This window comes from Dactylosporangium vinaceum (assembly GCF_019904175.1).
GTDB classification, from domain to species: domain Bacteria; phylum Actinomycetota; class Actinomycetes; order Mycobacteriales; family Micromonosporaceae; genus Dactylosporangium; species Dactylosporangium vinaceum.
Window position 1 is genome coordinate 9,531,927 of the sequence record NZ_CP061913.1, and the last position, 113,720, is coordinate 9,645,646.

The following is a 113,720-nucleotide window of genomic DNA, read 5'->3' on the forward strand; positions in this document are numbered from 1 at the left end:
GGATCGGCGCGAACCGCGGTGCCCGACACGGGTACCGTGCCGCGCGCGGGATCGACCGGGACGTGCACGGCGCCGAAGCGACGGGCCAGCTCCTCGCCGTACGCCTCGGAGGAGTACACCCGCTCGACGCGGCGCCCTCCAACGGCCCGGCGGAACGTGGCGGTGTGAGCCTCCCACGCGGCCTCGGAGCCGTAGTCGACGGGCGTGTCGTCGTAGACGCCGACGAACCGCACGTGCAGGGCGCCGGCGTGGACCTCGCGCAGCCACGCGAGCCGGTCCTCCAGCGGGATTGACTCCACAGTGGACGGTGCGACGACCACCGTCACCTCGTCGCAGCCGCGCGCGGCCGTGTCGATCAGGTGATGGTGGCCGGCGTGCGGCGGGTAGAACTTGCCGATCACTAGTCCATGGACCACGCGGGACGCTCCGGTGACACGAGTCGCAGCTCGGCGCGCCAGGCCCGCAGACCCAGCACGCACAGCGCCAGGAACACGAGGTAGAGCACCGCGGTCAGCCACAGATCCTTGTAGCCGTAGAGGGGAACGTAGATCACGTCGACGGCGATCCACAGCCACCAGCTCTCGACGAGGCGCCGGGTCTGGCCGTAGGTCGCCAGCAGCGACACCGCCGTCGTGAACGCGTCGGGCCAGGGGACTGTCGACTCGGTCAGGCGGTCGAGGTACCACCACAGCGCCACGGTCAGCACGACGCCCGCGACGGCGATCCACAGCCACTCGGCCCGGCCGGTGCGGCGGACGCGCTGCTCCAGCCGGCCGGTCGCCCAGCGCCACCAGCCGTAGGCGCCGACCACGACGAAGACGACCTGCAGCCAGGCGTCGCCGTAGAGCCCGACGTGCCAGAACGCGACGATGAAGAGGAGGTTGTTGGCGATGCCGACGGGCCAGTTCGCGATGTGCTGCCGCACGACCAGGTAGACGCAGAGCAGACCGCTGGCGAAGCCGAGCAGCTCCGCCCAGGTCGTCGGGGCGCCGAACGCGTGGAACGCCGCGGAGGTCAGCCAGTCAAGCACGGTCTACCCTAGCTGGATGGTTCTGGAAGTTGCACTTATCGACGTGCTGGAAGGCCGCGAGGACGAGTTCGCCGCCGCGTACCGCAAGGCCCACGAGGTGCTGGCCACGACGCCGGGCTGCCGCTCGGTGCGCATGACCCGGGGCGTGGAGAGCGCGTCGCGGTTCGTGCTGCTCGTGGAGTGGGACTCGGTCGAGGCGCACCTGGAGAACTTCCGGGCCACGGAGCGCTTCGCGCAGTGGCGGGGGCTCATCGGGCCGTTCTTCGACGGAGCCCCCCGCGTGGAGCACTTCAACGACGTTGCCGTGTAGGGCTCAGTCCCCGGTCTTCTTGTAGACGATGAAGTCCAGGTTCGTGGTGTAGAGCGCACCGGTGACGAGCTCGCCGGCCCGGGTGATGAACCAGGCGTAGCGGTTCTCGCTGGTGCGCACGCACACCTTCGCCCCGGGCACGAGGCTGCCCACCACGACCTGGCTGACCCAGCGCGCCTCCGGCACCGCCGTGCATGCGGCGAGCGACGGGGTGTCGTTGGTGAGCAGGACGGCGAACTTGGCGCCGTTGGCGGCCGTGATGCCGATCGCGCCCGCGGTGGCGTCGGCCCCGGCGACCTGCTTGATGCCGTTGTCGAAGTCGTACGCGTCGTCGGGCTGGCCGGCCAGGATCACGAACTGGGCGGTGCCCGCGCGCAGGATGGCGGTGCTGGGCGGGGCGGCGGGGACGTTGGCGCCGCTGGAGCTCGGGTCGGCCGCGGCGGTGCTGCCGGACGGGGCGGTGGAGTTGGGGGTGCTCGCGGTACCGCCGCCGGCTCCGACCCCACCGGCCTGCCCACTGGCGCCGCCGCTCGGGTTCGCTGTCGCCTCGGCGGTTGGCGTGTCGCCGCCGTTCGGTACCAATGCAGCGGGTTCTGAGGCAATTGCGGCGTCGGTCCGGTCGTCCGCCGTCTTCGTGCGGGTCGCCAGCACCCCTCCGACGGCCGCCACGATGAGCACGATCAGCCCGATGACCAGCAGTCCGATACGCCCCGAGCGCGAACGCTGCGCCGGCGGCGGCGCCTGCCGCTCCTCGGCGACCGGCGGCTCGGCCGGGGGCTCCGGCGGTGCCGGCGGCTCCTCCTTGGCCGGGGCGGGCTGGCGCGGCACGATCGCGTACGCCGACGTCGGCCAGCCCGAACCGCCGTCCAGCGGCGAGTCGGACATCCAGCCGCGCCGGCTCTTGGGCCGCGGTGGAGACCCGTTGACCTGGTCCTGGCCGTTTTCCGTCGGTGGATCCTGCCGTGGGGGGTGTCCCGGCTCCATGCAGCGCGTCCTTCTGGTCCTGGCAGATGTGCAGTTGCCCGGCAGAGTATCGCTGACCGCACGTTGCCCGCGCCACGGCGGAACGGCCGGTCTACCGCGCCAGCATCTGCGCGACCGCGTTCGCACCGGCGGCCGTGTACCAGCCGCTCACCACAAGCATGCCCAGGACGGCCGCGGCGACCATGAAGGCCCAGCCGTCGGACGGGGCCGCCAGGGGCCGGCGCACGCGGCGGTGGCGCGGCCGGCGCCCGGGCCGGCGACCTTCCGGCCCCACTCCGTTACGCTCCGGCATGAAGCCCGCCCAGTCGCGGCGCGCCAGTCCCGATTGGCCCAGGCTGTGTCGGCCCACTGTCATATCTCCCCCGTGATCCTCGCTTGAGTCGGAAGATATCTTGACAAACAACACATTCCGTGCAGCACACGCCGGGTCGGCCCCGGCCGTGCGCGACGATTCACCTTCAGGTGTGATGGCGACATGAAGATGGTGGGGCTCACGGGCGGCATCGGGGCCGGCAAGAGCGCGGTGGCGCAGCGGCTGGCGGCGCTCGGCGCGGTGATCGTGGACGCCGACCGGCTGGCCCGCGAGGTCGTCGCGCCGGGCACGCAGGGGCTGGCCCAGGTCGTCGAGGCGTTCGGCCCGGGCGTCCTCGACCCGTCCGGCGCACTGGACCGCCCCGCCCTCGCGAAGATCGTCTTCGCCGACGAGGACGCGCGCCGGCGCCTGGAGGAGATCACGCACCCGCTGGTCAGGGCGCGCACGGCCGAGCTGGTCGAGGCGGCGCCACCCGGTGCGATAGTCGTCAACGACGTGCCGCTCATAGTCGAAAAGGGCATGTCTCGGCTGTACTCCCTGGTGCTTGTCGTCTTCGCCTCGCTGGAGACGCGCCTGGACCGGTTGACGCGGCTGCGGGGGATGTCGCGGGACGAGGCCATGGCCCGGATCAACGCGCAGGCCACCGATGAGCAGCGGCGGGCCGTGGCCGATATCGCCATCGTCAACGACGGCACGCCCGCCGACCTCGACCGCGAGGTCGCGTCCGCCTGGGAGCGCGTGGTTTCCTCGCTTGCGTAGGCGTGGCCCGGGCGTTGCCCTTGCCGCGCGGCCGGCGGCGCTCGGGTCGTGGCCGCTTGCCGCGTTGCCGGCACTTGCCGCGCTGTCGGCACTTGCCGCGCTGTCGGCGCCTGTCGCGTTGCCGGCGTTTGTCGCGTTCCTGGCGTTTGTCGCGTTCCTGGCGTTTGTTGATTTGTTGGCGTTTGTCGTTTTAGGCGCTCGCGGCGGCCGGGTCGCGTGTAGCGCGATCCCGCTCCGGTGCGCTCGCCGACCGTGACGGGTCGGGGCTGCAACCGGGCGCCGGGAGGACCCGCGTGATGGGCGGGCCGGCTCTCCGGTCGGCCGCCGCAAGCGGCCTACGGCTCAACAGTAGGCCGGTGATGTTCCGCACACAATCGCCAGGTTGAATACGATCAACCACCGAGGGCGAGGACCCGGAAAGTGTCATACCCCCCGCGTACGGTGGGGGCATGGCGCTCGACATCCCACGCTTGGATCGCCGTTTCGAGGTGATCAGCGAGTACAAACCTTCTGGTGACCAGCCCGCGGCTATCGACGCACTCGCCAAGCGGGTGAGGGGCGGCGACCGGCACACGGTGCTGCTCGGCGCGACCGGCACCGGCAAGAGCGCGACCACGGCCTGGCTCGTGGAGCGGCTCCAGCGCCCGACGCTTGTGCTCGCCCACAACAAGACCCTGGCCGCGCAGCTGGCCAAGGAGTTCCGCGATCTCATGCCCAACAACGCGGTCGAATACTTCGTCAGTTACTACGACTACTACCAGCCCGAGGCATACATCCCGCAGACCGACACCTACATCGAGAAGGACTCGTCGGTCAACGAGGAGGTCGAGCGGCTCCGGCACTCGGCCACCATGAGCCTGCTGACCAGGCGCGACGTGATCGTCGTGGCGACCGTCTCGGCGATCTACGGGCTGGGCACCCCGGAGGAGTACCTCGACCGCGCGGCAAAGGTCACGGTCGGCGAGGAGATCGACCGCGACAAGCTCCTGCGCCGGCTTGTCGACATCCAATACACGCGCAACGACATGGCGTTCAACCGCGGCACCTTCCGGGTCCGCGGCGACACGCTGGAGATCATCCCGGCCTACGAGGAGCTCGCCATCCGCGTCGAGTTCTTCGGCGACGAGATCGAGCGCCTCTGCTACCTGCATCCACTCACCGGCGACGAGATCCGGCAGACCGACTCGCTGCTGATCTTCCCCGCGACGCACTACGCGGCCGGCCCGGAGCGCATGGAGCGGGCGATCCGCCAGATCGAGGCGGAGCTCGAGGAGCGCCTGGCCGAGCTCGACCGGGAGGGCAAGCTGCTGGAGGCCCAGCGGCTGCGGATGCGCACCACCTACGACGTCGAGATGATGCGCCAGGTCGGCTTCTGCAACGGCATCGAGAACTACTCCCGCCACATCGACGGGCGCGAGGCCGGCAGCCCGCCGCACTGCCTGCTCGACTACTTTCCGGACGACTTCCTCACCGTCATCGACGAGTCGCACGCCACCGTGCCGCAGATCGGCGGCATGTACGAGGGCGACGCCTCCCGGAAGCGCACGCTCGTCGAGCACGGGTTCCGGCTGCCCAGCGCGCAGGACAACCGGCCGCTGCGCTTCGACGAGTTCGAGGAGCGGGTGGGTCAGACGGTCTACCTGTCGGCGACCCCGGGCCCGTGGGAGCTGGGCAAGACCCAGGGCGAGTTCGTCGAGCAGGTGATCCGCCCGACCGGCCTGATCGACCCCGAGGTGGTCCTCAAGCCGACAAAGGGCCAGATCGACGACCTCATGCACGAGATCAAGCTGCGGACCGAGCGCGACGAGCGGGTCCTGGTCACCACGCTTACCAAGAAGATGGCCGAGGACCTCACCGACTACCTGCTGGAGCACGGCATCCGGGTGCGCTACCTGCACTCGGAGGTCGACACCCTGCGCCGCGTCGAGCTCCTGCGCGAACTGCGCCGCGGCGAGTTCGACGTGCTCGTCGGCATCAACCTGCTCCGCGAGGGCCTCGACCTGCCGGAGGTGAGCCTTGTCGCCATCCTCGACGCCGACAAGGAGGGCTTCCTGCGCTCGGGCACGAGCCTCATCCAGACCATCGGCCGCGCGGCCCGAAACGTCTCCGGCCAGGTCCACATGTACGCCGACAAGATGACCCCGTCGATGGCCCTCGCGATCGACGAGACCAACCGCCGCCGCGAGAAGCAGCAGGCGTACAACAAGGCCCACGGCATCGACCCCCAGCCGCTGCGCAAGAAGCTCGGCGACATCCTCGACGACATCTACCGCGAGGCCGAGGACACAGCCGGCGCCGTCTCCGGCCACGGCCCCGGCGGCGCCGTGGTCATCGCCGGCGGCCGCCAGATGAGCCGCGGCAAGTCCCCCGAAAACACCCGAGCCAAGCAGAAGGGCGGCGGCACCAAGGGCTCCGCCGCCGCTCCCACCGTCCCGGCCCGCGCAGGCATGGCCCGAGCCGAGCTGGCCACCCTGATCCAGGACCTGAACGACCAGATGCTGGGCGCCGCCCGCGAGCTCCAGTTCGAGCTGGCCGCACGACTCCGCGACGAGGTGTCAGAGCTGAAGAAGGAGCTGCGAGCCATGGACGTCGCCGGGGTGAAGTAGGCCGGTCTTCGACCAGGTTCGACGCTGCCGGGGGCCGGGGGCGGGGGAATGTGTCCTCTTCCTCTCGGCCTTCGGCCATCGGGGCGGCTGGAGATGTCGGTTCGGCGTCGGGCTGGCTGGCGGAGAGCTTGTCTGGCTGCGGCCAGGAGATGTCTTGGTGGTGGGCGCGGCAGGGAGAACCTCGGGACGCCCTGCCTCGCCCCAGCAGGCCTTCTGGGGCGCCTCCTTGACCGCTGAACGTTGTAGCTGGTGGAGCCCCCGGGTACTTGAATCCCCAGTCTTGTTCGCGCGCACCCCACCGCCGCGCACCCCACCGCCCGCGCACCCCACCGCCCGCGCACCCCACCGCCCGCGCACCCCACCGCCCGCGCACCCCACCGCCCGCGCACCCCACCGCCCGCGCACCCCACCGCCCGCGCACCCCACCGCCCGCGCACCCCACCGCCCGCGCACCCCACCGCCCGCGCACCCCACCGCCCGCGCACCCCACCGCGCGTGTGCCCCACCGCGCGTGTGCCCCACCGCGCGTGTGCCCCACCGCGCGTGTGCCCCACCGCGCGTGTGCCCCACCGCGCGTGTGCCCCACCGCGCGTGTGCCCCACCGCGCGTGTGCCCCACCGCGCGTGTGCCCCACCGCGCGTGTGCCCCACCGCGCGTGTGCCGAAAAGTCGGGCGCTTCGCGCCGCGACTTTTCGGACTTATCCGCATATTGGTGGCTCTGACGGCTTCTGGAGTGCTCTGGCCCGGCGCCCGCTTGCTGGGGTGCCGGGTACGCGGAAAGGCCCCGGTCCCTTTGCGGGGCCGGGGCCTTTCGGGTCTTGCTAAGTGCTACTGGCTAGCTGGCGCTGGTCAGCTCTTGCCGCCGGCGAGCTTCTCGCGCAGAGCGGCGAGGGCCTCGTCCGTGGCCAGGGTGCCCGCGGGCTCCTCGGGCGCGCGGGTGGCGGTCGGGGTGCTCGACGAGACGGCGCCGCCGCTGCCCTGGGGGGCGGCTGCGGCCGGCTCGGCGGTGGCGTCGGCCTGGCGGGCGGTCACAACCTGCTTGGTGTGAGCCTCCCAGCGCTGACGGGCCTCGGCGTACTGCTGCTCCCACGCCTCGCGCTGCTTCTCGAAGCCGGGCATCCACTCGGCGGTCTCCGGGTCGAAGCCCTCCGGGTAGATGTAGTTGCCCTGCTCGTCGTAGGTCGCCGACATGCCGTAGAGGGTCGGGTCGAAGTGCTCCTCGCCCTCGACGAAGCCCTCGTTGGCCTGCTTGAGCGACAGCGAGATCCGGCGGCGCTCGAGGTCGATGTCGATGACCTTGACCATGACGTCCGAGCCGACCTGGACGACCTGCTCCGGGATCTCGACGTGGCGCTCGGCCAGCTCGGAGATGTGGACCAGGCCCTCGATGCCGTCGTCGACGCGGACGAACGCACCGAACGGGACGAGCTTGGTGACCTTACCCGGCACGATCTGCTGGATCGCGTGGGTCCGGGCGAACTGACGCCACGGGTCTTCCTGGGTCGCCTTCAGCGACAGGGAGACGCGCTCACGGTCCAGGTCGACGTCGAGGACCTCGACCTCCACCTCCTGGCCGACCTCGACCACCTCGGACGGGTGATCGATGTGCTTCCAGGACAGCTCGGAGACGTGGACCAGGCCGTCGACACCACCGAGGTCGACGAACGCACCGAAGTTGACGATCGAGGACACGACGCCCTTGCGGACCTGGCCCTTCTGGAGCTTGTGCAGGAACTCGGTCCGAACCTCGGACTGGGTCTGCTCCAGGTACGCCCGGCGCGACAGAACCACGTTGTTGCGGTTCTTGTCCAGCTCGATGATCTTAGCCTCGAGCTCGCGGCCGACGTACGGCTGCAGGTCGCGCACGCGGCGCATCTCGACCAGGGAGGCCGGCAGGAAGCCACGCAGGCCGATGTCCAGGATGAGACCACCCTTGACGACCTCGATGACGGAGCCGCGGACGACGCCGTCGTCCTCCTTGATCTTTTCGATCGTGCCCCACGCCCGCTCGTACTGGGCGCGCTTCTTGGACAGGATCAGACGGCCTTCCTTGTCCTCCTTCTGGAGAACGAGGGCCTCGATGTGGTCACCGACCGACACGACCTCAGCAGGGTCGACATCATGCTTGATCGACAGCTCGCGCGAGGGAATGACACCCTCGGTCTTGTAGCCGATGTCGAGCAGGACCTCGTCCCGATCGACCTTGACGACGGTGCCTTCGACGATGTCGCCGTCGTTGAAGTACTTGATGGTCTCGTCGATGGCGGCGAGGAACGCCTCTTCGGTGCCGATGTCGTCGACGGTGACCTTGTTGCTGCTGCTGGCGCTCGAGGTGGCCTCGATGCTGCTCGTCATGTGGGCTGTTGCTCCGGTCGGTGGATTGGCCTGGTGAAACCTGCGCGCTCCCGCGGACCCGTCGTCGGGCACAACCCGCCTGTCGCAGTGCAGGATCAGTGCATTGGATGCTCAGGATGTGTTCGGCGACCGTGAGCCTGCTCCATGCCGAGGCCGCACAAACCCACGAGTGCACCGATCAGCCTACCCTGCGCCATACCACATGGTCCAACCCTCCCCCAGACCCGATCTGCCGACTTTCGCGGGCCTACCGTTGCTCCCCATGGAATCGTCACCTGACGCAGGCGTCACACGACGCGCCGTGAGCCCCGCCGAGAGCCGCCGGGCAAGCCGGCGGTGGTGGGACGCCGACGCCGACGACTACCAGGCGGAACACGGTTCCTTCCTGGGCGACGCCGACTTCGTCTGGTGCCCCGAAGGCCTGCGCGAAGCCGATGCCCACCTGCTCGGCGACGTCCGCGGCCGCCGCGTCCTGGAGATCGGCTGCGGCGCCGCCTCCTGCTCCCGCTGGCTCAAAACTCAGGGCGCGACAGTCGTGGCCGCCGACCTCTCGGCCGGCATGCTCCGCCACGCCCAGGCCGGAGCCACCCGATCGGGTGTACAGATCCCCCTCCTGCAGGCCGACGCGAGCGCGCTGCCGTTCGCCGACGGCGCCTTCGACATCGTCTGCACAGCCTTCGGCGCCATTCCTTTCGTGGCCGACTCCGCCCGGGTGATGCGCGAGGTGTACCGCGTCCTGCGCCCCGGCGGCCGCTGGGCGTTCTCCATCACCCACCCGATGCGCTGGGTATTCCTTGACGACCCGGGCGAGGGCGGCCTGGTGGCAGTGCACTCGTACTTCGACCGGAGGGCGTACGTGGAGCAGGACGAGCAGAGCGTCCCCACCTACGTCGAGCAGCACCGCACCCTGGGCGACCGAATCCGCGAACTGGTGGACGCCGGCTTCGTCCTGAAGGACCTGATTGAACCCGAATGGCCGAAAACCCACGACCAGACCTGGGGCCAATGGAGCCCGTTACGCGGCAAGATCTTCCCCGGCACCGCAATCTTCGTAAGCACGAAACCGTCCTAAGACCACCAGCACCACCAATATCGTGAAATGTCCGAAAAGTCGCGGCGCGAAGCGCCCGACTTTTCGAACCACGCCCGCGAACCACGCCCGCGAACCACGCCCGCGAACCACGCCCGCGAACCACGCCCGCGAACCACGCCCGCGAACCACGCCCGCGGACCACGCTCAAGGGGGCATGCACCGGAGAGCTACGCGCCGTGACCCGCTGAGAGCCGGATACGACCGGCCGGAGACAAGCCGAGAGGGTACGCGCCAAGGTGGCGGACGCAAACAGCTGAGAACCGCCCCAGCTGGAAAGACTCAAGCGGTCAAGAAGAGCCGTCCAGGCGGCCCGCTGCGCCAAGGCGGCGCGCTAGAAGCTGTCCCCGCAGCTGCCCGACAAGCTCCGAAGGCCCGACACCGAGCCACCATCTCCAGCCGGCCCCGCATGGCCCCAGGCCGAGGGGAAGAGGACACACTCCCCCGCCCCGCGGCCGCGCACTTGCCCCGGGGTTCAGCGCCGGCGTGGTGACGGGCTCAGTGGTCCGCGGCGTTCCAGTCGGAGCCGACCCCCACCGAGACGCCGAGCGGTACGTCCAGCGGATAAGCCCCGCCCATCTCCGCCCGCACCAGTGCCTCCAGCGGCTCCCGCTCCCCCGGCGACACCTCGAACAGCAGCTCGTCGTGGACCTGCAGGAGCATCCGTGAGTTGAGGCCCGACGCGCGCAGGGCTTCGTCCACCCGCAGCATCGCCACCTTGATGATGTCGGCGGCCGAGCCCTGGATGGGGGCGTTGAGGGCCATGCGCTCGGCCATCTCGCGGCGTTGGCGGTTGTCGCTGTTGAGGTCCGGGAGGTAGCGGCGGCGGCCGAGGACGGTCTCGGTGTAGCCGTCGCGGCGGGCCTGGGCGACGATCTCGCGGAGGTAGTCGCGAACGCCGCCGAACGTGGCGAAGTACTCCTCCATGAGGACCGTGGCCTCGGCGGGGGTGATGCCGAGCTGGTTGCCCAGGCCGTAGGAGGACAGGCCGTAGGCGAGGCCGTAGTTCATGGCCTTGATCTTGCGGCGCTGGTCGGGGACGACCTCGTCGATGGGGACGTTGAAGACCGAGGACGCGGTGGCGGCGTGGAAGTCGAAGCCGGAGTTGAACGCCTCGATCAGGGCGGTGTCCTTGGACAGGTGGGCCATGATGCGCATTTCGATCTGGCTGTAGTCCGCGGTCAGCAGGGTCTCGTAGCCGGCGCCGACGATGAAGGCGCGGCGGATGCGGCGGCCCTCTTCGGTGCGGATCGGGATGTTCTGCAGGTTGGGGTCGGTGCTGGAGAGGCGGCCGGTGGCGGCGACCGTCTGGTAGTAGGTGGTGTGGATGCGCCCGTCGTCGCTGATGGACTTGAGCAGGCCGTCGACTGTGGTCTTGAGCTTGGCGACGTCGCGGTGGCGCAGGAGGTGCGCCAGGAGCGGGTGCTCGGTCTGCGCGTAGAGGCTCTGGAGGGCGTCGGCGTCGGTGGTGTAGCCGGTCTTGATCTTCTTGGTCTTCGGGAGGCTCAGCTCGTTGAAGAGGATCTCCTGGAGCTGCTTGGGCGAGCCGAGGTTGAACTCGCGGCCGATCACCTCGTAGGCGGCCTGGGCGGCGCTCTTCACGCCGGCCGCGAACTGGGACTCCAGCTCGCTGAGGTATTCGGTGTCGGCGGCGATCCCGGCCCGCTCCATCTCGGCCAGCACGCCGACGAGGGGCAGCTCCACCTCGGCCAGCAGGCGGTCCGACGAGTCGCCGTCGCGCTTGAGCTCCTCGCCGATGGCGTCGGCCAGGTCGAGCGTGGCCCGGGCCCGGAGCATGAGGTTTTCCTCGGCCTCGCCGGTGTTGCCGCCGAGGCCTTCCAGGGTCAGCTGGCCGGTGTCGGGAGCGTCCACGCGCAGTTCCCGCTTCAGGTACCGCAGGGCCAGGTCGTCGAGGTTGTAGGAGCGCTGGTCGGGGCGGGCGAGATACGCCTCCAGGGCCGTGTCGATCACGATCCCGGCGAGCGGCGTCCAGCCCCGGGCCTGGAACGCCAGCCGGGCCGGCTTCACGTCGTGCAGGACCTTGGGCCGGTCCTCGGCGGCCAGCCAGGCGGCGACCGCGGCGTCGTCGTCCGCGTCGAGCTCGGCCGGGTCGAACCAGGCCGCGGGGCCGTCGGCGGCGGCCACGGCGAGCCCGGTGAGTGCGCCGGTGCCGCGGCCGAACTTGCCGGAGACGGCGACGCCGGTGCGGGTGCCGGCCGGGGCGTGCTCGGCGAGCCAGGCGCCGACGCCGCCGTGCAGCACCTCGCCGTTGAGGTCGAAGCCGGACTCGGCCTCGGGCTCGACGGCCTCCAGGTACTGGTACAGCCGGTCGCGCAGCACCCGGAACTCCAGCGAGTCGAAGATCTGGTGCACCGCCTCGCGGTCCCAGCCCTTCCAGCGCAGGTCCTCGGGCCCGACGGGCAGCTCGAGGTCGTCGACAAGGGCGTTGAGGTCGTAGTTGCGCATGACCTCGGCCAGGTGGGCCCGCACGTTCTCGCCGGCCTTGCCCTTGATCTCGTCGACCCGGGCGATGATCCCGTCCAGGCCGCCGAACTGCACGATCCACTTGGCCGCGGTCTTGTCGCCGACGCCCGGGACGCCGGACAGGTTGTCGCTGTCCTCGCCGACCAGGGCGGCCTTGTCACGGTACTGCGACGGCGGAATCCCGTACTTCTCCTCGACCTTGGCCGGCGTCATGCGGTCCATCTCGGTGACGCCGCGCTTCAGGTAGAGCACCGTGATGAGGTCGTCGACCAGCTGGAAGGAGTCGCGGTCGCCGGTGATGATCGAGGTCGGGATGCCGGCCGCGGCGGCCCGCCGGGCGAGGGTGGCGATCACGTCGTCGGCCTCGTAGCCGGGCTTCTCGATGAACGGGATCCGCAGCGCGTTGAGGACTTCCTTGATGAGCGGCACCTGGCCGACGAACTCGGGCCGGGTCGCGGAGCGGTTGGCCTTGTACTCCGCGTAACGCTCGAGGCGGAACGTGTTGCGGGAGACGTCGAACGCCACCCCGATGTGTGTCGGCTGCTCGTCGCGCAGCATGTTGATCAGCATCGACGTGAAGCCGAAGACGGCGTTTGTCACCTGGCCCGTCGCCGTGGAGAAGTTCTCCGCGGGCAGGGCGAAGAACGCCCGATAGGCGAGCGAGTGCCCGTCGAGGAGCAACAGCCTGGAGTCAGTCGAACCCGTCACACCCGCAACCCTAGTCCGGGGGTACGACAAAAAATCCGGAGGGGCTTTAGTCGGTTTTGTCCGATTCGCCCGACCGGTGCGCCTTGTCGGGGGGCGCAGCCGAAAAACTTGCGACAATGCGAATCGCGTTGCGGTTGCGAACAGGAAGATTACGACTGCGCAACTTCCTTGGGCGTGTTGGGCCGAAGGCCTAGTGCCACGCGGGCACTGTCATTAGGTTGTGCCGTTATCAGCGTCTTGGCATCTAGGCGCAACCTCGCCTACCGCGCTGTTAAAAAGGAGACAGGTGATGATCCGCCCCAACCTCGGATGGCGCTCCGTTGCCGTGCTGAGCGCCGCCTGCTTGGCGCTTAGTGCGTGTGGCGATGACAAGGCCGACACCCCCAGCACGGGGGCCACGAGCGGCGGCGCCGCGGCGCAGGCCGGCGACGGCGTTCTCAAGATCGGCACGATTCTGCCGCAGACCGGCTCGCTCGCCTTCCTCGGCCCGCCGGAGTTCGCCGGTGTCGACGTCGCGATCAAGGAGATCAACGACAACGGCGGCGTGCTGGGCAAGCCGGCTCAGATTCAGGAGCTCGACTCGGGCGACACCTCCACGGACATCGCCACCCAGTCGGTGAACAAGCTGCTCACGGACAAGACCGACGTCATCATCGGCGCCGCGTCGTCGTCCGTCTCGCTCTCCGTCATCGACAAGATCACGGGCGCCGGGGTCGTGCAGATCTCGCCCGCGAACACCTCGACGGCGTTCACGACGTACAACGACAAGGGCCTCTACTTCCGCACCGCTCCCCCGGACACGCTCCAGGGCCGCGTGCTGGGTGACCTGATCGTCCAGGACGGCAACGCGAACGTCGGCATGCTGGTCCTCAACGACTCCTACGGCACCGGCCTGGCCGAGAACGCCAAGAAGGAGATCGAGAGCGGCGGCGGCAAGGTCGTGGCGTCGGTGACCTACGACCCGAAGGCCGCGGACTTCAGCGGTGAGGTCGGCCAGATCAAGACGGCCAACCCGGACGCGATCGCCATCATCGGCTTCGACGAGACCAAGAAGATCGTCCCGAAGCTGGTCGAGGCGGGCCTGAAGAACAAGAAGTGGTACTTCGTCGACGGCAACATCGCCGACTACTCGAAGGACTTCCCGGCCGGCACGCTCAACGGCTACAAGGGCACCCAGCCCGGCGCCGAGACCAAGGCCGACTTCAAGCAGCGTCTGCTGGGCGTCAACAAGGACCTCAAGGACTTCAACTACGCGGTTGAGTCCTACGACGCGGTGATCCTCGCGGCCCTGGCCGCCGAAGAGGCCGGCAGCGACAACCCGGCCGAGATCGCCAAGCACCTCACGACCGTCTCCAAGGGCGGCGAGAAGTGCACCGCCTACAAGCAGTGCCTGGACCTGATCAAGGCCAAGAAGGACATCGACTACGACGGCCTCTCCGGCCCGATCTCCTTCAACGACGCCGGTGACCCGGCCGAGGCCACCATCGGTGTCTACACCTACGGCCCGGACAACAAGCTCCTGCCGACGGTGAAGTACCAGGCCGGCAAGATCTGAGCCTGACGGCGCCGTAAAGGCCCCCGCCGCACCGCGGCGGGGGCCTTTCCGTGTTCCATGCACGGCAACAGCAAAGTGAGAAACGTTCCGCACTCGGAACAATAAGCGGCTTATCAAGATCGACAGCAATATTGCAATGCGCAAGATCCGGCGGGTAAAAACGTCGTGAAATACGGCACGACAAAAAGTCCCGCGCCGCTCCGGAAAGAGGAACGGCGCGGGACCGGAATGCGAGAGTGTCTACGCGCGGGCCAGCGTCCCCAGGTAGAGCTCGATGACCCGCGGGTCGTTGATGAGCCCCTCGCCCGAGGCCGTGTACGCGTTGCGGCCCTGGTCCAGGACGTAGCCGCGATCGCAGATCTGCAGGCACCGGCGCGCGTTCTGCTCGACCATCACGACCGTCACGCCCGTCGAGTTGATCTGCTTGGTCCGGAAGAACACCTCGTCCTGCAGGGCCGGCGACAGACCGGCCGACGGCTCGTCCAGCAGCAGGACCGTCGGCTCCATCATGAGCGCCCGGGCCATGGCCACCATCTGCCGCTCGCCGCCCGACATGAGACCGGCCCGCTGCTTGCGCCGCTCGGCCAGGGTCGGGAAGAGCTGCGTGACGAAGTCGAAGCGCTCCTTGTACTTCTTGGGCCGCAGGAACGTGCCCATCTGGAGGTTCTCTTCGATCGTCAGCGCGGCGAAGACGTTGTTCGTCTGCGGCACGAAGCCGATGCCCCGCTCGACGAGCGCGTTGGCCTTCAGGTTGGTGATCTTCTCCCCGCGCAGCGTCACGTCGCCGGAGCGGATGTTGACCAGCCCGAACATGGCCTTGAGCAGCGTCGACTTGCCGGCGCCGTTGGGGCCGATGATGCCGACCAGCTCGCCGTCGTGCACGTAGAGGTCGGCACCCGTGAGGATGTTGACCCCGGGCAGGTAACCGGCGTAGACGTCGTCGGCCCGCAGTACGGCACCGTCGGCCTTCTGCAGGTGCTCGGTGCGGTCGATGATCTCGTTGCTGACCGGCGCCGCGGCTTCCTCGTCGTCGAAAGGTTCGGTCACGACTTGTCCTTCCCGTCCTCGCGGTCGAGCTCGTCGACGGCGCCGATGAGGGTCACCTGGCCGCCCTCGTCGAGGTCGCCCGCGTCGATCTCCTCGCCACCCACCGTCTTGACCGCACCGTCGTGGTGGGCACCCAGGTAGGCGTCGATCACGCGGGGGTCGGCCATGACCTTGTCCGGGGTGCCCTCGGCGATGACGCCGCCCTGCCCCATGACGATGATCCAGTCACTGATGTCGTGGACCATGTCCATGTCGTGCTCGACGAACAGAACGGTCATGCCGTCCTCGCGCAGCTGCTTGACGTGGCCGAGCAGCGACTGGGTCAGGGCCGGGTTCACGCCGGCCATGGGCTCGTCGAGCATCACCATCTCGGGCTGCACCATGAGCGCCCGGGCCATCTCCAGGAGCTTGCGCTGGCCGCCGGAGAGGCTGCCGGCGAAGTCGTCCCGCTTGGCGATGAGCTTGAAGCGGGTGAGCAGATCCTCCGCGCGGGCGGTGATCTCGGCCTCCTGCTGCCGGTAGAGCCCCGGGATCAGGGCGTTCCAGAAGCTCTCGCCCTTCTGCCCGGTGGCGCCCAGCCGCATGTTGTCGATGACCTTGAGCTTCGACAGGGCCTTCGTGAGCTGGAAGGTGCGGACCATCCCCGAACGGGCGACCTTGTGGGCCGGTACACCCGAAAGGCTCTTGCCGTTGAACGTCCAGGTCCCCTCGTCCGGCGCGTCGAAGCCGGTGAGGAGGTTGAAGAACGTGGTCTTGCCAGCGCCGTTGGGGCCGATCAGCGCGGTGATGGAGCCGCGCTGGACCTCGACGTGCTTGACGTCGACAGCGGTGAGGCCGCCGAAGCGGCGCACCACGTTGTCGGCGACGAGGATCGGGTCGGGTTTCGGCACGCCCGGCTCGCACGGGATGTCGGCCAGTGCCGCCGTCGCCCGTTCCTTGGCCGTGTTGATCGTGCCGGGCGTCTGGATGGGCTCAGCGGACATCGAGCATGACCTCCCTCTTGTCGCCGAAGATGCCCTGCGGGCGGTAGATCAGCAGCAGGATCAGTCCGATGCCGACGAGGATGTACCGCACCGAGCCGGCCTGGTTGACGGTGATCAGCCAGGTCGGGATCACCTTGTTGTTGATCGCCTCCGACAGCGTGGAGTCGATGAACACGAGCAGGACCCAGAAGATCGAGGCGCCGACGACCGGGCCGAAGACCCGGGCCGCACCACCGAGGATGACGATGGTGTACGCGAAGAACGTGAACTCCGTGCCCCACGTGTCCGGCTGCACCGCCGCGCGGTCCAGGGCGAAGACGAAGCCGCCGAGGCAGCCGATGACGCCGCCGAGGACGAGCGACTGCATCTTGTAGGAGAAGACGCTCTTGCCGAGGCTGCGCACGGCGTCCTCGTCCTCGCGGATGGCCTTGAGCACCCGGCCCCAGGGGCTCTTCATGAGCAGCCACACGACCAGGCAGCTCAGCGCCACCAGGACCCAGCCGACCAGCAGGACCCACAGCTCACGGTCGGTGAACGTGATGATGTCCGCGATGTTCACGCCCCTGCTGCCCTGGAAGGGGCTCAGGTCGTAGAAGTCCTGCGAGAAGCCCTGCAGGCCGTCGGAGGCGCCTGTCCACTTGCGCAGGTCGGTCGCCCGGTAGAACAGCCGGATGATCTCGGCCGCCGCGATGGTGACGATGGCCAGATAGTCCGCCCGCAGGCGCAGCGTCGGGATGCCCAGCAGCAGGGCCAGCAGCACCGCCGCGGCCAGGCCGATGCCGACGCCGAGGAAGAACGGCAGGCCGAACGTGGCGACGGTGATCGCGATGCCGTAGGCCCCCACGCCGAGGAACGCCGACTGCCCGAAGTTCAGCAGGCCGGTGTAGCCGAAGTGGACGTTGAGTCCGATCGCCGCGAGCGCGTAAGCAATAGTCGTGGACCCGATGATTGATTCCAGCGAGACGCTGAAGATTGACTGCCAGTTCATCGTGTCCCCCTTAACCGATCCGCGCCCGGCGGCCGAGGATGCCCTGCGGCCGGAAGAGCAGGATCACGATCAGTACCCCGAGCGCGCCGACGGTCTTGAGCTCCGACGGGATGAACAGCGTCGACAGCTGCACGAACAGGCCGATCACGAGGCTGCCCACCAGGGCGCCCCAGGCCGTGCCGAAGCCGCCGAGCGTGACTGCCGCGAAGACGAGCAGCAGGATCTGGAAGCCCATCTGGTAGCCGACGTTCTGGTAGGCGCCCAGGATCGCGCCGGCCAGCGCGGCCAGCCCGCCGCCGATCGTCCAGACCAGCCGGATGATGCGGTCGACGTTGATGCCGGAGGCCGCGGCCAGGGCCGGGTTGTCGGCGACCGCGCGGGTCGCCTTGCCCAGACGGGTGCCGAGCAGGGCCCAGGAGACGCCGACGAGGGCCACGATGGCGATGACGTCGCTGACGAGGTTCTTCGGCGCGATGGTGAACGGACCGTAGTGCTCGCCGGGCTGGGCGTTGTAGTCGGAGAAGGCGCGGGTCTCGCCGCCGAAGAAGTACAGGAAGATGTACCGCACGGCCAGCGACAGACCGATGGAGATGATCATCGTCGTGACCATGTTCGTGCGTCGCCGGCGCAGCCAGCCCCAGAAGACCCGGTCCTGCAGGTAGCCGACCGCACCGCCGATCACGACGGCGATCAGGCCGGAGAGCACCAGCGGCAGCCCGATGGTGACGTTGAACAGGAAGGTCATCAGCGCGCCGAAGGTCACCAGCTCACCGTGCGCGAAGTTGGTCAGACCCGTGGTGCCGAAGATCAGCGAGACGCCGAGCGCGGCCAGGGCGATGATGAGCGCGAAGTGAAGGCCGGTGTAGAGCAGGTCGGCGTACCTGTCGAAGCTCGACGGCTTCGCGGGCGCACCCGGCTGGTTCGATCCGGCACCGCCCTTCGGCCCGAGCGGGAACAGCACGTTGCGGGCCTGGCCGTCGGCGACCGACGGGGTCAGGCTCGGCCGGTTGTTCGTCAGGACCACGTCCGCCGGGAGCGTGGACTGGTCGAGGTCGACCCGATAGTCGCCGGGCCCGGTGACCGGGATACTCCACTTGCCATCGGCGTCTGACGTTGCGGTGCCCGCGGGCGCGCCGTCCTGGGTGAACGCGTTGATCTTGACTCCGGCGACGGGCTTGTCGCCGTTCTTCAACGTTCCCTGCAGCGCTTCCCCTTCGGCCCAGGCGCTCGTGGCGCCGATGCCGAAGGCGAGCATCACGCAGGCCAGGAAGGCCGTGAGCATGATCACGGCTCTACGCAATGGTGCTCCTCGAATCAACGGTTACTGGCTGTGCATCCCGGTCCTCGGGACTGGCGGATCATAGCCCGGGGCACAAGCCATTTGTGCGCTGTTATCAAGCCGTTATTCGATACAGAGCAAGCAGCTAAAAGGTCAGGACTCAGGCGTTACAGCACTGTTTCCGCCGGCGGTTTCGGCAATGATCCGATCGGCTACTTCCCGCATGGTCATGCGGTGGTCCATCGCGGTGCGCTGGATCCATTTGAAGGCCTGTGGCTCGTTCATCCCGTAGGTCGCCATCAGCTGCCCCTTGGCCCGTTCGACCACCTTGCGCGTCTCCAGCCGCTCCGTAAGCGTCGCGACCTCCGACTCGAGCACGGACAGCTCCGCGTATCGGGACACCGCGATCTCCACCGCCGGGACCAGGTCACTCTTCTGGAACGGCTTCACGAGGTAGGCCATGGCGCCCGCCGCCCGGGCCCGCTCCACCAGGTCCCGCTGGCTGAACGCGGTCAGGATGACGACCGGCGCGATCCGGCCGCCGGCGATCTTCTCCGCCGCGGCCAGGCCGTCCATGATCGGCATCTTGATGTCCAGGATGACGAGATCGGGCTTGAGCTCCTCGGCGAGCCGGACAGCCGTCTCGCCGTCGCCGGCCTCGCCGACGACGTCGTAGCCCTCCTCGACGAGCATCTCCCGCAGGTCGAGACGAATCAGCGCCTCGTCTTCCGCGATGAGCACCCGCCGGCTCTGTGCCTCGGCCACAAGCCTCTCCCGATCCGATCCGACTCCACCGACGGTGGTTACCGTCGCGATCAGAGTAGTGGGTACCCTAGTGCGGCGTACTCGTCCCGGTATCCCAATCGGCAGAGGAACGGAGCTCAAACCTCCGACAGTGTGGGTTCGAATCCCACCCGGGGCACCAAACGTCCGCTTTCGTCACGGTTGCCGGTGGACCGGCTGCGCGCCCTCCATGAGCAGGTCCAAATTCGTGCCGGTGACCACCTGGGCCGGCTGGCGGTCCCGCCCGGCCAGCGCGGCCAGCCGGGCGATCGGCAGGCGATCGGGCTCCACCGCGCAGGCGAAGACCACATTGCCGAACCGCCGGCCGCGCAGCAGCTCCGGCCGGACGATCAGGCACAGGTCGGCGAACGCGGTGCGCAGTGTGGCTCCCTGGGCCCGGGAAAACGCCAGGGGTGCGAGATCGGCCACATTCAGCGCGTAGACCCCGCCGGGGGCCAGCAGCCGGGCCACGGCGGCCGCGAAATCTACATCCGAGACGCTCTCGGGCATCTGCGCCGCGTCGTACACGTCACCGATGATGAGGTCGTAGGAGCCCGCGTCGAGCTCCGCCACGGTCTCCCGGGCGTCGCCGAAGAGCAGGTCGATCCCGGCCTCCGGCGGCAGCGGCAGGATGCGCTGGACGAACGCGGCCAGCCGGCGGTCCCGCTCCACGACCAGCTGCTCGGAGCCGGGCCGGGTCGCGGCCACGTACCTCGGCATGGTGAACGCCCCGCCACCCAGGTGCAGGACCCGGATCGGCTCGCCCTCCGGGAACGCCGCGTCGACGACCGAGCCGAGCCGGCGGGTGTACTCGAAGAACAGGTGCGCCGGGTTCTCCATGTCGACGTACGACTGCTGCACCTCCTCGACGAGGAGCGTCCAGCCGCCCTTGCGTCGCGGGTCACGCACCAGCCGGGCCGCGCCGTACTCCCCGTTTTCGGCAATGCCCTCGATGATCTCCCGCCAGCTTCCCATTGGGGCACAACCTACCCGGTAACGGCGAAACCCTCAGCTGGAGGCAGGGCGCGCCGAATCAGCGGACATGGAGGGCCGCACCATCGTCATCCGCACGGTCGACGACGTCATCGACGCCCGTGCGGTCACCACCGTCTTCCAGCCGATCGTCCGGCTCGACTCCTGGAACCACCGGCGCTTCGAGGTCGCCGGCTACGAGGCGCTGACCCGCGGCCCGGCCGGCACGCCGTGGGAGGAGCCGCTGGCGCTGTTCGAGGCGGCCGCCGAGCGCGGGCGGCTGGCCGAGCTCGACTGGGTGTGCCGGGCGACGGCCTACCGGGCGGCCCTCGACGGCGGCCTGCCGTTCGGCCTGACGCTGTTCGTCAACGCGGAGACGGCCGCGCTCGGCGAGCCGTGCCCGCCGGACCTGGCCCCGACGATCCTCGATGCCCAGCTGCGGCTGCGGGTCGTGGTCGAGATGACCGAGCGGGCCATCGGCGATGACCCGTCGGCCCTGCTGACCGCGGCCGAGGCGTGCCGCGGGTCGGGCTGGGGCGTGGCCCTCGACGACGTCGGCGCCGAGCCGGCCTCGCTGTCGGTCATGCCGTTCGTACACCCGGACATCGTCAAGATCGATCAGCACCTGACCCAGCGCCCCGCCGGCCCGCAGGCGGCCCGGGTCGTCAACGCGATAGTCGCCTACGCCGAGCGCGCGGGCGCCGCCCTGCTGGCCGAGGGCGTGGAGACCCGCGCGCACCTCGACGCCGCCCTGGGCATGGGGGCCACGCTCGGCCAGGGCTGGCTCTTCGGCCGCCCCGGCCCGCTGCCGCCGGACGTGCGCAGCCGCGCCGGCACGGCCACCGTCCCGTTCGTCGCCGCGCCCGCGGCCCCGGGCGGGCGCACACCCTACGAGCTCGTCGCCGCCCGCCGGCCGACCGCCGAGGCCACGAAGCGGATGCTGCTGCCGCTGAGCCACTACCTGGAGGCGAAGGCCCGGGACCCGGACGAGCCGCCGATGCTGCTGGCCTCGTTCCAGGAGGCGCGCTACTTCACCGCGCTGACCGCCCGCCGGTACACCGCGCTCGCCCGCGACGCCGCTCTGGTCACCGTGCTCGGCACCGATCTGCCGAGCGCCCCGGTCCCGGGCGTCCGCGGGATCGCCCTCGCGGCCGACGACCCGCTGCGCGGCGAGTGGAACGTCATCGTGGTCGGCCCGCACTTCGCCGGCGCCCTCGTGGCCCGGGACCTGGCCGACACCGGCCCCGACATGCATCGGCGGTTCACCTACGCGCTGACCTACGACCGCGGCCTCGTCCTGGACGCGGCCCGTGCGCTCCTGCAGTGGATTGTGCCAACATAGGCGTTCATGAAGCGGCTCACGGCGCTGGTAGCCATCCTTGCCCTGGCGCTGAGCGGCTGCGGGTCCGGCAAACCCGACAAACCCCAGAAGCCCGATCTCAAGGTGCGCGTCGAGCTCACCCAGGGCCGCGTCGACGAGGTCCGGCACACCGTCCAGATCTCCATGCACAACGACGGCCCGGCGAAGCTCGTCGTGCAGCAGCTCGAGCTCAAGGCCCCGTCGTTCAAGGACGGCGCCGGCCCGGTGAAGGCCGACGCCTGGCTGCCGCCGGGCGGCCTGCAGGTGGACGTCCCCGTGTCCTACGGCACCGGTATCTGCACCGGCGACGACCTCAAGCCGCGCGCCGCCGCGTCCACCGTCGAGATGCGCGTGCAGACCGAGGACGGCCGGGTCACCGACGTGACGGTGCCCGTCGCCGACCCCAACCCGATGCTCGACAAGCTTCTCGCCATCGACTGCCAGCAGGCGTACCTCGACCGCCAGGCGACGTTCACCTTCGGCCCCTGGACCCACCTGCCCAGCGGCTGGGTCGACGGCACCGTCATCGTGAAGCGGACCGGCTTCAAGGGCACGATCACGCTGCAGGAGTTCGTCGGCTCGATCCTGCTCGAGGTGCTGCCGACGCCGCAGCGCGAGGCCACCCCGAAGCCGTACGCCGTGCTCCAGCCGGGCACCGACGAGGTCCGCATCCCGATCATCGTGGACGGCGAGCGCTGCACCCCGCACGCCCTGGCCGAGATCAAGAAGCCGTACGTGTTCCCGGCGTGGGTGAGCCTCGACGGCGGCCCCCTGCTGTACACGGAACTCAAGATCACCGATGCCGAGGTCGCCGCGTTCAAGCCGGTCATCGATGCCTGCGCGGCCGGCCACACGCAGATGTGACAACGGCGCGGTGACGCTTCTTTAAGCCAGCTTTAGGCCGGTTGCACGCTGTGAGCCCTGGTGACATGCTCCCAGCCATGTCTGAGGCCGGTCGGCGGGTCCGCGCCGCCCTCCCCGCGGTCGCCGTGCTGGTCCTCGCGACCCTGGCGACCCTGGGCCTGTCGACGCTGCTCGGGTTCGCACCGCTGCCCCCGGCCTGGCGGCTGGTCCTCGTGTTCGTCCTCGCCGTCCTGCTCGCGCTGGCCGCCGCCGACCAGGTCCGGGCCGCCCTCACCGGCTGGGAGGGCGCCGCCGCGGCCGAGTGGGGCACACACCGCCGCCCCCGCCGCAGCCTCGTCACCGGAGACATCACCCAACCGCAGACATTCCACAGACAACGCCCTTCGTGGGTACGTCTGGTCGTCGCCGGCACCGCATTCCTCGCCCTCGCCGCGCTGCTGTGGGTGTCACAGGTCCCCGGGCACGCCGCCGCCCTCGCGGCGGCCTCGTTCCTGTTCGGCTATGCCGCATACGCCCTGCCCGTCCTGCCGCTGCTGTTCGCCTGGCCGCTGCCCCGCCTGCCGCGCGAGCCCTGGCCCTGGCGCATCCTCGTGGTTCCCGTGGCCGACCGCCGGCTGTGGCGCTCGTCGGAGCTGACCGTGCTGGGCGTCGGGACCTGGCACTTCCTGCGCGAGCGGGTCCTGACCCGGGCCACCGGCATCGCCGTCGCGCTCCTCGGCCTGCTGCACCTGGTCCGCGGCAACCCGCACGTCGCCGACGGCGGCACGGCCCGCGCCGGCGGGCTGCTCGGCTTCCTCATCGCCGAGCCGCTCTCCCTCGCACTGTCGGCCGGCGGCGCGATCGCGCTCCTCGGCGGGGTCCTGGGTGTGGCCGCGGCCGTCATCGCCGCCTCGGTGGGCCGGGCCTGGGGCACCGTCACCGGCTACGTCGCACTGGCCCTGCTCGTCGCAATGCCGCTCGGCGCGGTCGGAGCCGGCCACTGGTACGGCTTCGAGTATTACCTGCGCACCGAGAACGGCCACGTGGTCGTCGTCGCCGGCCTCTCCCCCACCCACCGCCAGGCCGTGCACGACACCGACCTGGCCGTCGACGGCCTGTCCCCGTCCCTGCGCCAGCTCTTCGCCGAAGGCCTGCCGGTCGCCGACTACGCCGACGGCGAGCGGATCGCGAAGGCCCTGGCCGCCCCGGCGACGGCCGCCGCCGACAGCTACGCGGGCGAGCAGTTCGACCTGAAGGCCGGCGAGTGCTTCGACTGGATCGGCGGCTCGACCCAGCTGCGATACGTGGCCCAGTGCAACGCCGCCCACGTCGGCGAGGTCACGTTCGTCGGCCACCTCCCGTTCACCGTCGACCCCGGCGCGAAGGCGGTGGACACGGCGACGCGCGCGATGTGCGAGCAGTCGTACGGTGACTATCTGGGGGTACCGTTCGGCCAGTCGTTCCTGCCGCTGGAGAAGCCCCTGCTGCCGCCGGGCCTGGACAAGGCGTGGCACGTGAGGCCCGTCATCGCCTGCTGGCTCGGCTCGGTCGGCCCCTGGCCGCTGAAGGGCACGAAGACCGTCGCCGCGCTGCAGCAGAAGTCGCCCTGGGGCCCGTCGGGCGGCTGCAAGATCGAGGTCCCCGACGCCCTGCGCATCACCGCCGAGCAGCCGAACGCCCGCTGCCTGGCCCCCGGCCCCGACCAGCGCCTGACCGTCCCCGGCGCCGGCTTCAACATCGACCTCGAGTTCGCCGCGATCGGCAAGACCGCCGGCGGCGCCCGCATCGGCGCCGGCTGCTTCGACGGCGCGGACCTGGCGAACGGCTACAGCTTCGAGGTCAACGCCGACGGCCTGATCGAGATCTACAAGCACGCGGGCGACCAGCACGCCCGCCTGGCCGCCTCGGCCAAGCCGAAGAACGCCGCCCCGCCGACGACCGCCTCGACACCGCTGCAGGTGACCTGCAAACCGGCGGCCGACGGCGGCGTGGAGCTGACCGCCTTCTCAACCGGCAACCGCAAGGCCACCTTCGTGGACAAGGACCACCCGTTCACCTCCCTGAGCCCCCGCCTGCTCCTGACCAACGGCACCTCCCCCGGCGTCGTGATGACGACCATGATCTTCAGCGCCACCCGCCTCTGACCCCGCCGCGGCTACCGGCCGGCCGCCGGGGCGGCCGCGGTCCCCCGCCCTACGCGGCGCTGACCGCCGGCATCACCAGGAGCAGCTGGCCGCCCGGGCGGGTCGACATGCGGACCGGGAGGGCCATCATGCGCCCGGCGCGCATCAGGACCGTGGCCGTGTCCAGGTCGGCCACGCGCAGGCCCGGGGAGCCGTTGCGGGCCGGGCCGGAGACCATCAGGACGCCGCGCCAGGCGGCCTCGGCGAGCTGGCGGGAGTGGCGCAGCTGGCGGTGGGAGCGGGGCTCGGTGGGTACCGCGCACAGGTCCGCGTACCCCTGAGCCCAGGCGCGGTCCAGGAACTGCGGCGTCGACGGGTCCGCGAAGACCCGGAAGATCTCGTAGCGGTGGCGGTTGCCGGCCGTGTAGCGGTGGACGCTCGCGGTCTGGCCCGCGGTGGTCAGCAGCTCGGCCAGGCGCTCGGCCGCCACCCCGCGGTTGAACTCGGCAAGCACGCCGTCGAGGGAGAGCGGCAGGGACGCCGACGAGGACGAAGATCGTGCCCGGGTGCCCCCCAGCGCCCGGGCACGGCCTCCTCCTCCACACACCCCCGTACATCGCACCAGCACGGCCGCCTCGAACGCGGCGACGGTCGAGGCTCGGTAACGCTCGCCGCTCGACACGATGTCCACCGCATAACCGTCGCCTGTCCAAAAGCTCCGCGGGAGAGGCGGCCGGGGTTCCTTGAGGAACTCTTGAAGGTGAGCCTCCCGTACGATGGGCCAACGATGCGGGTGATGCTGGTTGAAGACGACGCGCGGGTGGCGGCCGCCCTGGCCACGGCCCTGCGCCGGCGCGGGCACGAGGTTGTGCACTGCCCGACCGCGCAGTCCGCGCTCGATACGTTCGCGGGTGAGCCGTTCGATCTGGTGCTGCTCGACCTCAACCTGCCCGACGGGGACGGGATCGAGGTCTGCCGCATCCTGCGCCGCAAGGACGAGGGCGTGGCGATCATCGCCGTGACCGCGCGGGCCGAGGAGCGTGACCGGGTCATCGGGCTGCAGACCGGCGCCGACGACTATGTCGTGAAGCCGTACTCCATGGCCGAGCTCAACGCCCGGATCGAGGCGGTGCTGCGGCGGGCCGCGCGGGCCGCGCCGCCGCCGAGCGAGATGCTCACCGTCGGGACGGTCACGATCGACGTGGCCGCGCGCCGGGTGGTCGTCGGCGACCGCGAGGTGGCCCTGACCCGCAAGGAGTTCGAGATCCTGGCCGTGCTGGCCCGCACCCCCGGCACCGTCGTGTCCTACGACCGGCTGATCCTCGCCGTCTGGCAGACCAGCTTCGTCGGGCGGCACACGCTCGACGTGCACGTGGGGTCACTGCGAGCGAAGCTCGACGTGCCCGGGCTGGTGCAGACGGTCCGCGGCGTCGGCTACCGACTGGCTCCGTAGCCCGCCATGAGAGTCAGACTCGGCGCGGTCTAACTCGTCCTGCTGCTGCTGGTGTTGGCGGCGCTGGAAGTACCACTGGCGATCAGTTTGGCGGGAAGGGACACCCAGCGGCTCGTGGCCGACCGGCTCGCCGACGCCACGCGGTTCGCCACGCTCGCCGAACCCGCGCTGCGCGACACCGACACGGCCGAGCTCGCGTCCGAATTGACCAGGTACGACGACGTCTATCACGTCGGCGCGGTGGTCGTCGACCAGGACGCGCACCAGGTGGTGAGCTCGCGGCCCGACCTGCGGCTCGACGACGACGCGCTGCGCCAGGCCCGGCGGGCCCTCGAGGGCCGGGAGGCGAGCGAGGACGGCACGGTCTGGCCCTGGCGCACCGATCCGCTCGTCGTGGCCGTGCCGGTCGGGCGGGGCGGCGAGGTGATCGGGGCCGTGGTGACGGTCTCGCCGGTGCGCACCAACGCCAACGGGGTCGGCAGCTCCTGGGGCATCCTGGCCGGCGGCGGGCTCGTCGTGCTCTTCGCCGGTATCGTGGCCGCCTGGTCGCTGGCCCGCTGGACGCTGCGGCCGGTGGCCGAGCTCGACTCGGCCGCCCACGAGCTCGCCGCCGGCGACCTGACCGTGCGCGTGCCGGCCGCCGACGGGCCGCCGGAGCTGCGCCGCCTGGGGACCGCGTTCAACGAGATGGCCGCGACCGTCGCCGACTCGCTGGAGCGGCAGCGCTCGTTCGTGTCGCACGCGAGCCACCAGCTGCGCAACCCGCTCACCGCGCTGCGCCTGCGGGTCGAGGACCTCGGCATCGACCTGACCGAGCCGCAGGCCATCGAGGGCCACCGGCTCGCGGTCGAGGAGACCGAGCGCCTCGGCGAGGTCCTCGACAGCCTGCTCGCGCTGGCCCGGGCCGAGCGGGGCAAGTTCGACCTGACCGACTTCGACGCCGGCGAGACGGCCTGGGCCCGGGTGCTGGCCTGGCAGCCGGTGGCCGCCAAGAAGGACATCACGCTGCGGTACGTCCGCCCACCCCGCCCGCTGCGCGCACGAGCCGTCCGCAACGCCATCGACCAGGCCCTCGACGCGCTCATCGACAACGCCGTCAAGTTCTCCGGCCCCGGGACGACGGTGACGGTGCGCCCCGGCGCCGACGACAACGGCGTGGCGCTCCACGTGATCGACAACGGGCCGGGCCTGACCGAGGAGCAGCGGGAGCAGGCCACCGAGCGCTTCTGGCGGGCGCCCGACGCGCAGAACGTCGAGGGCAGCGGCCTGGGCCTGCCGATCGTCGCCGTGCTTGTCGACGCGTCGGCCGGCCGGTTCGACCTGCTGCCGAACGAGCCCAGCGGCCTGCACGCCCGGGTGTGGTTCCCGAGGGCGCTGTAGGCCCCGTCCTACGCCTTCTGCGCGCGGTAGTACCTGATCGCGCCCGGGTGCAGGGCCAGGGGCGGCGTGGAGATCGCCGAGCGGATGTTGAGCCGGGCCGCGGCCTGGTGGGCCTTGGCCAGCTCGTCGCGGCCCTCGAAGAGCAGCCTGGTCACGCCGTACGCGAGCGGCTCACTCATCGTCATCCGCACCACGAGGTAGTTGGCGATGCCGATGGCCACGGTCGCGGTGATGCCCGTGTACGTCGAGGCCGGCACCACCCGCTCCGCGTAGTAGTCGCCCCACTGCGAGCGCAGCGCCTTCACCGGGTCGGCCAGGTTGAGCAGCCGGATCGGGAACTCGCGGGCCAGGTCGGCGATGGCCGAGACCGGCAGGCCGCCGGAGAAGAAGAACGCCTCGACGTCGCCGTTGCGCAGGCCCCGCACGGAGTCGTCGAGGCCGTACTGCGCCTCGTGGACCTCGATGCCGGACACGCTCAGCACCCGGCGGGCGGTGATCGCGGTGCCCGAGCCGACGCCGCCGATCGAGACCCGGCGGCCCTGGAGGTCGTGCAGCTGGGCGATCGGACCCTGGGCGGCGACGACGACGTGGATGTGGTCGTCGTAGAGGCGGGCCAGGGCGGCGAGCTGGCGCGGCTGGGCCTTCTCGTGCGAGTCGGTGACGTCGGCCTGGGTGAAGGCCACGTCGGCGACGTCGTCCAGGACGTTGCGGACGTTGATCTCGGACGCGGCGGTGGTCAGCACGCTGGCGTGGACGTTCGGGAGGTACTTCTTGCACAGCTCGGCGATCGCGCTGCCGTAGCGGTAGTAGACCGCGCCCGGGCTCCCGGTCGCGATCCGCAGCTCGCCGGCGGCCTCGGCGCCGTCGGGGTCGCAGCCGGCCACGACCGCCAGGGCGGGCAGCGCCAGCAGCGTCCGGCGCCTCACGACGCCAGCCCCAGCAGCGGCCGGAGCGCGGCGATCGTCGCGTCCGCGTCCCGGTGGTGCAGGGTGGTCATGCCCAGGGCCCGGGCCGGCTTGAGGTTGCCGGGGAGATCATCGACGTACGCACACGCCGCGGGAGGCAGCCCGACGGCTTCGGCCCCGAGTGCGTAGATCTCCGGGGCCGGCTTGCGCAGGCCGACCTCGCCGGAGATCACGACGCCGTCGAAAAGCTCCACGAGCACTTCGCGGTCGTACCGGTCCACGCCCCACGAGTTCGAGATGAGCCCGGTGCGGATGCCGGCCCGGCGGGCCGAGCGCACGAACTCCAGCATCGCCGGGTCGTCGCCGGCGTCGCCCATGAGCCGCCCGATGAGCCCTTCGGGGGCGATGCCCGGCCCGAGCAGCGCCGCGAACCCGGCCTCGAACTGCGCGTCGGGCAGCGTGCCGTCCTCCAGGCCCGCGAGCAGCTCCCGCGCCGACGGATCGGCGCGGAAGAGCTCGCGGACGGTGCCGGGCGGCAGGCCCTCCCGGGCGCAGAACGCGTCGAACGACGCGAACACGTCAGAGGTCAGCACGCCGCCCCAGTCGACAAGCAACCCGCGCAGAGTCATGCCCCGAGACTAATCAACTCCTGGCCGTTTCCTCGACCAGCCCGAGCACCACTTCCCGGTGCGAGGCCCCCTTGCGCTGCCGGGTCGCCGACGTCCCGCGCGAGCGCAGGGCGTCGAGCAGGTCGATGGCGGTCTCCCACTCACCGCGCCGCTCCAGCGCGGGCCGGACGTGGCGCATCAGGGCGTCGATGCGCACACCGGCCGGCACCGCGGTGCGGGCCTGCGGGTCCACCAGGTGGCCGCCGATCCCGGAGCGGGCGGCCCGCCAGGTGGCCGCGCGCAGCAGGACCTGCGGCGCCTCCGGGAGGGGCCGGCCGGCCTCGTCCTCCTCCGCGGCGATCGTGACGAGCCCGCGGGCCAGCGCCGCGAGCAGTATCACGTCGTCGATGTCGGGGCAGGAGTCGGCCACCCGGATCTCGACAGTGGGGTACCTGGCCGACGGCCGGGCGTCGAAGTACACCATCCCGGCGTCGCTGATCACGCCGCTCTCGACGAGCGTGTCGACGACCCGGTCGAACTCCGCGGCCGTCGCCAGGTCCGGCGGCGGCCCGACGGTGGGCCAGCGCGAGGTGACGATCGTGCGGTAGGAGGCATACCCGGTGTCCTGATCCGCGAAGTACGGCGAGGACACGCTCAGGGCCAGCAGGGTCGGCAGCCAGTCGCGGATCCGGCGGGTGATCCGCACGGCCAGGTCCCGGTCCGGCACGCCGACCTGCACCTGACAGGCGGCCACCTGCTGCTCGTCGACGAGCTGGCGGTACTCCTGGGCCATACGCTCATAGCGCTCGTTCGGGTACACCCGGCTGGCCGTGCTCCCGGAGCCGGGCACGCTCCCGGCCGCCACGATCGCCAGGCCGTGCCGCGCGGACGCATCGACGAGCGACTTGCGCTTCTCCAGCAGGTCGGCCCGCAGGCTCACGAGGTCCGTCTGGACCGCGCTCGCCGTCTCGACCATCGAGCGGTGCAGCTCCGGCTCGGCGTCGGCCGTGCGCAGCACCCGGCGGGCCGCCGGTTCGAGGGCGCCCGTCTCGGCGTTGACGACGTGGAACTCCTCCTCGACGCCGATCGTGTCCCCGACGGCTACCACCGGCCGTGCACCGACTCACGGATGAGCTCGTCGTAGATCGCGGCGACGGCCGCGTGCGTCTCCGGTGACAGGGGCGCTGCGGCGGCCGCCTCGGCGTTGCCGCGGGCCTGCTCGCCGTTGCGCGCGCCGGGGATGACGGCCGAGACGGCCGGGTGGTCGATGATCCAGCGCAGCGCGAACTGGGCCATCGTCAGGTTTTCCGGCTTCAGCGCGCTGAGCCGGCGCACCGCCTCCAGCCCGGTGGTGTAGTCGACCCCGGAGAACGTCTCGCCCTGGTCGAAGGCCTCGCCATGGCGGTTGTACGTCCGGTGGTCATCGGCCCCGAAGGTCGTGTGCTCGTCATAGCGGCCGGAAAGCAGTCCGCTCGCGAGGGGCACCCGGGCGATGATCCCGACCCCGGCCTTCTCGGCCGCCGGCAGGACCTCGTCGAGCGGCTTGAGCCGCAGCATGTTGAAGATGATCTGCACGCTCGCCACGTTGGGCCGCGCGATGGCCGCGAGGGCCTCCTCGGTGGTCTCGACGCTCACGCCGTACCCCCGGAGCCGCCCTTCGGCAACCATCTCGTCGAGCACGTCGAAGACCTCGTCGTCGGCGTAGACGGCCGTCGGCGGGCAGTGCAGCTGCACCAGGTCGAGCGTGTCGACGCCCAGGTTTTCGCGGGAGCGGTCGTTCCACGCCCGGAAGTTCTCGCGGTTGTACCGCTCCGGCTCCTGCGGCACCCGCCGCCCCATCTTTGTCGCCACGGTCACCCGCGCGCCGTCGGGCAGCGACCGGACGAACTGCCCGACGATGCGCTCGCTGCGCCCGTCGCCGTAGACGTCGGCGGTGTCGATGAATGTCACGCCGTTCTCGTAGGCCGCGGCGAGCGTGGCCAGCGCCGCGTCCTCGTCGACGTTGCCCCAGTCGGCGCCGAGCTGCCATGCGCCGAGTCCGACGACGCTGACGGGGACGCCGGTGCGCCCCAGAATCCGTTCCTGCATGGGAACGACTCTAGAGCGCACCGGATCAAGCCGCCGGGTTAGAAGACCGGGGTCCCCTCACGGACGAGCTTCCAGTTCGCCACGTAGAAGTCGGCGGGGTTGATCGAGCCCTTGGCCTGGGCCCAGTCGATGAGCAGCTGGCGGATCTCCTGCTGCGCGTTGTACACCTGCGTCTTCACGATCCCGGGGAAGTTGCCGCCGCCGGAGCGCCGGTAGTTGTTCACCGCGACCACGAACTGCTCGGCGTCGCCGACCGGGGTGGCGGTGCCGGGATGGACCAGGCGGGTGATGCGCTGCCCGACCGGCTTCGAAATGTCGATGTCGTACTCGACGCCGGAGATCGCGTCGTAGTTGTAGTCCGGCACCGCAGGGTCGCTGATGTTCGCCGGGTCGACGGGCGCGCCGACGGCCAGGGTCTTGAAGTACTTGGCCGAGTACTCCAGGTAGGCCCGGACCTCCGCCCCGGAGAGCACCACGGCTTCCAGGGTGTTGTCGTAGATGTACAGCCCGGCGACGTCCTTGATCTTCACCTGCCCGGCCGGGAAGAGCGCGGTGCGGGAGAACGGCGCCGCGATCGACAGCACCGGCAGGGTCGCGTACTGCCCGCCGGCCAGCGCCGCGGCCACGGTGTCGGTCTGGACCTTGTTGATGTAGTCGAGGATCGGCGTGTCCTTGTACCGCGACTCCGCCGCCGACAGCTCCTCGGTCGAGTTGGCCACGACCTGGTTGACGTAAGTGACCGTCTTGTTGTGCTGGGCCTGGACCGCGGCCAGGACGACCGGGTCGGGCGCGTAGGCGTTGGTGTTGATGGTCGTGGCGGCCTTGGTGGTGATCGTCCAGCGGCCGTGCTCGCGGGTCAGCTGGAAGTCCATCCGGGTCACCCGCTGCCCCCACTTGGACGGCTCCGACAGCAGCACCTGGGCGCCGGTCGCGGTGTTGGTGACGAACCGCTGCGGGATGTCGTTGTGCGCGTGCCCGAACAGGATCGCGTCGATGCCCGGCACCTGCGCGGCGATGAGCGCCGACGGGTTCTCGTTGGGCAGCTCGGGGCCGTAGCTGGAGGTGCCGCTGTCCCCGCCGTGGGCCGAGATGAGCACGATGTCGGCGCCCCGCCGGCGCATCTCCGGCACGTACTTCGCGGCGGTCGCGACCATGTCGTCGAACCGCAGCCGGCCCTCGACGTTGGCCCGGTCCCAGATCGCCACGCCGGGGTTTGTCAGCCCGAGGATCCCGACGCGCAGATTCGGCGCGCCCCGGCCCAGATCGACCTTCTTGATGAGGTACGGCGTGAAGGCCGGACGGTTCGTCCGGACGTTCACCGCGTTCGCGGCCAGGGCCGGGAAGCCGAGCTGGCGGATCCAGAGGTCGAGCAGCGGCAGCCCGTAGTTGAACTCGTGGTTGCCCAGCGTCACCGCGTCGTAGCGGATCACGTTCATGGCCCGGGCCATCGGGTGCCGCTCGTGCGTGGTGGTGATCGGCTCCTGCTTGGCGTAGTACGTCGCCAGCGGGGTGCCCTGGATCGTGTCGCCCGCGTCGAGGACGAGCGTCGCCTTGCCCCGCCGCTCGGCCCGGATGCCGTTGACGACCGTCGCGACCTTGGCCAGGCCGACGTCGTTGTGGGCGCTGTCGTCGTACTCCGCGTCGCGGTAGTAGTCCCAGTTGTAGACGTTGCCGTGGGTGTCCGAGGTGCCCAGCAGGGTCAGGTCCCAGGTCCTGGGCGTGGGGTTATGCGCCTCGGCGTGCTCGGTGGCGATGAACGGCGCGGCGGCGGCCGCAGCGGCCGCGGCCAGCACTCCACGCCGGGAGAGGTTGGTCATGTCGAGCCTTCCATGGTGGGTCAGCGCGCCTCGTGGGCGCCCTCCGCACCATAACGGCTCATCAATGCACCGAGACCCTTGAGATACACCTCGCGATCGACCCTTCCGGCCAGGACGCGCTGGACGATGTACCCCTGCACGAGCCCCACCATCACCGCCGCCAGCGCCGCGGGGTCGGCCGCCGGGTCCACTTTGGCGGCGAGCACTGCCGCTTTGTCCCGGATCCGGCCGTATATGGCCCCGACGAGGTCCGCGAACGCCGGGTCGTACGCCGCCTCCCCCCAGACCTGCACGGCGATGCGCACCGGGCCGTCCTCGCCCAGGTTCCGGTCCACCTGCGCGAGCAGCTCCGCCATCACCACCGGCATGGTCGGCGGCGGCTCCTGCTCCAGCAGGTGCTCGAGCGTCCCGACGATGGTGCCGACCTTCTCCTCGGCGATGGCCCGGATGAGCTCCGCCTTGCTGGAGAAGTACCGGTAGAACGCCCCGACGGAGAGCCCGGCCTCCTTGATCACGTCCTGCATGGACGTGTGGTGAAACCCGTTGCGCACGAAACACCGCGCCGCCGCGTCGAGAATCTGCTCCCGGCGGGCGGCGAGATGGGCGGCGGACACACGGGGCACGCTGCCGATTGTAGGTTTCGCCGTTACGCGACCGTCCGGCAGTTCATCTGGGCGTCCTTGGGGACCAGGAACTGGGCCGCCTTCGCGTAGCCGTCGCCCTTGTGGATCGGGAACACGCTGAAGTACACGATGCTGCCCGCGGGCATCTTCGAGGGGTTGATGACCAGGTCGTAGCGCGAGCTCTCGTCCTCGACGACCTTCTTGACCACGAAGACCTGCCTGGTCTCCGGCAGCTCGTTGCCCTGCGGCGTGCACAGGACGTCGGCCTTGACCACGGCCGGGATGCCGGCGCCGGCGAGGGCCTTCTCCAGGGTGGCCGGGTCGAGGATCTTCCTGTAGTCCAGGGTCAGCTCGACCGACCCGTCCGCGAACCCCGCCCGAAGGTGTGCAGTGGCGCGTGACAGATGGACGCCGACGGTCGCCGCGGAGATCCCGAGCACCTCGGCCACGGTCCTGGTATCCAGGTCGAGCCAGATCCGGAGCACCACCACCTCCCGCTGCCGCCGCGGCAGTCGCCGGACGGCCGCGAGCAGTACGTGGTCGGCTCCCTCGTCGACGGGCTGGGCCCGGTCGTGCCCGTCGAGCACGACCTCCCGCCGATACCGCCGCCACCAGGAGATCCGCAGGTTCAGGGCGGTGCGCACCACCCAGGCCGCGGGCGCCGGATGCCGGCTGACCTTGGACCAGGACGCCCAGGCCCGCGCGAACCCCTCGGCGACGAGATCCTCCGCAAGCGTCAGGTCACCGGTCGTGGCGAGGACGGCCCGCAGACACTGATCCCGGCTCTGCCGGTAGAAGTCGGCGAAGGCCATCCGTTCACGTTCCACACCCGGCTCACGCATGGGCCTCCGGATCCATTTACCTGGCTCGGAGAAATATTTTGCACTGGAAGTTTCAGCCCTGACCAGCGTGGACGGTCGAGTTGAAGCGCTTCGAATTGACGGCGATCGTTCAGGTGCGCAGGGTTCGGATCGTGCGTACCCGAACCCATAGAACGAGACGACTCCTCGGTGGAGCGGTGGCGCTGGCCGCCGCCGCGGCCGGTGCGGTCGTCGCCGTCACCCTCACGGCCGGCACCGCTGACGCGGGGACCGGCACCGGCTACCTCCACACCAGCGGGAACAAGATCGTCGACTCGACCGGGGCCACCGTCCGGCTGACCGGTATCAACTGGTTTGGCATGGAGACCGACAACCACACCTTCCACGGGCTGTGGGCGGGCCGGCCGGCCACCTGGACCCAGCAGATCGACCACATGGCGCAGCTCGGGTTCAACACCATCCGGGTGCCGTACACCGGCGACTCCCTGCGCGCGGGCGCCACCGCCACGAGCGTCAACACGGACACCAACCCGGAGCTCGTCGGGCTGTCCCCGCTGCAGATCCTGGACAAGGTCGTCAACTACGCGGGCAGCAAGGGGATGCGCATCATCCTCGACCGGCACCGCCCGACGGCCGCCGGGCAGACCCCGCTCTGGTACACGGCCGCCGCGTCCGAGGCCAGTGAGATCGCCGACTGGCAGTCGCTGGCATCGCGCTACGCGAACAACCCGACGGTCATCGGCGCCGACCTGTTCAACGAGCCGCACGCCGACGGCACGGACCCGAACGGCACCGGCTCCTGCTGGGGCTGCGGCGACACCACCAAGGACTGGCGCCTGGCCGCCGAGCGCATCGGCAACGCGGTCCTGCAGACCAACTCCAACTGGCTGATCTTCGTCGAGGGTGTCAGCTGTGACGGCAACGGCGGCTCGCCGAACGTCTACGACAACATTCCCGACGACCCGATGGCGTGCGACTGGTGGGGCGGCAACCTCTCCAAGGCCGGCACGTATCCGGTGCGCCTCAACGTCGCCAACCGGCTCGTGTACTCCGCGCACGACTACGGCATCTCGGTGTACGACCGCCAGCCCTGGTTCAAGGACCCGAACTTCCCGAACAACCTTCCGGACGTCTGGGACCACTTCTGGGGCTACCTCTACAAGCAGAACATCGCGCCGGTACTGGTGGGAGAGTTCGGCAGCACCCTGCAGAACCCACTCGACACGCAGTGGCTGACCAAGCTCATGCAGTACATGGGGCAGGGTACGAACGGCATCTCGTTCACCTACTGGTCCTGGAACCCGGACTCCGGCGACACCGGCGGCATCGTCAGCGACGACTGGAACACGGTCAATCAGGCCAAGATGAACATCATCGGCCCGTACCTCAACCCGCCCGTCGGCGGCGGCGGCCCGACCTCGCAGGGCCCGACCTCACCGTCGCCGTCCCGGAGCGTCTCGACCTCCCCGTCCCCGTCGCGCAGCGCCTCCTCCTCGCCGCCACCGGCGAACGGCGCCTGCTCCGCGACCTACGAGGTGACGAGCAGCTGGCCCGGCTCGCCCGGCGGCTTCCAGACCACCGTCACCGTGAAGGCCGGCACGTCCGCCATCTCCAAGTGGACGATCAAGTGGACGTTCGCCAACGGCCAGACGATCACCCAGCTCTGGAACGGCACCCTGACCACCTCCGGCTCCGCGGTCACGGTGACGAACACGGCGTACAACGGCACGATCCCGGCCAACGGCTCGACCAGCTTCGGCTTCACCGGCACGTGGACCGGCACCAACGCCGTCCCCACGCTCACCTGCACCGCCTGACCCGAACGATCCGCACCGGGCCGGTCGACCTCGAGGTCGACCGGCCCGGTCGTTTCACGCTCGCCGGCCGCGTGCCGTCAGCGGTGGGCCGGGGCGTCTTCCAGCCCCGCCGCCCCGAGAACGTCGTCGGCCTCCACCTCGGCCACCGTCAGCGCGACCGGGCGGCGGGCCCGGGGCAGGGCCCACGCGACCACCGCGGCCGCGAGCGCGGCCAGGGCGGCGCCGATCACGAAGATGGTCACGAACTGGGCTTCGCGGGGCAGCGGTACCGGACCGGGTATCGGGTTGCGGGTCAGCATCGTGACCACGAAGGCCGTCCCCAGGGACATGCCCACCGACCGCGCGATCGAGTTCACACTGTTCGCGATGCCCGTCTCGGACGGTTCGACGTGGGCGATGAGCAGGGCGGGCAGCGCCGCGTAGCCGAAGGTGACAGCCGTGTTCACCATGAGGGCGCCCACGATGACCTCCCAGGTGGCCGAGTGCAGCACCGCGAGCAGCGCGAAGCCCAGGCCGGCCAGGACGGCCGCGATGACCAGGGTGGCCTTCGCGCCGAAGCGGGCGACCAGGCGGCCGCCCAGCGGGGCGGTGATGACGCCGCCGGCCGTGCCGGGCAGGAGGTAGACCAGGCTGGCGGCCAGGACCGTGGCGCCGAAGCCGTAGCCGGCGACCGCTGACGGGGTCTGGACCAGGGCGGAGACGGACAGGAAGACGGCGAACATCGAGAAGCCCAGGAACAGGCCGGCCGCGTTGGCCACCACGAGCGGGCGGTGGCTGAGCATCCGGGTGCTCACCAGGGGGTGGGTGACGCGGCGCTCGAAGAGGACGAAGGCGGCCAGCACGACCACCGCCAGCGCCAGCGAGCCCAGGACCCGGGGTGAGGCCCAGCCCCAGCCGTTGCCCTCCTCCAGGGGCAGGATCAGCAGGACCAGGCCGAGCCCCAGCAGCCCGGCGCCGGCCCAGTCGAGGCGGCCGGTGGCGGCTCCGGCGCGGCGGGGCAGGAGCCAGACGCCGGCCAGGCCGATCGCGGTCATGGCGGTGGCCAGCCAGAACAGCTCGTGGTAGTCGCCGCCGTTGCGCATGAGCAGGCCGGTGACGACCAGGCCGAAGCCGGCCCCGACGGAGAGCATGCCGCTCACGACGGCCATCGCGCCGGTCAGGCGCTGCGGGGTCAGCTCCTCGCGGAGCATGCCGATCGCCAGGGGGAACAGGCCGAAGCTCGCGGCCTGGGCGACCCGGCCGGCCAGGAGCAGCGGGAGGCTCGACGTGGTCGCGCCGAGGATTGAGCCGAGCAGGACGACGGCGAGGACGCCGAGCATCACCGGGCGGCGGCCGTAGAGGTCGCCGAGGCGGCCCAGCATCGGGGTGAAGACGGCGGCGGCGAGCAGGTTGGCCGTCACGACCCAACTGGCCGCACTGGTGGAGACGCCCAGGTCGGCCTGGATGTCGGCGACGACCGGGACGACGAGGGTCTGCAGCGCCGACACGAGCAGCACCACGTAGCAGGCGACGGGCAGGGCCAAGCGGGTTCTGAGGCTCACCCGACCGAACGTAGACGCGTCGCCGAGGATTTTCAACACTGTGTCGAAAATAAGTGATGGCGTGTAAAGTCACAGCCGTGCCAGCCATCAAGAGCCGCCGCGCGCCGACGAAAGGCGATCAGCGGGAGCAGGCCCTCGTCGAGGCGGCCCGGGACGTGTTCCGGGAGAAGTCGATAAGCCAGGTGACGATCGACGACCTGGCCGGGGCGGCGGGCATCGCCCGCTCGGGGTTTTACTTCTACTTCGAGTCGAAGCAGGCCCTGCTGGCCGCGCTCGTCGACCAGCGGCTGGCCGAGGCCGACCTGGAGATGGCCGAGTGGCTCGCCTCCGACGGGCTGAACCGCGCGGCGCTGCGGCGCGGGCTGGCGGCCGGGCTCGCCCGGTGGAAGGTCGACGGGCGCTGGCTGCGCGAGGCGTTCATCACGCCCGACCCCGGGCCCGAGGTGATGCACGTGCGTGACCGGCTGGTCGACGAGGGCTGCACGCTGTTCAGCACGCGCATCGAGCGGGACGCGCGGGCCGGGCTGACCGTCGGCGGGCCGCCCGACCTGCTGGCCAAGATGGCCGTCCACCTGCGCAGCATCACGTTCGCCGACGTGTACGCCAACCCGGGCGCCTACGACGAGGACGAGCTACTCGACACCCTCACCGACGCCATCCTGCGCCTGGTCTACGGCCCCGTCCCCGACGGGGTCACGCAGAAGACCCCCGCCGACGCCGGGCAGTAGCGCGAACTTCCGCTCCAGCCCGTCGACAAGCGCGTCGAGCCCCAGCTCGAAGGCGCCGTCGTCGACCTGGGTGTGCCGGCCGGCCAGGCGGTGGGCGTCGCGCAGGTGCGGGTAGTCGGCGGCATACAGGGACGGGTCGTCGACGAAGCCCAGCGCGAACGACCCGAGCGCCGAGCCCGCCACGAAGTACCGCATCGCCGCCCCGATCCGCGTGGCGTGCGTCGGCGGCCAGCCCGCGTCGACGAGCGCGCCGTACACCGCATCGGCCAGCCGCAGCGAGGCCGGGCGCCGGGCCGGGCCACGGGCCAGGAACGGCACGACGTTCGGGTGGGCCCGGAACGCCGACCGGTACGCGCGCGCCCACGACCGCAGCGCCGAAGGCCACGGGTCGCGGCCGAGCATCGACAGGTCCACTCCGGCCACGATCGCGTCGCCGACGGCGTCGACGATCTCCTCCTTGGTCGCGAAGTGGTTGTACAGGGACGGCGCCTGCACCCCCAGTTCGCGGGCCAGCCGCCGGGTCGACAGCGCGTCCAGACCGTCCGCGTCCACGATCGCGGTGGCGACCTCGACGATGCGGTCGCGGTTCAGCAGTGGCGTTCGGGGACGGACCATGAGTACGATCCTAGAAACTAACAGCGTTAGTTAAGGAATCGGGATGGATCTGAGCCTCAGCGAGGAGCAACTGGCCGTGCAGCGGCTGGCCGCGGAGTTCACGGATCGGGAGATCGCGCCCCACGCGGCCGCCTGGGACCGGGCCGAGCAGGTGGATCTGCGGGTGGTCAAGAAGATGGCCGATCTCGGCATGTTCGGCATCACCATCCCGGAGGAGTACGGCGGTAGCGGTGGCGACCACCTGACCTACTGCCTGCTCCTGGAGGAGCTGGGCCGGGGCGACTCGTCGGTCCGCGGCATCGTGTCGGTGTCCCTGGGCCTGGTGGCCAAGAGTATCGCCACCTACGGCACGGAGCAGCAGAAATCCGAGCTCCTGCCGCGCCTGTGCGCGGCCGAGGACCTAGCCTGCTTCGCGCTGACGGAGCCCGACACCGGCTCCGACGCCGGATCGCTGGCCACCAGGGCGACGAAGGTCGACGGCGGCTGGCGGATCGACGGCGCGAAGATGTTCATCACGAACGGCACCTGGGCCAAGGTCGCGCTCGTGTTCGCGCGCACCGGCGGACCGGGGCCGAAGGGCGTCTCCGCGTTCCTGGTGCCGATGCCGTCCGACGGGCTGCAGGTCACCGAGATCCACGGCAAGCTCGGCCTGCGCGGCCAGGCGACGGCGATGCTGAGCTTCGACGACGTCGAGGTGCCGCCGACCGCGCTGCTCGGCGCGGAGGGCCAGGGGTTCAAGATCTCGATGGCCGCGCTGGCCAAGGGGCGGATGTCGCTGGCCGCCGGCTGCGTCGGGATCATCCAGGGCTGCCTGGACGCCGCGACCGGCTACGCCACCCAGCGCGAGCAGTTCGGCCGGAAGATCGCCGGGTTCCAGCTCGTGCAGCAGCTCATCGCCGACATCGCGGTCGAGGCGGACGCGGCCCGGCTGCTCACCTGGCGCGTCGCCGACCTGATCGACCGGGGCCAGGAGTTCGCCACGGCGTCGAGCACGGCCAAGCTGTTCGCGAGCGAGGCGGCGGTGCGCGCGGCCAACGCGGCGCTGCAGGTGTTCGGCGGCTACGGGTACATCGACGAGTACCCCGTCGGCAAGTATCTCCGCGACGCCCGGGTCACTACCGTGTACGAGGGCACCAGCCAGATCCAGAAGCTCATCATCGGCCGCGCTCTCACTGGCGTGAGCGCGTTCGCGTAAGGGGCGACACCACCGTGATCGACGTCATCAATCCCGCCACCGAGCAGGTCATCGGCTCCGTTGCGGCCGGCTCCCCGGACACCGTCTCCGGTGCCGTCGCCGCCGCCCGCGCCGCCCAGCCCGCCTGGGCCGCGCTCCCCCGCACCGAGCGCGCGGCCCGGCTGCGGGCGCTCCAGGAGGGCCTGGCCGCGGCCGCGCCCGAGCTCGCCGAACTCATCAGCGCCGAGATGGGGGCGCCGCTGCCGGTGGCCCGCAAGGTGCAGGTCGGCCTGCCCCTGGCCACGCTCCAGTCGATGGTCGAACTGCTCGACAATCCCGAAGTACCGGAGACGATCGGCAATTCGCGGGTGTACCGCGAGCCGGTGGGCGTCGTCGCGGCGATCACGCCCTGGAACTACCCCCTGCACCAGACGGTGGCCAAGGTGGCGCCCGCGCTCGCGGCCGGCAACACCGTCGTGCACAAGCCCAGCGAGGTCGCCCCGCTGTCGGCCAACCGCCTGGCCGAGCTCGTGCGGGCGGCGGGCATCCCGGACGGCGTCTACAACGTGGTCCACGGCTACGGCGATCCGACAGGCGCGGCCCTGGCCGGGCACCCGGGCATCGACCTGGTCTCGTTCACCGGCTCCACCGCCGCCGGGCGGAAGGTCGCCGCGCTGGCCGCCGCGAACGTCACCCGGGTCGCGCTCGAGCTGGGCGGCAAGTCGGCGAACGTCATCCTGGACGACGCCGACCTGGCCGCCGCCGTGAAGGTCGGCGTGGCCAACTGCTTCCTCAACTCCGGCCAGACCTGCACCGCCTGGACCCGCATGCTGGTGCCCGAGTCCCGCCACGACGAGGCGGTCGAGCTGGCCGCGGCGGCCGCGGCGAAGTACACCGTCGGCGACCCCTCCGACCCGGCCACCCGCCTGGGCCCGCTCGCGTCGGCGGCGCAGCGGGATCGGGTGCTCGGGTACATCGAGCGCGGCAAGCGCGACGGCGCGACAGTCGCCTTCGGCGGGGGCGAGGTCCCGGCCGTGGGCTACTACGTGGCCCCGGTGGTCTTCGCGGGCGTCGACCCCGAGTCGGTGATCGCCCAGGAGGAGATCTTCGGGCCCGTGCTGTCGATCATCCGGTACCGCGACGAGGCCGACGCCGTCCGCATCGCCAACGCCACCCGCTACGGCCTGGCCGGCGCCGTCTGGTCGGCCGACCGCGACCGGGCCCTGGCCGTCGCCCGCCGGATGCGCACCGGCCAGGTCGACATCAACGGCGGCTCGTTCAACCCGCTCGCCCCGTTCGGCGGCATCGGCGACTCCGGCTACGGCCGCGAGCTCGGCCCGCACGGCTACGACGAGTTCACCGCGGTGAAGGCCGTGCAGCTGTGAACCCCTCCGGTGAAGGCTGTCGGACCGTGCAACCTTCGGTGCAGGCGGTTCATCAATGACCAGGGCGGCGGTCCTGCGCGCGGTCGACGGCCCCGTCGCCGTCGAGGAGATCGAACTCAACCCGACCGGGCCGGGCCAGGTGCGGGTGCGCCTGGCCGCGGCCGGCGTCTGCCACTCGGACCTGTCGCTGGCCAACGGCACACTGCGCCAGCCCTTCCCGGCCGTGCTCGGCCACGAGGGCGCCGGCGTCGTCATCGAGGTCGGCGCGGGCGTCGCCGACCTCAGCGCCGGCGACCACGTGGTGCTGAACTGGTCGCCGCCGTGCCGGGCCTGCTGGTACTGCGAGCACGGCGAGCCGTATCTGTGCGTCCACGCGGACGACGCCCGCAGCGTGCCGTTCGCCCGGACGGGCGAGAACGAGCTCGTCTACGCCGGTCTGGGCGTCGGCGGGTTCGCGGCCGAGACGGTCATCGGCGCGCACGCCTGCATCCCGGTCCCCCAGGACCTGCCCCTGGAGGAGGCGGCCCTGCTCGGCTGCGCGGTGCTCACCGGCGTCGGCGCGGTCACGAACGCGGCGAAGGTGCAGCCGGGGCAGACGGTCGTCGTGGTCGGCCTCGGCGGCGTCGGCCTCGCCGCGATCCAGGGCGCCCGGCTGGCCGGTGCGTCGGCGATCATCGCGGTCGACCCCGCCCCGGCCAAGGAGGAGCTGGCCCTGTCCCTGGGCGCCACCCACTACCTGGCCCCGCACGCCGGGCTGGGCAAGCAGATCCGGGCCCTGACCGGCGGCCTCGGCGCCGACCACGCGATCGAGTGCGTCGGGCGGGGCGAGACGATCCGGGCCGCCTGGTCCGCGACCCGCCGCGGCGGCACCGCCACCGTCGTCGGCCTCGGCTCGGCCCAGGACCCGGTCCAGTTCAACGCGCTCGAGGTCGCGTTCTTCGCCCGCACCATCATCGGCTGCATGTACGGCAGCACCGACCCGGCCGTCGACGTGCCGATCCTGCTCGAGCACTACCGGGCCGGCCGGCTCAACCTGGCCGCGCTGGTCTCCGACGAGGTCGACCTGCACGGCGTCGGTGCGGCGTTCAGCCGGATGCGGGCCGGGCAGGGTGCGCGGACGCTCATCCGGTTCTAGCCGTCGTCGCGAGGATGACCCGGGCGACGGCGTCCGGGTCATCGCTCATCGGCACGTGCCCGCAGCCGCGCAGCACGACGTGGCCGGCCGTGGCGAGCGCCGCGCGGGCCCGCTCGGCCTGGACCGGCAGCAGGATCCGATCGTGCTCGCCCCACGCGATGGTCACCGGCACCGCCGGGGCGCCGGTGAACGCATAGGTGGAGCCGTGCCGGGCCACCGCCGTGAAGCCCCGCCCGCCGCGCAGGGCGAGGGTGTCGGCCAGCGCGCGCTCCGGCGTGAGCACGGACGGGTCGGTGACGAGCGTGCCGAAGGAGAACCGGCGCCCGAACGCGGTGCGGTAGAACACCCGCAGCACCGGCGCCGGGGTGAACGCGCCGAACCGGAGGCTCCGCAGGATCCGCAGGGCCCGCTGCGCCTCCGCCGGGGTCGCGAAGCCGGCCGGGGACAGGGCGGTCACCGAGCGGGCCCGGCCGGCCGCCGCCAGCTCCAGGGCGATCGCGCCGCCGAGGCTGTTGCCGGCCACGTGGGGGCGGTCGAGGCCGAGCTCCGAGAAGAACGCCTGCAGGCTCGCCACCGCCGTCGGCATGCCGAGATTGCTCGCCGGCGCGGGCGTGCGGCCGAAGCCGGGCAGGTCGAGCGCGATCACGTCGTGGTGCTCGGCGAGCCGGGCGATGACCGGCTCCCAGGCCCGCCAGTGGTGGCCGATGCCGTGGATGAGCACGAGGGGCTCGCCGTGGCCGTGGCGTACGTAGTGGACGGTCATGCGTAGTTGCCCCGGTCGAAGCGGCGCATCCTGAGCCGGTACGCCCACGTGGAGCCGGGCCACAGCGTCGAGTTGCGGCCGGTGGCGTCGATGTACCAGCTCCGGCACCCGGTCGCCCACACCGTGCGGGCCATCCGCCGGTCCAGGTCCGCGACGAAGCGGGCCTGCGCCTCCGGGCGCGGTTCGAGGGGCCGGTCCAGATGCCTGAGCGCCTTGAGGAGGTACCGCAGCTGCGACTCGATCATCAGGACGACCGAGTTGTGGCCGAGGCCGGTGTTGGGGCCGAGCAGGAGGAACAGGTTGGGGAAGCCGGCCACGGTGGTGCCGCGGAACGCCTGCGGGCTGCCCTGCCAGTGCTCGGCCAGGCTGCGGCCGTCGCGGCCCCGGATCCGCTCGGCGATCGGCAGGTCGGTGACCCGGAAGCCGGTGCTGAAGACGATGACGTCGGCCGGGTGCTCGGTGCCGTCACGGGTGACCACGGCGTGCGGGCGGACCTCGGCGATCGGCTCGGTGACGACGTCGACGTTGTCCCGCGCCAGCGCCGGGTAGTAGTCGTCGGACTTGAGCACGCGCTTGCAGCCCATCCGGTAGTCCGGGGTGAGCTTCGCCCGCAGCCGCGGATCGCTGACGCTGCGGTGCAGGTTGGCCCGGGCCGCCTTCTCCGCGAACCGCATGACCGCCGGGCGCAGGAAAGCGATCACCGTGGCCTCGATCTGCCAGTACACGAGCGCGCGCACGCAGCGCTGAAGACCGGGGACGCGGCGATACAGCGCGCGCTCCCACGACTTGAGCGGCCGCTCCCCGCGCGGCATCACCCAGGCCGGGGTCCGCTGGAACAGCGTGACGCGCCCGGCCGTGGGCTGGATCGCCGGCACGATCTGCACCGCCGACGCCCCGGTCCCGACGACGGCGACCCGGCGCCCGGCCAGGTCGGCCTCGTGGTTCCAGCGGGCCGAGTGGAACGCTTCGCCGCGGAACGTCTCCAGCCCCGGCAGCTTCGGGATCACCGGCTCGTTCAGCGGGCCGCCGGCGGCGACGAGGACCTCGGCCGTCCACTGCCCCTGGGAGGTCGTGATGCGCCAGCGCGACCCGGCCTCGTCCCAGTCGGCCTGCTGGACCTCCGCGCCGAACCGGATCGCCGGGAGCACCCCGAACCGCTGCGCGCACGTGCGCAGGTAGGCCCAGATCTCGGCCTGCGGTGAGTAGGTGCTCGTCCAGTCCGGGTTGAGGGCGAACGAGAAGGAGTACACCTGGGAAGGCACGTCACACGCGCAGCCGGGATAGCTGTTCTCCCGCCAGGTGCCGCCGAGATCGCCGGCGCGTTCGAAGACGACGAAGTCGTCGTGTCCGCGCTGTTTGAGCCGGATGGCCGCGCCCAGTCCGCCGAACCCGGCGCCGATGATCGCAATGCGCACGTGCACTGGCAACCCCCTGGTACCACTTGGTACCACCGGACGTTACCACCGGGTAGGGCGCGGCAAAAGGGGGCCCGCCCCCGCACGGGCGAGCCCCCATCTTGCAATCTCCCCTGGTTGGCTACATGCCGAGGAGACGATCCAGGTAGTCGCGGTAGCCACGCACGGCCGCGCGCAGCCGCTCGGTGTCGTCGCCCGGCTCGTTCTGCCAGTTGGCCAGCTGGGCCCGCTGCGCCTGCAGGGCGTTGGTGATGGTGTCGAGCGCCTCGCCGACCAGCTGGTCGGCCTCGCCGGCGACGGCCCGGGGGTCGTCGATGAAGCGCAGTTGCAGCTCCCGCCACCGCTCGCGCAGCCCGTCGACGGCACCGTCGGTCCAGACGGCCCCGACGGCTGTCACGTCGACCGAGCCGGGCGTCGAGTCGACGACCGCCGGGGTCTCGGCCTCGGTCTCGGCCACCGGAGTCTCGGTCTCGGCCACCGGCTCGAGGTCGGTGTCGGACGGCACCGCGGCGTCGGGCTCGAGGTCGGTCTCGGTGGCGTGCTCCGCCTTCCACGCGCGGTCCTCGCGGGCCTCGGCCGCGGCGACCTGGTCCTCGGCGACATCGGCGTCGTCCAGGCGGTCGCCGGTCTCGTCCGACGCCTCGACGTCGCGGACCTCGTTCTCGCGCACGGCGTTGTCGTAGGCGGCGTCCACCTCGTCCGATTCGACGGGCCGGGTGTCGGCGTCGCCGTACTGGGTGTCGTCGGCGTACTGCGTGTCGTGGGCGTCGAGGGTGTCGTGGGTGTGGACGGTGCCGTCGGCGTCCTGGTCCTCGCGGGCCAGGGCCTCCTCGCGGTCCACCACCTCGACGTCGTCGCGGTCGGCCGCGTCAGGGTCCACCGAGCCGGACGCGTAGGTCGAGGCCGGGTAGGTCTCGTCCCGGACCTCGTCGCCGCGCTCGTCGTCGCTGCGGTGGTCGTGGTCGTCGTGGCTGCCGTCGCGCTGGTGACCGATCACGGGAACGTAGGTCTCGTGCTGCTCCTGCTGAGTCATCGCAGAGTTCCCTTCCCCCGGCCCTACGACCGGCTCGTGGTGTCGTGCGAAACGTCGCCATTGCGCTGGCGGGGAACGTCGGCCACGTCGTCGTCGGCGGCGGCCCGGTGCAGCTGCGCGCGGTGGCGCTCGGCCGGGTCGTCGAAGCCGGTGACGTGCTCGGCGTCGGCCTCGGCGGCCACCGCGGCGGCCTCGGCGTGGTCGTCACGGTCGGAGGGGCGGCCGTGCACCGAGGGGGTGACGTCCGCGGTGCCGAGCAGCTCGGAGAAGAGCGTGCGGTAGTGCACCACGGCCTGGCGCAGCTGCTCGGTGCTGGCCTCGCCGCGGTCGGAGAGCTGCGAGATCTCGTGGGCCTCGCGCAGGTGGCCGACGGTGTTGGCGTGCTCGACGGAGAGGTGGGCGATGCTTTCCTCGTGGTCGCCGGTGGGGTACCCGCGCTCGGCGGCCACCTGGCTCACGAGGGCGTCGGCGTCGCGTACGGCGCCGGCCGGGTCGTCGAGGAATCGGGCCTGGATCTCTTCCCACTGGGTGGTGTATCGGGCCCGCGACTCCGCAGAAAGCTCTTTGATCTCGAGCTGGGCGTGGCGGCGTTCGCGCTCACGGAGCTCGCGTTCGGCAGCGAGGCGGCTGTCCCCCTCGGCTACGGCCCGGTCGTACTCGGGGCCGAACCGGGTCTGCAGGGCCCGCCGCCGGGTGACGAACCAGATGCCGTAGCCGAGCGCGGCGATCACGATCAGCACGATGACCGTGATCAAAACTTGGGTGGCTGTCATGGCGGTCCTCCTTCGATGGAGGTATGCCCCTCGGACCGCCCTGCTCAAACGGAGTTCATGCACCGACCAGATGGTTGAGGAAGTCGCGGTACCCGTGCACCGCCGCCCGCAGCTGCTCGGTGTCGTCCCGCCCGGAGGCGCGCCAGGTGCTGAGCTGGTCCTTGCGCGCGTTGAGCGAGGCCGTCACCCCGGCCAGGGCGTCGTCGACGAGCCGCTCCGCCTCGCCGGCCGCGGACTGCGGGTCGTCGACGAACCGCAGCTGGAGGTCCTGCCACCGGGTCCGCACCTCGTAGGCGTGCGCCTCGCTCGTCATGCCCGTCATGCCCGTCATACCGGCCATGCCGGTTGTACCCGTCATGCCGGTTGGGCCCGCCATACCGGGCATGCCGGTCATGCCCATGGCGGGCATCGCCGACATCGGGGCCGCGGGCGTCGGCGCTCGCGGGGCGGCCGGCGCCGCGGCCGGAGCGACGGGCGCGGCGGTGGCCGGGGCCGCAGGCGTGGGCGTGGGTGCCGGCGCGGGCGTCTCGGCCTCCAGCTCCTCCTCGTCCTCCCGGCCCCCGCGCAGCAGGATCCAGCCGCCCACGGCCAGGGCCACAACCACCAGGCCGATCGTGATCGTCGTCGAGTTCATGGGGTACCCCTCACAAGGCGAGGATGCGGTCGAGGAACTCGCGGTAGTCGCGCAGCGAGGCGCGCAGGTTCTCGGTGTCCAGTCCACGGGCGGCCCGCTGCTGGTGCAGCTGGCCCCGGCGCGCGTCGAGCGAGGCGGTCAGCGAGACCACCGCGTCCTGCACGAGCCGCTCCGCCTCACCGGCGACCAGGTGCGGGTCGTCGATGAAGCGCAGCTGCAGCTCCTGCCACCGCGCCTTGATCCGCTGCCGGTCGGCGTCGTTCCACAGCGCGGCCAGGGACACCGCCGAGCCGCCGACCGGCCGGTACGCCGAACCGTTGACCGGGGCCGAGCTCACCGCCGGCGCCGGTGGACTCTCCACCGGCACCCGGTCCGGCTCGTCCTCCTCGACCTGCGGCGCCAGTTCGTCGCCTTCAGGTTGCATGCGCGCGTTCCTCTCATCGGGAGCAGCCGCGATACCCCCGCCCATCCGGACAAAAGCCACCCGCCTGGGTGACCCGCGAGCCGGCCGGCGTGACCGCGGCCACGCTTGCGGCCTTTCGCAAGCCGTCCGCAAGTGCCCGCCAAGTCCTTGACGGCAGAGTGCGGAGCATGACGAACTCGAGCAAGTCCTGGGCCGGTCCCACGTTCAGCATCCAGACCTTCGCCGCCGCCTCAGCCCCGCACTTGTACCAGCGCAAAAGCGCCGCTGGTACGCCATGACGCCGGCAGACTCCGCTCGGCGCCCGCGGCCAGGCCGGTGACCACGTCCGACTTCACCGTCCGCAGCGCCGCGACCGGCCCCGGGAAGTAGCCGCTGACCTCCGCGAACGGGGTGCTCGACGGCCACATCCGATCCCCGACCAGGCGGCGGTAGTTGAGATCCCCCTTGAGGATCGTCAGCTCCGCCGCCGCGAACCGGCCCGCCAGCTCCGGCGCCGCGTCGTGAAACGTCAGCGGTGCGCAGTAGAAGCTGTGGGAGTACAACTGCAGAGTCCCTTGCCGCAGGGCGGCGGTCAGCCGACCACCGATCGGGCTCCCGGCCGGGAAGCGCCGCAGCTCGTCCAGCACGTCGGCGGTGAGGGCGTCGGACACGAAGTACGGTGCCGGCTTGACGTGCAGCTCCACCCGCGCCGCCCGCCCGGTCCGCAGCAGGAAGTCGATGAGCACGAGGTCGGGCAGCAGCTCCCGCCCCGCGTTGTCGGCCACGACGATCACCGTCCCGCCGCCGGCCAGCTCCCACATCCGCTTGCCGTCGTCCACGAGCAGCTCGTCCACCTGCTCGACATGCCCGGCCACCAGCTTGAACCCGAGATCGGCCCGGTTACCCCACACCGCCGCCCGCACCAGCGCGACCTCCTGCTCCGCCTCCGGCAGCCCCTCCAGCGCCGCGAGCGCCTCCAACTCCTGCGGGGTCGGCGCATCGGACGCCTTCTGCGGCCCGAACGGATCGATCCCCCGCCAGGCCCCCGCCCCGTAGTACCCCACCGCCTCCAGCAACCGCCGGTAGAAGAAGTTCTCGGCGAACAGGAACGGCACGTCGAACCACGACTGCCCCCAGAACCCGGCCCCCCACGCCGCCCAGGCCGCGGCATCGTGCGCATCGGCCCGCAAGGGCTCGACCCGCACCTCCTGCACGAGCAACTGCAGCTCCGTCCGTACCTCCGGAGGGTACGGATGCGCCCGGAGCACCCGTTCCACAATGGCCGGATGCCTGTCCCGCAGCACCGAATGCGGGAACGAGGCGGGGTCACTGCTCATGATCACGGGTGGCTCGACGCGCATGGGGGCAGTATCGCCCGTAAACTCGAACCATGTCGGAGGAGTTGTTCTACGCAATCCTCGTGATCGGTGGCATCCTGCTGATCGCCCTGCTGGTCGTGGCGATCGTCCTGGCCGTGCGAGTCTGGAAGACCGGCAAGTATCTCCAAGCCATGGGCATGGGCGGCCGCTGGGTCTTCTGGGGCGCCATCATCTACACCATCTTCCCCATCGACCTCCTCCCCGACCCGATCTACCTGGACGACGTGGGCGTCCTGGGCGGCGCCCTGATCTACCTGAGCCGGCTGGCCATGAAGGCCCGCCAGAACCACCAGGCCCAGCCCGGCCCCGCTCCCCAGCCGCAGCGCCCACCCCAGATCCGCCGCTGACCACCGCGACCCGTCCGCGATCTCCGGCGGGAGCCGATCCGGATCGCCGCACCGGCGGCGCGCGGGGCCGACCTGCTCCGCGCTTTCCTGCGATGATCAGGGCATGCATGTCGTACCCGTCCCCGCCCACCTCGCCCCGGCGCCCGGCGTCACATTCGTGCTGGCCCCGGACGCGGCGATCCGGTCCGATGCGGCAGGCGTCGGCGCCTACACGGCCGCGGCGCTGGGGCTCTCCCTCGTCGCCGACCACCCCGCGCCGGCCGTCGCCCTGCTGCTGACGGACCGGGTGGACGGCGACGAGGCGTACGAGCTCGAGGTCGCCGCGGACGGCATCGCCATCCGGGCCCGAACCGACGCCGGGCTCTTCTACGGCGTGCAGACGCTGCTGCAGCTGACGCCGGCCGGCGAGCCGCGGGCGGTGGCCGGTGTGCGGATCGTGGATGCGCCGCGATTCGCGTATCGGGGCGCGATGCTCGACGTGGCCCGGCACTTCTTCGGGGTCGAGGTCGTTCTTCGGTTCATCGATGAGATCTCGCGGTACAAAATCAATGTCCTGCACCTGCACTTGACCGACGACCAGGGCTGGCGAATCGCCATCGGCACACGGCCGGAGCTGGCCCGGGTCGGCGGGGCCGCGCAGGTCGGCACCGGCGCCGGTGGGTGCTTCTCGCAGGACGAGTACGCGCGGATCGTGGCCCATGCCGCCGCCCGCCACGTGACGATCGTGCCCGAGATCGACATGCCGGGGCACACCAATGCGGCGCTCGTGTCGTATCCCGAGCTCACCGTGGACGGTGTCGCGCCGGCTGTGTACACGGGTGTCGACGTCGGGTTCAGCACGTTCGCGGTGCACCGGGAGGCGACATACGAATTCGTGCGCGATGTGGTCGCCGAGGTCGCGGTGCTGACCCCGGGCCCCTATCTGCACATCGGCGGCGACGAGGCGCAGAGCACGCCGACCGAGGACTACCTGACCTTCATGCGGCGGGTGCAGCCGATCGTCGCCGCGGCCGGGAAGACAGTCGTCGGATGGCACCAGATCGGCGCCGCGGAGCGCATCGCCGGGCGGATCGTGCAGTACTGGGGCCGCGGTCCCGAACTGGACGAGGATACGCACGCGGCACTGGCCCAGGGCGACCGGTTCGTGCTTTCTCCGGCGGACCGGGTGTACCTCGACATGAAGTACGCCGAGGACACCCCGATCGGGCACGACTGGGCCGGCTACATCACCACGCGGACGGCCTACGCATGGGACCCGGGCACCCTGCTGCCGGCCGGCGCCGACGTCGTCGGCATCGAGGCTCCACTGTGGACCGAGTTCGTCACGACCGCGGCCGACATCGATCTGCTGGTCTTCCCGCGGCTGGCCGCGGTGGCCGAGGTCGCCTGGTCACCGCAGGAGGCTCGGGATTGGCAGTCGTTCCGTGACCGGCTGGCCGCACATGGTCCACAGTGGACGGAACGGGGCGTGCGGTTCCACCCCGACCCGGAGATCCCCTGGGCCTAGGCCGGTTTTCTGGCCACCAGGACATCGCGGAGAATGGCCTGGTCGACGCGGTGCTTGAACCACTGGAACGGCTCCTCGTCGACCACCTCCAGCCCGGCCTCCGCCAGCAGGCCGGCCGTGCGGTCCCGTTTGGCCACGAACGTGTTCCAGGCGATCCCCATCGCCCCGCCCGGGCGCAGCAGCCGCGCCCAGATCGGCACCGCCTCGCCCAGCAGGTCCTCGGGGCTGCGCACGAGCCCCTTTCCGGCCGTCCGGCTGCCGTGCTGCACCCCGTACGGCGCGTCGGTGACGATGAGGTCGAACGTGCCGTCCTTGAAGAACTCCCGCGACCGCAGCGTGTCGGCGTTCACCACGTCGAGCAGCTGCGTGGCGCCCGCCTTGTAGTCGTCGCGGTCGGCCGCGAGCTCGATGCGCAGCCGCTTCGCCACGACCTGCCGCTCGCGGCGCACCGGCCCGAACTCGGCCTTGTGCTTGACCCGCTTCCGCTTGAGCCAGGTCTGGATGAACGCCGCGTAAGCCTCGAAATCCTTCTGGTCCCGGTCCACCCCGGCGGCGTCGAACCCGTACATCAACGCCTGATTCAGCGTCGTGCCCCGCCCGCACAGCGGATCGAGCACCCGGAACCGCCGCTCGAGGAACTCCCCGGCGAACGCGGACCCGAGCAGCGTGACGTTGAGGAGCAGCTTCGTGAACTGCTCATTGGTCTTTCCCTGGTACTTCTGGATAGTGATGAGATCGTCGTCGAAGCGATCGAGCCTCGTCACGTCGGCGGGCCGCAGCATGTCCCCGACGACCTCGAACAGCGCGTAAACCGACGACAGGTTCCCGAGCACCGCCGCGTCCCGCGCGGTGACCTCGTCCGCCTCGAACGTCACGTACGGCACCCCGCCGATGACCCGCGTCCCCACCTCCCCGAGCCGCCCCCCGAGCACCCCCCGGTCAAAGGCGAGCAACTCGGCCCGCGTGAGGTCAACGGACGCGTCGGCGTACACCCGATTCGCGGACGGCAGGATGAGCAGCGCATACAGGGCCATAGACCCCCTACCCTACCGACACGTCAGGTACCCGCTCGCACTCCCCACCCCCGGTGTTGTAGAGTTCGTCGAGCAGGGGCGATTGGCGCAGCGGGAGCGCGCTTCGTTCACACCGAAGAGGTCACTGGTTCGATCCCAGTATCGCCCACCGCATAGCACCAGTTCAGAGGCCAGATCCCGAAGTTCAGGGAGCTGGCATCTCGCGTATTTGGCTGACCGCGCCCTCGCCGACGGCTGGCCGGAAATCCGCGCGGTCGCGAACAAGGCGTGCCTCGTCCGGGCCGCGGCGAGCGCCCCGGTGCTGCAACATCACCGCACCGGGCCGATCAGCGGCCCGACACCGGCTGCCGGGTGACCCGGCAGCGACAGTTCACGAATCGCCGCTGCGGGGCGGGGCGGGCGTCGAGGGCAGCCATACGTGGAAGAGCGCGCCGCCACCGGGGCGTTCATCGGCGCTGACGCCGCCACCGTGGTCGTGCACAACCTGCGCGACGATGGCGAGACCGAGCCCGGATCCAGGGGTGGCGGTCGCGGTGCTGCCGCGGTGGAACCGGTCGAACACCCGGCCGCGTTCGGCCGGATCGATTCCGGGTCCGTGGTCGGCGACGGTGACCTCGGCGCGCCGGCCGGACGCTTCCCCGGTGGTGGTGACGCGGACGTGGACCGGACCGCCGGGTGGCCCGAACTTGACGGCGTTGTCGAGCAGGTTGAGCACCATCCGTTCCAGCGCGGCGGGGCGGCCGTACACCGGTGTGGGGGTGGCGGTGAGCTCGAAGCGGGCGTCGGGGGTACGGGCCCGGGCCCGTTCGACGGTGGCGGCCGCCAGGTCGGCAAGATCGAGGTCGGTTGCGGGGTCCTCGGCGGCGTCGGCGCGGGCGAGCGTGACCAGTTCGCGGACGAGGTGGTCCAGTTCGCGGCTCTGCGCGCGCAGGTCGCGCAGCAGGTTGTCGCGGTCGGCCGCCTCGAGGCGGTCGCCGGCCTTGAGCAGCAGTTCGAGGTTGGTGTGCAGGCCGGTCATCGGGGTGCGCAGCTCGTGGGCGGCGTCTTCGACGAGGCGCTGCTGGGCTTGGCGGGCGGTCTGCAGAGCCGCGAGCATCGTGTTGAACGCCTGGGCGAGGCGGGCGATCTCGTCGTCGCCGGCGGTGTCGATCGGCTGCTGCAGGTCCTGCGTCGCGGCCACTGCGGTGGCGGCGGTGGTGAGCCGGTTGATCGGGCGTAGCCCAGTGGCGGCGACGACCTGCCCGGCCAGCGCGGCCCCGGCGGCCACGAACGCGGCCAGACCGGCCATGAGCAGCCCGAAGCGGCGCAGGGTGCCGTCATCGGCGCGCAGTGACCGGCCGACCTGCACGGTGGTGCCGCCGGCGCGGCGCAGGGTGAGGACCCGGTAGCGACCATCGGGGGTGCTGACGGTGTGCCGGGCACTGCCGGCGCGGCCGGCCGCGACCGCACTATCGGCGGACGTCACCGGCAGGCCGGGCTGCCCGGCCGGACGGGAGGTGGAGCCGTCGGGCGACAACAGCTGGATGCGCAGGTCGGTGTTCGACAGTGGTGAGCTGGGCGGCAGGGCGCGCAGCAGGTCCTCGTCGAGCATTGCGACGGGGCCCTGCACGACCCGGTCCAGGTCGTGGTCGGCGGAGGTGAGCAGGCTCTGCCGCAGCGCGAGCCACGCGCCGGCGCAGACCGCGACCGCGGTGACGGCCAGGGCGAGCCCGGCGATGACCGCCAGCCGGGTCCGCAACGACCATCGCCGCACGCGCTGGCTGCCGGTCATCGGCCGGTCTCCTCGCGCAGGATGAACCCGACGCCGCGGATCGTGTGCAGCAGCCGGGGCCGGTCGCCGTCCTCGAGTTTGCGGCGCAGGTAGCCGATGTACACGTCGAGGCTTTTCGACGCGCCGTCGAGGTTGTAGCCCCAGACGAGTTCGAACAGCAGCCCGCGGGTCAGCGACCGGCCCGGCCGGGTCAGGAACACCTCCAGCAGGCTGTACTCCATCCGGGTCAGCTCGATGGCCCGGCCGGCCCGCGTGACCGTCCGGCTGGCCCGGTCCATCACCACGTCGGCGAAGCACAGCACCGCGTCGTCGCCGGCGGCCGGGTCGTCGCCGGCGGTGAGATCGCTGCGGCGCAGCAGCGCCCGGACCCGGGCGAGGAGCTCCTCCAGGGCGAAGGGTTTGACGAGGTAGTCGTCGGCTCCCGCGTCGAGGCCCGCGACCCGGTCGCCGACCGCGTCGCGGGCGGTGAGCATCAGGATCGGCAGCCGGTGCCCGCCGGTCCGCAGCCGCCGGCAGGTTTCCAGGCCATCCAGCACCGGCATCGTCACGTCCAGCACGGCGGCGTCGGGTTCCCGTTCGGCAACCGCAGCGAGGACCGCTGCGCCGTCGCCGAACAGCCGCACCTCGTAGCCCTCGAACCGCAACGCCCGGTCCAAGGCGTCACGGACCCCGGCTTCGTCGTCGGCGACGAGGATCTGCCCGCGTGGCACTGCTCAACTATCGCGCATCCCAGTGCGTCGCCACCGGCCGCCGCCGACCTGTCGGGGACGTTCTTACTCAGTTCTTACTGCGGGTTAGAGCGCCGTTGGGAGGTTTGCGCCGATGGTGTTGGCACCAGGGCCGGCACACGGCAGGCCCGATGCTCGCAGGGGGTGGGCGATGGATGCGGTGATCAGCAGTACCGGGCTGGCGAAGACGTACGGCGGGGTCCGGCGAGTCGACGGCCTGGATCTGGCCGTGCCGGCCGGGGTGGTGTCCGGGTTCGTCGGGCCGAACGGGGCGGGCAAGACCACCACGCTGCGCATGCTGCTTGGGCTGATCCGCCCGACCGAAGGCCGGGCCTGGGTCCTCGGCACGGAGATCACCAAGCCGCACGTGTACCTGCCGCAGGTCGGGGCGATGATCGAGGGCCCGGCGATGACCCCGGCGCTGTCCGGGCGAGCCAACCTGGACCTGCTCGCCGTCCTCGGCGGCCACGACCGGTCCCGCATCGGCGAGACCCTGCAGCTGGTCGGCCTGGCCCACCGCGCCGACGATCCGTTCAGATCCTATTCGCTGGGCATGAAACAGCGGCTCGGGATCGCCGCCGCCCTGCTGCCCGACCCGAAACTGCTGCTGCTTGACGAGCCGACCAACGGCCTCGATCCGGCCGGCATCGTGGAGATCCGCCAGCTGCTGCGCCGCCTCGCCGGCACCGGCATCACCGTCTTCGTCTCCTCCCATCTGCTCAGCGAGCTTGAAGCGATTTGCGACCACCTCGTCATGATCCGCGCCGGCCGGCTCGTCTTCCAGGGCCCGACAAGCGAACTCCTCGCGCGCCAGCTCCCGCGGATCCGCGCCGTCCCGGAAGACTCCGCCGACCTGCCCGTCCTGGCTCGCCTCGCCACCGACCGCGGCAATCCCGCCATCATCTCCGACGGCGCCGTCGTCGTCGACGCCCCGGCGACGTTCGCCGGTGAGCTCAACCGGGAGGCGATGCAGCACGGCATCACTCTCGTCGAACTCGCCGCCCGGCAGAACAATCTCGAAGACGCGTTCTTCGCCCTGACCGGTTCGGCCACCGGCGACACCGGCATCACGACCCTGGAGGCGGCGCGATGAACGCCCTACTGCTCGACGTCATCCGCGCGGCTCGCGCCGAATGGATGAAGCTGCGCCGGCCCGGCCTGCTCTGGGGCACCCTCGGCGCCGTCGTCGCCGTCACCGCCCTGGCCACCGCCATCGGGATCGCCACCGCCGGCGACGGCAACGCCCGCCAGGCCCCCGGCGGGCCGGCGATCGGGGTCAGCGTCGCAACCCTGCAGTCCGCGTCCGGCCTGTCCAACGGGCTGTCCTCGGCCGCGACCCTGCTCGGCGTCGTCGCCCTGTGCGTGTGTGCGGGTGCGGTGGCCGGCGAGTACGCCCAGGGCACCCTTCGCAACCTGCTCATCCGCCAGCCCCGCCGACTGCGCCTGTTCGCCGGGATCGCCCTGGCCTGCGCCGCGTTCAGCACCCTCATGGTCGCGGTGGCCACGCTCGCCAGCGTCGCCGCGTCGTTCGTCACGGCCGGTGTCACGGGCCTGGACACCAGTGCCTGGGCCACCGGTGCCGCCGCCGGGGACGTGGTGCGTGCCGCCGCGGACACGAGCATGTCGACCATCGGCTGGGCCGGCATCGGCTTCGCACTCGCCGTGGTGCTGCGGACGCCGGTCGCGGCGATCGCCGTCGGCGTCGCTTACGCGCTGCCGGTGGAGAGCATCGTCAACGCCGCCGTCGACGACGCCGACCGGTACCTGCCCGGTCAGCTCCTCGCCGCCGTCGCCGGCGGTGGCACCACCGACGTCGGCTACGGCTACGCCCTGACGGTCCTGGCCGCCTATGCCGCCGTCATCGCCGCCGGCGCCGCCGTGCTGCTGCGCCGCCGCGACGTCACCGCCTGACCACATCCGGCCTGAGCCGCCGCCTGCCCGAGGAGAGCCTCCGTGTCCAACCCCGACCAGTCCGCCGTCCGCCGCACGACCGCGGACCGGTTGCGGTTCTGGCGCTCACCGGACGGGCAGCCCGCCTGGGCCCGGCCCCTGCTGCTCGGCATCGCCGCCGTCGCCGCCGTGCTGTACGGATGGCGGATCCGTGACAGCGGCTACGCCCTGTACTACTCGATCGCGGTGAAGAGCATGTCGGTGAGCTGGCCGGCATTCTGGTACGGGGCCCTGGACCCCGGCGCCACCATCACCATCGACAAGCTCGCCGGATCGTTCCTTCCGCAGGCCCTGTCGGCCCGCATCTTCGGCTACCACGCTTGGGCGCTCACCTTGCCGCAGGTCATCGAGGGCGTCGTCGCCGTGCTGGCCATGTACCGCATCGGCCGACGCTGGGTCGGCCCCGCCGCCGGCCTGCTCGCCGCCGGCCTGTTCGGCCTGACGCCCGTGATCGCGTCCATGTTCGGCCACTCCATGGAGGACGGGCTGCTGACCATGTGCCTGGTCCTGGCCGCCGACGCCGCCACGCACGCGATCCGGCACGCCCGGCTGCGCAGCCTGCTGCTCGCCGGGGTCTGGGTCGGAGTCGGGTTCCAAGCCAAGATGTTGCAGGCCTGGATGGTCCTGCCCGCCCTCGCCCTCGCCTACCTGCTCGCCGCCCCGACCACCCTCCGCCGGCGCCTCGGACACCTGGCCGCAGCCGGTGCGGTCACCGTCGCCGTGTCGATGTCGTGGATCGCGCTCTACACCGTCACCCCGGCCGCAGACCGGCCGTACGTCGACGGCAGCACCACCAACAGCGCCGCCGCGATGGTCTTCGGCTACAACGGCACCGACCGGTTCGGGCTGCACTGGCCCGGCGCCATGACCCCCATGACCGCCGGCGCCACCAGCGGCACGGGCGGGTTCGAGCCGCCGGCCGGGTTCGCCCCGCCCGCCGGCGCCGACCTACCCGGTGGGCCGGGCGGCCCGGATGCCGCCGGTCCACCGGGGGCCGGGCCGGACGGCGGCGGCTGGACGAAGCTCGGCACCGCCCGGTACGCCACCCAGATCGGCTGGCTCTACCCGCTCGCCGGGATCGCCCTGGCCGCCGGGCTGTGGCGCACCCGCCGCGCGCCCAGGACCGATCCGGCCCGCGCCGGCTATCTACTCTGGGGCACCTGGCTGGGCACCTTCGTCGCCGTGTTCTCCGCCATGACGCTGCCGCACACCGCCTACCTGGCCTCCCTCGCCCCGGCGGTCGCCGCCCTCACCGCCGCCGGCATCGTGCACGCCTGGCGCGCCTACCAGACCCGCACCGGCCGCTGGCTGCTTCCCACGATGGTCGCCGCCGAACTGGCCTGGACCGGCTACCTCAGTGCCCGCTACCCCACCTTCCTGCCCTGGCTCGTCTGGCCCGCCCTGGGGCTCGGGGCCGCCGCCGTCCTCACCGTGGCGGTCACCAGCCTCCGCGATCGGCGGACCGCACCCGCACCGGCCAGCCGCAACCGCCGGCCGCGACCCGCCCTCATCGGCGCGGCGACGGCCGGCGCCGTCGCCGCCGCGCTCGCCGTGCCGACCGCCTGGGCCGCCTCGGTCCTGCACCCCGACTACAGCGGCAGCGCCTTCGACGCCGCGGCCGGACCGTCAAGCACCGGACCGGTCGGCGGACCCCGCACCATGGCCGGACCCCCCGGCGGGGCCGCGTTCGCCGCCGGCGGCCCGCAGGGCACCGCCACGCTCACCACCGACCAGCAGCGCCTGCTGACCTATCTCCGCCAGCACCGCGACGGCGCCCGCTACCTCGCCGCCACCGACTCCTGGAACACCGCCGCGCCATACATCACCGCCACCGGCGAGCGCCTCCTGCCGGCCGGCGGCTTCAGCGGCACCGCCCCCTCCCCAACCCTCGACGCCTTCACCACCCTCATCCGCACCGGCCAACTCCGCTTCGTCCTGCTCAGCCAGGCCGGTCTCGGCGGCTTCCCGATGCCTGGCCGGGCCGGCCCGGGCACACCCATCACCACCTGGGCCAAGGCCAATTGCACCGCCGTGTCCGCCACCGAGTACGGCGGCAGCGAACCGCCGACCACCGGCCCGAGCGAACCGGTCGGACCCGGCCCGCTTGCCGGCGCGCCCGGCGCCGGCCCGATGGCGCGGTTCGGGACGCTCCCGCCAGCGCTGTACCAATGCGGCGGATAAGTCAGGTCAGGTGCTGCTCCAGCTCGTCGGTCATGCGGGTGAACTCGGTGACCAGGTCGACGTTGTAGCGGTTCGCCAGGACCAGGACCGACCACAGGCAGTCGGCCAGCTCGTGGCCCAGGCGGGCGTCAGCGTCGGGAATCTCGCGGCGGCCGTCGACGGCCATGACCAGTTTGGCCAGGTCACCCACGTCGCCCACGAAGCCCAGGGCCAGGTCGCCCGTGGTCCAGGCGCCGCGGCCGGCGGTGGTGTTGTGGTGGTCGTACAGGGCGGCTATGGCCACGGCCCGGGACTGGAGCTGTTCGAGATCCATTGTCCCAACCTAGGCGTCCGTCAGATCGAGGTGACTGCTGCCGGGCTTGATGGCCCTCACGCCAGGTCGGTGTGGGCGATGACGTTCAGCAGCGGGGCGCCGGAGACGTACCGGCGGAGGTTTGTCAGGAAGAGGTCCCAGATCCGCTGCTGATACCACGGGCTCTGCGAGGAGCCGGAGATGTGGGCGGTGACGATGGTGTTCGGGAGGTCCCAGAACGGGTCGTCGGGCGGCATCGGCTGGCGGTAGTGGTCGTCCAGGGCGGCGCCGCCCAGGTGGCCCGACCGTAGGGCGTCGAGCAGCGGCTGCTCCTCGACCACGCCGGCTCGGGCCGGGTTCAGCAGCAGGGCGCCGGTCGGGAGTTGGGCCAGGGCCTCGGCGTCGACGAGGCCCCGGGTCTGCGGGGTCAGCGGGGTTGTGACGATCAGCGCGTCCAGGGTTCCGTAGAACTCGGCGCGGGCGGTCATGTCGAAGGACCTGGTGACCGCGGGTGGCGCAGTGCCGCGGTTGAAGGGGTCGTAGCGCGGGCCGCGGTCGTGGATGCCGGCCCGGGTCATGGTCCAGACTTCCAGGCCCATGGCGGTGCAGTGCCTGGCTACCTCGCGGCCGATGTTGCCGAAGCCCAGGATGCCCACGCGGCGGCCGGCCAGCTCGCGCTGGAAGACGGGGCTGCGGTCCCAGCGGCGGGTCCGCTGCGCGGTGAGCATGGCCGGGAGGTCGCGGGACAGCGCCAGCAGCATCATGATGCACCACTCGGCTATCGGCTTGTCCTGGACGCCGCTCGCGTTCGTCGCCACCGTGTCCGGTCGGATCACGCCCTCCAGCTGGGCGTAGCCGTGGGAGCCCAGCTGGACCCAGCGCAGGTGCGACAGGCCCGGCGGGCACCGGTCGGCGAAGAGGACTGTCGCCGTCGGGTCGATCGGCGAGCCCGGGGACGCGCAGGTGATCCGGGCGTCCGGGGCGATCGAGCGGACCGGCGGCACGTGCTCAGAGGCGCCCGGCTGGGCCAGGACGATGTGCATGCAGTCAGCTCCGCATCAGTTGGCCACGGTGCGGGTGCCGGCGATGCGCACACCCGACACCGTGTATGGAACGCCGTTCCATGTCAAGCGTAACGCACGAACGCCTGCGTGGTGAGCATGACCAGGCGGGTGTTCGCCACCGCGGCGGCCTCGGCGGTGAGCTCGGGCCGGGCGCAGGCGACGCGGCCGCCGTCGCGGACGAACCACCAGTCCTCCTTGAGGTCGCCGGTGACGAAGACGAGCCAGGGGGCGGTGCGGCGGCGGGCCTCGTCGAGGGTCTGCAGCCAGATCAGGTAGTCGCCCTCCGGCCGGGCCTTCTCGGCGTCCAGGTATCCGGGCGGGAGGCCCGCCGCGATCCGGCGACGGGCCTCGGCCTGCGCGGCCTCCAGCTCGTCGGCGGCCGGGCCCCGGCCGACCTTCCCGTCGAGGAGGGCCTGGAACCGGTGCAGGATCGCGTCGTCGTCGGTCAGGCCGTGCCGGGAGCGCAGCGCCTCGACCGCCGTCGCCAGCGGAGTCAGGGCGTCGGCGACCAGGTCCTGCAGTGCGTCGCGCTCGGCCGGTTCGAGGCCGGTGCGGAAGGCCAGGTAGCGGATGCGGCTCTGCAGGTCCGGCTCGAGCAGGTCGCGGTAGTCGGCCACGGTGTCGAGGACCTGCTCGTAGGCGGCGGCGTGGTCGGCGCTGACCGTGAACCGGTTCGCGTGGAACTCGAGCGCGGCCTGGTGCGGGACGAACGCGCGGTCGCCCAGGCGCTCGATCGCGGTGAACAGCAGAGCCCGGGCGTCCGGGGCGAAGCGGTACGCGCTCAGGAGCACGTTGGAGTCGAGCGCCACGAGGCCCGTGGTGAAGGCGGTGGCGATGTCGGCGTCGGCGGGCGGCAGGTAGTGACCGAACTGGTCGCTGAATCCCAGAGGCACATCGACGGATGGTAGATACTGACGCGATGTTCGTCATCGACGCGGGCTCGGCGGTGCCGCCCTACGAGCAGCTGCGCCTCCAGGTCGCCGCGGCGATCCGGGACCGCTCGCTCGCGGTGGGGACCCGGCTGCCGACGATCCGCAGCCTGGCCGGCGACCTGGGGCTGGCCGTGAACACCGTGGCCCGGGCCTACCGGGAGCTGGAGGACGCCGGGCTCATCGAGACGCGCGGGCGGGCCGGGTCATACGTGACCGCGGCCGGGCAGGCGGCGCTGGAGCGGGTGCGCCGGGCCGCCGAGGACTACGCGGCGGTGGTGGCCGCCTCCGGGATCGAGGCCGAGGAAGGGCTCCGGATCGCGGAGGCAGCACTCACCAGAAAACACTGAGCAGCACCTACGAGACGATCGCCATCGACGGCAGCAGCAGCTTCACCTGGATGACCGCGGCCGAGGGCTCCATGGCGCTGAACATGAAGGCCAGCAGCGCGTCGGTGCCGACCCAGGCGCAGATCGACAGGGTCACCCCGCTGGAGTCGGTCTTCTGGCACTCGGCCTTGCCGCCCAGCTTGCCCGGGTCGACCGGGGTCTTGTCGCTGCCGGAGCCGCCGAGCTCCTTGAACGCGCCGTCGAAGAAGTCCTTGAGCTGCTTGTCCGGGCCGCCGACGCTGAACGCCGAGCCGGTGCCGCCCCACACGATGACCACGTGCGACGTCTTGGCGCTGTCCTGGTACTGCGCGGCGAACGGGTTCTTGATCCCCGCGTCCTCCATCTGCTTGCTCATGTCCTTGGCCTGATCCTGGTTCGCCTGCTTCTTCCAGGTGCTGATCGTGGCCGGAGCGGTGAGCGTGACCTTCGGGCCCGCCGGGGCGCCGGTGGTCTTCGTGGCGCCCGCCGAGGTGCCCGGCTTCGGGGCCGTGGAGGCGGAGGAGCCGGCGGTCGGGGTGGTCTTGTCGTCGTCCTTGGAGCTCGTCACGTACCAGACCGCGCCGGCACCACCGCAGAGGACGAGCACGAGCCCGCCGATGATCAGGCCGAGCGTGAGCCCGTTGCCCTTCTTCGGCGGCGGCGTGTAGGCCGGCTGGGGCGCGTAGCCCGGCTGGCCGTACTGGTCCTGGCCGTAGCCGGGCTGCTGGTACGGCACGCCCGAGGCCGGCTGGCCGTAGCCCGGCTGGCCCGAGACCGGCTGGGCGTAGGGGTCCTGGCCGTAGCCGGGCTGCTGGCCGTAGGACGGCTGCTGCGGCTGGCCGTACCCCTGGTCATATGAGGGCGGCTGCTGCCCGTAGCCCTGGTCGTACGAGGGCTGCTGCTGGCCGTACCCCTGGTCGTACGACGGCGGCTGCTGGCCGTACGACGGCGGTTGCTGTCCGTAAGGAGGTTGCTGACCGTACTGCGGCTGCTGGCCATAGGGGTCATAGTTCGGCTGGGGTGCGTACGGGTCAGACATGAGAGCTCCTCGGCCCGAGGGAAGACCCGCGCGAGCATAGTCGGTCCTCGCTACACGTGGTGTCTGATACCGGGCGATCCGCATCACCCGTGAACGCTCAGTTTCGCTGCGTGACCGCCGATCGTCTTACCTGTGTGGCGCGCGGCGGTCCGGCCCCTGATCCACGCGCGGGACCGCGTGGCGGCGACTCGGGCGGTGGCGTACTTCCTCATGGCCGGCGGCTCCGTCGTCGGCACGTGCGCGCTGCTGGTGCCGGGGTTCGCCGGCGGCACCGTGGCCGGCCTGCTGATCACCGAGGCGGTGGCCGGGGCCATGGTGGCGGCCGGGGCGCTGTGCCGGCTGCGGCCGCAGCGGGTGCCGGAGGCGTTCTGGGTCCTCGTGCCGTTCATAGCGGTACTGCTGATCGGCGGCCTGAACCTCCTGACGCGGGACGTGTCCGTCAGCGGACACCTGTACTTCCTCTGGCCCCTCCTCTACGCCGCGACGTTCGTCCGCCGAGACTTCATGTACCTCCTGCTCGCCACGGCCAGCGCGACGGACGCCGCCGTGACGTTCGCCATCCAGCCCGACGCCAAGTCGGCCACCGACATCGCCGCGCTGGTGAGCGCCTACACGGTGTCAACGGTCGTCGTGTCGAAGCTGCGCGGCCGCTCCGAGGCGCTCGTCGCCCGGCTGGAGGAGCAGGCGCTCACCGACCCGCTCACCGGCGTGCCCAACCGCCGCGGCTTCGACATCGAGCTGACCCGGGCCCTGAGCGACGGCGGGGAGCACTGCCTGCTCATCGTCGACGTCGACCACTTCAAGACCATCAACGACACCTGGGGCCACGGCACCGGCGACGCCGTGCTCGTCCGCGTGGCGGCGGCGCTGCGGGCGGCGGCCCGGCCCGGCGACTGCCCGGCCCGGCTCGGCGGGGACGAGTTCGCGGTGCTGGTGGCCGGGGACGAGGAGCGCGCCCGCGCGGTCGCGGCCGAGGTGCGCGCGGCGGTGGCCCGGGCCTCGGACCTGCCCGACGGCCTGCCGACGCTCAGCATCGGGCTGGCCTCGACCGCCGACCGGGCCGGCACCGATGCGGAGGCGCTGCTCGCGGCGGCCGACCGGGCGCTCTACGACGCCAAGATGCAGGGCCGGGACCGGGTGTCCTCCAGCCGTGGAGAAAGGCGCATGACGACGGAAAGTCTGAGAAAAGGCTGAATTTTCTCGGTTTCTGGTTACTTAAAGTAGTGGTGGGTAAACATAGGGTGACTGCTGTCGAGAGACCAACGGGGGTTTCACCCAATGCCTGCCAGCAAAAGCAAACGGCGCCTGCCGATTGCGGTTGGGGCCGCTAGCTTCCTCGCCGTGCTCACCGCCGGCGTCATCAACGTCACCAGCGCCGACGCTCAGACCGTGAACGGCGGGGCGCGCGCGGCCGAGACGATGACGCCCGATCCGGACCTGAGCGCCTGGACGACCAACTACCCGGGCGCGCCGACCACGCCGCCGTGCCCGACCGACACCTTCGGCAACCCCGGCCAGCCCGGCCAGATGGGCCAGCCCGGCCAGACAGGGCAGCCGGGTCAGACGGGGCAGCCGGTCATCGTGCCGCCGACCGGGGCCCAGCCGAGCGCGTCGGTGATCATTCCGCCGGACATGTTCGGCACCCCGACCGGCGCGGCCACCATCCCGCCGCCGATCCAGCCGACGATCGAGGCGCAGAAGGCCGACCCGACGCCGACCGACCAGTTCGGCAACCCGATGCCGGCGCCGACCGACACGTTCGCACCGCCGCTGCCCTCGGACACCATGAGCCCGACGCCGGCGCCGACCGACACATTCGGCAACCCGATGCCGGCCCCGACCGACACGTTCGCACCACCGCTGCCCTCGGACACGATGGGGGCCACGCCGACGCCCACTGACACGATGGGCGCGACACCGACGCCCACTGACACGATGGGCGCCACGCCGACGCCGAGCTGCACCACCCCGGCGCCGACGCCCACTGACACGTTCGGCAACCCGATGCCGACCGACACGATGACCCCGATGCCGACGGACACCATGAGCCCGGCACCCGCACCGACCGACACGTCGGGCAGCCCGATGCCGCAGCCGACCGACACGTTCGGCAACCCGATGCCAGCCCCGACCGACACGGCCAACCCGATGCCGATGCCGACGGACATCAACGGCAATCCGATGCCGATGCCCACGGCCTCCGCCAACACGTTCAACACGCCGCCGGCCCCGATGCCGACGATCACGTACACCGAACGCGGCCGCTGATCACAGGCGGTAGTCAGGGGCGGGTCCGGTGAGCGGGCCCGCCCTCCGCGTTCGCTGATATTGTCACGCGATGTTGACGGGGACGGCCGATCAGGACGACACGACCGCACCGGCCACCAAGGGCAGGATCGTGACCCAGCGTCGCAGCGCGGAGACCAGCACGACCGAGAGCACCGAAACCGGGACGAACACCGCGGCCGGCGCCGGCAACGGGCGCCGGGCGGACCTGCTCGCACTGGGCAGCTACCTGCTTGGCGCGCTGTTCATCGTGTCGCCGATCCTGGCCCACTACGGCAGGCGGATGCCGGTCTCTCCCGGCGACCGGGCCCAGGCCGAGTACTTCCTCGCCTGGGCGGCCCGCGCGGTGTCGCACGGCGAGAACCCGCTGCGGATCATGCAGTACAACTTCCCGTTCGGCGTCAACGGCATGGCCAACACGACGGTGCTGGGCTTCGGCATCCCGCTCTCGCCGCTCACCATGCTCTTCGGTGCGCAGTTCACCTTCGACCTGCTGATCGTCCTCGGCATCGCCGGCACCGCGACCGCCTGGTACTGGCTGCTCTCCCGCCACCTGGTCACCAGCCGCACCGCCGCGTGGGTGGGCGGTCTGGTCGGCGGGTTCGCGCCCACCGTCGCCTCGCACGCGAGCTACCACACGAATCTCGTCGCGCAGTTCCTGGTACCACTGCTGGCTTGGCGCGTGTTCAAGATGCTCGAAGGGCGCCCACTGCGCAACGGGCTCATCCTCGCCGCCCTGGTCGTCTACCAGGTCTTCATCAACGAGGAGACGCTGTTCCTGGTGGCGCTGGGGATCGGCCTCGTGCTGGTGCTCTACGCGGCGCAGCGCCGCGACCGGGTGCGGGCCGCGATCCGGCCGCTCGCCGCCGGCCTGGGTGTGACGGCGGGCGCGTCGCTGATCGTGCTGGCGTACCCGCTGTACTTCCAGTTCTTCGGCCCGATGAGCTATCGCGGCGGCGAGGAGTACATGACCACGTTCCGCATGGACGTGCTCGGCCTCACCTCGTACGGCAGCAACAGCGTGGCCGAGCGGCTGCGCCGGTTCGGTGAGCCCCCGGCACCGCTCGGCGCGGAGGAGCACGGCTTCCTCGGCTGGGGCCTGGTGCTGCTGCTGGCCGCCCTGGTCGTCTGGCAGTGGCGCAGCGTGCTGATCCGCAGTCTGGCCGCCACCGGCCTGGTCTTCCAGGTGCTGGCCTGGGGTAATCCGCTGCAGTTCCAGGGCCGCGACACGCGCGTGTGGGGCCCGTTCGCGCTGCTGCAGCACCTGCCGCTGTTCGACACGCTGCTGCCGACCCGGCTCGGCGAGGTGACCAACTGGGCGGCCGTGCCGATCCTGGCCCTCGGCCTGCAGCGCCTGCTCGACCGCGAGACCTCCGACGTGCGCACGAAGCGGCTGTTCCTGGTCACCGCGCTCGCGGCCGCGCTGGTCCCGGCCGCACCGATGCCGATCAAGGTGGTGAACCGGACGCCGATTCCGGCATTCGTGTCGTCGGGGGCGTGGCAGCAGTACGTCGGCCCGGACCGCTCGGTGCTCATCGTGCCGCTGCCGGACTGGAGCTTCCCCACGGGGATCTTCTGGGCCTCCGCGACACAGGCCGACATGCCGATTTCGCATGGGTACTTCCTGGGCCCGGACGGCGGCGTGGACGGCCACCACGCCTTCGTCGGCCCGGTCCCGCGCCCGACGGACAAGCTGTTCACGGACGCCACCTACTACGGCCGGACCCCCCTGGTCACCGAGGCGGACCGCGCCCAGGCCCGGGCCGACCTCGCGTACTGGCGCACCTCGCTGATCCTGGCCCCGGCCGAGCCGAAGTGGGCTGCGGTGCGCACGACGCTCACCGACCTGTTCGGACCCGGAACGTTCACCGGCGGTCTCTGGCTGTGGGACACACGTAACATCGAGTGATGACGATCGAGATCGCCCGCGTGTGAGGCGCGTGCTGGCGGTGCCGGCCGCCCGGACGTACCTGTTCGGGCAGACCGTGTCGCTGCTCGGCGACTCGACTCTCTGGCTCGCGACGAGCGTGTGGGTCAAGACGCTCACCGGCAGCAACGCCGCCGCCGGGCTGGTGTTCTTCTGCTTCACCGGCCCCGCTCTGCTCGGCCCTCTGGCCGGCGCGCTCGTCGACCGGTTCCCGCGGCGCGCCCTGCTGATCTGGGCCAACGCGGGGGCCGCGGCCGCCGTCCTGCCGCTGCTGGCGGTCGACGGGCCCGGGCGGGTGTGGCTGGTGTACCTGTCCATGGCGCTCTGCGGCGCGGCGTACACGCTGCTCACGCCGGCCCAGTCCGCCCTGCTGGTCTCGATCGTCCCCGGCGACCTGCTGGCCGACGCCAACGGCCTGCTGCGCACCGCCCAGGAGACCCTGCGCCTGGTCGGCCCGCTGCTCGGGGCCGGCCTGTTCGTGGTGGCGGGGCCGAAGGTGGCGGTCCTCGTCGACGCGGCCAGCTATGCGGTGCCGATCGCCTGCCTGCTGCGGTTGAAGGTCAGCGAGCCGCGGGCCCGGCCGATCGCCGGCGAGGGCGGCGGCCTGCGGTTCATCGCCCGCTCCCCGCGCCTGCGCCCGGTGGTGCTGGCGGCCGCGTGCGCGCTGTGCGTGTTCGGGTTCAGCGAGACCACCGTGTTCGCGGTCGCCGGCCAGGGCCTGCACCGCTCCCCCGCGTTCGTCGGCGTGCTCGCCGCCGTGCAGGGCGCCGGGGCGCTGGTGGGCGGCCCGAGCGCCGCGCCGCTGGTCCGCCGGCTCGGCGAGGCCCGGCTGATGGCGACCGGCATGCTGTTCGGCGCGGCCGGGGCGCTGCTGCAGGCGGTGCCGGCCCACGCGGCGGTCCTGCCCGGGGCCGCACTGTTCGGCATCAGCCTGCCGTGGCTGGCGGTCGGGTTCACCACCCGCCTCCAGCGCGCCACCCCGGCCCGGCTGCAGGGCCGGGTCTTCGCCGCCGCGACCATGGCGGTGACGGTGCCGCAGACCGGCTCGATAGCGCTCGGGGCCGCCCTGATCGCCGGGGCCGGCTACCAGGCGCTGCTCGCCGCCATCGCCGTGGTCCTCGTGGCCTGCGCGGTCTACCTCTTCGTGCAGCGGGCCGAGCGCCCGGCCGCCGCCCGCCCGCCCAGCGGCCTCCCGAGCGAGGTCAGCCCGTGATGCCGGGTCCGGTCAGCCCATGACCCGGGCGCCGTACGTCGTCGCCACCGACATCAGCGCCCGGGCGGTGCGGGCCCGGCGCAGGTCGGCCGCGCTGAGCGCCCGCCAGTCCGGCGGCAGCGCGTGCAGCTGGGCGACGGTCATCGGCAGCGCGGCCAGGCTGAGCCGGGTCAGCTCGCCCGCGTGCGGTGCGGCGGCCCGCGGGGTCAGGCTGCGCACGAACCACATCCAGCGCCACACCCACTCCTCGCGCGGCCAGGCCCCGGCGTCACCGGCCCGGTCCAGCAGCCACAGCTCCAGCCCGGCCCAGTCGGCCGCGCGCTGCGGGTCGCCGAAGCGCAGGGTGGTCAGCGGATGCACCAGGGAGGTCCACCAGTCGGCCGCCTCGGCGGTGTCGGGGACCCGGTCGGCCAGCCACTCGGCCCGCTCGACCCGGGTCAGCGGCAGCATGTAGTCGAGGCTCTCGCAGACCGCCCGCCAGCGGGACTCGGGCAGGGCCGGAAGCTCCGGGACGGGCCAGACCGGCGCGGCGATCGCGATGGCGGTGCCGTCCCCGTCCACGGTGATCGTCGAGCCGCTCAGCGGGGCCTTCAGCGTCAGGTCGTCGGTGCCGGCCCGCGCGGGCGGCAGCGGCACGACCGCCTGGCCCACCCGGCGCAGCTCCTCCTGCAGGTCATCGAGGCGGACGCGGGCCGGCAGGCGGTCCGCCCGCACCACCAGGAACCGGCCCTGCCAGGGCTCGTCCGGGCCGAGCCGCTCGTAGTGGCACTCGACAGGGCCGAAGTCCCGGTACATCCCGTCCGGGCCGGTGTGCTCGGTGAACTCGGCGCCGAGCGTCGAGGCGAGCGCGTGGATCGGCGCGTCGGCGCTCAGCCCCTGCACTCGGGCGGTGGCGAGCGCCTCCGCACACAGCTCCAGCGGGTCGGGCGGTGCGCTCATCGCGCCCCGCCCGCGACTGTCGGGATGTTGTCGAGATCGAAGATCGCCAGCGCCACGCCAGCGATCGTACGCACCCGTGCAAAGCCCCGCCGGACGCTTGCTGAACACGGCTTATGCCCGCCACATGGCGTTTTGGCACCTAGCCGATGCGGTAGCTCTCCCCGTACACCTTCCACGTCAGCGGCGTGTGCAGGTCGAGGTTGCCCTGCTGGAGGAACTGGCGCTGGGCGGTGTCCACCCGGCTGGTGTCGCTGTGGGCCGCCTCGGTGCGCATCGCGGCCGCGCGGGCGTCGAGGAAGGCGGTGAGGTACGCGCTCTCGCTGCCGCCCTGAGCCGGCGGCTTGGCCTTGGCCATCGCGGCCTTGCGGATGCCGCCGAAGCTGTCCGCGTCCGGGCCCGGGCCGTGCATGACCATGGCGTCGTAGTACGCGAACTGGCCGAGCGCGCCGACGCCGTCCGCCTTGGCCTGGGCGACGGCCGGGTTGAAGTAGACCCGGTCGCGCTCGTCGTCCTGGGCCTTCGTGAACTGCGGGTCGGCCGCGGCCTTGGCCCAGGCGGCCGGGAAGCCGTCGAGGCCGGCGTGGGAAGCGCTGCCGTTGACCTTGCGCAGGGCCGGGAGGAACGGGGCGAGCGGGTTGCCGGGCACGCGCTGGGTGTACGCCTCCACCAGGTCCAGCATATCGCCGGTGCCGGAGCAGAAGCCGATGATCCCGGCGGTGTAGCCGCGGCCGTCGCCGATGTCCTCGATGTACTTGTACTGGGCCTTCCAGTCCAGGCTCGAGTTCTCCGCCGACGAGACGAGCTGCATCGCGATGTCCTTCTTGGCCGGATCGGCCAGGCCCGTCCCGGCGCCGGAGCCGGTGGGCGTCGCGGTCCTCGTCGTCGCGGCCGACCTCGACGGCCGGGGTACGTCGGAGCCGATCACGAGCGGGGCCTGGGAAGCGCGGCCCGGTTTGCGGGCCGACGGCGGGTCGCCGGCGGTCGGCCCGGTCCCGTACACCTCGAAGTCAAAGATCGAATACCCCCATTTGGTACCGCGAGCACTCCCGTACATCCGCACGAACCGACCCTCGCCGGAGAGCCGGGTCAGGTCATCGGTGCCGCCGTCGCCGGACGTCGTACCGTAGATCGTCTTCCAGTTCTCGCCGTCCGGCGACGTCTGGATCTCGTACGCCTTCCCGTACGCGGTCTCCCAGCGCAGCCGCACCCGCGTCACGGGGTGCACGGCGCCGAGGTCGACGGCGATCCACTGCGGATCGACGCCCTCCTCGCTGCCCCAGCGGGTCCGGCCGTCACCGTCGACGGCGTTCCCGGCGCTCAGCTCCTCCGACTCGACCGACGACGCCGTCGCGGGACGCCCCTGCGACAGCAGCGTGTCGGTGGCCGCCTCGGCGCCCACGTTCGCCCAGACGACAAGCGGTATCGCCATGAGTGCCCCGGCGGCGGCCAGCGCCCCGATCAACCTGCGAGATACGTGCACTCCGGGATAGGACCATGCGTGATGGCCCGCTGACAGCGCGCTAAAGCCGGATCTAAGAAAAGCCTCAGGCCGCCCCTTCCCGATCGGGTGACGGCGCTAAGGAACGAGAAGATTGCGGAGGGCCGGGCCGAGTGCGGGGTGCTTGAAGTCGAACCCGGCTTCCAGCAGCCGCCGCGGGATGCAGCGGCGGCCGGTCAGCGCGAGGGCCGGGTCGGTGCGCAGGACGAGCGCGCCGAGCCGGACGGCAGCGGCCGGGGTCGGCGGGGCGGGCGGGCGGCGCAGCACCGCGCGCAGGGTGCTCATCAGCTCGGTGTTGCGAACCGGGTTGGGCCCTGTCACGTGCACGATCCCGCTCATCGAGGCATCCGTGAGCACGTGACGTACGACCGCCAGGAAATCGGCGATGTGTATCCAGCTGATCCACTGCTGCCCGGTGCCCACCCGGCCGCCCAGCCCCCAGCGGACCAGCCCGGCCAGGCGGTCCAGGGCCGGGGTGCCGCGGTCCAGGACGATGCCGGTGCGCAGCATCGCCTGGCGGGTGCCGACGATCGCGCGGTGGAAGGTGGCCGCCTCGGTCAGGGCCGCGGCCGACTCCCAGGCCTGGGCCACGCCGGCCATCTGCGGCGGCCCGTCGGCCGGCTCGGCGTCCTCGTCCAGCTCGGCCTCGCCGGCGTCACCGTAGATGGCCAGGGTGCTCGCCTGCAGCCAGACCGCGGGCGGCTCGGCCAGGACGGCGGCCGCCTCCACGAGCGCGCAGGTGGGCCGGACCCGGGACAGCCGCAGCAGCTCGATGTTCTTCGCCGTGGGGCGGCGGTCGACGAGCTCGCCGGCCAGGTTGATCACGGCGGCCCCGGAGAGCTCGGCCGCCCAGTCCTCGACCGTGGCGCCGTCCCACTCGACCTGGCGGTGCGGGACGTCTCGGCGCCATCGGCGGGTCAGGATGACGATCTCATCCCCGCGCTCGGCCAGATCGGCCGCGATCCGGCGCCCGAGAGCGCCCGTCCCCCCGGCCAGCACGATCTTCACTTCGCTTTTGTACCAGCCGATAGGCACATCGACCACGACCCCGTGCGCGGGCCGCGAGATCAGCCCGCCAATCCCTTCAGCAGCAGGTTGGTGAACGCATCGACCACCTGCTCGTCGGTGTAAGGACCATCCGGCGGCAGCGCGTAGCTCACCAGGGCCAGCATCGCGCCCATGCCGGCGGCGAGCAGCTCCGGCTCCCCCGGCACCGCCCGCCCCTGCTCGCGCAGCCACTCCAGGTGCTCGCGCAGCATCCCGGTCTGCTCGCTGAGGTCACGCCAGGCCCGCCCGGACGCCGGGTCGTCGGCCACCATCGACTGGAACATCGCCACCTGGATCGCGCGGTGCTGGCGCATGACGCCCCAGGCGATCTCCAGGTGCGCGTGCAGCTGGGCCCGGTCGGTCAGGTCGTGCTCGCGCGGGTGCTCCCGCGCGGCCAGGCGCTCGTCGGCCGCGTCCTCGATGTCGCCGAGCAGCGCCCGCAGCAGCTCCTCCTTGTCCGCGAAGTGCTCGTAGAACGAGCCCGTCGAGCGGCCGGCGGCGGCGGTGATGTCGGTGATCTTCGTGTTCAGGTAGCCGCGCTCACCGAACAGCGTGCGGGCCGCATCCAGCAGCGCGGCCCGGGTCTGGGCGGCCTTGGCCTTACGTACGCCGGGCGTCATGCCCGTGATCCTTCCAGATTCGCCGGTTGACAGGAGCCGCTCCCCCGAACACACTTTCACCGAAAGTAAATTCAGCGAACTGGGATTCGGTGAAATGGGGAGGCGAGATGCGAGCGATCGTGATCGGTGGTGGGGTCGGCGGGGCGGCGGCGGCGCTGGCGCTGCGGCGGATCGGGGCCGAGGTGACGGTCTACGAGGCGTACGCGGACCCGGCCGGCGACGTCGGGGCCTGGGTCAGCCTGGCCGCCAACGGGCTGCGGGCCGTCGACGCGCTGGGCGGCCTGGCCGCGGTGCGGGCGGCCGGATTCGAGATCGAGCGGCAGCGGATGTGGTCGGCCGGCGGCATGCTCATCGGCGACGTCCCCCGCGGCCGGCGGTCGAGCGACACCCTGCGCAGCGTGACGCTGATGCGCGCCCGGCTTGTCGCAGCACTGCGGGCGGCGGCCGTCGAGGCCGGGGCGGCGATCGTCACCGGCGCGCGGCTCGTCGGCGCCGGCGAGACCGGAGGCGGCGTGCGGGTCACGCTCGAGGGCGGCGCCACCGACACCGCCGACGTGCTCGTCGCCGCGGACGGCATCTGGTCGACGGTCCGCGGGCTGCTCGACCCGGCCGCGCCGGTGCCGCAGTACGCCGGGCTCTACAGCGTGTCGGGCGTGTCGCGGCTCGACGGCGTCGACCCGGGCGTGTTCAACCTGACGTTCGCCCGCAACGGCGCCTTCCTGCACGTGCGGGCGGGCGACGAGGTGTGGTGGTCGGCCCAGGTCACCTCGCCGGTGGCCCCGCCGCGCGTGGGAGTCGACGACGCCGTCAGACTGCGGGAACTCTCGCGGCTGTACGCCGAGGAGGTGGTGCCGGCCACGATCCTCGCCGCCACCACGTCGCTGCAGCCGACTGCTGTCATGCACGTGCTGGACCCGGTCGCCACCTGGCACAGCGACCGGATCGTCATCATCGGCGATGCCGCGCACCCCGTCGGCGCCGGCCAGGGCGCGTCGATGGCGATCGAGGACGCTCTGGCGCTGGCCGCGGCGCTGCAGCGCGCGCCATCGGTGGCGGAGGCGCTGCGGCGCTACGACGCCGAGCGCCGGCCCCGGATCACCAAGATCCTGAGCAGCGCCGAGGACAACCGCAGCGCGAAGCGGGCCGGACCGGTCAGGCGCCGCCTCCAGGCCGCGCTGATGCGGATCTTCGTGCCGATGTTCTACGAGAAGGCGACCGCTTGGTTGTACGCGTACGAGCCCGCCGAACTCGCGAAGTAACCTTGCGCGGTGAACAGCGCCCGCCGGCAGATCGAGGACCTCGTACGCGGGGCGGTGCCGTACGAGAGCGGGCTGGACCTGCTCGCCGTCGCCCCCGCCGCCGAGGTCGACCCGGCGCTCTTCGCCGCCGTGACCGACGCCACCGGCCGGCTGTGGCGGGGCGGCTGGCAGCCGGCCGAGCTACACCGGGCCGTGGTGCGCCGGGGCGGGACCGACCGGCCGCTGCTCGGGCTGGCGCTCATCGACGCGGTCGCCGCCCACCTGCGCGGGCACGACAGGCGCCGGGTCGACGAGCGCTGGCTGGCCCAGGCCGACGATCTCGGCGCCGCGGTGTGGTGGAGCGCCGATGAGCGGTACGTGTCCGAACTCACCGTCCGCCGCCGCCGGGACCGGATCTCGGTCGTGGACGATCTCCTCGGGCTCCTGGTGGAGCTGGCGCAGCTGCCGGCGATCGAGGTGATCGTGCCGTTCGTCAAGGCGCCGACGGCCGTCGCCGCCTCCCGGGTCGACCAGACGCTGCTCAACCGGGTGCGGGCGCTGCTGGCCAAGGCCGAGTCCACGTCGTATCCGGCCGAGGCGGAGACGTACACGGCCAAGGCGCAGGAGCTCATCGCCCGGCACGCGATCGACGAGGCGCTGCTGGCCGGCCGGGGTGAGCGCGCGGACGTGGTGCCGTTCGCCCGCCGGATCGGCGTCGACCACCCCTACGAGGGCGAGAAGGCATCGCTGCTCAGCGCGGTGGCCGAGGCGAACCGCTGCCACACCGTGTGGTCGCCCGACCTCGGCTTCACCACGGTGTTCGGGTTCGATGCCGACATCGACGCCGTCGAGCTGCTCTACACCTCGCTGCTCGTCCAGGCCGGCCGGGCCATGGCCAGGACCGAGCCACCGGGCGGCAAGGCGGGCCGGGCCCGGCTCAAGACGTTCCGCCAGTCGTTCCTGGTCGCCTACGCGGTCCGCATCGGCGAGCGGCTGGCCCGGGCCACGGAGCTGGCGCTCGAAGAGGCCTCCGACAAGAACGTGCTGCCGGTGCTGCGCTCGCGTGACGAGCAGGTCCGGGAGACGATGACCCGGATCTTCCCCCGCACCGTCCGCGGCCGCGGGAGCCGGGTCGACAGCCTCGAAGGTTGGGAGTCCGGCCGGGAGGCGGCCGATCAGGCGGTCCTGAACTGAGTGATCGGCCGACCCGGCCGCGGCGCCGGTGTGGGATCCTCCGCCTCATGCTCAAGCTTCCCGCTGGACAGGTCGCGGCCGGTCAACTGCCGCAGGTCTGCCCACGACACGGCGAACCGGCGATCGAGATGAAGCCGATGCGGCTCATCTCCAAGCCCCCGGCCTGGACACCGATCCTGATCCTGGCCGCGGTCATCGTCTACGCGATCGTGGTCTCCATCCTGCGCAAGACCGTCCAGGCGGCCGGCTGGCCCTGGTGCGCCCAGTGCAAGGCGGCCCGGTCCCGGCTGCTGTCCATCGGTCTGGGCGTCCTCGGCCTCGGCCTGCTGCTGCTCATCGGCGGCTTTGCGCTCGTCAACAGCAGCGACGCCGGCGGCCTGCTGGTCCTCGTCGGCATCTTCACGCTGCTCGCCGGCCTGATCGTGGCGGCGCGCAGCGGCAACCAGGCGATCGCCCGCGCGTTCGTGTCGCAGGACGGGCAGTTCGTGGAGGTCGCCAAGCCGGACCCGCGGTTCGTGCAGGCCCTGCAGGCGGGTGCGCCGGGGCCCTCGTTCGGCCCGCCACCGGGGCAGTATCCGCCGCCCGGCTACCAGCAGCAGCCCGCGTATCCGCCGGCCGGATATCCGCAGCAGCCGGCTCCGGGGTATCCGCAGCAGCAGCCGCCCGTGTCGGGGTATCCGCAGCAGCCGGGCGCGCCCGGGTATCCGCAGCCGGGGGCTCCGGGGTATCCGCCGCAGGGAGCGCCCGGATATCCGCAGCAGCAGCCGCCCGGGTATCCGCAGCAGCCGGGCGGGTACCGCTGAATCGGCTTTGACCAAGGGACGGGCCGCGCACTCCGCCAACTGGTGTGCGCGGTCCGCCTCCCCCGCCCTCAGGGGGTCCCTCGGCGTTCTCCCGGCGGCTTCAGCCGTGCACTGAGAGAGCGCTCTCTCAAGAGTTGCCCTTCCTGCGCCTCGCTGTCAAGGGATTGACGCGCCGGCTCGGAGTTTTCTCCGGAGAGCGCTCTCCGGTGTTAGGCCGCGGACGCGGGCGGGTACCGGATTTTCATGAGGCATCAGGACGTTGGGCAGGTCGTTGTCATCACCGGAGCGAGCGGCGGCATCGGCCGGGCGACGGCGCGGGCTTTCGCGCGCCGCGGCGCCTCCGTGGCCCTGCTGGCCCGGGGCGAGGCCGGGCTCAAGGCCGCGGCCGACGAGGTCGAGCGCCTGGGCGGCCGGGCGCTGCCGATCCAGGTCGACGCGGCCGACTTTGACGCCCTCGACGACGCCGCCACCCGGATCGAGCGGGAGCTGGGCCCGATCGACGTCTGGATCAACGACGCCTTCACCTCGGTATTCGCGCCGTTCATGCAGGTGAAGCCCGAAGAGTTCAAGCGCGTGACCGAGGTGTCCTACCTCGGCTACGTCTACGGCACCCGGGTCGCCCTCGACCGCATGCTCCCGCGCAACCACGGCTCGATCGTGCAGGTCGGCTCGGCGCTGGCCTATCGGGGCATTCCGCTGCAGAGCGCATACTGCGGCGCCAAGCACGCGATCCAGGGCTTCAACGAGTCACTGCGCGTCGAGCTCATGCACGACAAGCGCGACGTCCACGTGACGATGGTGCAGATGCCGGCCGTGAACACCCCGCAGTTCGACTGGGTCCGCTCCCGCCTCGGCCGCCACGCCCAGCCGGTCGCCCCGATCTACCAGCCGGAGATCGCCGCCCGCGCCGTCGTCTACGCCGCCGACAACCCGGGCCGCCGCGAATACTGGGTCGGCGCCTCGACTGTCGGCACCCTCATCGCCGACAAGTTCATCCCGGGCCTGCTGGAGCGCTACCTGGCCCGCACCGGCTACGACTCGCAGCAGACGGCCGAGCCGCGCGACCCGAACCAGCCGGAGAACCTGTGGGAACCGGCCGACGAGCACACCGACTTCGGCGCCCACGGCGACTTTGACGACCGCTCCACCGGGCGCGCCCCGCAGCTGTGGGCCTCCCACCACCACGGCCTGATCGCCGCCGCGGGCGCCGGCCTGATCGCCCTGGCCGGCGTCGCCCTGGCCCGCCGCCGCTGACAGCTATCCGACACCGCTGAACCCGCCGCGCGCGGGAGACGTGGGGCCGGTATGCGCATCCTGTTCAGCGCGTGCCCCTTGTCCGGACATGTCGCGACAATCCTGCCGCTCGCCGTGGCCGCCGTCGACGGCGGCCACGAGGTGGTCATCGCCACCGGCTCCGGCGTCACCGCGGACGCCCGCCGTCTGGGCGTGCCGACGTGGCCGGTGGGTGTGCCCGCCGCCACCCTCCCGCGCGGCGGCACCGCGGCCGAGCGCGCCGCCTTCTTCGCCAGCACGGCCCTGCGCCGCACCACCGATCTCCTCCCGAAAGCCGAAGCCTGGCGCCCCGACCTTATCGTCTCCGACACCGCCGAGGTCGCCGGCGCCGTGGCCGCCGCCGCGACCGGCGCCCGCCACGTGGTCCACGGCCTGGGCATCATGCCGCCGATGGTCCTGTGGAACGCCTACGCCCTGCACCTGGACGGACTGCTGGCGAGATGGGGCCTGCCGACGGCGGTGGACGCGGCCCGGGACGTCACATACCTGGACGTCTGCCCGCCGGCCCTGCGCCGCTCGGGCGAGCGGATCTGGCAGAACACCCTCGACCTGCGCCCCACCACGGTCAGCCGCGGCACTCCCCCGCCGAGCCTGGCGTCGCTGCCGTACAGCACCACGGTCCTGGCCCGCCCGACCGCCCGAGCCGACGCCGCCGCCATCCTGAGCGCCGTCCGCTCGCAGCCGGTCAACCTCCTGCTCCAGGCGGAGCCCTCGCACTTCGGCCCGCAGCCGGCCAACGTCCTGATCGCACCCCACTTCCCCGATGCGGCAGTACTCCCGCGGTGCGCCGCCCTGATCTCGACCGGCGGCCCGGGCGTCATCCTCCAGGCGTTGGCGTACGGCCTGCCGCAACTGATCCTGAGCCAGGAGACCACCGACCCGGCCGGCGACATCACCCACGCGGGCGCCGCGCTCACCATCAACACCCCGACGCCGGCCGCCACCGAGCAGGCCGTCCAGCAGCACCTGCCCCGCCTGCTGGAAGACCCCGACTTCGCCAGCGCCGCCGCCTGGATCCAGGTGGAGATAGCGGCGATGCCGACCCCCGAGGCCATGGTCCGCACCCTGACCGCCGAGGGCATCCCGGCGCTGCGCTGACGGGCCCGACGACGTTGCCCCCCACGGCGTTGCCTGGCGACGTTGCCCGGCCGCGTTGCCCTGACGGCGTTGCCCGACGCCGGTCCGACCACGACGCCGCCGCACGCTCGTGGCCGGGCGGTGCCGCCGGGTAGCGTCGCGAGGCCGTGCCGCCGAGTCGTGTTGCGAGGCCGTGTCGCCGGGTCGTGTCGCCGGACTGTGTCGCCAGGCCCGTTGTCCACCGCCGGGAGTGCGGCCGCGCGGGACGACGTTTGCGCGGTTTCCCGCCCGGGTAGCGTCGGCTTCATGTGGCTGATCGCTCGTTCTGCGCTGCTCGGTATCGCCGCCGGTGGACGCAGCCTGTCCGCCCCCGCCGCCGTCGCCTTCGGCAGCGGCTCCAGAGCCTGGCAGGTGGCCACGACAGCCGCCGCGGCCGGCGAATTCGTCCTCGACAAGCTGCCCAACGCCCCCAGCCGCCTGGCCGCCGCCCCGCTGGCCGGCCGTCTCCTCTTCGCCGGCGTAGCCGCCACCTTCCTGGCCCGCCGTGAAGGCCGCAACCCGGTAGCCCCCGCCCTGGCCGCCGCCGCGGGCGCCGCCGCTGGAACCTACGCCGGCGCCCGCTGGCGCGCCTACGCCGCGAACCGCCACTGGGCCGCCCTGCCCGCCGCACTGGCCGAGGACGCAGTGACCTGGACCCTGGCCACCACCGCCGCCCGCCGCTGACACCACGAACCTCAAGCGAGGCGCAGGACCTACCGCGAGACCGACGTCGAGCTCAACCGCATCCGGGCCGCCCACGACGGCGGGTAGGCGCCGGAGGGCCTCGGCAGGCCGGCAAGCCCGAACCGGACCGACGCACCGCGCGGGTTGAGCCAGTGGCGCAGGAGCCGGCACCTGATGCACGACTGAGGCCTGTGCAGCCCGACGAGTGGCCCGGTAAGTGGCCCGCCGCGGGTTGACGGCATCGCACGAGCCCGGCCGTGGTGCGCGGCGACCCCACGAGCAGCGCGCACGGGGTGGCGCATGAGCCGACTGTGGTGCGCGGGCGACCAGCGAACCAGCACGCACGGGCGCAGCGGACGCGGCCGTGGCCGGCGGCATCACGCGAGCCTGCCATGGTGGGCAGGCGACCACGAGCAGCGCGCACGAGCGTCGCCGGCACGAGCCGGCCATGCTGCGCAGGCGACCAGCGGCGGCCCAACCGCATCGCACGAGCCCGGCCACGGTGCGCGGGCGAACAAGGGAGCGGCGCGCACGAGCGTCGCGCGCACGAGCGTCGCGCGCACGAGCGTCGCCGGCGCGAGCCGACCGTGCTGCGCAGGCGACCAGCGAACCAGCACGCACGGGCGCGGCGGACGCGGCCGTGGTCGGCGGCATCACGCGAGCCCGGCCACGGTGAGCGGGCGAACGGCGGAGCGGCGCACGAGTGGGGCGGGGGCGTCGCTCGGCATCGTCGCGCAGCAGCGCACCACCCCTCGAAGCGCTCAACCCGGCGCGGCGGGGCGTGGCTCGGCATCGTCGCGCAGCGGCGCACGACCCCTCGAAGCGCTCAGCCCGGCCCGGCGCGGCGCTCAGCCGGGTGCAGCGGGGCGTCGCTCGGCATCGTCGCGCAGCAGCGCACCACCCCTCGAAGCGCTCAACCCGGCGCGGCGGGGCGTGGCTCGGCATCGTCGCGCAGCAGCGCACCACCCCTCGAAGCGCTCAACCCGGCGCGGCGGGGCGTGGCTCGGCATCGTCGCGCAGCGGCGCACGGCCCCTCGAAGCACTCAGACCGGCCCGGCGCGGCGATGCGCTCAGCCCGGCTCGGCGCGGGGATGCGGTCGGCCGGGTGCGGCGGGGCGTCGCTCAGCATCGTGGTGCAGCGGCGCGCGGCCGCTCGAAGCGGTCGGGCGCGGCGTGGCGATGCGGTCGGGCGAGGCGCTGCCGTCGGGCGGGCGTGGTCGATGCGGTTGGGCGGGCAAGGTCGATGCGGTTGGACGGGCGGGGTCGATGCGGTTGGACGGGCTGGGTCGATGCGGTTGGACGGGCAAGGTCGATGCGGTTGGGCGGGCGGGGTCGATGTGGTTGGGCGGCAGCCGGGAGTGGCGGGTCGGCGGCTTGGCCCGGTCGGTGGGCGGCTCTCCCCTGGAGTCGTCTGGCGGTGAGGGTTAGAGGGCGTGGCGGGGGCGGCGCGGTGGAGGGTTGGGGTTCTCGTCGGGGCCGGTGGGTGTCGGGCGCGGCGGGAGGTGGGAAGGGAGAGCGAGCGGGCGGCGGCGGGTCGGGAGTGGGGGGAGGGTGATGGCTTGGGTTGGTTCGGGGTCGCTGGGGGTGTTAGCCCGGGTGTCGGGCGTGGGGCGCTGCTGTCCTGTCGGGCCCGCCGGGAGGGAGGGTGTCGGGCGGGGGGCGGCGTGGCGGGGGCGGCGGAAGAGCAGGGCCGTGGCGGTGGTCAGGAACACGGCGCCCAGGATGACTGCGGCCAACGGCAGGAACGTCGGGATGCCCAGGTAGACGGTGATGCCGAGGATGCGGGACAGGCCCCACGGCAGGAGGGCCATCTGGTCGTTCCAGATCGTCAGGGAGCGCTCCAGGCCCAGCACCGCCACCAGGCCGCCCAGCAGGACGAGCGGTACGCCCGCGCCGGCCAGCAGGACGGACGCGGTGCGGCGCAGCGGTAGGGCGTAGCGGTCGCGCAGGACCAGCGCGACGGCCACGAAGAGCCAGGCGAAGGCGGCGAAGGCCACCGTGATGTACAGCGAGCGGCGCACCGGATCGGTCCAGAAGGCGAACCAGTAGCCGCCCGGGCCGCGCAGGATCAGGGCGGCCAGGAGGATCGCGGTGCGGAGCAGGGCGACGCCGCCCATGGCGGCCCAGAGGTGGAACGGGTCGCGGCGGCCGGCCACGAGGCGGACGGTGAGGGCGAACAGGAGCCAGCCGCCCAGGGAGACGACCAGGTGGGCGGGGGCGGCGAACCAGGTGTAGACCAGGCGGGACAGGATCAGGGCGGCGGCCGGCACGGCGATGACGACGACGCGGTCCAGGCGGCTGGGCAGCGGGGACAGGTCGGCCAGGCGCCACGGGCTCGTCGCGCCGAGCCAGAGGGCGCGCAGGCCCGTCGAGCGGCCGACCAGGCCGACCAGCAGGAGCAGCACGACGAGGCCGAGCAGCACCCGAGCCAGGATGGACATGAGCGGATCGCGGTCCGCGCGCGCGGCGCCGAGGTCGGCCGCCGTGAAGTTGTACGCGGGAAGGTCCACGTCCCCGCCGTAGCGGTCCACGTGGGCGGTGCGGGCCTGGCGGTACTTCGTCTCGGCCGCCTCCCAGGCCGCGCGGGCCGCGGGGGAGCCGGTGTCGAGCCACTGGGCGTGGCGCAGGACCATCGTGCGGTAGGCCCCGAGGGTCCGGAACAGGTCGGTCTCGTACGCGAGCGCGTCGAGCAGCTTCGCCCGCAGCGTCGCGTCGCGCCAGGTCGCCGGGTCGGTGGCGACAAGCGTCTCCCGCATCGAGGCGGCCAGGGCGACGGCGCGGTCGCCCTCGGCGATGGTCTGGTCGATGTGGTCGCGGCTGACCGCGTAGATGCTGTCGAGCGCGGCCGAGTCACCGGTGACGATGTCCCACTCGAAGATCCACATCATCGGGGGCGGCTCGAGGCCCAGGGCCTCCACCTTGTCGTCGGCGTAGGGGCCCAGGTACAGGCCCTTGGTGATCGCCTCGCGGGACATCGCCATCACGCGGCACACGGCGGCGACCGTTGCCGGGTCGTCGGAGAAGGTCCGGCGGGCCCAGTCGGCGGTGATCTGGGCCGCCGGGGTCGCCGGGTCCCAGGCGAGCCGGCCCAGCGCGTAGGAGTTCAGGTCGTACAGCTGCCAGAACCCCGAGCGCAGCAGGAGCGTCATCGGCCCGGCCCGCAGCGGTCCGCCGTCCTGGGTCCACGTCCACACGCCCTCGATGTGCGGGTTGGCGGCCAGGAACCGCTGGAGCGCCTGCTGGTGCAGGCCGGTGAGGTCGTTGGGCAGGGAGCCGAACCCCTCGAACTCGCGCCGGCTCTGGAACTCCACGATCCGCCGCTGGGGGCCCTTCTCCAGCGTCGAGTTGAAGGGCAGGTGGCTGTAGAAGTCGCCGAGGGTGTACTTCGTCGACACAATCAGATGCGCGTTGTCGACGCCACCGAGGACCTCGTCGTAGGCCTCCGGATCGGTGTGGAGCCGCCCGACCGCGCCGACCCCGACCGTCCAGGTGCGGAAGATGATGTCGCGGCCGGCCTCGCCGGCCGCCTCCAGGAGCGCGGCGAGCATCGTGCGCACGGCCTCCGGCGTGGTGACGGCGATGCGCGACTCGTAGTCCCAGCCGGCCTGCTTGTAGACGGCGCCGCCCTCGCCGATGCGGATCATGAGGCCGCTGACGAACGGCATGCGCTCGAAGAGCTCGGCCAGGCCGAGTGCGTAGACCCGCCAGAACTTCGGGTCCTCGACGTTCAGGCCGCCGTAGGTCTTGTCCAGGTATCGCTCCAGCGGCGGCGACAGCGCCAGCATGTCGGTGAGCAGGTAGACCTTCATGCCCATGTCGGCCGCATAGCGGAACACCGGCGCGAACGCGGCGATCAGGGCCTGGGCCCGCGCGACGTGTGCATCGTTGCGGTCGTAGACGGTGTAGCCGTCGCCGACCCGGGAGAACGTGATGTATTCCAGGAAGCCCGGCAGGACCACCCCGTTGTACCCCTGCGCGAGCGCGTGCTCGACGAACTGGTGGAACTGCCGCGAGATCCGCTCGACGGCGATCTGGTCGACCCACGGCGCCCGGGGCAGCAGCGCGCCGCCGACGATGTCCGTGTTGAGCGAGTAGTCGGTGCCGGCGGCGAACGCGGCCACGTCGGGCTCGCGGCCGACCGAGCCGGCGTCGGTGAGCCGCAGGCCGAGGCGGGGCTTGACGACGTTGCCCTTCTGCTCGGCCGGCACCAGCGGCCGGCCCGAGCGGACCCGGTCGGCGAGCGCGTAGAGCCCGGCGGCCGCGCCCGAGTCGTCGCCGCCCGTGAGCACGAGGGGCTCGTCGAGGCGGTAGGCGCCGGCCGGAACCGCCTCATCGACGAGCACCACCAGATCGGCCGGGCCCTCGGCCCCGATCACCGGCCGCGGCTGGTCCCGGCCGGCGATCGCATCGGCGAGCGCGGTGGCGGCCAGGGTGAGCCGCGGGGAGACCGGCACCGCGATCGACGCGATCCCGACGGGTGCGGACGCGCCGACCTCGGCGACAACGGGCCGCTCGACCGGGATCGCCGCCCGCTCGAACCGCAGCCCGAGCGCGCCGCCGACGCCCCAGGCCACGAGTGCGCCCAGCACCAGCAGCGCCGCAATCGCGGCGACCGGGGTGCGAGCACGACGTCGGGTCACGGCCGACATCGTAGGCCCGAGGTCCGACATTTTCCGAGCGCGCCGATCGAGCCGGGAAACTTCAGCCCGCGCCGAAGCACACGAAGCTGTCGGCGCTGGCCCGGTCGCGCGGGTCGGCCGCGGACTGGGCGGCGGCGAGCGCGGCGGCCGGGCCCAGGCCGGTGGCGAGGTGGCCGTAGAACGCCCGCATGAGGTGGCGGGTGGCGCCGTCGTCGACCGGCCCGGTGGAGGCGATCACTGTCGCGGTCCCCATGTTGAGCAGCGCCGCGACCAGGCCCATGAGCTCGTCGCCGGGGTGCACGGCGGCCAGGCCGGTGTCGCAGCCCGACAGCACCAGCAGCGCCGGCGGGCGGCGCAGCGCGGTCAGGTCGTAGACGGTGAGCGGCCCGTCGGCGAGCATCAGGAACGAGAAGAGCGGATTGTCGACGCGAAACTCCCCGTGCGCGGCGATGTGCCCGATCGCCGCACCGTCGAGCGCGGCCAGGGCCGGCTGGACGCCCGCCCGCTCATCGGCGAGCACGGTGGCGCCGGGGCGGTCGGCCGCGATCTCCCGTACCTCGTCCGCGGCCTGCTCCGCCGAGTGCGCCCCGACGAGTACCAGCCGTCCATCCACAGTGGACGACATCACGCAGCGCAGCCAGATCGTCGCCGAGGGTGCGACGGTCAGCGATCGACCGCGCAGCCGCGGGAGCATCGACCACGGCAGCGCATGCAGCGCTCCGGTCGGCACCAGGATCAGGGGGCCGGCGCCGATGAGGTCGGCGATCGGGCCCAGCAGCAGCCGGTCGAGGGCCTCGGCGCGCCGCTCCAGCCGCTCGCCGTCGGTGGTGTGGCCAAGGACCTGGTTGTGCAGGGCGAACCGCAGCGACTCCAGCTCGGCCCGCACCGCGTCGATCTCCCCGACGATGCGGTGCGTGACCCGGCGCCCGCGCACCACGAGGGCGTGCAGGCGCCCGTCGATGTCGAGGAGCTCGACGAGCACCCGGTCCCCCAGCGCTGCGGCCAGCTTCGGGATCGACAACTCGACAGCGCTGGGCGAGGAGCCGGGTGCGTGCCAGGAGCGGCGGCGGACCTCGGCCTCCAGCACTCGCTGGCGGCGCAGCAGGCGGCTGGTGCGCTGCGGGCCGGTCGGGGCCGCGGCCAGCTCGCCGTTGATCCGCCGCAGCTCCATCAGGTGCCGGGCCACGACCGGATCGGTGGACGGGTGCGTCGGCGGCAGCGACAGGGCGGCCGAGCGGCACCGCTGGGCCCAGGTCAGCGCCGTCGCCGGCCCGCCGTGCTGCAGGGCCAGCCGCAGCCGCAGCCCGGCCAGGGCGACAGTCTCCGCACTGCCGCGCACCCGCAGCTCGGTGGCGCCGAGGCTGGCCCGGTAGGCGTCGGCCTGGCGCAGGCCGGACGTGGCCGCCCGGACCGACTCCGCGACCGCGCCGGAGGCGAGCTCGACCCGGGCCCGGATGTGCCACCACCGCACCCGCAGCGGCGCCGGGCCCAGCTTGGCCGCACCGCCCGCCTCGGTGAGCAGCTCGCGCGCGGTGTAGAGCTCGTTGAGGTCGACCGCGAGCTGGGCGGCGTCGAGCAGCGCGTCCCAGCCGGGCTGCAGCCAGCCGGCCTCGAGCAGGTGCGCCGCGACCGAGCGCAGCTCGCGGAGGGTGCCCCGGTTGGCCTTGCCGAGGGCGATGACGGCGGCGATCTCGGCGACCTTGGCCCGGGCGCTCCAGACGCTGCGGCCCTGGCGCTGGAACACCCGGCGCGCGGTCGCGGCCGCCGCCTTGGACTCCGCGGGCGTGCCGGCGGCCAGGCCGTGCCGGGCGAGCATGAGGTGGGCCTGGCCGAGCACGGAGTCGAGGTGCCCGTCGGTGCAGGCGTCGATGGCGGCCCGGATGGCCGCGTCGGCCTCGGGCAGGAGGCGCACGGAGAGCAGCAGGTCGGCCCGGTCGAGCAGGCCGACCGCGGCGGCGCCGGTGCTCCACAGCCGGTCGTGGGCGCGGTCGTAGCGGGCCAGCGCGGTGGGGACGTCGCCGGCCTGGGCGGCGACGAAGCCGAGGTTGTGCTCGACCTGCGCGGCCGCCGTCGCCATGCCGAGGCGGTTGTAGAGCGCCTGCGCGGCCCGCAGGTCGTTCTCGGCCTGCTTGAGGTTGCCGCGGTACCCGTGCAGGACGCCCCGGTTCGTGAGGGTTCGCGCCTCCCACACCTGATCGCCGGACTCGCGGAACGCGCGCAGCGCCCACCGGTACAGCTCCATCGCCTGCCGGTCGAACCCGAGCCGCCGCAGGATCAGCGCCCGCTGCATGATCGCCCGGGCCCGCCGGTGCCCGTGGAGCTCGGCAACGGCGCGGTCGATCTCCTTGAGTGCGGCGCTGGGCCGGCCGAGATCGTCGAGGATCAGCGCGTGGCTCATCCGGGCCTCGGCCTCGTGCACCCGCAGGCCGTGCCGCCGGGCCACGGTGATCGACGCCTTGAGCTGGGTCGCCGCCGCGGCCGCGTCGTGCTGGGCCTGCGCGACGAGGCCCAGTGCGCGCAGCGCGACCGCCTTCCGGCCGGGGTCGGCATCGCGCTCGGCATCGCGCAAAGCCGACTCAGCGAGGTGCTTGGCCTTGCCCGGGTCGGCCATGACAATCGGGAGCAGCCGCTGCGCCAATTCTTCGTCGGCGGCGGGGAGCGCGGGTGCAGCCGTCACGTCTGCATCCTGCCAAAGGCTCGGATGTGTATCACGGAGTCCGGAACGCGACTCATGTCACCGGCCTCATAGTTGATCCTTCTTGGGGGGAGCTCGATGTCCGTACCGATCGATCGTTACCGGCGGTGGGAGCAGGTCCGCAACGCGCGCCTGTCCAATCTGCCGTGGTTGCGCAGCGATGTACAGTCCGGCCGCCCGGTGCGCTACGTCGCCGATGAAATCCTGGTGTCCGAGGGGGGCGCCGCGATCGCCCACCGCACCCTCAACGCCCTGGGCCACCGGCCCAGCGACGTGACCGAGCGGGAGCCGCACCGCGGACTTCGCCTGCTCAAGGCCGACGGCCTCGACGTCGCCGCGGCCGTGCGCCAGCTGCGGGGTCAGCTGCCGGACGCCGTCGTCGGCCCCAACCACGTGTTCCTGTCGACGCCGTACGAGCACGGCGGCCCGTACGGTCCGCCGATTTCGGCAACCGCTCCGCCGTCCAAGCTCGCCCCTTCGGCGGACGGCCCATCGTCCGTCCGGGTCGTCGTCATGGACACCGGGGTGTACCTCGACAGCCCGCTCCCGCCCGGCTGCTACTCGGCCACGGCGGACAACGTGGAGACGGTCCTCGACGGTAACGCCGACGGCGAGCTCGACTCGGACGTCGGCCACGCGAACTTCATCGCGGGTGTCGTCGTGCAGTCGACCGACGCCGCGCAGGTCCGGATCGTGAAGGTGCTCGACAGCTTCGGCGTGTGCACCGAGGCCGAGCTGGCCGCCAAGATCGCGAGCCTGACCGACGTCGACGTGCTGAACCTGTCGCTCGGCGGGTTCTCGGTCGGCGACCAGCCGCCGGCGATCCTCAGCGCGGCGCTCGCCACGTTCCTGGCCGGCGGCGACCGGGTCGTCGTCGCGGCGGCCGGCAACGACGGCATTCACGACCGCCCGTTCTGGCCGGCGGCGTTCGCGGCCGGCGGCGCGCCGTGGGCCTCGAAGGTCATCGCGGTGGCCGCACACGACGGCAACGCGGTGTGCGACTGGAGCAACCGCGGCGCGTGGGTGACCCTCGTGGCCCCGGGCGCCGACGTCGTGAGCACCTTCGTCCGCCACACCCCGGCCTTCGAGTCGGGCTGGGCGGCGTGGAGCGGCACCTCCTTCGCGGCGCCGAAGGTCGTGGCCGCGGTGGCCGAGCGCAGGGCGGCGGCCGGCTCCGTGGTGGCGGCCGCGGAGCAGGTCAAGGCCGAGGCTTCCCAGCAGCAACTGGGCGGCTTCCCCGCGCTGCACTGAAACACGAGAGCCCCGGGAGGGGCGCTGCGGGCGGCGAACCGCAGCGCCCGATTTCCCGTCACTGAAGCGCGCACCCACACCCCCAGGCGGCCGGCACCGGGAGGCGAAACCGCCGGCGGCGTTGAACAATGTCCGGCGTGGGCGCACTGGAAGTAGTCGTGGCACTCGGTGCGGCGCTGGTGGTGGCCGGGATCGTCGCGCGGCGCGTCCGGATCCCGCCACCGGTGCTGCTGCTGGTCATCGGGACCGCGCTCGGCCTGGCTCCCGCGCTCTCCGCGGTCCGGCTGCCACCCGAGGCGGTACTGCTGCTGTTCCTGCCGGCACTGCTCTACTGGGAGAGCCTCACCACGTCGCTGCGGGAGATCCGCACCAACATCCGGGTGATCGGCCTGCTGTCCACGGCGCTGGTGGTGGCGACGGCGGGCGGCGTCGCCTACGTCGCGCACCTGCTCGGCGTCGCCTGGGGCCCGGCCTGGGTGCTCGGAGCGGCCGTCGCGCCCACCGACGCGACGGCCGTGAGCGTGCTGGCCCGGGGGCTGCCGCGCCGCACGACAACGGTGCTGCGGGCGGAGAGCCTGGTCAACGACGGCACGGCGCTGGCGATCTTCGGGCTGGCGATGGCCGTCACGATCGACGGCGACGAGCTCACGACGGCGAAGATCGGCGGGCTGTTCGCGCTCGCGTACGCGGGTGGGGTGCTGGCCGGGCTCGCCGCGGCCTGGCTCGCGCTCACCGCCCGCCGGCTCATCGGCGACGAGCCGCTGCTGGCCAACACCGTCAGCCTGCTCACCCCGTTCCTGGCGTTCCTGCTGGCCGAGGTCGTGCACGCGTCCGGGGTGCTGGCGGTGGTCGCCTGCGGGCTGGTGATCAGCCAGTACGGCCCCCGCACCATCAGCGCCCGGACCCGCACCCAGGCGTTCGCGTTCTGGCCGCTCACGACGTTCGTGCTCAACGGGGCGCTGTTCGTGCTCATCGGGATGCAGCTGCCCGACTCGGTCCGCGGGCTGCACGACGGCACGCTCCCGCACAGCGCGGCGGTCCTCGCGGCCGTGGCCGCCACCGTGGTCGGCGTGCGGTTCGCCTGGAGCTTCACCACCCCGTACCTCATCCGCGCCCTCGACCGCCGCCCCGCCCAGCGGCTGCTGAGGGTCGGGGCGCGGGCCCGGACGATCAGCGCGATAGCCGGTTTCCGGGGCGCCGTGTCACTCGCCGCAGCCCTGGCCGTACCCTCCGCGGTCGCCGAGCGGGACCTGATCGTCTTCGTGACCTCGGGCGTGATCGTGGTGACGCTCGGACTCGGACTTTTCATGCCCGCCGTCGTACGGTGGGCCCGGCTCCCCGACGACGACGGGCCGCGGCAGGAGCTGCTCCTGGCCCAGACCACCGCGTCGCAGGAGGCCCTGGACGCACTCCCGGGCGTCGGCGCCCGGCTCGGGGTGGACGACCTGGTGGTGGCCCGGCTGCGGAAGGAGTACGAGCGGCACCTGTCGGACCTGCACACGGGAGACGACGACGACGGTGACCGGGCGGAGCAGACCGAGCACGAGCAGTACACAATGCTGAAGCTCGAGCTGCTCGCGCACAAACGGGCGACGATCGTGCGGCTCCGGGACGAGCGCCGGATCGACGACGTCGTGCTGCGACAGTTGCAGGGGAAACTTGACATCGAGGAAGTTCGACTCACGGGGACCTATACGACAGAGTGAACCGACCGATTGCCCGACCTCCACACCGGGCGCGGCCGTGTTGAGATGTCCTTGAACTCGAGCTTGGGCGGGAACTGATCTTGAAGACGCTGGTGGACCGCTACCGATTGGACTACGCGATCGGCGCGGGCGGCATGGGCATCGTGTGGCGAGCCCGTGACCTGCGGCAACAGCAGATGGTGGCGATCAAGGAGGTACGCCTCCCGGAGCTCATGACCACCGTGGAGCGCGAGCGCGTCAACCGCGAGGCGCGGGCCGCCGGGCGCGTGGAGCACCCGGCGATCGTCAAGGTCCACGAGGTCGTCACGACTGACGAAGGACCGTGGATCGTCATGGACCTCGTCGATGGCCGCTCGCTCGGCGAGCGGGTCGCCACCGACGGTCCCCTGCCCGCGGCCGAGGGCGCGCGGCTCGGCCTGGTCCTGCTCGACGCGCTGGAGGCGGCCCACGCGGCCGGCATCACGCACGGTGACGTCAAGCCCGCCAACGTCCTGCTCCTGCCCGACGGCTCGGCGCTGCTCACCGACTTCGCCGTGGCCGCGATGCTCGACCCCAGGCTGCCGCTGAGCGACCCGGTGTTCGTCGCGCCCGAGCGCCGCGGCACCGGCGACGGCGGCCCGGAGGGCGACCTGTACTCCCTCGGCGCCACCCTGGCCGTCGCCTCCCCGGCGGCCGCTCCCGACCTCGTGGCCGCACTGACCGCCGACGACCCCGCCGAGCGCCCGAACGCCCACGCCGTCCGCCGGGCCCTGTCGATCGCCGCCGGCGTCGAGCCGCCGCCGGAGGAGGAGCCCTGGTGGGAGGAGCCCGCCGAGGCGGCAGCCACCACAGCGGCGGCCACCGCGGAGGCCACGGCCGCGGCCGAGACCCAGGAGCAGCCCGCCGTCGACGAGGCCACCAAAGAGCACCCCGTGGTCCCCCTTTCCACCCCGGCCGAGACCACCGGCGAGCTGCGGGCGGCGAAGCCCGCGACACCGGCCGGGCCGCAGCGCATGCAGATGAAGTCCGAGATCAAGGTGGCCGCGCTCATCGGCGCCGGCGTGCTCGCCTTCCTGATCCTGGTGGGCTTCCTCGGCCACGGCGGCGGCACCACCGACGACGCCAACCAGGCGGCCCAGGGCGCCGTCGCATCGCCGAGCGACGACGCGCTCCTCGCCGGGGCCGGCACCGAACCCAGCCCGTCACCCTCCGACGACCAGCCGTCACCCAGTGCCGCCCCGTCCACCGCCCGGCCCACGACAAAGGCCCCGAAGACCACGAAGCCGGCCAGCCCTACTCCGCCGAAGTCGCCGGCTGTCACCTCGGCCAAGATCGGGCTGAACCCGGTGACGTACAGCGGCCCCTGCACCGGCAACGGGATCGACGTCGAGGTAAGCGTGACGATCGCCACGAACCAGCCCGGCACCCAGGTCACCTACGCGACCACCGGCAAGGCGGCCAAGACGGTGACCGCGACCGGCGGGACCTACACCGAGACCTACCGCATGCGGGTCGACAGCGGCCGCCGGTACTCGTTCCCGATGACCCTGAGCGTCACCAGCCCGGGCACCACCACTGACTCGCTGACCTTCACGAACAACTGCTCGAGATAGCAGGGACGCCCGCGCGGCCCCCGGGCCGGTGCACCTGGACCTTAAAAAAGCTCTCGCGTTCGCTAGGATGCCCCAGTGCCGAAGGAGCGACGGACGGCGGACAGCAACGCAACGCCGGGTACGCCACGTCTAACGTGCGTGACCGTGAGCTGCTGGAGGGTGGTCGAATGACCGACGACGACGTCACGCGCGACGGCCTGCCACGGTTCATTTACGGTGAGTACACGGGTGAGATCAAACTGCCACCACGGCCCGAGGACGACGACGTCCCGGGCGGCCCGATGGACCGCAACACCAAGTTTCTGGTGGCCGGCGGCGGCCTGGCCCTGCTGCTGATCATCGGGATCGTCGTGGCCGCGCTGAGCACCACCGCGAGCACGCCCGACACCACGCCCGCGGCGGCCAACCCGGAGACGTCGGCGGTGAGCTCGTCCGGCACGCCGGTGCCGACCGACGACCCGCAGGTCACCGCGACCCAGTCGTGGCCACAGCTCACGAACACCGAGATCCCGGGCGGCCAGGCGACGACGACCAAGCCCGGCTCGACCCCGACCACCAAGCCGGGGGCGACCAACACGGTCAAGCCGCCGGCCACGCAGACCACGAAGCCGGGCCCGTTCCCGACGACCAAGAAGCCGCGGCCGTCGTTCCCAGGAAACCAATGAGCGAACCCGGCTCAGAGGAGGCCGGGTTAGCGGGGGAACCCGACGGATTTCCGGCACCGCCGCCGGAAGGCCTTTCACGGAGTATGGCCTGGTTCCTGGCCGGCGCGGCGCTTGTCATCGTGCTGTCGGTCGGCACCGCCCTGGCCGCCCTGACCACCGGGGACGACCCGCGTCCGCGCCCGACGGCGGCCCGCAACACGCCGCAGCCGGTGGTGCCCGAGGACCCGGCGACCACGATCGGGCCGGCCGCGACCGCGGTGCGCAGCACGGCCTCGACCCAGCCGTCGGCCGTGCGCAGCTCGAGCCCGGCCCGGCCCACCTCCGCGGCGCCGACGACGCCGGGGCCGCCGCGGGTGGTGTCGGTGACCGTGAGCGCCGACCCGGACGAGTTCCCCAGCTGCCGCGGGTCGATGATCACCCGGATCACGGTGCGGATGACGCTCAGCCAGCCCGGGCTCCCGGTGCGGTACACCATCAATGAGTCCTCGACCGTGCGGGACACGGCGTCGAGCACGACGTTCGTCAAGACGACCCAGGCCAACGTGAGCCCCATCCGCGGCGACCACCAGGTGCGGATCGCGGTGACGCAGCCGAGCACGGCCTCCACCAGCACCACGATCAGCGTCGACTGCGGGAGATGAATAAGCGTTCGTGAATTCCACACTATCGGTTACGCTCGATGTACCGACTGTGATGGGACCGGCGAGCCATGCTCAGTGCGCGCAGCCTGTTCGTGTACTGCACCGCGAATCAGGCCCTGCGCTGCGCCCGGATCGCCGAGCGCCCCGGCGCCGGGCTGGTGATCGCCCCCTACCGCCACGATGAACGGGGCGCCCTCGCCACCGCCGCCTACCTGCGCGACAGGTCGCAGCTCACGACGCCGATCCTGCTCGACGCGGCCCGCTACGCGGGGCAGAACCGGCTGCCGGCCAGCGCCCCGTTCAACCCGCGCTGGCTGCGGCGGCAGCGGGAGCTGGGGCTGCCGGTGCTCACCGACTCCGGGTACGTCGACGGCGGCGACGAGGCGGGACTCGTCAGCATCCTCCACCGCACGATGGCGATCCCCGACGGCATCGCGGTCCTGCCGCTCAACCCGGTCTGGCTGCGCGACCGCCTGCACCTGACCACCCTGACCAACCGCGTCCGCGACGCCGGGGTGGCGATCGCGCTGGTGCTGGAGGCCCGCGGCGACCCGTTCGGGCTGCCCGGAACCGTGGCCGGGCTGCTGGAAGTGCTCGGGTGTGGAGTACCGACGCTGCTGCTTCGCTCTGATCTTTCATCGCTCGGTGCGCTCTGTCACGGCGCGGTGGCGGCGGCGGTCGGCACCACTGGTGCGCTGCGGCACCTCGCGCCCCGCGAGTCCGTCCCCATGAACAACCAGCGCGGGCCGCGCCCGCCGGCGACGATCTTCAAACCCACCATGTCGTACCGTCGCATCAGCGCGATCCAGCGGGCCAAACGGTCGCACCCCGACCCCCGGCTCTGGTCGTGCGACTGCGACGCCTGTGCGGGCCGGGACCTGGACTGGATGGCCGCCCTCGACGACCGCGAGCGGGAGGTGCCGGCGTTCGAGCACGCGGCCGCCGTCCTGTTCGCGCTGCGCGACGAGGTGCTCAGCGGCGGCGAGCACCAGAACCGCAACAGCTGGGCCGCGCGCTGCGCCGACGCCGCCTATCGCGAGCGCGAACTCGGCTGGCCGGTGACGCCGATGCTGCGCCACTGGCGGGAGACGGCCCCGAATTCGGTCGAAATGCCGCTGGCGAGCTGACAGAATCGCGCCGGTGTACGCGACCCTCTTCGTGCTGGGCTTGCGCCGCTGGTCCGCGTACCGCACCGCCGCGCTCGGCGCCGCCTTCACCAACTGTGTGTTCGGCCTGATCCGCTCGGCCGTGATGATCGCCGTCGTCGGCACCGCGGGCGGCGCGCTCGCGGGCTACGACGTGGCCACGACCGCCACCTACGTGTGGCTCGGCCAGGCCCTGATCGGCCCGGTCCAGCTGTTCGGCTGGACCGAGCTGGCCCAGCGGATCCGCTCCGGCGACATCGCGGTGGACCTGGCCCGCCCGGTCGACCCGATGCTGGCCTACCTGGCCGCCGACCTGGGCCGGGCCGCCTACTCGCTGCTGCCGCGGTGCGTGCCGCCGCTGCTCATGGGCGCGCTGATCACCGGGCTCACGCTGCCGCACACCGCGGGGCCGTACGTGCTCGGCGCGCTCAGCGTGGCCGTCGCCAGCGCGCTGTCGTTCGCGTGCCGGTGGCTCGTCAACCTGTCCGCCTTCTGGCTGCTGGACCTGCGCGGGCCGATGACGATGTACCTGGTGCTGTCGGGTGTCCTCTGTGGACTGGTGGTGCCGGTGCGCTGGTTTCCGCACTGGCTCGCGGTGGTCGCCGCCTGCACCCCGTTCCCCTCGCTGCTGCAGGCGCCGATCGACGTGCTCACCGGGAAGGGCGGGTTTGCGACGGTACTGACGCAGGCCCTTTGGCTCGTCGCTCTGCTCGGTCTCGGGTGGGGCGTCTTCGCGCTCGGGGCGCGCAAGCTGGTGGTGCAGGGTGGTTAGCGGGCCGTACTCCACATTGGCGCGCCTGCACGTGCGGGCCCAGACCGTCTACCGCGGGTCGTTCGCGATCGAACTGCTCGCGAGCCTCGGGGCGACGGTCAGCGGGCTCGGCGAGATGTACGTCGTGTTCGCGAACGTCCCCGCACTGGGCGGCCTGACCTTCCGCGCGGCGATCCTCGTCTTCGCCCTCGGGCACATCTCGATGAGCCTGGCCGACCTGGTCTTCGGCCATCTCGACGCGCTGCCCGGCTATCTGCGCACCGGCACGCTCGACGCGTTCCTGCTCCGGCCGCTGCCGGTGCTCCCCCAGCTCATCAGCGCCGAACTGTCGCTGCGCCGGCTCGGGCGGACCGCGGCCGGCATCGCCATCGCCGCGGTCGTCATGGCCCGTCTCGGCATTCGCTGGACGGCCGCCGACATCGTCCTCGTCGTCGTCACGATCCTGTGCGGCGCGGCCATCTTCGCGGCGTTGTTCACGGCCGCGGCGGCGGTGCAGTTCTGGCTCATCGACGGGGCCGACATCACCTCGTCGTTCGTCTACGGTGGACAGTACGCGTCGCAGTTCCCGGCCACGATCTACCCGGACCCGGTGCGGGTGCTGTTCACGTTCGTGGTGCCGACGGCGTTCGTGGCCTACCTGCCGGCGCTGACACTGCTGCGCCTGCCACCGCCGCCCGGCTTCCCGTCGTGGATCGGCTGGTGTGCGCCGCTGGCCGCGGCCGCGCTCTGGGGCGTGGCGCTGCTGGGCTGGCGGTCGGGGCTGCGGCACTACACGGGGGCGGGATCATGATCATCGAGGTCTGCGGGCTGCGCCGCCTCTTCGGCCGGGTGGCGGCCGTCGACGGGCTGACGTTCGGCATCGAGCGCGGCGACGCCGTCGGCTACATCGGGGCCAACGGCGCCGGGAAGTCCACGACCATCAAGATGCTGACCGGCATCCTGCGGCCGACGGCGGGCACGGTGCGCACCTGCGGCCTGGAGCCGATGCGCCAGCGGCGCCGGCTGGCTCGGCGCATCGGGGTGGTCTTCGGGCAGCGCAGCCAGCTGTGGTGGGACCTGCCCCTGCGCGACTCCTACCGGGCGCTCGGGGCGATCCACCGGCTCGACTTCCGGCCGCGGCTGGCCGAGCTGGCCGAGCGGCTCGACCTGGGCGACTTCCTGGACACGCCGGTGCGCCAGCTCTCGCTCGGCCAGCGCATCCGCGGTGAGGTCGCGGCGGCCCTGCTGCACGCGCCGGAGCTGCTGATCCTCGACGAGCCGACGATCGGGCTGGACGTGCTCAGCAAGGAGCGGCTGCGCAGCTTCCTCATCGAGCAGCGGGCCGCCGGCACCAGCCTGCTGCTCGCCACCCACGACATGGGCGACGTCCGGCGCCTCACCGACCGGCTCCTGGTCGTCGACCACGGGCGGCTGGCCTTCGACGGGACGCTCGACGGCCTGGCCCGGCAGGTCGGCGCGGAGCGGATACTCGTGCTGGACCTGGCCGAGCCGGCGCCCCCGCTGGACTTCGTCGCCGGCACGAGGCTCGTCGGGGTCGAGGCCGGCGGGCTGCGCCAGCGGCTCTCGTTCGCGCCCGGCACGACGACCGTGGCGGCGATCCTGGCCGCCGTCGCCACCGCGGCCCAGCTCCACGACCTGACGATCGAAGAGCCGGACATCGAGGCGGTCGTCCGGCGGCTCTATAGTCTGTCCACGTGACGATGAACGGCGCCGACGTCCTGCGATCCGTCGCCCTGGTGCGGGCCGCCTTCGCCGACGTGCCCGACGACGGCTGGGACCGCCCGGCCGGCACGCTCTCCTGGACGTGCTGGGAGACAATGGAGCACACGGCCGACGACCTGTTCGCCTACGCCGGGCAGATCGCCGCGCCGGACAGCCCCCAGGACGCGTACCTGCCGTTCGCCTGGCGCCCCATGCGCGAGGGCGGGCCGAGCAACACCGTCTTCGTCGAGCACTCCGGCGGCACGCTGGGCCTGCTGCGCTGCCTCGAGGCGTGCGGCGCGATGCTGGCCGGGGTCGTGGACGCCGCACCCGCGAGCCGCCGCGGCTGGCACCCCGACGGCACGAGCGACCCCGAAGGCTTCGCGGCCATGGGCGTCGTCGAGGTCCTGGTCCACGCCTGGGACGTGGCGGATACCGTCGAGCGCCCCTGGAACCCGCCGGCCGACCTGGTCACGGCGGTCCTGGACCGGCTCTTCGTCGGCCTGCCCGCGCACGAGGACCCGTGGCGGCTGCTGCTGTGGGCGACCGGGCGCGCCGAGCTGCCCGGGCACGCAACCCGCACCAGCTGGCGCTGGGACGGCCGGCCCCTCGCGGAGCGTTAGCACTCCGCCCGACCGCTCGGCCGCCCGGCGTCAGCGCTTCGAGCGGAAGGCCTGGCGGTACGCCGACGGGGACGTTCGCATCGCGTTGGCGAAATGGTGGCGGAAGGTGACGGGCGCGTCGAAGCCGACCGCGGCGGCGACCTGCTCGATCGTCGTGTCCGTCGTCTCCAGCAGCGCCAGGCTCGCCTGGATGCGCTGCCGCAGCAGCCAGCGGATCGGGCTCGTCCCGGTCGCCCGGGTGAAGTGCCGCAGGTAGGTCCGCGGGGCCATGTGCGCCTGCCGGGCCAGGCCGGCCACGGTCAGCGGCTCCCGCAGGTGCGCCAGGGCCCAGGCCAGGCTGGCCGCGATCCGGTCGTCGCCGGCATCGGCGGGCATCGGCGCCTCGATGAACTGGGCCTGCCCGCCGTCGCGGTGCGGCTGGACCACGAGCCGGCGGGCCACCGCGTTGGCGATCGCGGCGCCGTGGTCGCTGCGCACCACGTGCAGGCACAGGTCGAGCCCGGCCGCGCTGCCCGCGCTTGTCCAGACGGGCCGCTCGGCCTCCTCGGCGATGTACAGCACGTCCGGGTCCAGGTCGAGGTGCGGAAAGCGGGCCCGGAACACGTCGGCGTAGCGCCAGTGCGTCGTCGCCCGCCGCCCGTCCAGAAGCCCGGCCGCGGCCAGGGCGAACGCGCCCGAGCAGATCGACAGGGTGCGGGCGCCCCGGTCGTGCGCCGCCCGCAACGCCTCCAGGACCGCCGCGGGCGGATCGGCGTGGACGCTCGCGACGCCGGGCACGATCACCGTCTGCGCCCGGGCCAGCTCGGCCAGCCCGCCCGCGGGCTGCAGCACCGCTCCCCCGATCACCGGGACCGGCCCCGGCGTGGGAGCGCAGATCGTCAGCTCGTACCAGTCCCGCTCGAACTCCGGCCGCGGCAGCCCGAAGATCTCGGTGACGATCCCCGTCTCGAACAGGGACATCCCGGGGTACGCCAGGACCGCGACCGCGTGCATGGCGCGATGTTAGCGCAGGGCGGCGTTCACGCCACTCCCGGCACCGGCCTCCCGTGCCGCACGCTCTGCCTATGACCACTGCGATCGAGCACTTCACCACCCGCCTGACCTTCGAGACCGACGTCAGCGACGTCCACGCGGCCCGCTCCGGCCTCGTGGTCGTCGACTCCCGCGGGGCGCAGGCGTGGGCCCAGGGCCACATCCCGGGGGCGGTCCACCTCCCGACCGCCGAGATCGCCCTGAAGGCCCGGACGCTGATCCCCGCCGACGCCGACGTGGTGACGTACTGCTGGGGTCCGGGCTGCAACGGCGCGACCCGCGCCGCGCTGGAGTTCGCGAAGCTGGGCTACCGGGTGCGCGAGATGCTTGGCGGCTTCGAGTACTGGGTGCGCGAGGGCTTCGAGTTCGCGACCGCCACCGGCCCGCAGCAGCGCCCGGCGGACGAGCTGACCGCACCCCGCTGGGCGGTCAGCTGCGACTGCTAGGGCACCAGGATCGTCTTGCCGACGGCGGTGCGCTCCTCCATGCCGCGGTGCGCCGCCGGGGCCTCCGACAGCGGGTACACCTGGCCGATCAGCGGCCGCAGGGCCATTGACAGCGCCCGGGCCAGGTAGGCGCGGTGCCGCTCCGGCGGCAGCTGCACCGCCTGGATGCCTGTCGCGGTCACGTCGGGCCGGGTCCCCGCGGTGAAGCCGCCGGCGGGCATGCCGTGGCCGGAGAACCGACCGCCCGGCCGGACCAGGGTGAGCGCGGCCCGGCCGTAGTCGCCGCCGGCCCCGTCCAGGACCGTGTCCACCGGGTCGAGGCCGGCCGTCCAGCCCGGCTCCGAGTAGTCCACGACCGCCGCCGCGCCCAGGTCCCGCAGCCGGGCCAGCTTCGCCGCGCCGCGGGCGGCCGCGATCACCGTGGCCCCCGCGGCCGTCGCGAGCTGCACCAGGATGGCGCCCATGCCACCGGCGGCCGCGGTGATCAGGACCCGGTCGCCGGCCGCGATCGGCGCGACGTCGAGCAGCGCGAGCGCGGTGACACCGTCATGGAGGACGGCCGCCGCGGTGCGGTCGGGCACCCCCTCGGGGATGGCCACCAGCGCCGCCTCGGCGGCCAGCGCGACCGTCGCGTAACCGCCGCCCGCGTGGCCGGTGCGGGCCACGACCCGCCGCCCGGTCCACTGGGGGTCGACGCCGCTCCCGACGGCCGTCACCGTGCCGGCCGCGCCCACCCCCGGGCGATACGGCGGCTCGACCGGGAAGAACTGCCCGCCGCGCCCGGCTCGCACCATGGTCTCCAGCCACAGGGTGTCCGACGCCGCCACCGCGATCCGCACCTGGCCCGGGCCGGGCCGGGGGTCCGGTGCGGACGTCAGGACGAGAACGGAGGGATCGCCGAACCGGGCCACCTCGATCACACGCATGAAACCACCCTCGGACCTCAAGCATGGTTCATGTCAAGGCGGGTAGCTGCGGCGCGTGGCGAGGAGACGAACCGAGAGCGACGTGACCCTTGACGTCAACGGGCACGAGCAGGACCTGCGGCTGGACAACCGCACGACGCTGCTCGACGCGCTGCGCGAGCACCTCGGGCTGACGGGCGCGAAGAAGGGCTGCGACCACGGCCAGTGCGGGGCCTGCACGGTCCTGCTGGACGGGCGGCGGGTGGTCAGCTGCCTGGTGCTCGCCTGCTCGGCGCACGGGGCGGCGGTGACGACGGTGGAGGGGCTCAGCGCGGGGTACGGGCTGCACCCGATCCAGGAGGCGTTCATCGAGCACGACGCGCTGCAGTGCGGGTTCTGCACACCCGGGCAGATCTGCTCGGCGGTCGGGCTGACGGCGGAGGAGACCGCCTCGCCGGCCGCGGTGCGGGAGGCGATGAGCGGGAACATCTGCCGGTGCGGCGCCTACACGCACATCGCGGCGGCCGTCTACGAAGTGGCGGCGAGCTCGTGAGGCCGTTCGAATACGAGCGGGCCGCGGACGCCGCGGGCGCGCTGGCCACCATGGTCCGCCCCGGCACCGCGTTCCTGGCCGGCGGGACGAACCTCGTCGACCTGATGAAGCTCGGCGTGGCCACCCCGGACCGGCTCGTCGACCTGAGCGGCCTGCCCTACGCCGAGGTGGAGCCGATCGGCGGGGGCGGGCTGCGGATCGGGGCCCTGGTGTCGAACAGCGACCTGGCCACGCACGACGGGGTGCGCTCGCGCTACCCGGCCGTGGCCCAGGCCGTGCTCGCGGGCGCGTCCGGGCAGCTGCGCAACCGGGCCACGGTCGGGGGCAACCTCCTGCAGCGCACCCGCTGCCGGTACTTCCAGGACCTCACCAAGGCGTGCAACAAGCGGGCGCCGGGCAGCGGCTGCGACGCCCGCGACGGCGAGCATCACGACCTCGCGATCCTGGGCGCCTCGCCGCAGTGCATCGCGACGAACCCGTCGGACCTGGCCGTGGCGCTGTCCATGGTGGACGCCTCGGTGCACTACATCGGCCCGCACGGCCCGGCCGCGGTCAGCGTGCACGACCTGTTCCGGCGGCCCGGGGAGCGGCCGGACCGGGACACGAACCTGCCGCCGGGGTCGCTCATCACCGCCGTCGTGCTGCCCGAGTGCCCTCTGGCGGGCGGCTCGCGGTATCGCAAGGTGCGCGACCGCGCGTCCTACGCGTTCGCCGCCGGGTCGATCGCGGCCGCGCTCGATGTGCGCGACGGGCGGGTGCACGACGTGCGGGTCGCCTGGGGTGCGGTGGCCCATCTGCCCTGGCGGGCCTGGGCCCTGGAGCGGGCGCTGCGCGGGGCGCGGGCGGTGCCGGAGAGCTACGCGCGGGCCGCGGAGACCGAACTGGCGTCCGCGAAGCCGCTGCGCGACAACGAGTACAAGATCCGGCTTATCCGAAACCTGACCGTCGAGCTGCTGGGGGAGATGACCCCGTGACCGCTTTTGTGCACCGTGACCAGGCCCGCGACCAAGCCCGCGACCAAGCCGCGGAGCAGGCCGTCGGGCGGGCCGAGCCGCGGCTGGAGGCGCGGGCCAAGGTGACCGGGCAGGCGCGGTACGCCGACGACCACCCGCTGCCCGGAAGCGCCTACGCCTGGCCGGTGCGGGCGGCGTTCGCCCGCGGTCGGATATCCACTGTGGACACCACCGACGCGCTCGCGGTGGACGGGGTGGTCTGCGTCATCTGGCACGGCAACGCGCCGCGGCTGGAGCCCGGCGACGACCCGGATCTGCTGGTCCTGCAGTCGCCCGAGGTGTGGTACTACGGGCAGGTCATCGCGCTCGTCGTGGCCACGACGCTGGAGCGGGCCCAGGAGGGCGCCGACCTGGTGACGGTGCGCACGGACGCGATGGCCGCGGACACAGTGCTGCGGGCCGACCACCCGGGGCTGCACGAACCGGAGATCGTCAACGCGGGCCTGCCGGGGCGGGTCGACACCGGCGACTTCGACGCCGGGTTCGCCGCGGCCGAGGTGCGCGTCGACGCGACGTACCGCACCCCGGCCGAGCACCACAACCCGATGGAGCCGCACGCGACCACGGCGTTCTGGGAGCGCGGGCAGCTGACCGTGTTCGACGCGACCCAGGCGTCGTCGTCAGTCCGCGACACCCTGGCCGCGCTGTTCGAGCTGCCGCCGCAGCTGGTGCGGGTGCACAACGAGCACGTCGGGGGCGGGTTCGGCTCGAAGGGGGCGCCGCGGCCCAACGTGGTGCTGGCCGCCATGGCCGCGCGGTGTGCGGGGCGGCCCGTGCACCTGGCCCTGGGACGCTCGATGCTGTTCACGATGGGCGGGTACCGGACGCCGACCATCCAGCGGATCCGGCTCGGCGCGGACGCGGACGGGCGGCTGGTGGCCCTGGCGCACGAGTCCGTCACGCAGACGTCACGGCTGACGGAGTACACCGAGCAGTGCACGGCCGTCAGCCGCGTCCACTACCCGCCGGCGAACCTGACGACCAGCCACCGCGTCGTCGCGCTGGACGTGCCGCCGCCGACCTGGATGCGGGCGCCCGGCGAGTGCCCGGGATCGTTCGCGCTGGAGTCCGCGATCGACGAGCTGGCGGTGGCCGGGAGCTGGGACCCGGTACAGCTGCGCATCGACAACGACACCGCCCGCGACGCCGAGGGCCGGCCCTTCAGCAGCCGCCACCTCGTCGAGTGCCTGCGCGCGGGCGCGGACCGGTTCGGCTGGGCCGGCCGCGACCCGCACCCGGGAAGCCGGCGCGAGGGGCGCTGGCTGCTCGGGACCGGTGTGGCGGCGTCGTCGTTCCCGGCGATCACGTGGCCGTCGACCGCGACCGCGCGGGCCACCGCCGACGGCCACTTCGAGGTGGCGGTCAACGCGGCCGACATCGGCACCGGCGCCCGCACGGTGATGCGCCAGATCGCCGCCGACGCGCTCGGCGTCGACGAGCCGTCAGTGCAGATCCGGGTCGGCGACAGCGACATCGGCTTCGCCACCATCGCCGGCGGCTCGATGGGCACGTCGTCGTGGGGCTGGGCGGTGACGAAGGCATGCCGGCTGCTGCGCGAGCGGCTCGGCCGGGAGCACCACGGCCAGTGCCCGCCCGAGGGGGTCGCCGTGGTCGCCGACACCACCGCCGATCTGGCCGCCCGCGGCGAGTACGCCCGCCACGCGTTCGGCGCCCAGTTCTGCGCCGTGCGGGTCGACCCGGCCACCGGCGAGGTGCGGCTGGACCGGATGCTCGGCGTGTTCGCGGCCGGGCGGATCATCAACCCGACGACGGCCGAGTCGCAGCTGGCCGGGGCGATGACGATGGGCGTGTCGATGGCGCTGCTGGAGCAGTCGGTGCTCGACGCGCGGACGGGCGACTTCGTGACGGACGACCTGGCCTCGTATCACGTGGCCGTCAACGCCGACATCCCGCGGATCGACGTGACCTTCCTGCCCGAGGCCGACCCGCACCTCAACCCGATGGGGTCCAAGGGCATCGGCGAGCTCGGGATCGTGGGCGCGGCCGCGGCGGTGGCCAACGCCGTCCATCACGCGACAGGGGTCCGCGTGCGCTCCCTGCCGATCACTCCGGCGGCGCTGCTGGCGGCCATGCCAGGATGAACGCATGGCCTTTCCGGACTACCGCGCGGCGGACGCGATCGCCGTCCGTGCCAGCGTCAAGCTGCTCGACGGCCCGCTCGACCTGACCCTCCCGACCCCCTGCGCCGGCTGGAACCTCGCCGACCTGCTCGCCCACATGACCATCCAGCACCTCGGCTTCGCCGCCGCCGCGCGCGGCGAGTCGTGGCCCCTCGCACGCTGGACCCCGCCGCCGCTCGCGGCCGACCCGGCCGCCGCGTATGCGGCGGCCGCCGAAGAGGTGATCGCCGCGTTCGCCGCGGCGGATCTGTCGGCCGACATCGAGCTGGCGGAGATCGCGCCGGTGCCGATTCCCGCCTGGCGCGGCCTCGGCGCGCACACCATCGACTACGTGGTGCACGGCTGGGACGTCGCGCAGACGCTCGGGCTGACCTGGGAGCTGCCGGAGGACGTGCTCGTCGAGACCCTGCCGATCGCCGAGGCCGTCCCCGCGACCACGAAGGCGTTCGCGGCGCCCATCGCGGCCCCGGCCGGGGCGTCCACAATGGACCGGATCCTGCTGCGCCTCGGGCGCGTACCGCGCTAGCGCCTCGGCCGGCGCAGCCATGTGGTGGCGCGGGCTCCGATAGTACTTTTGTCACCGCCGAGTCCGGATCGACGAATCTGCTGCCCACGTCGCGACTTCTCTAGCGTGAACAGCATGAACGCCGTCGAGCTCGAAAAACTGTCGTACCGCTATGGCAATGTGCGGGCCGTGGAGGACGTGTCGCTCACCGTCGCGGCCGGCGAGGTCGTGGCCATGCTCGGGCCCAACGGGGCCGGCAAGTCGACGACCCTGCTGATGCTCCTCGGGCTGCTGCCGCCCGCCACCGGCACCGTGCGGCTGTTCGGCAGCAGCCCCGCCGCGGCCTGCGCGGCCGGCCGGGTCGGCGCGATGCCCCAGGCCGGCGGGCTGCTCCCCCGGTCCACCGTCGGCGATCTGCTGCGGTTCCTCCACGACGTGTACCCGGACCCGATGCCCATCGCCGAGGCGCTCGCCACCGCCGACCTGACCGACCTGGTCGACCGGACCGTCGAGAAGCTCTCCGGCGGGCAGGGCCAGCGGCTGCGCTTCGCGATGGCCCTCATCGGCCGCCCCGACCTGCTCGTGCTCGACGAGCCCACGGCCGCCCTCGACGTCGAGGCCCGCCAGGAGTTCTGGGCCGCGATCCGCCGCTACGCCCGGCAGGGCCGCACGGTGCTGTTCTCGACCCACTACCTGGAGGAGGCCGACGCCAACGCCGACCGCATCCTGGTCCTCGACCGCGGCCGGGTCATCGCCGACGGCACGGCCGACTCCGTCAAGCGCCGTGTGTCGGTGCGCACGGTGAGCGTCGTGCTGCAGAACTTCGATTATTCGCTACTGCCCGGCGTCGCCGCGTTCGCGCAGCAGGGCGGTCGCGCCGTGCTGACCAGCACCGACTCCGACGCCACAGTCCTGGCCCTCGCCGAGGCCGGCCTCCTGCGCGACCTCGAGGTCGCCGGCGCCGGTCTCGAAGAGGCGTACCTCGCCCTGACCCGAGTGGAGGCCTGACATGCTGCCCTACGTCCGCCTCGAGCTGCGCCGCCTCATGCGCACGCCCGGCCTGCTCATCTTCACCGTCGCCATGCCCCTCGTGAGCTACCTCGTCTTCACGAACATCAGCACCGTCACCGGCCAGGACAAGGCCACCGCGGCGACCTACACGATGGTCTCCATGGCCGGCTACGGCGCGATCGGCGCGCTGCTCAACTACGCGGCCGGGCTGGTCGTCGACCGCTCGATAGGCTGGCTGCGGCAGCTGCGGCTGACCCCGGTGCCGCCGGTCGCGGTGGTGTTCGGCAAGGGGCTGGCCGCGATGGCCGCCGCACTGCTGCCGGTGGTGCTGTTGTGCGCGGCGGCGGTGCTCATCAACGGTGTGCGGCTGGGTGCCGGGCAGTGGCTGGCGCTGGTGCCCCTGCTGTGGCTCGGGGCGCTGCCGTTCGCGCTGCTGGGGCTGTCGCTGGGCTACCTGGCCACCAGTCAGACCGCGCAGCCGCTCAACATGCTGGTGTACCTGGGGATGTCGATCGTCGGCGGCCTGTGGCTCCCGCTCGACATCATGCCGGGCTGGCTGGCCACGATCGGGCGGGTGCTGCCCACCCACGCCTACGCCGACATGTCCTGGCGGGTCGCGTTCGGGGGCGCGCCGAGCGTCACCGACGTGGCGACCCTCGCGGTGTGGCTTGTCGCGTTCGCCGCCCTCGCCGTCTACGGGTTCCGCCGGTCCGTCCGCCGCATCGCGGTGCTGTGAGAGGGTGAGCCGCATGAAGCACGGGCCGCGCCCCACGATCGGCGGGATGGTGTGGGTCGCGGTGTGGCTGTTCCCGCTCATCGATCCGCTGAGCCGGGTCACGTCGCCGGTCGCTGTCGTCGGGCTCATCGCGTTTGCGGGCCTGTACGTGTACACCGCCGCCCTGGGCTTCGAGTCGCCGGTCCTCACGCGCCGCCACCACGTGCTCTACGGTGCGGTGGCGGCGCTCGGGATCGCCCTGACGCTTGCCTACGGCGACCACTGGCTGATCGTGATGCTCTACGTCTCGGCCGCGGGCATGGCCCTCTACGCCGGCGCCGAGCGCCCGGTCGCCGCCGTCTACGTGTTCTTCGGCGGCCTGCTGATCCAGGTCGCCCTCGCCTTCGCCGTCCACGCCGACTGGTGGCGCTCCGGCAGCGTGATGCTCGGCACGATCCTGTCGTCGCTGCTGTGCGGCGCGGTCCGGCAGATGGGCCGGCTCATCACCGAGCTGCGCACCACCCGCCAGGCCCTGGCCGACACCGCCGTCGCCGAGGAGCGCCTGCGCTTCTCCCGCGACCTGCACGACCTGCTCGGCCACACCCTGTCCGTGATCGTCGTCAAGGCCGAGGTGGTGCGCCGCATCGCCGAGCGCGACCCGGCCGCGGCCGCGGCCCAGGCCGCCGACATCGAGCAGGTGGGCCGCCACGCGCTCGTCGAGATCCGCGAGGCGGTCACCGGCTATCGCGAGACGGGCCTGACCGCCGAGCTGGCCCGGGCCAAGGGCTCCCTCACCGCCGCGGGCATCACCGCCGACGTCCTGCGCACCGCCGACCCGCTCCCCGACGCCGCCGACCGCCTCCTGGCCTGGGTGGTCCGTGAGGCCACGACCAACGTGATCCGTCATAGCGGCGCCGCCAACTGCGAGATCTCCCTCGCCATGACCGACGGCACCGCGATCCTCAGGGTCCAGGACGACGGCGACTTCTCCCCCGCCGCCTCGCCCCCGCCGCCGGGCAACGGCCTGCGCGGCCTCACCGAACGCCTGGCCACCGCCGGCGGCACGCTGGAAACCGCACCCCGCCCCGAGGGGGGCCTGGCACTGACGGCAAGGTTGCCATTATGACGATCAGGGTGCTGCTGGCCGAGGACCAGGGCATGATGCGCGGCGCGCTGGCGCTCCTGCTGGACCTGGAGACCGACCTGGAGGTGGTCGCCCAGGTCTCCAGCGGCGACGCCATCGTCGCGGCCGCCCTGGAGACGCGCCCCGACGTCGCGCTCCTGGACATCGAAATGCCGGGCGGCGACGGCATCAGCGCCACCGCCGAACTTCGCCGCCGCCTCCCGTCGTGCCGGGTGCTGATCCTGACGACCTTCGGCCGCCCGGGCTACCTGCGCCGCGCGATGGAGGCCGGCGCCAGCGGCTTCCTGGTCAAGGACGGCCCGGTCGAGTCGCTGGCCAACGCGGTCCGCCGGGTCCTCTCCGGCGAACGGGTGGTCGACCCCGACCTGGCCGCCGCCGCCCTGGCCGCCGGCCCCGACCCCCTGACCGACCGCGAGCGCGACGTCCTGCGCGAGGCCGCCGACGGCTCGACGGTGGCCGACATCGCCAAGCGCCTGCACCTCTCCGAAAGCACTGTCCGCAACTACCTGTCGGCCGCGATCACGAAGACCGGCACCCGCAACCGCATCGAGGCCGTGGGCGTAGCCCAGTCCAGAGGCTGGCTCTGACTCTCCCGGCCCCGTGCCCGGAGTCGCACGCCCCGCGCCGGGCCGTCTTTCCTGAGCGACGAGCCGCACCCCGCCGTGCGGTCGGGCCCCTGCGTCATGAGGCCCCTGGCAGGGCATCCAAAGTTGAGTCTAGGTGACTCAGGTCACGTTCAGCGACGGAAGAGGGTGGGCATCCCCGCCGTTGTAAGACTTGAGCGACACGCGCTCAACCTTGGAGGGACTCACTCATCATGTTGCTGCGCACCGTTCCGTTCCGGTCCTCGGCCGCGTTCGACCAGGTTTTCGGCTCCGCCATCGGTAGCCGCGGGGTCAGCGCTCCGCTCGACGCCTACCGTGACGGAGACACCTTCTTTGTCGAGATCGACCTGCCCGGTGTCGACCCGGCCTCCATCGACGCGACCGTCGACCGCAACGTGCTGACCGTGCGGGCCGAGCGGGCGCGGGTCGAGCGCGAGGGCGTCCGGCGGGTCATTTCCGAGCGGCCGGCCGGCACCGTCACGCGGCGGCTCGTGCTCGGCGACAGCCTCGACACCGACCGGCTCGAGGCCAGCTATGACGCGGGTGTGCTCACGCTGAGCATTCCGGTCGCCGAGCAGGCCAAGCCGCGAAAGATCGAGATCGGCGTGGCCCAGCGCGAGCTGGCCAACGCCCAGTAATTCCACTGCAGACCGGGCGGCGGCGGCTCGCTTCGAAGGAGCCGGCGCCGGCCGGTTTCTGCACTTCCGGCCAAAGACGCTCCAGTGCCGAGAGGGCCGCTGTCGCCTGTGCGATGGCGGCCTTCGTGTTTCGTGCGACATTCGCAATCGATCAGTGTCGCCACACGGTGTTATTCCCGATGCGCTGCCGGTGATCATCGAACTCATTCGGGTGGCGGAAAATGCGGGTGGCCCGGGTGTGCGACCGCCGAAGCGGGGAAGCGACACGATGCGCGCCACGCCGACTCGGTGCGAATGACGGCCGCGGCAAGGTGGCGTCCGGGCAGTGCGACGACGGCGGTGGCGCAAAGCCCGGGGCGCGGCCGCATAGACCACCGGATCGCTGGGCAATGTGCGGTTCTGGACCAGGTCTGCTGTCGCTTTCCGCGGGCCGTCGCGCTCGGATGCCGCCGCCGAATACCGGGGTCGGCCTCGGCGAATGCAAAGCGGGCCGGGTGCGTGAATGCACCCGGCCCGCTGTGACCGATCGAACGCCGCACCATTGAGGCGTGCGGTCAGCGACCCGCTTCGGCGTGGTAGCGGTCGACGATCTCCTGCTTGATGCGGCCGCGGTCGGACACGTCGATGCCCTTACCCTGTGCCCACTCGCGGATCGCGCGGTTCTGGTCGCGATCGCCGCGGGTCACGCTGCGGCCCCGGGCCTCGCGGCCGCGCGAGGTCGCGACCACACCGCCGCGACCGATCTTCGTCGCGGCGGCGACGAATGGGGCCACCGCATCGCGCAGCTTCGTCGCGTTGCTTGCGGACAGGTCGATCTCGTACTGCACGCCGTCGAGCGCGAAGACGATGCTCTCGGCGGCGGGCTTGCCGTCGATGTCATCGATCAGCTCGTGGATGACGCGTTTTGCCATGAGTGGCCTTTCCTCGGTGGTACCCAGGTGTACTAGAACCGTTGTGTACTGAACCGATCCGGACCTCGGCACTACGCGCACCGGCCGCATCATTCGGACACAAACAAGATACAAGCGACATGCTACGCCCTTGGCTTGGGGCGAGATTACTCCCACTTTAGCGCTTTCGCTCGCCCGGCTCGGAAATCGGCATGTCACGAAACGCATACAACACGAAACGCACACGATCGGTAAAGACGACCGGCCGAATAGGGCGTGATCGCAAGCACCGCGGAAGCCACCCCGGCCGGATGGCGAGAACTCACCCGTGCGATCCAGAAGATCGCAGATGTGGAGTCAGGCGAGGATCCGCAGCGACAGCAGCAACGCCCCACCGACTACCAGGAGCAGGCCGCCGACGGAGACGATCCGCACCAGCCACGAGCCCTCGCGGACCAGACGGGTCCAGCGCACCAGCCGGGCCCGCGTGAAGTGCAGCAGCCGCCGGGCCCAGGTGAACTCCATCGCCAGCAGGGCCAGACCGCCCAGGATGATGAGCCAGCCCGGCCCGGGCAGCGGCAGCAGCACGACACCGATGGCAATGACGAGCGTGCCGAGCACCGCGACGACGATCTTCACGCCCAGGCGGCCGAGCGGGGTGGCGTAGGCCCGTTCCCGCAGGCGCAGGGCCCTGTCGCGCAGCCGGGAGAGAGCGGCCCGCCAGCGCGGGCGCGCAGGACTGCGGGCTGGACCTTCGGCCACCGGCACGGAGTCGCGCTGCAGGTCGGACACCGTTCCATGGTCCACGCGGCGGCAACCCGCCCGCGAATTCGCCGACGAATCGGACTAATCGCTCGACCGCGTTACATCCGGGTCGACACCGGGCGAAGGGCGCAGGTGTTCATCCGCAACGCGCGCGACTGTGACACGCCGGAAGTCACCCGCGCGGGCGGGGAAGCGTCCGGAATCATCCGTAACGCCCGCCCCGTCCACCTCACTGCCGCGCAATTCTCGTTCGCATCACGCAAACACCCGTCACTCCCATGGACCACAGGACGTTACCGGAATGAATTGACGTACGGCCCACCCGTCACGTCATGGACCCCGACCGCGCCTCGAAAACCAGACATCGCTCGCACGATGTTCGGTTGACGGCAAATCGGGCCCAGAAACACTACAGAGTGGAATCGCAGAATCACTACGCGTAACACTGGGAATCGCCTCAACATAGAGAGGCGGGGCACGGCATGCTCCGCAAGCGGTGCCGGGGGGAGTACGACATGAGCGCAATCCGACCATCGACCGTCGAGGTCGAGACATCCCTACGACTCGTCGCGCCCGACGCGACCGCGCTGCCGGTGCGAGCCAGCCTGCGCTACGACCCGAACGATCCATACGCGGTGCACGTCCTCTTCCACGCCGAGTCGGCCGGGGGCGAGCCGGTGAGCTGGTCGTTCGCTCGTGAGTTGCTGTTCACGGGGCTCGACGAGCCGGCCGGGATCGGCGACGTGCGGGTCTGGCCGTGGAACGGGCCGCGCGGGGACTTCGTCGCGCTGGCCTTGAGCTCGCCGGACGGCAACGCGCTGTTCGAGGTGCCACGCAGCGTGCTGGTGCGATTCCTGCGCCGGACGTACAGCGTCGTCCCACGCGGCCACGAGACGGACCACCTCGACGTCGACAACGCCGTGAACCGCCTGCTCGCCGGGCGCTGATCCACCCCGGCCCGGCTCGCCGCGCGACCACCGCGGCACCACCCGCCCCGCCGACGGGCCGGCCACCGTACCCACCGGTACGAACCAAGACGAGCAATCCGGGCGCCACGCCCGTCCCGCCACCTCCAGCGCGCCGCCAGACGCCGGGACCAGGGACCGCGTGGCGCCCGATGCCGTCCCTACAACACCGCAGGGCATGGCGTGGATCGCGCGGGCCGGGTCGACCGGGCCGCGCGCCGGCGCCTACGGCAGACCGGCGCTCGGAAGTGGCCCGGAGCCGGTCACCCGGATGCCACCCCAGGGGTTGAGCTCGACCAGCCGGGCCGGCACGCCACCGATCGTGACGTCGCGGCGCCCGCAGCGCAGCAGCGCGGTGACCTCCGGGCCCGCCGTCATCCGCGCGCTCCAGCGGAAGCGGCCGTCGACGGGCTCGGACCGGCCGGAAACCTCCAGCTCAACGGCGTACGAGCGGCCGTCGGCGACGAGCGTGGCCTTGACGGGCGACGATTCCTCGGGCATGGTACCGACTAGTACCAACTACCGGCCGGTAACGTCAAGGAGGCCGCCGTGCCGAACACCGCCGCCGCGCGTGAAGCCGACCGCGAAGCCACCGCCGCCCGCCTGCTGAAGATCTCCGCCGGCAACTCCTACGACCCCGAGGTCGACATCGACTGGCAGGCGCCCCAGCCGGCCGGGCTCATGTATGCGCCCGCCGAGCGGCTGTCGCTCTACGGCACCCCGACCTGGGACGCGCTCACCCCGCAGCAGCGGATCGAGCTGTCCAAGCACGAGGTGGCGAGCATCGCGAGCATCGGCATCTGGTTCGAGGTGCTGCTCATGCGCATGCTGCTGCGGCACGTCACCGGCATGGACCCGCGCAGCGGCCACGTCCAGTACGCGCTCACCGAGATCGGCGACGAGTGCCGGCACAGCATCATGTTCGCCCGCATGATCGACGCGTTCGGCGCGCCCGCGTATCAGCCGGCCGCGGTCCACCGGGCGCTCGGGCGATACCTCGGGGCGACGGCCGGGGGCATCCAGACGTTCGCCGCCGCGCTTGTCGCCGAGGAGATCCTCGACGCACTCCAGCGGGAGGCAATGGCCGACGAGAGCCTGCAGCCGCTGGTGCGGATGGTGTCGCGGATACACGTGGTGGAGGAGGCCCGGCACATCAGGTTCGCCCGCGAGGAGCTCGCCCGGCAGGTGTCGGCCAGTTCGAGACCCCGCCGCCTGTACTGCCGGATCGTCGTCGCCCGCGCCGCGTACACGGTCACCCACACCCTCATCAACCCGCAGGTGTACGCGGCGGTGGGCCTGGACCCGGCGCAGGCCGCCCGGGTCGCCTGGGCCAATCCGCACTTCCGGGCCACGCTGCGGTGGGCCGGCAGCCGCGTCACCGGCTACTTCCAGGAGCTCGGCCTGATCGAGGGCCCGGCCGAGCCGATCTGGAGAGCCGCCGCGCTGCTGTGAAAGGGGTGTCCCCTGTGATGTTGAGCATTCCGGGAACAGGAGACGATGCGTGATGAGCGCGCTACTGTTCAGGGAGTCGGTGTGCTGTGTGTCCCCGGGCCTCACCACACTGCCTTCACGGAATACCGTTCGGCTGGAGCCGTGTCGCGCCTATCGCCGCGAGGCGACCTGGCACACCGACCCTAACTTCCTCTCGTCTACGCCAACACGGCGTAGACGACCAGGTTGTCCCGGTACGAGTGCCGGGCCTGGTCGAAGGTGCCGCCACAGGTGATCAGCCGCAGCTCCGGCACCGGCGTGGGCCCGTAGACCTTCGTGCTCGGAAACTGGGCCTTGGCGTAGTGCTCGCTCGCCGTCACCCGGAACGTCAGCCAGCCGTCGCCGCGCTGCACCTCGACCGTGTCGCCCGGCTTCAGCTCGTGCAGGCGGAAGAACACCGCGGGACCCGTCTTCGAGTCCACGTGCCCGGCCAGCACCGCCGGGCCCGCGTCACCGGGGAACGTCCCGCCCGCGAACCAGCCCGCCTCGCCGTACACCCGCGGGCTCTGCAAAGTCCCGGCGCCGTCCATCTGCAGGGTCTCGAGCGGGGTGTCGACGCCCAGCGCCGCGATCTTCAGCCGGGTCGGTGGCGAGTCCGGCGCCGCGTTCACCGCCGACAGGTCGATGCTGTGCGGCTGAATCCAGGTGGGGTCGCCGGCGTCGATGTCGACCCGCCGGCCGACGAGGACGGCGGCGCCGACGATCACCGGTGCGGCCAGGGCCAGCACGCACCCGATGAGCATCAGCGTCCGCCGCCGGGTGGCGGTCAGGTGCAGTCGCTGTCGCAGCACCCGGTGCCTGACCACCCTGCCCGTCGTGCCCATGGTTCGAACGGTACGGCGATCAGGCCGCCGCGCGCGCCCGGCGGAGCCGCCAGACCAGGCCGCCGGCCACCGCGAGCAGCAGCACCGTCGCGCCGCCGACCGGGATCAGGGGGTTGAGGCCGGGCTGGGCCGCGGTACCGCCGCCGCCCGTATCGACACCGCCCGCGGGGACGCCACCGCCGGCCGCATCCGTGCGCAGCTCCGCGGTCAGGCCGCTCTTACCGTCGAGGACGATCAGCGAGTACACCGCGCCGGCCTTGAGCGGAGCCGACACCGTGGTGACGGCGGCGGTACCGCTCGGGGGCGACAGCCGCAGCGTCCACTTGCCGGGGTCGCAGGGCAGGTAGTCGGTGGTCGTCGCGAACTGCACGCCGTCGGCGATCTTCGTGCCGCTCGCCATGGCCACGTTCAGGACCGGCTGCTTCACCGACGCCTGGATGACGCGCACCTTCGCCTTGCCGCCCGAGGGCAGGCCGAGATCGTCGCTGATCACACGCAGGCCCAGGTCGGCGAACTTGCCGGTGCCGGCGACCGTGTAGGCCTTGCCCTCCTCGACCGTCGCCTGGGTGCTCAGCACCGGCGCGGCCGAGGCCGGGTCGCCCACCTTGCGCATGGCGACCGCATAGGTGCCGGGCGGCAGCGGCAGGTACTTCGAGACGGTGCCGTAGCCGACCGCGTCGAACTTCTGCTGCGCGATGGCGCCGTTGACCGAGCTCAGGTAGACGTCGACCGGCGGGGTGTCGGGCGACAGGTGCGCGAGGCGGACGTAGCCCACCCCGGCCGCCGCGGCCGGCGCGGCCCCCACCACCGTCAGACCGAGACCGAGAAGCGCCGCGGCCGCTAACGCCGCGAGCCGCCGCCGCTGGTGAGCAGCGAACACGATGAACCCCCTGCTGTAACAGCACAGCCCACTGACTGCGTCAGGAACGGGTGGTACGCACCCGCGGAGGTCTCACCTGAGTAAGCGGCGCGGGCACCGTCAGCACTGATCGCGGTGAGTCTGGCACGTCAGTGAGCAACGCGCCACCCGGGCTGGGCAGGGATCATCGCTTTCGGTGTACGGCGCCCAACGCTACGCGGCGGGAATCCGGACCACATCGGCATTTCGGTCGGTGCCGATGTCTGGGGCGGCGACTACATCTGGGTCCCGAAGTCCTGGGTCCAGATCGGCGTCTTGCCCTCATAGGCCAGGCCGACGCCCAGGTCCTTGAGCTTGCAGTTGAGGATGTTGGCCCGGTGCCCGGCGCTGTTCATCCAGGCGCTCATGACGTCCGCGGGCGTCTTCTGACCCTTGGCGATGTTCTCCGCCGCGTTCGACCAGCGGTATCCCTCGTTCGAGATCCGGGCCGCGAAGGAGGTGCCGTCCTGGGAGTCGTGCGAGAAGTAGTCGTTGGCCGCCATGTCGGCCGAGTGCTTGAACGCGGCCGTGCGCAGCTTCGCGTTGTAGGTGAGCGGCCCGCAGCCGGCCTTGGCCCGCTCCTGGTTCACCATCTGCAGGACCTGGTTCTCGTACGCGACGTTGCTGCCCCCGCCGGCCGGCGCGCCGGTCGTCGGCTTCTTCGTCGGCTGCGTGGTCTTCGGGGCGGCGGCCGTGGTCGGCGCCTTGGTCGTCGGCGCCGCCGAGGTGGTGGCGTTCTCGGCCGGGTCGCTCGGGGCCGCGGCGGGGTCGCTCGACGCGGCGCCGCCGAGCAGGTCGTTGGGGGCCGCGCTGGTCGTGGCCCCGGCGGCGACGTCCTTCGCGTCCGGTGACGCGCTCGAGGACTTCGAGAACAGGATCGAGCCGCCGAACGCGACAGCGCCCACGACGATGAGGGCGATCATGCCGATGCCGGCCGCGAGCAGCATCTTGTTGCCGCCGCGCCGCGCCGGTGGCTCCTCGCCGTCCGGCACGCCGTCATAGGCGCCGTACTTCGAGAAGTCGCTGCCGTCGGGCCGGCGCTCCGGCTCGGGGCCCCAGTCGCCGCCGCCACGGCTGCCGTACGGGTCACCGCCACCCTGATTGCCGTACGGGTTGTATCGATCCCCGTAAGCATCGCCGTAGCTTGACACCTGGGCCTCCATATTGCGTCGGATCGCAGCCGGAGTCGACACTAGAAGCCCGGGAGCACCTGATCCGCCCGTGGAAGCCGATTTAACGGCGGTCTAAGCCAAACTTATGCCGCCCCTGGGCCAGGCAGCAGACTTCCCACCACCCGGCGCAGGACGGCCGTGGCGCCGGCCACATCGAGGTGCAGCTCGTCGCGCCACATCGACCAGCCGGCGAACGTGGTGGCGACCGTCAGCGCGTCGAGCAGCTCGGCGCGGGCCGGTCCCGCCGCGGTCAGCTCCTCGGCGAAGAGGGTCTGCAGCTCCTCGCGGGCGAAGTCGAGGTACCACATCCGGTTCTTGCGCAGTTGCTCGGAGAACGGCTCCCGGATCCGAGCGGCCCGCGCCGCCGGGGCGATGAGCTCGAGCAGACGGGCCCGCTGGGTGCAGTAGCGCTCGATGCGCTCCTCCCGCGGCAGGTCCGGCGGCAC

The 113,720-nt window shown here is 72.2% G+C and carries 103 protein-coding genes, 2 tRNA genes and 1 pseudogene (2 of these 106 cut by a window edge); 55 read left to right on the plus strand and 51 right to left on the minus strand.

The genetic code is table 11. The annotated features are described in order from the left end of the window. A protein-coding gene (locus tag Dvina_RS42605) for an AAA family ATPase (RefSeq protein WP_246655683.1) crosses the window boundary here: on the minus strand, positions 1-401 show its start. 679 nt of this gene lie to the left of the window's left edge; only the first 401 of its 1,080 coding nucleotides appear in the window; its start codon is at positions 399-401; the stop codon falls past the left edge of the window. Further along, positions 401-1,030 (minus strand): nicotinamide riboside transporter PnuC, encoded by a 630-nt coding sequence (pnuC, locus tag Dvina_RS42610; RefSeq protein WP_223096220.1) that lies wholly within the window; start codon positions 1,028-1,030, stop codon positions 401-403. The genes Dvina_RS42605 and pnuC overlap by 1 nt, the downstream gene beginning before the upstream one ends. Before the next feature lie 16 nt (positions 1,031-1,046). On the opposite strand from pnuC, the gene Dvina_RS42615 reads away from it, so the two are divergent. Next, positions 1,047-1,340 carry an antibiotic biosynthesis monooxygenase family protein gene (locus Dvina_RS42615; RefSeq protein WP_223096229.1) on the plus strand — a complete coding sequence of 98 codons (294 nt, stop codon included), beginning with the start codon at positions 1,047-1,049 and terminating at the stop codon, positions 1,338-1,340. A 3-nt stretch (positions 1,341-1,343) separates the two neighbouring features. On the opposite strand, the gene Dvina_RS42620 is transcribed toward Dvina_RS42615, so the two are convergent. Both Dvina_RS42620 and Dvina_RS55420 read right to left on the minus strand, forming a co-directional pair. After that, positions 1,344-2,225 carry a hypothetical protein gene (locus tag Dvina_RS42620; protein WP_223096231.1) on the minus strand — a complete coding sequence of 294 codons (882 nt, stop codon included), beginning with the start codon at positions 2,223-2,225 and terminating at the stop codon, positions 1,344-1,346. Between the two features lie 190 nt (positions 2,226-2,415). Further along, on the minus strand, positions 2,416-2,550 hold the full coding sequence (locus Dvina_RS55420; protein ID WP_281428216.1) for a hypothetical protein: 135 nt from the start codon (positions 2,548-2,550) through the stop codon (positions 2,416-2,418). 249 nt (positions 2,551-2,799) lie between these two features. Here Dvina_RS55420 and coaE point away from each other — a divergent pair. Together coaE and uvrB are read left to right on the plus strand one after the other, a co-directional pair. Then, positions 2,800-3,369 (plus strand): annotated as a pseudogene (coaE, locus tag Dvina_RS42625) (dephospho-CoA kinase); the annotation flags it as partial. 476 nt (positions 3,370-3,845) lie between these two features. Further along, positions 3,846-6,002, plus strand: a complete 2,157-nt coding sequence (gene uvrB, locus Dvina_RS42630) for an excinuclease ABC subunit UvrB (RefSeq protein ID WP_223096235.1) — start codon at positions 3,846-3,848, stop codon at positions 6,000-6,002. An 849-nt stretch (positions 6,003-6,851) separates the two neighbouring features. Here the strand turns inward: uvrB and rpsA are convergent. Beyond that, positions 6,852-8,456, minus strand: a complete 1,605-nt coding sequence (gene rpsA / locus Dvina_RS42635) for a 30S ribosomal protein S1 (protein ID WP_379993060.1) — start codon at positions 8,454-8,456, stop codon at positions 6,852-6,854. Between the two features lie 163 nt (positions 8,457-8,619). On the opposite strand from rpsA, the gene Dvina_RS42640 reads away from it, so the two are divergent. Continuing rightward, positions 8,620-9,429 (plus strand): class I SAM-dependent methyltransferase, encoded by an 810-nt coding sequence (locus Dvina_RS42640; protein ID WP_223096239.1) that lies wholly within the window; start codon positions 8,620-8,622, stop codon positions 9,427-9,429. 516 nt (positions 9,430-9,945) lie between these two features. Here Dvina_RS42640 and polA read toward each other — a convergent pair. Next, positions 9,946-12,639 carry a DNA polymerase I gene (polA, locus tag Dvina_RS42645; protein ID WP_246655684.1) on the minus strand — a complete coding sequence of 898 codons (2,694 nt, stop codon included), beginning with the start codon at positions 12,637-12,639 and terminating at the stop codon, positions 9,946-9,948. Between the two features lie 343 nt (positions 12,640-12,982). Here polA and Dvina_RS42650 point away from each other — a divergent pair, with 343 nt between their 5' ends. After that, positions 12,983-14,194, plus strand: a complete 1,212-nt coding sequence (locus Dvina_RS42650; protein ID WP_246655685.1) for an ABC transporter substrate-binding protein — start codon at positions 12,983-12,985, stop codon at positions 14,192-14,194. A 240-nt stretch (positions 14,195-14,434) separates the two neighbouring features. Here Dvina_RS42650 and Dvina_RS42655 read toward each other — a convergent pair whose 3' ends face one another. The 5 genes from Dvina_RS42655 to Dvina_RS42675 form a co-directional block, all read right to left on the minus strand. Then, positions 14,435-15,241 carry an ABC transporter ATP-binding protein gene (locus tag Dvina_RS42655; RefSeq protein ID WP_223096256.1) on the minus strand — a complete coding sequence of 269 codons (807 nt, stop codon included), beginning with the start codon at positions 15,239-15,241 and terminating at the stop codon, positions 14,435-14,437. Continuing rightward, complete coding sequence (locus Dvina_RS42660; protein WP_223096257.1) at positions 15,238-16,224, minus strand: ABC transporter ATP-binding protein; 987 nt, start codon at positions 16,222-16,224, stop codon at positions 15,238-15,240. The genes Dvina_RS42655 and Dvina_RS42660 overlap by 4 nt, the downstream gene beginning before the upstream one ends. Next, complete coding sequence (locus Dvina_RS42665) at positions 16,214-17,212, minus strand: branched-chain amino acid ABC transporter permease (RefSeq protein WP_223096259.1); 999 nt, start codon at positions 17,210-17,212, stop codon at positions 16,214-16,216. The genes Dvina_RS42660 and Dvina_RS42665 overlap by 11 nt, the downstream gene beginning before the upstream one ends. Before the next feature lie 10 nt (positions 17,213-17,222). After that, entirely contained in the window at positions 17,223-18,494 is a 1,272-nt protein-coding gene (locus Dvina_RS42670; RefSeq protein ID WP_246656660.1) for a branched-chain amino acid ABC transporter permease, read from the minus strand. 150 nt (positions 18,495-18,644) lie between these two features. Then, complete coding sequence (locus tag Dvina_RS42675; RefSeq protein WP_390891082.1) at positions 18,645-19,232, minus strand: ANTAR domain-containing response regulator; 588 nt, start codon at positions 19,230-19,232, stop codon at positions 18,645-18,647. A gap of 107 nt (positions 19,233-19,339) precedes the next feature. On the opposite strand from Dvina_RS42675, the gene Dvina_RS42680 reads away from it, so the two are divergent. Next, positions 19,340-19,416, plus strand: a tRNA-Leu gene (locus tag Dvina_RS42680). Positions 19,417-19,430: 14 nt separating this feature from the next. Here Dvina_RS42680 and Dvina_RS42685 read toward each other — a convergent pair. Then, positions 19,431-20,249: a spermidine synthase gene (locus Dvina_RS42685; RefSeq protein WP_223096265.1), complete on the minus strand. Its 819-nt coding sequence runs from the start codon at positions 20,247-20,249 to the stop codon at positions 19,431-19,433. A 67-nt stretch (positions 20,250-20,316) separates the two neighbouring features. Here Dvina_RS42685 and Dvina_RS42690 point away from each other — a divergent pair, with 67 nt between their 5' ends. From Dvina_RS42690 to Dvina_RS42700, 3 genes are all read left to right on the plus strand, one after another. Then, a complete protein-coding gene (locus Dvina_RS42690) occupies positions 20,317-21,588 on the plus strand; it encodes a sensor domain-containing phosphodiesterase (RefSeq protein ID WP_223096267.1) in 1,272 nt (423 codons plus the stop codon). 6 nt (positions 21,589-21,594) lie between these two features. After that, positions 21,595-22,470, plus strand: a complete 876-nt coding sequence (locus Dvina_RS42695; protein ID WP_223096269.1) for a hypothetical protein — start codon at positions 21,595-21,597, stop codon at positions 22,468-22,470. A 77-nt stretch (positions 22,471-22,547) separates the two neighbouring features. Next, the gene (locus Dvina_RS42700; protein ID WP_223096280.1) at positions 22,548-24,593 is read left to right on the plus strand and encodes a DNA translocase FtsK 4TM domain-containing protein; all 2,046 of its coding nucleotides are present in this window, start codon (positions 22,548-22,550) and stop codon (positions 24,591-24,593) included. A gap of 49 nt (positions 24,594-24,642) precedes the next feature. Here Dvina_RS42700 and Dvina_RS42705 read toward each other — a convergent pair whose 3' ends face one another. Beyond that, entirely contained in the window at positions 24,643-25,263 is a 621-nt protein-coding gene (locus Dvina_RS42705) for a hypothetical protein (protein WP_223096282.1), read from the minus strand. A gap of 96 nt (positions 25,264-25,359) precedes the next feature. Between Dvina_RS42705 and Dvina_RS42710 the strand changes: the two genes are divergently transcribed. Beyond that, a complete protein-coding gene (locus tag Dvina_RS42710) occupies positions 25,360-26,025 on the plus strand; it encodes a response regulator transcription factor (protein ID WP_223096284.1) in 666 nt (221 codons plus the stop codon). Positions 26,026-26,076: 51 nt separating this feature from the next. Further along, a complete protein-coding gene (locus Dvina_RS42715; RefSeq protein ID WP_425516491.1) occupies positions 26,077-27,405 on the plus strand; it encodes a sensor histidine kinase in 1,329 nt (442 codons plus the stop codon). Positions 27,406-27,413: 8 nt separating this feature from the next. Here the strand turns inward: Dvina_RS42715 and Dvina_RS42720 are convergent, their stop codons facing one another. From Dvina_RS42720 to Dvina_RS42750, 7 genes are read right to left on the minus strand one after another with little or no spacing between them, the layout of a single operon-like run. After that, positions 27,414-28,331, minus strand: coding sequence for a TAXI family TRAP transporter solute-binding subunit (locus tag Dvina_RS42720; protein WP_223096286.1), 918 nt, complete (start codon positions 28,329-28,331; stop codon positions 27,414-27,416). Then, positions 28,328-28,939 carry an HAD family hydrolase gene (locus tag Dvina_RS42725; protein ID WP_223096288.1) on the minus strand — a complete coding sequence of 204 codons (612 nt, stop codon included), beginning with the start codon at positions 28,937-28,939 and terminating at the stop codon, positions 28,328-28,330. The genes Dvina_RS42720 and Dvina_RS42725 overlap by 4 nt, the downstream gene beginning before the upstream one ends. Positions 28,940-28,952: 13 nt before the next feature. Beyond that, positions 28,953-30,026: a carboxylate-amine ligase gene (locus tag Dvina_RS42730; protein WP_223096301.1), complete on the minus strand. Its 1,074-nt coding sequence runs from the start codon at positions 30,024-30,026 to the stop codon at positions 28,953-28,955. Beyond that, a complete protein-coding gene (locus tag Dvina_RS42735) occupies positions 30,020-31,006 on the minus strand; it encodes an aldo/keto reductase (protein WP_223096303.1) in 987 nt (328 codons plus the stop codon). The genes Dvina_RS42730 and Dvina_RS42735 overlap by 7 nt, the downstream gene beginning before the upstream one ends. Positions 31,007-31,044: 38 nt before the next feature. Continuing rightward, a complete protein-coding gene (locus tag Dvina_RS42740) occupies positions 31,045-32,823 on the minus strand; it encodes a bifunctional metallophosphatase/5'-nucleotidase (RefSeq protein ID WP_223096305.1) in 1,779 nt (592 codons plus the stop codon). A 20-nt stretch (positions 32,824-32,843) separates the two neighbouring features. Beyond that, the gene (locus tag Dvina_RS42745; RefSeq protein WP_223096307.1) at positions 32,844-33,446 is read right to left on the minus strand and encodes a TetR/AcrR family transcriptional regulator; all 603 of its coding nucleotides are present in this window, start codon (positions 33,444-33,446) and stop codon (positions 32,844-32,846) included. 23 nt (positions 33,447-33,469) lie between these two features. Continuing rightward, entirely contained in the window at positions 33,470-34,258 is a 789-nt protein-coding gene (locus tag Dvina_RS42750) for a SigE family RNA polymerase sigma factor (RefSeq protein WP_246655686.1), read from the minus strand. A gap of 206 nt (positions 34,259-34,464) precedes the next feature. On the opposite strand from Dvina_RS42750, the gene Dvina_RS42755 reads away from it, so the two are divergent. After that, positions 34,465-36,084, plus strand: coding sequence for a cellulase family glycosylhydrolase (locus Dvina_RS42755; protein WP_246655687.1), 1,620 nt, complete (start codon positions 34,465-34,467; stop codon positions 36,082-36,084). A 77-nt stretch (positions 36,085-36,161) separates the two neighbouring features. On the opposite strand, the gene Dvina_RS42760 is transcribed toward Dvina_RS42755, so the two are convergent. After that, positions 36,162-37,625 (minus strand): MFS transporter, encoded by a 1,464-nt coding sequence (locus tag Dvina_RS42760; RefSeq protein WP_246655688.1) that lies wholly within the window; start codon positions 37,623-37,625, stop codon positions 36,162-36,164. Between the two features lie 77 nt (positions 37,626-37,702). On the opposite strand from Dvina_RS42760, the gene Dvina_RS42765 reads away from it, so the two are divergent. Then, positions 37,703-38,353, plus strand: a complete 651-nt coding sequence (locus tag Dvina_RS42765) for a TetR/AcrR family transcriptional regulator (protein WP_246655689.1) — start codon at positions 37,703-37,705, stop codon at positions 38,351-38,353. Here the strand turns inward: Dvina_RS42765 and Dvina_RS42770 are convergent. Beyond that, positions 38,258-38,968, minus strand: coding sequence for a TetR/AcrR family transcriptional regulator (locus Dvina_RS42770; protein ID WP_223096313.1), 711 nt, complete (start codon positions 38,966-38,968; stop codon positions 38,258-38,260). The genes Dvina_RS42765 and Dvina_RS42770 overlap by 96 nt on opposite strands. Before the next feature lie 43 nt (positions 38,969-39,011). On the opposite strand from Dvina_RS42770, the gene Dvina_RS42775 reads away from it, so the two are divergent. From Dvina_RS42775 to Dvina_RS42785, 3 genes are read left to right on the plus strand one after another with little or no spacing between them, the layout of a single operon-like run. Then, positions 39,012-40,163, plus strand: coding sequence for an acyl-CoA dehydrogenase family protein (locus tag Dvina_RS42775; protein WP_223096315.1), 1,152 nt, complete (start codon positions 39,012-39,014; stop codon positions 40,161-40,163). 14 nt (positions 40,164-40,177) lie between these two features. Continuing rightward, positions 40,178-41,527: an aldehyde dehydrogenase family protein gene (locus Dvina_RS42780; RefSeq protein ID WP_223096317.1), complete on the plus strand. Its 1,350-nt coding sequence runs from the start codon at positions 40,178-40,180 to the stop codon at positions 41,525-41,527. Positions 41,528-41,582: 55 nt separating this feature from the next. Continuing rightward, complete coding sequence (locus Dvina_RS42785) at positions 41,583-42,662, plus strand: Zn-dependent alcohol dehydrogenase (RefSeq protein WP_223096319.1); 1,080 nt, start codon at positions 41,583-41,585, stop codon at positions 42,660-42,662. Here the strand turns inward: Dvina_RS42785 and Dvina_RS42790 are convergent. The 7 genes from Dvina_RS42790 to Dvina_RS42820 all read right to left on the minus strand — a co-directional run bounded on the left by Dvina_RS42790 (position 42,649) and on the right by Dvina_RS42820 (position 49,044). Continuing rightward, positions 42,649-43,425 (minus strand): alpha/beta fold hydrolase, encoded by a 777-nt coding sequence (locus Dvina_RS42790; protein ID WP_223096321.1) that lies wholly within the window; start codon positions 43,423-43,425, stop codon positions 42,649-42,651. The genes Dvina_RS42785 and Dvina_RS42790 overlap by 14 nt on opposite strands. Then, a complete protein-coding gene (locus Dvina_RS42795; RefSeq protein ID WP_223096323.1) occupies positions 43,422-44,846 on the minus strand; it encodes a flavin-containing monooxygenase in 1,425 nt (474 codons plus the stop codon). The genes Dvina_RS42790 and Dvina_RS42795 overlap by 4 nt, the downstream gene beginning before the upstream one ends. Positions 44,847-44,961: 115 nt before the next feature. Beyond that, a complete protein-coding gene (locus Dvina_RS42800; protein WP_223096325.1) occupies positions 44,962-45,873 on the minus strand; it encodes a hypothetical protein in 912 nt (303 codons plus the stop codon). A 23-nt stretch (positions 45,874-45,896) separates the two neighbouring features. Next, positions 45,897-46,646 carry a hypothetical protein gene (locus Dvina_RS42805; RefSeq protein WP_223096327.1) on the minus strand — a complete coding sequence of 250 codons (750 nt, stop codon included), beginning with the start codon at positions 46,644-46,646 and terminating at the stop codon, positions 45,897-45,899. A 55-nt stretch (positions 46,647-46,701) separates the two neighbouring features. Further along, the gene (locus Dvina_RS42810) at positions 46,702-47,280 is read right to left on the minus strand and encodes a hypothetical protein (RefSeq protein ID WP_223096329.1); all 579 of its coding nucleotides are present in this window, start codon (positions 47,278-47,280) and stop codon (positions 46,702-46,704) included. A 10-nt stretch (positions 47,281-47,290) separates the two neighbouring features. Continuing rightward, positions 47,291-47,704 (minus strand): hypothetical protein, encoded by a 414-nt coding sequence (locus Dvina_RS42815; protein ID WP_223096331.1) that lies wholly within the window; start codon positions 47,702-47,704, stop codon positions 47,291-47,293. A 230-nt stretch (positions 47,705-47,934) separates the two neighbouring features. Beyond that, positions 47,935-49,044, minus strand: a complete 1,110-nt coding sequence (locus Dvina_RS42820) for a damage-control phosphatase ARMT1 family protein (RefSeq protein ID WP_223096333.1) — start codon at positions 49,042-49,044, stop codon at positions 47,935-47,937. Positions 49,045-49,073: 29 nt separating this feature from the next. Here Dvina_RS42820 and Dvina_RS42825 point away from each other — a divergent pair, with 29 nt between their 5' ends. After that, entirely contained in the window at positions 49,074-49,409 is a 336-nt protein-coding gene (locus Dvina_RS42825; RefSeq protein ID WP_223096335.1) for a YkvA family protein, read from the plus strand. A 103-nt stretch (positions 49,410-49,512) separates the two neighbouring features. After that, positions 49,513-50,916 (plus strand): family 20 glycosylhydrolase, encoded by a 1,404-nt coding sequence (locus tag Dvina_RS42830; RefSeq protein WP_223096337.1) that lies wholly within the window; start codon positions 49,513-49,515, stop codon positions 50,914-50,916. Here Dvina_RS42830 and Dvina_RS42835 read toward each other — a convergent pair. Beyond that, positions 50,913-51,950 (minus strand): TRM11 family SAM-dependent methyltransferase, encoded by a 1,038-nt coding sequence (locus tag Dvina_RS42835; RefSeq protein ID WP_223096339.1) that lies wholly within the window; start codon positions 51,948-51,950, stop codon positions 50,913-50,915. The two genes, Dvina_RS42830 and Dvina_RS42835, sit on opposite strands and share 4 nt — an antisense overlap. Before the next feature lie 76 nt (positions 51,951-52,026). Here Dvina_RS42835 and Dvina_RS42840 point away from each other — a divergent pair. Continuing rightward, a tRNA-Val gene (locus Dvina_RS42840) sits at positions 52,027-52,098 on the plus strand. A 222-nt stretch (positions 52,099-52,320) separates the two neighbouring features. Here Dvina_RS42840 and Dvina_RS42845 read toward each other — a convergent pair. Both Dvina_RS42845 and Dvina_RS42850 read right to left on the minus strand, forming a co-directional pair. Further along, positions 52,321-53,721 (minus strand): HAMP domain-containing sensor histidine kinase, encoded by a 1,401-nt coding sequence (locus Dvina_RS42845; RefSeq protein WP_223096341.1) that lies wholly within the window; start codon positions 53,719-53,721, stop codon positions 52,321-52,323. Then, the gene (locus Dvina_RS42850; protein ID WP_223096343.1) at positions 53,718-54,431 is read right to left on the minus strand and encodes a response regulator transcription factor; all 714 of its coding nucleotides are present in this window, start codon (positions 54,429-54,431) and stop codon (positions 53,718-53,720) included. The genes Dvina_RS42845 and Dvina_RS42850 overlap by 4 nt, the downstream gene beginning before the upstream one ends. A 169-nt stretch (positions 54,432-54,600) precedes the next feature. On the opposite strand from Dvina_RS42850, the gene Dvina_RS42855 reads away from it, so the two are divergent. From Dvina_RS42855 to Dvina_RS55425, 3 genes are read left to right on the plus strand one after another with little or no spacing between them, the layout of a single operon-like run. Next, a complete protein-coding gene (locus Dvina_RS42855) occupies positions 54,601-55,542 on the plus strand; it encodes an ATP-binding cassette domain-containing protein (RefSeq protein WP_223096345.1) in 942 nt (313 codons plus the stop codon). Beyond that, positions 55,539-56,360, plus strand: a complete 822-nt coding sequence (locus tag Dvina_RS42860) for an ABC transporter permease (protein WP_223096347.1) — start codon at positions 55,539-55,541, stop codon at positions 56,358-56,360. Before Dvina_RS42855 ends, Dvina_RS42860 begins: the two co-directional genes overlap by 4 nt. Positions 56,361-56,402: 42 nt before the next feature. Next, positions 56,403-58,580, plus strand: coding sequence for an ArnT family glycosyltransferase (locus Dvina_RS55425; RefSeq protein WP_223096350.1), 2,178 nt, complete (start codon positions 56,403-56,405; stop codon positions 58,578-58,580). 1 nt (position 58,581) lies between these two features. Here Dvina_RS55425 and Dvina_RS42870 read toward each other — a convergent pair whose 3' ends face one another. From Dvina_RS42870 to Dvina_RS42880, 3 genes are all read right to left on the minus strand, one after another. Continuing rightward, on the minus strand, positions 58,582-58,893 hold the full coding sequence (locus tag Dvina_RS42870; RefSeq protein ID WP_223096352.1) for a nucleoside triphosphate pyrophosphohydrolase family protein: 312 nt from the start codon (positions 58,891-58,893) through the stop codon (positions 58,582-58,584). A gap of 56 nt (positions 58,894-58,949) precedes the next feature. Then, on the minus strand, positions 58,950-59,915 hold the full coding sequence (locus tag Dvina_RS42875; RefSeq protein ID WP_223096354.1) for a D-2-hydroxyacid dehydrogenase: 966 nt from the start codon (positions 59,913-59,915) through the stop codon (positions 58,950-58,952). 83 nt (positions 59,916-59,998) lie between these two features. After that, a complete protein-coding gene (locus Dvina_RS42880; RefSeq protein ID WP_223096366.1) occupies positions 59,999-60,829 on the minus strand; it encodes a PIN-like domain-containing protein in 831 nt (276 codons plus the stop codon). Between the two features lie 26 nt (positions 60,830-60,855). On the opposite strand from Dvina_RS42880, the gene Dvina_RS42885 reads away from it, so the two are divergent. Further along, positions 60,856-61,215: a GntR family transcriptional regulator gene (locus tag Dvina_RS42885; RefSeq protein ID WP_223096368.1), complete on the plus strand. Its 360-nt coding sequence runs from the start codon at positions 60,856-60,858 to the stop codon at positions 61,213-61,215. Positions 61,216-61,222: 7 nt separating this feature from the next. On the opposite strand, the gene Dvina_RS42890 is transcribed toward Dvina_RS42885, so the two are convergent. Then, the gene (locus Dvina_RS42890; protein ID WP_223096370.1) at positions 61,223-62,272 is read right to left on the minus strand and encodes a hypothetical protein; all 1,050 of its coding nucleotides are present in this window, start codon (positions 62,270-62,272) and stop codon (positions 61,223-61,225) included. A gap of 132 nt (positions 62,273-62,404) precedes the next feature. On the opposite strand from Dvina_RS42890, the gene Dvina_RS42895 reads away from it, so the two are divergent. The 4 genes from Dvina_RS42895 (at position 62,405) to Dvina_RS42910 (ending at position 67,698) form a co-directional block, all read left to right on the plus strand. Beyond that, positions 62,405-63,466, plus strand: a complete 1,062-nt coding sequence (locus Dvina_RS42895) for a GGDEF domain-containing protein (RefSeq protein WP_223096372.1) — start codon at positions 62,405-62,407, stop codon at positions 63,464-63,466. A gap of 147 nt (positions 63,467-63,613) precedes the next feature. Beyond that, on the plus strand, positions 63,614-64,540 hold the full coding sequence (locus Dvina_RS42900) for a hypothetical protein (RefSeq protein ID WP_223096384.1): 927 nt from the start codon (positions 63,614-63,616) through the stop codon (positions 64,538-64,540). 70 nt (positions 64,541-64,610) lie between these two features. Beyond that, positions 64,611-66,467 (plus strand): DUF6311 domain-containing protein, encoded by a 1,857-nt coding sequence (locus Dvina_RS42905; RefSeq protein WP_223096386.1) that lies wholly within the window; start codon positions 64,611-64,613, stop codon positions 66,465-66,467. A gap of 22 nt (positions 66,468-66,489) precedes the next feature. Further along, the gene (locus Dvina_RS42910; RefSeq protein ID WP_223096397.1) at positions 66,490-67,698 is read left to right on the plus strand and encodes an MFS transporter; all 1,209 of its coding nucleotides are present in this window, start codon (positions 66,490-66,492) and stop codon (positions 67,696-67,698) included. A 12-nt stretch (positions 67,699-67,710) separates the two neighbouring features. Here Dvina_RS42910 and Dvina_RS42915 read toward each other — a convergent pair whose 3' ends face one another. The 4 genes from Dvina_RS42915 to Dvina_RS42930 form a co-directional block, all read right to left on the minus strand. Beyond that, a complete protein-coding gene (locus tag Dvina_RS42915; RefSeq protein ID WP_223096399.1) occupies positions 67,711-68,637 on the minus strand; it encodes a hypothetical protein in 927 nt (308 codons plus the stop codon). A 139-nt stretch (positions 68,638-68,776) separates the two neighbouring features. Further along, entirely contained in the window at positions 68,777-70,117 is a 1,341-nt protein-coding gene (locus tag Dvina_RS42920; RefSeq protein ID WP_246655690.1) for a chitosanase, read from the minus strand. Between the two features lie 96 nt (positions 70,118-70,213). Continuing rightward, on the minus strand, positions 70,214-71,143 hold the full coding sequence (locus Dvina_RS42925) for a TIGR01777 family oxidoreductase (RefSeq protein ID WP_223096401.1): 930 nt from the start codon (positions 71,141-71,143) through the stop codon (positions 70,214-70,216). A gap of 59 nt (positions 71,144-71,202) precedes the next feature. Beyond that, positions 71,203-71,802, minus strand: a complete 600-nt coding sequence (locus tag Dvina_RS42930) for a TetR/AcrR family transcriptional regulator (RefSeq protein ID WP_223096403.1) — start codon at positions 71,800-71,802, stop codon at positions 71,203-71,205. Positions 71,803-71,909: 107 nt separating this feature from the next. On the opposite strand from Dvina_RS42930, the gene Dvina_RS42935 reads away from it, so the two are divergent. The 6 genes from Dvina_RS42935 (at position 71,910) to Dvina_RS42960 (ending at position 78,130) form a co-directional block, all read left to right on the plus strand. After that, positions 71,910-73,061 carry an FAD-dependent oxidoreductase gene (locus tag Dvina_RS42935; RefSeq protein WP_223096405.1) on the plus strand — a complete coding sequence of 384 codons (1,152 nt, stop codon included), beginning with the start codon at positions 71,910-71,912 and terminating at the stop codon, positions 73,059-73,061. A gap of 9 nt (positions 73,062-73,070) precedes the next feature. After that, entirely contained in the window at positions 73,071-74,234 is a 1,164-nt protein-coding gene (locus Dvina_RS42940) for a DUF2786 domain-containing protein (RefSeq protein WP_223096407.1), read from the plus strand. A 47-nt stretch (positions 74,235-74,281) separates the two neighbouring features. After that, complete coding sequence (locus Dvina_RS42945) at positions 74,282-75,037, plus strand: hypothetical protein (protein ID WP_223096409.1); 756 nt, start codon at positions 74,282-74,284, stop codon at positions 75,035-75,037. Positions 75,038-75,280: 243 nt separating this feature from the next. After that, positions 75,281-76,291: an SDR family oxidoreductase gene (locus Dvina_RS42950; RefSeq protein WP_223096410.1), complete on the plus strand. Its 1,011-nt coding sequence runs from the start codon at positions 75,281-75,283 to the stop codon at positions 76,289-76,291. 51 nt (positions 76,292-76,342) lie between these two features. Next, a complete protein-coding gene (locus Dvina_RS42955) occupies positions 76,343-77,428 on the plus strand; it encodes a glycosyltransferase (RefSeq protein ID WP_223096412.1) in 1,086 nt (361 codons plus the stop codon). Positions 77,429-77,713: 285 nt separating this feature from the next. Next, positions 77,714-78,130, plus strand: coding sequence for a hypothetical protein (locus tag Dvina_RS42960; RefSeq protein WP_223096414.1), 417 nt, complete (start codon positions 77,714-77,716; stop codon positions 78,128-78,130). A gap of 1,424 nt (positions 78,131-79,554) precedes the next feature. On the opposite strand, the gene Dvina_RS42965 is transcribed toward Dvina_RS42960, so the two are convergent. Both Dvina_RS42965 and Dvina_RS42970 read right to left on the minus strand, forming a co-directional pair. Further along, a complete protein-coding gene (locus Dvina_RS42965) occupies positions 79,555-82,770 on the minus strand; it encodes a hypothetical protein (protein WP_246655691.1) in 3,216 nt (1,071 codons plus the stop codon). A 61-nt stretch (positions 82,771-82,831) separates the two neighbouring features. Beyond that, complete coding sequence (locus tag Dvina_RS42970) at positions 82,832-85,447, minus strand: CHAT domain-containing protein (protein ID WP_223096418.1); 2,616 nt, start codon at positions 85,445-85,447, stop codon at positions 82,832-82,834. A gap of 96 nt (positions 85,448-85,543) precedes the next feature. Between Dvina_RS42970 and Dvina_RS42975 the strand changes: the two genes are divergently transcribed. The 10 genes from Dvina_RS42975 to Dvina_RS43020 all read left to right on the plus strand — a co-directional run bounded on the left by Dvina_RS42975 (position 85,544) and on the right by Dvina_RS43020 (position 95,561). After that, positions 85,544-86,716, plus strand: a complete 1,173-nt coding sequence (locus tag Dvina_RS42975; RefSeq protein WP_223096420.1) for a S8/S53 family peptidase — start codon at positions 85,544-85,546, stop codon at positions 86,714-86,716. Positions 86,717-86,853: 137 nt separating this feature from the next. Continuing rightward, positions 86,854-88,422, plus strand: coding sequence for a Na+/H+ antiporter (locus tag Dvina_RS42980; RefSeq protein WP_380030318.1), 1,569 nt, complete (start codon positions 86,854-86,856; stop codon positions 88,420-88,422). Between the two features lie 80 nt (positions 88,423-88,502). Beyond that, complete coding sequence (locus Dvina_RS42985; protein ID WP_223096424.1) at positions 88,503-90,014, plus strand: protein kinase domain-containing protein; 1,512 nt, start codon at positions 88,503-88,505, stop codon at positions 90,012-90,014. 167 nt (positions 90,015-90,181) lie between these two features. After that, complete coding sequence (locus Dvina_RS42990; RefSeq protein ID WP_223096426.1) at positions 90,182-90,679, plus strand: hypothetical protein; 498 nt, start codon at positions 90,182-90,184, stop codon at positions 90,677-90,679. Between the two features lie 83 nt (positions 90,680-90,762). Beyond that, positions 90,763-91,320 carry a hypothetical protein gene (locus tag Dvina_RS42995; protein WP_223096428.1) on the plus strand — a complete coding sequence of 186 codons (558 nt, stop codon included), beginning with the start codon at positions 90,763-90,765 and terminating at the stop codon, positions 91,318-91,320. Between the two features lie 68 nt (positions 91,321-91,388). Next, entirely contained in the window at positions 91,389-92,447 is a 1,059-nt protein-coding gene (locus Dvina_RS43000) for a hypothetical protein (protein WP_223096430.1), read from the plus strand. Positions 92,448-92,460: 13 nt separating this feature from the next. Beyond that, on the plus strand, positions 92,461-93,237 hold the full coding sequence (locus Dvina_RS43005; protein WP_223096433.1) for an ABC transporter permease: 777 nt from the start codon (positions 92,461-92,463) through the stop codon (positions 93,235-93,237). After that, positions 93,230-94,027 carry an ABC transporter permease gene (locus tag Dvina_RS43010; protein ID WP_223096435.1) on the plus strand — a complete coding sequence of 266 codons (798 nt, stop codon included), beginning with the start codon at positions 93,230-93,232 and terminating at the stop codon, positions 94,025-94,027. Before Dvina_RS43005 ends, Dvina_RS43010 begins: the two co-directional genes overlap by 8 nt. Further along, positions 94,024-94,935 (plus strand): ABC transporter ATP-binding protein, encoded by a 912-nt coding sequence (locus tag Dvina_RS43015; protein ID WP_223096437.1) that lies wholly within the window; start codon positions 94,024-94,026, stop codon positions 94,933-94,935. Before Dvina_RS43010 ends, Dvina_RS43015 begins: the two co-directional genes overlap by 4 nt. A gap of 2 nt (positions 94,936-94,937) precedes the next feature. Then, positions 94,938-95,561, plus strand: a complete 624-nt coding sequence (locus Dvina_RS43020; RefSeq protein ID WP_343217200.1) for a maleylpyruvate isomerase N-terminal domain-containing protein — start codon at positions 94,938-94,940, stop codon at positions 95,559-95,561. A gap of 30 nt (positions 95,562-95,591) precedes the next feature. Here the strand turns inward: Dvina_RS43020 and Dvina_RS43025 are convergent, their stop codons facing one another. Beyond that, the gene (locus Dvina_RS43025; RefSeq protein ID WP_223096442.1) at positions 95,592-96,554 is read right to left on the minus strand and encodes a helix-turn-helix domain-containing protein; all 963 of its coding nucleotides are present in this window, start codon (positions 96,552-96,554) and stop codon (positions 95,592-95,594) included. 71 nt (positions 96,555-96,625) lie between these two features. Between Dvina_RS43025 and Dvina_RS43030 the strand changes: the two genes are divergently transcribed. Then, a complete protein-coding gene (locus Dvina_RS43030; RefSeq protein WP_223096444.1) occupies positions 96,626-97,039 on the plus strand; it encodes a rhodanese-like domain-containing protein in 414 nt (137 codons plus the stop codon). Here the strand turns inward: Dvina_RS43030 and Dvina_RS43035 are convergent. After that, positions 97,036-97,965: a zinc-binding dehydrogenase gene (locus Dvina_RS43035; RefSeq protein WP_223096446.1), complete on the minus strand. Its 930-nt coding sequence runs from the start codon at positions 97,963-97,965 to the stop codon at positions 97,036-97,038. The genes Dvina_RS43030 and Dvina_RS43035 overlap by 4 nt on opposite strands. A gap of 55 nt (positions 97,966-98,020) precedes the next feature. Between Dvina_RS43035 and Dvina_RS43040 the strand changes: the two genes are divergently transcribed. From Dvina_RS43040 to Dvina_RS43080, 9 genes are all read left to right on the plus strand, one after another. Next, complete coding sequence (locus Dvina_RS43040) at positions 98,021-98,497, plus strand: (2Fe-2S)-binding protein (protein ID WP_246655692.1); 477 nt, start codon at positions 98,021-98,023, stop codon at positions 98,495-98,497. Then, positions 98,494-99,471 carry an FAD binding domain-containing protein gene (locus Dvina_RS43045; RefSeq protein ID WP_223096448.1) on the plus strand — a complete coding sequence of 326 codons (978 nt, stop codon included), beginning with the start codon at positions 98,494-98,496 and terminating at the stop codon, positions 99,469-99,471. The genes Dvina_RS43040 and Dvina_RS43045 overlap by 4 nt, the downstream gene beginning before the upstream one ends. Beyond that, on the plus strand, positions 99,468-101,612 hold the full coding sequence (locus Dvina_RS43050; RefSeq protein ID WP_246655693.1) for a xanthine dehydrogenase family protein molybdopterin-binding subunit: 2,145 nt from the start codon (positions 99,468-99,470) through the stop codon (positions 101,610-101,612). Before Dvina_RS43045 ends, Dvina_RS43050 begins: the two co-directional genes overlap by 4 nt. A gap of 4 nt (positions 101,613-101,616) precedes the next feature. Continuing rightward, positions 101,617-102,177, plus strand: coding sequence for a TIGR03086 family metal-binding protein (locus Dvina_RS43055; protein ID WP_223096450.1), 561 nt, complete (start codon positions 101,617-101,619; stop codon positions 102,175-102,177). A 114-nt stretch (positions 102,178-102,291) separates the two neighbouring features. After that, positions 102,292-103,164, plus strand: a complete 873-nt coding sequence (locus Dvina_RS43060; protein WP_223096452.1) for an ABC transporter ATP-binding protein — start codon at positions 102,292-102,294, stop codon at positions 103,162-103,164. 1 nt (position 103,165) lies between these two features. Beyond that, positions 103,166-103,903: an ABC transporter permease gene (locus tag Dvina_RS43065; RefSeq protein ID WP_223096463.1), complete on the plus strand. Its 738-nt coding sequence runs from the start codon at positions 103,166-103,168 to the stop codon at positions 103,901-103,903. A gap of 13 nt (positions 103,904-103,916) precedes the next feature. Then, positions 103,917-105,008 (plus strand): sensor histidine kinase, encoded by a 1,092-nt coding sequence (locus Dvina_RS43070; RefSeq protein ID WP_223096465.1) that lies wholly within the window; start codon positions 103,917-103,919, stop codon positions 105,006-105,008. Continuing rightward, entirely contained in the window at positions 105,005-105,613 is a 609-nt protein-coding gene (locus Dvina_RS43075) for a response regulator transcription factor (protein ID WP_223096467.1), read from the plus strand. The genes Dvina_RS43070 and Dvina_RS43075 overlap by 4 nt, the downstream gene beginning before the upstream one ends. 230 nt (positions 105,614-105,843) lie before the next feature. Continuing rightward, positions 105,844-106,269 (plus strand): Hsp20/alpha crystallin family protein, encoded by a 426-nt coding sequence (locus Dvina_RS43080; RefSeq protein ID WP_223096469.1) that lies wholly within the window; start codon positions 105,844-105,846, stop codon positions 106,267-106,269. Between the two features lie 554 nt (positions 106,270-106,823). Here the strand turns inward: Dvina_RS43080 and Dvina_RS43085 are convergent. Both Dvina_RS43085 and Dvina_RS43090 read right to left on the minus strand, forming a co-directional pair. Continuing rightward, a complete protein-coding gene (locus tag Dvina_RS43085; RefSeq protein WP_223096470.1) occupies positions 106,824-107,180 on the minus strand; it encodes a histone-like nucleoid-structuring protein Lsr2 in 357 nt (118 codons plus the stop codon). 336 nt (positions 107,181-107,516) lie between these two features. Then, entirely contained in the window at positions 107,517-107,951 is a 435-nt protein-coding gene (locus Dvina_RS43090; protein WP_246655694.1) for a TIGR02611 family protein, read from the minus strand. Positions 107,952-108,439: 488 nt separating this feature from the next. Here Dvina_RS43090 and Dvina_RS43095 point away from each other — a divergent pair, with 488 nt between their 5' ends. Next, positions 108,440-108,871: an SsgA family sporulation/cell division regulator gene (locus tag Dvina_RS43095; protein ID WP_033356715.1), complete on the plus strand. Its 432-nt coding sequence runs from the start codon at positions 108,440-108,442 to the stop codon at positions 108,869-108,871. Positions 108,872-109,114: 243 nt separating this feature from the next. Here Dvina_RS43095 and Dvina_RS43100 read toward each other — a convergent pair whose 3' ends face one another. Next, entirely contained in the window at positions 109,115-109,390 is a 276-nt protein-coding gene (locus Dvina_RS43100; RefSeq protein WP_223096474.1) for a DUF4873 domain-containing protein, read from the minus strand. A gap of 48 nt (positions 109,391-109,438) precedes the next feature. On the opposite strand from Dvina_RS43100, the gene Dvina_RS43105 reads away from it, so the two are divergent. Continuing rightward, a complete protein-coding gene (locus tag Dvina_RS43105; RefSeq protein WP_223096476.1) occupies positions 109,439-110,341 on the plus strand; it encodes an AurF N-oxygenase family protein in 903 nt (300 codons plus the stop codon). 197 nt (positions 110,342-110,538) lie between these two features. Here the strand turns inward: Dvina_RS43105 and Dvina_RS43110 are convergent, their stop codons facing one another. The 4 genes from Dvina_RS43110 to Dvina_RS43125 all read right to left on the minus strand — a co-directional run. After that, positions 110,539-111,204, minus strand: a complete 666-nt coding sequence (locus Dvina_RS43110) for a class F sortase (RefSeq protein WP_246655695.1) — start codon at positions 111,202-111,204, stop codon at positions 110,539-110,541. Positions 111,205-111,223: 19 nt separating this feature from the next. Then, positions 111,224-112,084: a DUF4397 domain-containing protein gene (locus Dvina_RS43115; RefSeq protein ID WP_223096478.1), complete on the minus strand. Its 861-nt coding sequence runs from the start codon at positions 112,082-112,084 to the stop codon at positions 111,224-111,226. Between the two features lie 254 nt (positions 112,085-112,338). Continuing rightward, complete coding sequence (locus Dvina_RS43120; RefSeq protein WP_223096480.1) at positions 112,339-113,253, minus strand: CAP domain-containing protein; 915 nt, start codon at positions 113,251-113,253, stop codon at positions 112,339-112,341. 104 nt (positions 113,254-113,357) lie between these two features. Further along, positions 113,358-113,720, minus strand: partial view of a TetR/AcrR family transcriptional regulator gene (locus Dvina_RS43125; protein WP_223096482.1) — the 3' portion only. The gene runs 249 nt beyond the window's last position; the window shows 363 of its 612 coding nt (coding positions 250-612); its start codon lies off the right edge, out of view; the stop codon is at positions 113,358-113,360.

Coding starts and splice junctions, on each gene's coding strand:
- Dvina_RS42615 (WP_223096229.1), top strand. CDS start 1,047: ATGGTTCTGGAAGTTGCACTTATCGACGTGCTGGAAGGCCGCGAGGAC.
- Dvina_RS42620 (WP_223096231.1), bottom strand. CDS start 2,225: ATGTCCGACTCGCCGCTGGACGGCGGTTCGGGCTGGCCGACGTCGGCG.
- uvrB (WP_223096235.1), top strand. CDS start 3,846: ATGGCGCTCGACATCCCACGCTTGGATCGCCGTTTCGAGGTGATCAGC.
- Dvina_RS42640 (WP_223096239.1), top strand. CDS start 8,620: ATGGAATCGTCACCTGACGCAGGCGTCACACGACGCGCCGTGAGCCCC.
- Dvina_RS42660 (WP_223096257.1), bottom strand. CDS start 16,224: ATGTCCGCTGAGCCCATCCAGACGCCCGGCACGATCAACACGGCCAAG.
- Dvina_RS42665 (WP_223096259.1), bottom strand. CDS start 17,212: ATGAACTGGCAGTCAATCTTCAGCGTCTCGCTGGAATCAATCATCGGG.
- Dvina_RS42670 (WP_246656660.1), bottom strand. CDS start 18,494: ATGCTCACGGCCTTCCTGGCCTGCGTGATGCTCGCCTTCGGCATCGGC.
- Dvina_RS42685 (WP_223096265.1), bottom strand. CDS start 20,249: ATGGGAAGCTGGCGGGAGATCATCGAGGGCATTGCCGAAAACGGGGAG.
- Dvina_RS42690 (WP_223096267.1), top strand. CDS start 20,317: ATGGAGGGCCGCACCATCGTCATCCGCACGGTCGACGACGTCATCGAC.
- Dvina_RS42695 (WP_223096269.1), top strand. CDS start 21,595: ATGAAGCGGCTCACGGCGCTGGTAGCCATCCTTGCCCTGGCGCTGAGC.
- Dvina_RS42700 (WP_223096280.1), top strand. CDS start 22,548: ATGTCTGAGGCCGGTCGGCGGGTCCGCGCCGCCCTCCCCGCGGTCGCC.
- Dvina_RS42710 (WP_223096284.1), top strand. CDS start 25,360: ATGCGGGTGATGCTGGTTGAAGACGACGCGCGGGTGGCGGCCGCCCTG.
- Dvina_RS42725 (WP_223096288.1), bottom strand. CDS start 28,939: ATGACTCTGCGCGGGTTGCTTGTCGACTGGGGCGGCGTGCTGACCTCT.
- Dvina_RS42735 (WP_223096303.1), bottom strand. CDS start 31,006: ATGCAGGAACGGATTCTGGGGCGCACCGGCGTCCCCGTCAGCGTCGTC.
- Dvina_RS42740 (WP_223096305.1), bottom strand. CDS start 32,823: ATGACCAACCTCTCCCGGCGTGGAGTGCTGGCCGCGGCCGCTGCGGCC.
- Dvina_RS42750 (WP_246655686.1), bottom strand. CDS start 34,258: ATGGCCTTCGCCGACTTCTACCGGCAGAGCCGGGATCAGTGTCTGCGG.
- Dvina_RS42770 (WP_223096313.1), bottom strand. CDS start 38,968: ATGGTCCGTCCCCGAACGCCACTGCTGAACCGCGACCGCATCGTCGAG.
- Dvina_RS42775 (WP_223096315.1), top strand. CDS start 39,012: ATGGATCTGAGCCTCAGCGAGGAGCAACTGGCCGTGCAGCGGCTGGCC.
- Dvina_RS42785 (WP_223096319.1), top strand. CDS start 41,583: ATGACCAGGGCGGCGGTCCTGCGCGCGGTCGACGGCCCCGTCGCCGTC.
- Dvina_RS42790 (WP_223096321.1), bottom strand. CDS start 43,425: ATGACCGTCCACTACGTACGCCACGGCCACGGCGAGCCCCTCGTGCTC.
- Dvina_RS42800 (WP_223096325.1), bottom strand. CDS start 45,873: ATGACTCAGCAGGAGCAGCACGAGACCTACGTTCCCGTGATCGGTCAC.
- Dvina_RS42805 (WP_223096327.1), bottom strand. CDS start 46,646: ATGACAGCCACCCAAGTTTTGATCACGGTCATCGTGCTGATCGTGATC.
- Dvina_RS42810 (WP_223096329.1), bottom strand. CDS start 47,280: ATGAACTCGACGACGATCACGATCGGCCTGGTGGTTGTGGCCCTGGCC.
- Dvina_RS42815 (WP_223096331.1), bottom strand. CDS start 47,704: ATGCAACCTGAAGGCGACGAACTGGCGCCGCAGGTCGAGGAGGACGAG.
- Dvina_RS42820 (WP_223096333.1), bottom strand. CDS start 49,044: ATGCGCGTCGAGCCACCCGTGATCATGAGCAGTGACCCCGCCTCGTTC.
- Dvina_RS42825 (WP_223096335.1), top strand. CDS start 49,074: ATGTCGGAGGAGTTGTTCTACGCAATCCTCGTGATCGGTGGCATCCTG.
- Dvina_RS42830 (WP_223096337.1), top strand. CDS start 49,513: ATGCATGTCGTACCCGTCCCCGCCCACCTCGCCCCGGCGCCCGGCGTC.
- Dvina_RS42835 (WP_223096339.1), bottom strand. CDS start 51,950: ATGGCCCTGTATGCGCTGCTCATCCTGCCGTCCGCGAATCGGGTGTAC.
- Dvina_RS42845 (WP_223096341.1), bottom strand. CDS start 53,721: ATGACCGGCAGCCAGCGCGTGCGGCGATGGTCGTTGCGGACCCGGCTG.
- Dvina_RS42855 (WP_223096345.1), top strand. CDS start 54,601: ATGGATGCGGTGATCAGCAGTACCGGGCTGGCGAAGACGTACGGCGGG.
- Dvina_RS42860 (WP_223096347.1), top strand. CDS start 55,539: ATGAACGCCCTACTGCTCGACGTCATCCGCGCGGCTCGCGCCGAATGG.
- Dvina_RS42870 (WP_223096352.1), bottom strand. CDS start 58,893: ATGGATCTCGAACAGCTCCAGTCCCGGGCCGTGGCCATAGCCGCCCTG.
- Dvina_RS42875 (WP_223096354.1), bottom strand. CDS start 59,915: ATGCACATCGTCCTGGCCCAGCCGGGCGCCTCTGAGCACGTGCCGCCG.
- Dvina_RS42885 (WP_223096368.1), top strand. CDS start 60,856: ATGTTCGTCATCGACGCGGGCTCGGCGGTGCCGCCCTACGAGCAGCTG.
- Dvina_RS42890 (WP_223096370.1), bottom strand. CDS start 62,272: ATGTCTGACCCGTACGCACCCCAGCCGAACTATGACCCCTATGGCCAG.
- Dvina_RS42905 (WP_223096386.1), top strand. CDS start 64,611: ATGTTGACGGGGACGGCCGATCAGGACGACACGACCGCACCGGCCACC.
- Dvina_RS42915 (WP_223096399.1), bottom strand. CDS start 68,637: ATGAGCGCACCGCCCGACCCGCTGGAGCTGTGTGCGGAGGCGCTCGCC.
- Dvina_RS42930 (WP_223096403.1), bottom strand. CDS start 71,802: ATGACGCCCGGCGTACGTAAGGCCAAGGCCGCCCAGACCCGGGCCGCG.
- Dvina_RS42935 (WP_223096405.1), top strand. CDS start 71,910: ATGCGAGCGATCGTGATCGGTGGTGGGGTCGGCGGGGCGGCGGCGGCG.
- Dvina_RS42945 (WP_223096409.1), top strand. CDS start 74,282: ATGCTCAAGCTTCCCGCTGGACAGGTCGCGGCCGGTCAACTGCCGCAG.
- Dvina_RS42950 (WP_223096410.1), top strand. CDS start 75,281: ATGAGGCATCAGGACGTTGGGCAGGTCGTTGTCATCACCGGAGCGAGC.
- Dvina_RS42955 (WP_223096412.1), top strand. CDS start 76,343: ATGCGCATCCTGTTCAGCGCGTGCCCCTTGTCCGGACATGTCGCGACA.
- Dvina_RS42960 (WP_223096414.1), top strand. CDS start 77,714: ATGTGGCTGATCGCTCGTTCTGCGCTGCTCGGTATCGCCGCCGGTGGA.
- Dvina_RS42975 (WP_223096420.1), top strand. CDS start 85,544: ATGTCCGTACCGATCGATCGTTACCGGCGGTGGGAGCAGGTCCGCAAC.
- Dvina_RS42990 (WP_223096426.1), top strand. CDS start 90,182: ATGACCGACGACGACGTCACGCGCGACGGCCTGCCACGGTTCATTTAC.
- Dvina_RS42995 (WP_223096428.1), top strand. CDS start 90,763: ATGGCCTGGTTCCTGGCCGGCGCGGCGCTTGTCATCGTGCTGTCGGTC.
- Dvina_RS43000 (WP_223096430.1), top strand. CDS start 91,389: ATGCTCAGTGCGCGCAGCCTGTTCGTGTACTGCACCGCGAATCAGGCC.
- Dvina_RS43015 (WP_223096437.1), top strand. CDS start 94,024: ATGATCATCGAGGTCTGCGGGCTGCGCCGCCTCTTCGGCCGGGTGGCG.
- Dvina_RS43020 (WP_343217200.1), top strand. CDS start 94,938: ATGAACGGCGCCGACGTCCTGCGATCCGTCGCCCTGGTGCGGGCCGCC.
- Dvina_RS43025 (WP_223096442.1), bottom strand. CDS start 96,554: ATGCACGCGGTCGCGGTCCTGGCGTACCCCGGGATGTCCCTGTTCGAG.
- Dvina_RS43030 (WP_223096444.1), top strand. CDS start 96,626: ATGACCACTGCGATCGAGCACTTCACCACCCGCCTGACCTTCGAGACC.
- Dvina_RS43035 (WP_223096446.1), bottom strand. CDS start 97,965: ATGCGTGTGATCGAGGTGGCCCGGTTCGGCGATCCCTCCGTTCTCGTC.
- Dvina_RS43055 (WP_223096450.1), top strand. CDS start 101,617: ATGGCCTTTCCGGACTACCGCGCGGCGGACGCGATCGCCGTCCGTGCC.
- Dvina_RS43060 (WP_223096452.1), top strand. CDS start 102,292: ATGAACGCCGTCGAGCTCGAAAAACTGTCGTACCGCTATGGCAATGTG.
- Dvina_RS43065 (WP_223096463.1), top strand. CDS start 103,166: ATGCTGCCCTACGTCCGCCTCGAGCTGCGCCGCCTCATGCGCACGCCC.
- Dvina_RS43070 (WP_223096465.1), top strand. CDS start 103,917: ATGAAGCACGGGCCGCGCCCCACGATCGGCGGGATGGTGTGGGTCGCG.
- Dvina_RS43075 (WP_223096467.1), top strand. CDS start 105,005: ATGACGATCAGGGTGCTGCTGGCCGAGGACCAGGGCATGATGCGCGGC.
- Dvina_RS43080 (WP_223096469.1), top strand. CDS start 105,844: ATGTTGCTGCGCACCGTTCCGTTCCGGTCCTCGGCCGCGTTCGACCAG.
- Dvina_RS43085 (WP_223096470.1), bottom strand. CDS start 107,180: ATGGCAAAACGCGTCATCCACGAGCTGATCGATGACATCGACGGCAAG.
- Dvina_RS43095 (WP_033356715.1), top strand. CDS start 108,440: ATGAGCGCAATCCGACCATCGACCGTCGAGGTCGAGACATCCCTACGA.
- Dvina_RS43100 (WP_223096474.1), bottom strand. CDS start 109,390: ATGCCCGAGGAATCGTCGCCCGTCAAGGCCACGCTCGTCGCCGACGGC.
- Dvina_RS43110 (WP_246655695.1), bottom strand. CDS start 111,204: ATGGGCACGACGGGCAGGGTGGTCAGGCACCGGGTGCTGCGACAGCGA.